The organism is Arenibacter sp. P308M17 (assembly GCF_003426735.1).
Lineage (GTDB): Bacteria > Bacteroidota > Bacteroidia > Flavobacteriales > Flavobacteriaceae > Arenibacter.
The window spans coordinates 288,358-403,700 of sequence record NZ_QVON01000005.1; the positions used below are offsets into that span (position 1 = coordinate 288,358).

Genomic DNA, 115,343 nt, shown 5'->3' on the forward strand with positions numbered 1-115,343 from the left:
GATAGGCCAGTGTTTTGCTGAGCATTTGGTTCAATATATCCGAAGTTGCCGGATAATGCGGTGAAAGATAATCGATGACCTTGCTCTTGATGGCTGTTCCCGGAACCCCAAAACGGGATAAAACAAGTTCAAAAGCACGTAGTTGGTCCACTTGCTGCTGGGCAGTGAGCTTGGAATAATCTACTCCTAGCAGGGCGTTGAGCATCTGGTCTTGTTGTGATTTGTTGCCATGTCTGGCAAGGGCAATAATTCCCTGGGCCAAGGTAATGGGGTCTTTTTCTGAAAGCACCTTGCCCTGCCATTCCTGGAGGGGTTGGTGTTCCACGGCAATACGTGCAGCATATTGGATAAACCGGTCCGCGTTGTTCAGGTATGTCCAGGCAAAATTGACGGCACCGTCCTTTGGACCTGTATGGTATTCTTCCAATTGCCTTCTTATCTTATTTCCTTCAGTGAGTTCGGATGCCTTGTTGGCAGCTGTAACGTCCTCGTTTCCGTTATAATGCACCCTGTAAAGGTCAGAATCCAATCTACGCCCTCCGGTCATGAAATACATGGCACCGTCCGGACCTATCACTCCATCCGTCAAAGGAAGGGGTATTCCTGATAAAAATTCCTCCCTTTCCCCTTCATACGAAGATCCGTTTGCCTTTAGGTGAATGGCGTAGATGATACCGAAACTCCAGTCGAACGCATAAACGCTCTTTTGATATTTTTTCGGAAATTTTGCTCCTCTTCCGTAAACTACATTGGTCGGGGATCCCTGTCCTATATTTACGATGGGCGGAAGGTTGTCCGGATAGGCCGGGGACCATTTTCCGTTCCCGGTTCTCCACCCAAATTCGCTACCGCTGGTAACATGGCAGATGCGGGTAGGACGGTACCAGGGCATGCCCAAATCCCATTCCATATCGGAATCGTAAACGAACATATCCCCTTCATCGTTAAAGTCAAGGTCGAAAGGGTTCCTGAAACCGGCACTGATCAGCTCCCAATGTTTTCCTTCCGGATCTATTTTTGCTATCCAGCCTCCTGGGGCGCCACGGTCATTGGCATGGCCACGGGGATCCTTTACTTGGGGAAATAGGTTGTCGTCCTGCCACACATTGGGCAAGCGATAGGTATCCATTTCAGGAAGATCCGTATGGTTCCCTGCAATAACGTAAAGCGATTTGCCGTCCGGACTTAGGACAATGCTGTGCGGGCCGTGCTCTCCCGAACCGTTCAAGGCCTTTATCTGGGTAATCTTGTCATATTGGTCGTCGTTGTCCGTATCCTGTAAACGATAGAGCCCGCTCCCCTTCTCAAATTCATCATCTCCATGGTGGTTGACCATTACATACAGACTATTGAAAGCGTAGAGCAAACCTTGTGCATAGCCCATTTGGATTATCGAATCGGCCACGGGCTCCTCCGTTTGTATCCGCAGTTTTTCAATTTTGGGGGTCAATACCTCGGAGCCGATGGCAGGGATCTCCATGCGATACAAAGTACCGTATTGATCGGCAGTGATCAATCGGTCCTTATTGTCGAAGGCCATGGCCACCCATGAGCCCTGCTCATTGTCGGCGGGACTATATAAGTGTTCTGCCACAAAGCCCGGCTGTAATTTGAGCTTTGCCAACTTTGGATCGAGCTCTTGGGTACTTGAAGTTTCCATTTTCTTGGCATTCTCACAAGAAGCGGTCAGAAGCATTGAAAAAATAATTGCGGTAAATAGTCTGGTCATTATCTGATTTTTTTTAATTAGGCGCACTAATATAATCAGAAATCGGGATTTAACTAGGATTATAAGGTAGGAAGTGTATTAGGTTTGGAAATATATGCGAAGATGTCTTCTGTTTGTTCTGCACTATGTTGGATTCTAGATGTTAGAATTGAGATATTAGATGTTAGATTCTTGTAGAATTGAGACGCAGAGGAAACCTTGAACTTCAGTCCAGGCTCCAAATATCTAGTTTCTAATGTCTCACTACTCATATCTGCTTACCGTTATTTCGACTCCGCTATCCGCGTTCGGGATAGCGGTATGGGAACCCTATTGCTTATGAATGACTTCCGAGGCTCCCGATAACTTTCTTTTATTAATGATCGGACTTCCCTTGTACATTAACTTACTGGCGCCCGAGGCCTCGACATCGATGGTTTCGGTAACCGATAATGAGGCGTCACTTGCCCCGGATAATCGGATGTCCAATGCCTTGACCAATAAATCGTAGTTCTTGAGCGTGCTGGCCCCTGATAGGGAAGCGTCCAGTTTATCAACTTGCCCAAAAAGGTCTATATGGGCAGCCCCAGCTGCTGCCAACTCCAAATGTTCCAATTCCAACTCCCCGGCAAATTCGGAAGCCCCGGTAAGCTCAATCGAGACATCGGACGCCACCAATTTGGAATCCAGGATAATTTTGGAAGCCCCGGATAGATCAAAATCGGTAATTCTTTTGGTAATGATGTACGCATTTAAGGTGGGGTTTCCCCTTATGCCTGTATGGTCTTTTACTTTGATGCGTAAAGTGCCGTCCACCAATTCAACAATGATCCTTTCCTGCAGATTTTCATTTGCTTCAATTTCAATTTTTTCTTCCGTATCCGAAAATTGGACATAAGTATTAAAGGCATCCGAGACTTCTAAAGCAGAATATCCGCTAAATTGGATTTCCCTAGTGGTAATTTCTCCACTTGCCCTAATAATTTCATGATCACAGGATGAAATAAGGGCACCTAATAAAATAACACCTATGTAAGAGGATTTTGTTTTCATTGACTAAAGATTTTATGATTGATGTTTAAAAGACAATCCAGCGGATAAAAGGTTGCATGTTTTTGGAACTATATTTATTACCTTATGATAGGTTTGTTTTGTCACTGAATTCTAGTCTCGACTCCGCCTTTAGAACGGACAACATTGAACATTCAACTTTATAACCGCAAACTGCTTACTGCCAATTCATCAACCAGTCCTTGTCAAGGAATTTTATTTTGTTCCAAGGCTGATGTAATTTCATTGCAGAGTTTAGTTGGAGGTCAGTATTTTTGTTCATAGAAAAGACTACCATTTGGTATTGTTGGGCCTTAACAAAATGTTGATTATTTTGGTGACGGGAGTTTGGGAACCCGGCAACTAAATAATTCAGAACAGCAATTAAAAAAAAATAATATGGAAATCCGAAAAGTATTATTAGTGACGTTCATTTGTATGTTGATCCATTGTAATGGGCTTGCACAGAGCAGAATAACAGAATTGAACGCATACTGGGATGTAGTGAAGGAAAAGGTGGAATCCGGGGATGTTGCGGGCTATGGGGAAACGTTTCATGAAGATGGGATTTTGGTTTCGGATACGGGCAAAGTCTGTTACTCTTTGGACAAGGCATTAAAAAAATGGACGGATGGGCTGGAAAATACTAAAAAAGGCATAACTAAAGTAACCTTGGATTTTAGATTTTCAGAACGGACCGGAGATGGGACCACTGCTTTTGAAAGAGGTATATTTAGATATGATTTGTTGGATGAAAATGGTGAACGTACGGAAAGGTTTGTTCATTTCGATGCCCTCTTGATAAGCAAGAACGGAAAATGGCAATTAATGCTAGAGCATCAAAAATTACATGCCACCAAGGATGAATGGATGCGTATGGGGAAAATGTGATATTGAAACGATTTTTATTTTTGCCCATGACATTCATGGTCTGCCCTTTTGTTTATATGGATTTGGCGCAATCATAAAGGATTTGGAAATTGTTGGGAGTATTGCTTAAATAGTGGCCATAAAGAACTTCTGTTAGGCTATCGTACTAAACGTTAAGTCATTTTCTTTTTAATATGTATATTATAAGTTTGTTGAATTATTGAAAATGGCCATGAGTTTTGCTATTAAGGCATTAATTCATAATTAACTCATGGATATCATATATTCCTTATTTAAAATCGATATATTCTTTTAAAACTTTTTCGTGGAAAACTATTTATGAAAGGTATTTTAATATCTTTGATTTTAGATAATTTTCGATGGAATGAAAAAAGAATATGCAAAAATGGATGCGGCCTCTTTGCATCTTGCCAATAAAAAAATTGTTTTAAAACTTATAAAGCATAACGATCAAATTAGTCGCTCTGCCCTGGCCAAGGTGTCCGGACTAACCCCTCCATCCATCACCCGCATAGTGGATGAACTGATACATGTGGACGGTTTGGTCGAAAGTCTAGGGGTAGGTAATTCCAGCGGGGGAAGGCCTCCTTTGATCGTAAAATTCAAGAACAGTAATAATTATATCATCGGTATAGATTTGGGTGCTACCTATATCAGAGGATGCTTGGTAGATCTAAATGCCAATTTCGTATCCGAAATACAGGTTCCTACGGAATTGGAAAAAGGCTTTTCCAGTATTGTAGAAAAGATGGTAAGGATAATTCATAAGCTGCAGAAGAGGAAAGAAGCCGGGACCAAAATATGGGGAGTCGGTATCGGGGTCGCCGGTTTGGTAAATAGTGAAACGGGCATTATTGAATCTTCTCCGGATTTCGGTTGGACCAATATTGATTTAAGAAAGGAGTTGGACAAGCATTTGGATCTTCCATTTTTTTATGATAACTCCACTCGATTAATGGCATTGGGGGAATTAAAGATGGGAGTAAAGGAAAGTCAGAAAAATTTTGCAGTGATCAATATTGGATATGGAATTGCCTCCGGACTTGTGGTTGAAGGCAATCTGTTGAAAGGTTTTTCAGGTTTCGCCGGCGAATTTGGACATATCCCTGTAGATACCGATAGTGACGTTCAATGTAAATGTGGGATGTACGGTTGCCTTGAAGCCCTGGCTTCGGGACATAGGATTGCCTCTTTGGGCAAACTGGTACTGAAGGATAATAGGTCGGAAATGTTGAAGGAACTATGTATGGGAAATGAAGAACTGATTACGGCAGAATTGGTTGCCAGGGCAGCCAAAAAAGGGGATAGGGAGTCAATGAAGATATATGATGATGTAGCGGAATATTTATGTAAAGGCATAGGGACAATCTCAAATTTATTAAATCCGGAAACAGTGTACATAGGAGGGGGTATTTCCCTGAACGGAGATTTGCTCTTTGATTTGATCGATCGGAAGAGGGATAAGTATTTATTGGCCGGAAACGCAAGGGTAAATATTCGGCCTTCCACCTTTGGGGACCAAGCAACCTCTATTGGTGCGGTCTCCGTGGTATTGAATAAAATCTTAAACTTGGAGTTGTCTGGAAGTTTGGTGGGAAATTGATATAGAACTTATTTATAACAACAACTTCTTCTTTATTCTGCCAAAGGCACATAAACAATTAAATTGCACATGTGGAAATTAATTTAAATATCTATGGTTATAGTATCATGTTAACCATATTTAAGTCGCCCCCAGTCTTGTTATTTTCACCTGACCAGCATTAATAATGCGGTTCGATAGCTAAAGCTAAGCAACATTTTATTGTTTGGCCGGACATTCTGGTTGCCCAGACTTATTGGAAAATACTATATAGGATTACAATGAGGGCTAAAAGAGCGCCGGCATAAAAGCGAACGTCCTGTACCCCTTTAAATTTCTTATCGGTAAGAAATTGCCATGGGTTGTCCCATGTATATTGTAATTGCTTTATGGTGGGTTCGGGGGTAAGGTAACTAACTATAAAATATACTACGGAACATATGCAAAACAGCCACCATGCCTGCATCATGAAGGGTATTCCCCAGGTATCAGTTATAATACTTGGCTTGCCATAGAGAGTTGGGATAAAATCTGCCGCAAAGGCGCTGATTCCAATTATAAAGCCAAAGATCAAAGTTATTAAGGAGGCTTCCTTTGTACCCCGTTTACTAAATACTCCAAATAGAAATACTGTGGCAATTGGGGGGGCCAATGCAGCGGCAATCTTATTGATGGCTTCAAAAATGCTATTGAATCTTCCGCCCTGGGTGGACCAAGCTATGGCTAAAATCATTACAATTACAGCGACATATTTTCCTATCCGTACTTGTTTTTTATCGGAAAGGGAAGGCTTTATTCTTTTCGCAATGTCAATGGCCACTAGGGTGGAACAACTATTTAGGGCCGCGGCAATGGTACTCATTAGTGCAGAAAGAAGAGCTGCTGCAAAAATGCCTTTAATCCCGATTGGAAGTAATTCACTGATCAATACGGGCAGGGTTTCGTTACTGTTGGTTATTTTGTCCTTAAACAATACATAACCCAACACTCCCGGAAGTACCATGATAAAAACAGGTAGTATTTTTAGAAAGCCTGCAAAAATAGGGCCCTTTTGTGCGTCGTCTTCACTTTTGGCAGCCAGTACCCGTTGTACAATAGTCTGGTCTGAACACCAGTACCAAAGCCCTAAAATAGGATAGCCCAAGAATATAGCATACCATGATAATCCTGAATTTCCTGCATTATCACCGCTTCTTAGCATGCTGAGCTGGTCTGGCCTTACACTGTTCTTAAAATCTGTTAAGTTGTTTACGCCAACTTCGGGCAGCGCTTTAATAGCAAAAATGGTCAATATTACAGCGCCAATGATCAGGACAACCGTTTGAACAGTTTCCGTTATTACCACCGCCCTTAATCCTCCCAAGATGGTGTAAGTGGCGGTGATTACGGAAATGATTACAATGGAAACAAATACATCGATCCCAAAAAAGGACTTGAATACAATTGCCCCGGCATAGAGGCTCATGCCAATATGTACAAATAATGCCCCCAAGATTGCCATAAAGGCAAGGAAGGATCTGGATGGGGAACTATATCTCTTTTCCAGAAACTCGGGAAGAGTGGAAATTTTGCTCTTAAAATAAAAGGGAGCAAAAATAAGGCCTAAAAGAATAAGGACTATAGAGGCCATCCATTCAAAATTGCCCCATACCAGACCATCTTCAAATCCGGAAGCGGCCAGCCCAACTAAATGGATGGTAGAAATATTGCTCGCGAAGAGTGCGGCACCAATAATTACCCAGTTTAAACTACGTCCGGCCAGGAAGTAGTTGTCCGAGGTCATTTTTTTGCTCCTTGATGAAAAAATGCCCAGTGCAAGGATTCCAACAAGATATGAAACAATAATTATTAAATCAATATAGTTCATGGTCAGTCATTATATTCTCCAAAATCAAAATCCTTGTTCATAAGTGGTTCAAGTAACTTTTGAACATTTTTGATCATGTCTGGATCTATCGGTTCTTGATACCAATCTACGTTTTTATTTAAAATACTTTGTTGGGTACAGCTAAATAAAGTGGTTGGAATTTCCGGGTTGCTTACGGCAAACTGAATTGCCAATTTTTCAAGGGGTACATTGTTTTCCTTGCAATAATTAATGGTTTTGTGCACCACGCACAAATCCTGATGGGTAATGGGATACCAATCAGGGGGTCCCTGATGTGTCAATAATCCACTGGCAAAAGGAGAAGCGCTTACCAGGCCTATATGCTTGGCATTGATTTTTGGTAATAATTCCAATAGTTGGTTATTGATAAGGGTGTAGTGATTGTGAACGAGGACCGTATCCAAATTATAATTGGGAATTACTTTTTTAAGTACTTCCATGGAATAGCAGGAGATACCGATCGCTCTAATTTTACCTGCCTTTTTCATATCCCTCAGTGCTTCCAGCCCTTCATTTAGGGCAATATTTAGTTCAATTCCCTTGTTGTATTCAATATCGTGCAAAAATAAGATATCCAAATAATCCGTTTGAAGTCTGTTTAAACTGGCCTCTACCGATTTTGTAATGGCGCCATATCTAAAATTTAATTCAGGGGGTAAGGAGGAGGTTTTCCCTGCCTTGGTGGAAAGTATTATTTCCGAACGTTTCAAACCTTTTAGTCCGTTGCCAAGAATGGTTTCCGAAGTAACCGGGCCATAAACGGAGTTATTCCTGCCATAGGCAGGTGAAGTGTCGAAATAATTTATTCCCCTATCAAAGGCGGCATGCACGGTCTTAATGGCTTCATCCTTTTCAACATTATTGAACATACCGCCAATTGCCGAGGCACCAAAACTCAGTTCACTAATCTTTATATTGGTTTTACCCAAGGTATTGTATTTCATGCTGATCTTAATTTTCTACAATGATTTTAATATCGTTTAAAGAATTGGAGGCAGTGGTCATCGCTTCCGGAATTTTGTCGAAAGGAAATCGGTTGGTAATTATTTTGGTCAGGTCAATTTTTTGTTTCTCCAAAAGCGCTATGGCCAATGCATATTCATTATTAAACCGGAAGGAAGATTGAAAGGTCAGTTCATGTTTCATAAATGTTACAAAAGGAAATGGGGCATTGTCTTGAAGCATGCCCAACTGTAGAATTTTGCTGCCCTTTTTCATAAATTTGACCATAGTGTTTAAAATAGTTCCAGCACCGGACGCTTCCAATAAAATGTCGTATCCGTTGGGGGCCAAGGCCGTTATTTCTTTTTCAAAACCCGACTCTTGCGGATTCAGGGCAGCGGTGGCCCCATTTTCCTTGGCTTTTTTCAAGGCGGGAGTTCTAATGTCCGTTATTACTATTGGTTCTGATGTATATAGGCCCGCGGCCATAAGACATAGCTGGCCAATGGTGCCGGCCCCGGTGACCAGTACCGATTTTCCTTTGAGGTCACCAGCTACGGAAAGCGCATGAAGGACTACCGAGAGCGGCTCCAACAAGGCGGCCATTTCAAAACTTATAAAATCCTTTAAGGGAATGCAGTTTTCTGCAGGGATCTTAATATATTCTGAAAACCCGCCGTTTAAATGAGGAAATATACTGGCAGAACCGATATACATCATCTTGGGACAGAGATTTTGTTTTCCCTCCATACAATACCAGCAAGTTTTACATGGACGTGATGGATTAATACCGACCCTGGTTCCCTTTTTTAGTGTTGGGTTTAAGGGGGATTCCTTTTCTATTATTCCAGCCAGCTCATGGCCTAGTGCAAAGGGTTCTTGGGGAATGAAATCGCCAATTTTACCATCATTATAATAATGGATGTCCGAACCACAAATACCGACCGATTTTATTCTTACAATAACTTCATCATCGGAAGTATCATTGGGATAAGGTATATCGCAATACCTCAGGTCTTTTTTGCCGTACAATAAATAGGATTTCATATTTCTTTGAGCGTATATCTTTTACCTTTAATAGTCGTGAATTCAATGATATTATGGGGGCGTTTCTTAAAACTGATCAATTTTCCGTCCATGTATATCTTGACCCTGTTGCTGGTTTTTAATCTAAAAGGTACCCCGGCCTTGGACAGTACTTCCAAAGTCGTTATTTTTTTATTTTCCCAAGTGAAATCAAGTTCAAAGCCTCCCCTGGCGCATACGCCCTTGAATTGCCCCTCCGGCCATTCGGAAGGAAGTGCGGGGAGCAGGTCTATAAACCCTTCATGGGATTGAAGGAGCATTTCGGTAATTCCTGCCGTTACGCCCAGGGATCCATCAACTTGTAACGGTTTTCCGCATTTGGCAAAAAGGGAGGAGAAACATTGTTCCTTTAGATAGCCCTTAAAAATGGAATGGGCCCTGTTTCCATCATGTAAACGTGCCCAAAGGGACATTTTCCATCCTCTGGAAAAACCCATTCCGCCATCGCCCCGCTGTTCCAATACTTTTTTAACCGGTTCTACAAGTTCAGGAGTCCGGTCAGCTGAGATTACATTCCCGGGATAAAGGCCGTAAAGATGTGAAAAGTGTCGATGATTTTTCTCCAATTGTTCGTAGTCCTCTGTCCACTCTTGAAGCATGCCGTCCTTTCCAATTTGAGATGGAGGAAAACGTTTTCGCGCATCCATTACCTTTTTTGCAAATTCACTATCTACCCCTAAAATGGCCGATGCCGAGCCGTAATAGCTGAAAAGATCCTTTAATATTTGCATGTCCATAGTGGCACCAGCTACAATGGTGGTAAAATAGTACATACCGGTTACCTCGTCATAGAAATACTCATAACCCTTGCCCTTAGGAGGATTTTCCGGCGAATTTGAAGGATTGGTCACCAACCAATCCTTTCCGGGGTATTCAACTAGAAAATCCATGAAAAACTCAACGGATCCTTTTATTATGGGGTAGATTTCCTTAAGGTAGGCTTTGTCTTGGGTAAATAAATAATGTTCCCATAAATGAGTGGTCAGCCATGCCCCTCCCACAGTATAGGTTCCCCATGTAGGGCCGTCCATGGGAGCGGCCACCCGCCAAAGGTCCGTGTTCTGGTGAAAGACCCAGCCTTTTGCGCCATAATGTTCCTTGGCAACCTCCGTGCCCTGGTCCGTTAATTCCTTTACCATGGTGATCAAGGGTTCAGATAGCTCGGAGAGGTTGGCGGTCTCCACTGGCCAATAATTCATTTCCGTGTTGATGTTCGTTGTGTACTTGGAATCCCAGGAAGGATTCATATCGTTGTTCCAAATACCTTGAAGGTTTGCGGGCTGGGTACCGGGCCTAGAAGATGAAATTAAAAGATATCTTCCAAAATTATAACATAATGTAGCCAATTGGGGATCCGGTTCGTCCTGGATTTTGGACAAACGCTGATCCGTTGCCAAATACGAATTGGCTGTAGTTGGTAGTGTAAGTGCAACTCTGTCAAAATAGGTTTTGTAATCTGCCAAGGCCATTTCCTTAATGTTGGCAAATGTTTTTTGTTCCATGTTCAACAAGGCTTTTTCCACACGGGCATGCTGATCTGCATCTACGGTTTTATAATCAACGAAATTCGTTGCAGCAACAAAATATAGGGTAACGGTATCTGCATTCTTTATGCTCATCATAGTGTCTTCAATGCTCATAGATCCCCCCTCCGGCACCGCCTTGATTCGTGCTTCATATTTTAACTTACCTTCTATACCCATATAGTCCGCAGATTTCCCTGTCAATTTTAACTGGTTGTCTCCAATGCCGTCCATACGAAAATAGTCGGTGGCATAGTTGGAGTGAGAACCGTTTCTAACGCCCCTAAGTTGGGCGTTAAAGGAGATGCTGCCAGGTCTGTCGGCGGTAATGCGTAAGGCTATTGTCTGGTCAACGGCAGAGGCAAAGGTTTCCCGGGTGAAGCTTACCCCCTTGGATTTGTAGGTAACCGTGACTACTCCTGTTTTTAGGTCCAGGGATCTTTTATAATCCTGCACACTGTCCGTATCGAAGAAAAGATGTAGGTTGGCCATGGATTGATATTTCTGCTGTTCTACGGGATAGCCCATCAGTGCACGTCCAAATAGCTTGTGCGCCTTAAGGGGCTCACCATTGAAAATGAGTTTCTGTATTTCCGGGAGTTTTTTATAGCCTCCTTTTACTACTGTAGAGTAGGGGCCACCTGTCCAATAGGTTTCCTCGTTGAACTGGATTTTTTCCTCGTCATGGGCGCCATATACCATGGCTCCCAACCGACCATTCCCAACGGGAAGGGCCTCTTCCCAAACGCTGGCGGGCGTATCGAACCAAAGAACGGTACCGGGATCAAAAGTAGTTTGTTTCGTATTGGTATTGCTTCCTACTTTTTCAGGCACCTGTGCATTCAATAAGATTCCGGTAATAAAAATAGCGCAGGCTAGTACACTTTTTAAATTCATAGTAGTGATATTTTATATTTTAAAACTAGTGTTGGGTTTCCCTTTGGATATATTCTGTTATTAATTGTTGGTATTTCCATTATTGTTTAAGATAGTGTCCAGTCAAGCCTAAACCTACGGGTAATTTAAAGTGTCTCTTGAGCCGCTCCTGCGTTGCAAAAATCCTTACGTAGCTACGGCTATGCTCGTTTTTTGCGCCTTGGCCCAACTCAAGATACATCATTCCTTACCCGTCATTTAAACGTTGACTAGACACTGGTTTAAAGGTATCATTAACCATCTTAACAGGTTTTTTCAATACATGGGCATTCCATGTTTTGGTAGAAAATATTCATTTAATTCATTAAAATACAAATCTTTATATCCGGTATATTCAAAATTTTGTCGGCCAAGTGGTTCTTGGATGCTATTTTTGGCCGGTAACAATTGGTACATATCCAACTTCATAAGGTTTGGGGGGCTTTATAATCAGTGCCCGGTCTATGGATATCAATTCGCCATTTTTTAGTGGTTCCATATATTCATTATCAATTAACCAATGTGAATGGATCTGTTCAACAAGGGATTGTAGTTTTTGCTTTTCTTCAGGGGTCCATTCATATTGCTGCAGCGAGGGTTGATCTATAAAGCGATACCAACAATAGGTAACCGTTGACCCATCCGCCAGGGTAGTCGATTCTTCTTTGGATGCAGGACCCGGAGTGCTCCAAGCTCCAGTGTTCGGAGAGGTATAGGGCTCACCTTTCTCGGCCAAGCGAAATTCTTGGGACACCAATTCCGTGGGAACCAGTGATTCCGGGATAGCCTTTCTGCCCTTTTCGTCTGTTTTAATGAAATATTGGGGGAATTTTCCGGCAACACCAACAGTGGTATTTTTGTTCCAACTGATTCCAAATTGATTATCCGAAAATATTTCCGCCCTAAGTAGATCATCTATACCACCTAATAGTTCGTCATCTTGTTTAAATTGAGTTTTTCTAGTACCTAAAATAGGTTGGAATACGCCTGTCTTTCCAAAGGTACCGTTGTGTTTTATCTTTTTGTCCTTCCAATTTTTGAAGGGTTGGTACAAGGTCTCTTTTGAATACAGCTGTACATCCTGTACCAATATGGTCCTTCCTTCTTCGTCCAACGGGAAGTTTAGGGCGGGAATCTTGGTATATAGCGTGTCCTTTGAAGTTTTTAGTTCAAACTTGGGCACCGTGTTGATTTCCATGGCACCTGAACCTGCAACCCCCGGCCTGGTGTCGAGCGTGTGTCCTGTAACAATGGGGTAGTCTTTTGCAATTTTGGTCCATGTTTCTGCCACATAGTAGGCCACAGGACCTTTAAAATTGGTCGCATTAAGAAAAAGGGTCCAACTTTGATCACCTCTGGGCCCTGAGCCGGATCTGGCCTCCATAAAGGGCAGGACCATCCAGGCATATCCAAGAAATTGGCCATCGGGTTGGCCTTGAAAGGTAATTCCGTCAGGTGGAATAATAAGTCGATTGCTCAGTTGGGCAATTCCCATTTTATTATCTGCCAAAGGCGTGCTACTATGGAAAAATGGCCATCCTGGAGAGGCTACTTCGTAATCATAACATCCGGGAACGCCATTGATACTAAATTTAGGAGAGGAATATCGGAACCTGTTTCCCCTCCAATACCCGATACCTCCTTCTACCGTTTGGAAAACGCTGGACCAAGTGGGGCTTCGCTCTTCCCAATCTCTAGCCAAAGACCCTTCCGGGCAGAGCGGAAATGAGACATCGCCATTTTCGGGGATGATCCAGGTACTGGGCAATCCAATTTGGAAATTGGCCAAGGGTTTGTCTATCAAAGGCCATACGGCGGAATAAAAGCTTACTCCAGCACCATATTCCTTTGGAACCTTTGGTAAAAAATAACTGATATAGCCTTGTAATCCTTTTGACCCCTCGGTTACTTGGCTAGGGGTTGGGTCATTGATCTGCGTTTTGGGGCCTTTGCCAACGGAACAAGTGGATAGGGCCAAACAGCATAGTATAGCGGTAATTGTAAACTTGATCATGGGTTTATTTTAAATAGTGCTTATATGTCCAGTAAAAAATAGCGGCAGAGAATTTGCCGCTATTTCCAACTAACTCTAACTAACAAATAACCAACTTGATTATATCAAATAATTAATTAACGTTGGGACGTTTGTCCCACCACAGCTGAGTGCCCCAAAAAATATCCTTTTCAACAATATCCCCTGGGAAATTGGTATTCAATGATTTTTCCGAATCGGGATATGCCATTCTGAACGGGGGCCTATTGTGTGTGCTGGAATAATTTTGTGAGACATCCAGCATAAGGGGTATATCCGTTCTTCTGGCTTCTGCCCAACCTTCAACACTCTGCTTAAACAAGGAGATCCATTTCTGTAGGTATATTTTTTCGAGATTGGACGTAGTTCCACTGTTCCATGCCACTTCGGGCTCGGTAAGATAGGTTTCAATGGCCGTATCGTCTACACCATTTTCTTTCATGGACATGGTTATTCCCATTTCATAGGCTTCTTTTGCGTTGCCACTGGGAGCGAGATTGCGCTGATAGGCCTCTGCCTTGATAAAAAATACCTCTGCTACGTTCATGAAGGGGGAAAATCCATCCGGGTCGTTGCCGAACCTATCTCCAATATGGGATACATTGTTGCCATTGTTCAAGGTATCGCTTAACTGGTTGGGGCCAAATTTATAGCCCCTATAGTTTCCATACTTGTTTTTGTCAACATAAACCGCCAGTCTTGGGTCGTTATTTTCCACGAGTAATGAAACCAGGGTATTGTTGGTACGATACTGATCTGTTTTGTTGCCGTTATCCGCACCCATTCTGGCATACCAAGGTTCTAGGTCCGGGGCAGCACCTGGCCACCAGAAATAGGCATTGTCGTCATTGGAAGCCATTAACGGATATTTGCCAGGATTGCCAAGTATCTCGGAAATAACTGTTTTTGAACCAGCTTCATCGGCAGAGGACATCCTAATGGCAACACGTAACCTTGTGGAATTACAGAATTTCCGCCACTTTTGTACATCCCCATTGAGAAGAAAATCTCCAGCTCCTATGGCGCCCCCGTCCTCACTGAACATGTCTGCCGCAGTTTTTAATTCCGATAGGATTTGGGTATACACCTCTTGTTCGGTATCGTAATTGGGGTATAGAATGTTATTTTCAAGATTGAACGCTTCCGAGTAGGGAATTTTACCCCACATATCCGTGGCTTTGTGTGCCATATAGCTTTTTAAGGTCAATCCCGCTGCATATAGGTTGTCGTTGCCTTCTCCCTCTGCCAATTTCATGGTTTCAACAGCATAGGTCATCGAGGAAAACATGGCATCCCATTGACTATTGTTAATATCCACGCGAAATTCATAATCACCTGCTCCAATGGCAGCCGTAAAACCAGAGAAGGAGCCTGCGTAATAGACATCAAGACGTTCACCGTAAAGAATATTCGAAGAGGTCAATAGGGCCCTTCCCAGTACATTGGTAGCGGGAACAATCGTTGCATTGTTGGGGCTGGTATTGAGCATTTCAAAGTCATCGGTACAAGCGCCCAACAGGAAAATTGTAATCACTGACAAATAAAATAGATTTTTAGTTTTGATTTTCATGATACTTTTTTTTATGATTAAAAACTAGCCGTTAAGCGGAATCCATAATTTCTGGTCGTGGGTATCTGGAAATTTTCATAACCAATTCCCGCATCCCCACCGCCAAATCCTACTTCAGGGTCTATCCCATACTCCTTGGTATCCTCGCTTCTATATAGTATGGCAAGATTTCTTCCCACCACGGAAACGTTTAATTTGGAAAGTGCTTTAATTTTGGAAACATTAAAATTATAACCAAGAGAGAGTTCCCTAAGTTTAACGTATGAAGCATCAAGGATGGAATATTCGTGATTGTTCCACATCCAGGAACCACCAAAATAATCTTGGGCAGAAACCCTTACGTTATTGGGTGTTCCATCTTCAAAAACCCCATCAACGATCAAACCGGTTTCCCGAACATTATTTTTTACGGTATTTTCGTATGCTCCGGTAGGATACGAGTGCCATGCAGTGGTGCTGAACATGTCCCCACCCATCTTGGCATCGACCAAAAAGCTCAAATTGATCCCTTTATACGAAAAGGTATTGGAGATGCCACCGGTCCAATCCGGAGATACGTTTCCAAGTTTCTTGGCAACATTGGTAGTCAATGGTATGCCATTGGCACCTACCACAATATTATCGTTATTATCCCTTACAAATGGGAGGCCCCAGAGCACGCCCCATTCCTCGCCCGGAATTCCCAAGGTAGTAGCACCACCGAAGCCGCTGGAAATCTGATAGGATTCCAAATCTCCATATAAGGTATTTACCATACTTTTATTGGTTGCCCAATTGACTACCATATCCCAATTTAGGCCAGAGGGGTTGGTCAAAATTTTACCGGAAATCATAAGTTCCAAGCCTTCATTTGCAATTTCCCCGGCATTTAATCTAATGCCCCCGTAGCCGGTTGATTTAGAAGTGGCAACAGACAGTATTTGGTTTACGGTGGTTTGTTTGTAATAGGTGAAGTCTATTCCTATTCTATTGTTCCAAAATCTCATATCCGCTCCAAATTCTTGGGAAGTGGTTTCTTCCGGTTTTAAAGCGGTTGGAGGCAAAGTATTGGCAGGAGTAAAAATGGATACTCCGTTGAAGGTCGCTGCCGAATAGGTTTTGTTAAGTTGATACGGGTCCGTATCGCCACCTACCCTGGCCCAACTGGCCCTTAATTTGGCGTAGGAGAGTATATTGGATTTTAAGGCCAATGCATCGGTAACGCTAAACCCGAGACTTACCGATGGATAGAAATAGGACCAGTTTTCCTTAGGGAGTGCTGAACTCCAATCATTACGACCGGTAACCCCAAGGTAAAGTATTTTTTTAAATGATCCGTTGGCCGCGAAAAAGAGACTATTGGTCTCATAGTCGCTGGAATACATGCCAGTGCCCGGGGCTCCCTTAACATTGGAAATGGTATAAAGATCAGGTACTGTAAGATTTGGAGCGCTTAAAGAAATACTATTGTATTTGTTGCTTCTTTTGTTGCCTCCTATCAGTCCGTCTATTCGGAAATCGCCAAAACTTTTATCAAAATTTAGTGAGAGATCCGCATTTACTTCTTTTCTGTATAAGTGAGTTTCGTCAAACTGACCATTTAATCCCCTATTCTGGTTTTGTACAGTACCGGATTGGGTAATATTTTTTCTAATTTCATTGTAAAAATCAAGGCCGACTTGGCCATTTACCGATAGCCAATCTGTTATTTGATAAGAAAGCCTTACATTCCCAAAGACCCTTTCACGATTAAAGGCATGGGTATTTCTTAAACTATAGAAAGGATTGTCCCCATTAAAGATATAATCCGAATTTCCTTTTTCATAAAAAAGATCTTTGGCATATTGGGTTGGGAAATCCCTTTGGAGCCATGCAAAAATATCTGCCCAGGAATAGCCGTTCGCCGGAAGGTTATCACTCTCTTTTTTGATATAAGTGAAGTTTACCGAAGCGGTCAATTTTTCAGAGGGCGTCAGATTGATATTGGTCGATAATGTATTTTGCTTTTGCCCTGTGAAGTTAACGATACCATCGGTTTCATCGTTGGTAAACCCGATTCTCCCTGATGATTTTTCGCCATTGGCCGTAATGGAAACACTATTTTGAATGGTCATTCCTGTATTGAACCATTCCTTTATATTGTTTGGTCGTGATACCCATGGACTATTCGGTCCGGTAGACCACTGGTCCAATAACAATCCGGCATCCAACCTCGGTCCCCAGTTTATGGGGTAGGAATCATTTACTCCTCCTCCATTGCCATCTACATAATTGTAGGCAAATTGTTTGGCATACTCATTATAGGTTAAGGAAGTATTATTATCTTGATTGTACTTGTTGAAAATGTATTCACTGCCGTCAAAACCTCCCCCATATTCATTCTGAAGTTTTGGAAAATAGGCAGGTTTGTCAAAAATGACGGAAGAAGAAATACTGACGCCTAAATTCTTCCCGGTCTTACTGCCTTTTTTTGTAGTAATAATAATAACCCCATTTGCGGCCCTACTTCCGTATAGTGCCGAGGCATTGGCCCCTTTAAGTACCGATACGGATTCTATATTGTTTGGATCTATATCGGCGGCCGTGTTGCCCCAATCAACACCACCACCACCACTTATATTCGGGGATGAGTTGTCTATTGGTGTACCGTCTACTACAAACAGTGGTTGATTGTCACCAAAGGAGGCGTTGCCACGGATAACAATTCTGGAAGAAGATCCTACAGTGCTTCCCCCACTTGTTACTTGGACCCCGGCAATTTTACCTGATAGGGAATTAACAATGTTGGGTTCAGGGGTAACCGTTAATTGCTCCCCGTTAATTTCCTGGACGGCATAACCTAGCGTCTGTTTTTCCCGACTTATCCCCAAAGCAGTAACAACAACTTCGTCCAGAGCCTGTGTGTCCGGTTCCATGGTTACATCTATGGTGGTTTTGCCCCCCACGTTAATCTCCTGAAGTTTGTAGCCTATATAGCTAAAGCTTAGAATGGTATTGTTGTTAATGGAAATGCTGTAATTTCCATCAAAATCCGTCACCGTTCCTATGGACGTACCTTTGCCTAATACCGATACACCTGGTAAAACAGCACCGGTTTCGTCATATACGGTACCTGTAATAGTTAGGTTTTGGGCTTTGGCCAATTTTGGTAGCAATAACATGGTCCCCAAGAAGAGGAGCAGTGATATCGAAGTTAGTTTAAAACAATTTTTCATGAGTTATTAATATTAGTTTAATAATGATATAAAAATATGTTAAAAATAACTTTTTGAGTGATGCTAAATTAGTGGAAGTTAATACTATTTTGATAAATTGTGTTAAATATTGGCCCATGAAACGGTAGATAACTAACTATTTTTCATTTAGTATCTATATTTTAATACTACTTTCAGAAGTTGATACACATTATAAGCGAATGGCATATTATGTTTTAAAAAGATGAAATTGTTAGTTTTGCTTTTTAATTGAATTAGATTAATATAAACGCAATATTTTAACTTTTTAATGTTATGATTCTTAGTTTGTGATAAAGTTTCAATCTGCATGGTCCAATAATATCGTATTGTTGAGTACCAGGTCCATGGCAGAATTGGAATATCGGCCATAGTTGGGGGATCCAATAATTCCAAACAGGCAGATAAAATGCGAAATTTGGCTGTCTTGTTTCAGGGTCGCAGATAATGGTACAATTAAGGATATCGGTAAAGTAATCCTATAGGTCACGGTATTTTATATATGATACCAAATTCCCAAAGCATTTTTTGGGAAGCATTCCAAAAAGGGTTGGTCTATATACTTTAGGAATCCATTTTTAATGGGATTTAGGGAAAGAAAACGGGTAACCCTAGAAACAACAGTTGGCAAAAGGCAGTAGATAGTGTTCATTAAACAGTTTTCAGTAGACAATTTTTTGCCAACTGCATATTGCTTACAGCTTATAGCTTATTGTTTACTTCTTACCGCCAACTAATCATCCAGTCCTTGCCTAGGAATTCCATTCCGTTTCAAAACCTCTGACAGCTAGGGCAGGAGCTTATATAATTTCAATGTTCATTAGTTTAGTTTCCTAAGATTATGAATTGTATTTTGGACTTCCCCTTCAAATACATTGCCTTTTACATCTATGACCTTATACGTTATCTTCATGATATCAACTGGCACTATATCCGGTAGTATTAGTTTTACGCTCTTTCCATCATGCCCTATTTTAACTTCTGAAACAGGCAGTGTTTTTGTATTGTATCGCTTGGAGCCGTATTCATGGCTCCTGAGCAGTTCCCATGTCTGCACTTCAAAACTATTGTTGTTTTCGGTCTCGGAAGCGTCCAGTTCCGAGGCGAACGATAATACGATCCCATCCTCTTCAGCGCCTAGGGCAACAGGAGTGGAAAGTGGTTTTCCCGTATAGCGAAGCCTATAAAATTCCCCTCCCCTCATATTTTGTGAGGTGCCCCAGGCAGACATTCCACATGCATATAGATCTCCATCTTCAGGATTGAACCTTCCTCTCATGACCCCGGTCATAAACTTTACACCGGGAAGGTCCACTATCCCTGCCTGTCTTTGGTTCTTAACTTTTTCGTGCAAGACAAGTTGGATCTTACCGTATCCATATGAAAAGCTGAGCAAGCTTTTATCCAAGGGCCCCCATTTTTTGCTGCTTACCCACAAAAGTTCTGAAGGAGACCTGTCGAACTCCATATCTATCCAGACCATAGGTTGTTCCATCCCCAATCTTGTGGTGTCCTTGGGAGGATTATAACCCCATATATTGCCATAGAACCTTCCTTTGCCCTCAACCCAGTTAATACGGTTCATAGGATTCCAGAAGCCTTGTTGATCGGTCACTATAAAACTCCCGTCCGGATTGATGCATAATCCATTCGCTGCCCTAAAGCCAGTGGCAATGATGTCTGTCCTGGAGCCATCATTGCTAACTTTAAGTAGGGTGCCATGTTGAGGTACCAATGCTTCCCGAGCATGTCGACCACTTTTTGCATAATAGAAATTACCTTCCTGGTCCGTCTGTAGGCCCATTGCAAACTCATGAAAATGATCGGTCACCTGATGGTCGTTATTAAAATTCTCATAAAAATCAATTTCACCGTCACCGTTTAGATCGTTCAGTTTTACTATTTGGTCCCTACAGATGACATAAATGTTATTATTTACAACTTTGATGCCCAATGGCTGGAAAAGGCCAGAACCAATCCTTTTCCAGCGCAAATTGTCCTTATTGTCCGTAAGGCCGGTTACGGTCCAAATATCACCGTCCGTGGTGCATAGCACTCCTATATTGGTATCTTCAAGAAAATCGATTCCACTTAATTTCAGTCTGCTGTTCCAAGGATTTTCAAAAGGAGGGGTAAGTTGGTCCATAGCTATAGGGCCATCCTCCTTTCCCTTGACGATGGTGGAAATAATTTCCTGTTTGTATTGAGGTTCCCCGCCATTAATATATTGGTAGAGGGATTCTGGGCCCGGCAGGTCCTTGACCAGATTGGTGAACCCCTTGCTTCCGGAGTGGGCGATATACAATTTTATTTTGGCCGATTTTTCCTTGGGAATATCCATTACAACAAATCCTCCAGAATTTTTCAAAGAAGCTCCATGTCCTTGGATTTCAACTTTTACGCTATCCGGGACAACTCTCATTTGAAGCGGTACTTCCGATGGCCTAATATTCATTGTTCTGGTGAAAATTATTTGTCCGTCCATTTTTACCATTCCAAGTTGCTCCAAAATATTGGTATTCCCTACGCTATAGGATATAGTAATTTTATTTCCATATTTATAAACCCCTTTAAAGTGCGACCATTCTTTTGGTAATGGGCCAAATCGTCTACCATCGCGGGCCTTAAACCGAATATCCGTATATGAACCTGTTTCCGGATCGGCCCATGCAGGTTCTACCGGTGTCTCGAAATGTAATTTACCTATTGTTCGCGGATATGTCTCATGCTTGTCGTTCAATAGAATGCCTTCCCAATCTATAAATCCTTCCCCGGTCCATCCCCCGGCCACCCGCATCAGATCATGGTCGAAGATCATCCATGCATTTCCTTTGGAAATTCCGCCCGAGCCTTTGTCCAGTCTTACCGCTATTCCTTTATATGCAAAATTATTTTTTAAGTAATTTTCGTCAGGATAGGGAGGTGGTCCGGGCGAATGAAATCGTTTAATACCGGTTTCCGAATCCGCTAATTCATAGGTATTGATTAAAAAATTGCCGTAATCCATATCGGACCAGGGCTGGTATGGTTTGGAATCTGGACCTTTTGAGGACCCTTTGGGCAAGCTCCTTAGATATTCCGAATCAACATGAAAATAAGCGGTCTTGTTTTGTTCCTTGATAAAATTTTCCCTTATATATGTTATTACATTATACTTTTCCTGTGGTGTCAATGTCATTTGTGGAGGCATTAGACCGGCACCTTTGGTTATGGTCCTGTACATGGAATAGGGGTCGTTTCCATATTTAAAGGGTTCTGACCAAAATTTGAGCGAATTTGGAATAGATCCTTCAATACCTGGAACACCGTGGCAATTTATACAATTGGAATTGTAAATTAGACTACCATGTTTTAATGCATCCTTGTCCATGGTTTGGATCATTCCTTGGTGATCAATATCTTTTTCGAAGTCCTTTAAATCCGAATCCTGTAGGACATAGACAACACTTAATGGTTTATTGGTCTTGGGTAGGTTCAAGGACCTGGACGCTATTAGGGTAATTTTTTCGGAATTCCCCCAACTTTGCCCTCTAAAACCATCCGCTTTAAATTCGCCTTTTATTTTAAAAAGTTTCCCGTTAACGGTCAAGTTAAGGGACATAGTATTTTCTTTAATTTGGAGATCTTGAATAGGGCATTTTGCCAATTTATCAGAAATCATAGTTCCTGTATAGGTTTCCCCCTTTAGTTCAAGTTTAAGGGTTCCGGACTGCATCTTGGATTCTGAACTGAAAATTTCATAGTTCCAGAGACCTTGATATTCTTTTTTAGGGGAACAGTGATTGCATAAACCTAAAAATATCAAGAGACAGATATGTATTAAAAATTTGCGTTTCATACTATAATGACTAAGAAAGGATTTTATTACCTAAGGAGATAGGCATTGAAATCCGGTTTTTTTGCCAACTGTAAATTATTTATTGGGATAAAGGACTTTTAAAATTAACGACAAAATTCCTCTTACGGCACATATCTTAAATTAGCAGGATTTATAGGATACCGATCTGTTATTGTGGAGTGCGGCCTCAATTTTTTTAGCGGTCCTTGTTATGGCCAATCCACCTAGACCGGTACATCTTAAGGTGTGGGGAATGGCGTCTCCAACTCTTTTCATGGTTTCTATTACTTCATCAAGAGGAATTACCTGGTCGTAATCGGATAGGGCCATGTTTGCACAAGAGATGGCCGTTGAGGCTGCCATCACATTTCTGTTTAGGCAGGGGGCTTCAACCCGGTCGGCAACGGTATCGCATATTAAACCCAAAGAACTTTGCAAGGCCATGGAGGCTGCTGCAAGGGATTGGGACAGGCTCCCGTCCTTTAATACAACTACTCCAGCTGCGGCCATACCTGATGCTGATCCACATTCTCCCATGCAACCGCCAACCTCTGCCGAAAAGGTGGCATGGGCCGTTATGAATACCCCTATTAATCCTGCGGCCAAAATGGCTTGTACCATCTGTTCTCTAGAAAACCCCAAAGTAACGGCGGTACCTATAATGGTTCCGGGCAGGGCACCGCATGAGCCTGCAGTTGGGGCCGCCACTATTACGCCCATGGAACTTTTTACTTCCATCATGGATGAGGTGAACATAATGGCATTGTTCAGAACATCTCCCGGGATTAGTTTTTTTTCTTCCTTATTTTTTTTAAAGTTGAGGGATTGGCTTCCCAAAATACGATCTTTGTAATGGGTGCCTTTAAGGCCAAGGTTGATGGAGTTTTCCATTATATCCACTATACTTCCCATTTTGTCCAGTACCTCTTCTTTGGGGATGTTCCCCCTTTGGCTTTCATATTCCAAAGCCAACTCCCAGAGATTTAGGTTTTTGTCCTTATTGTATTCCATCAATTGGGCCACTGTAATAAAGGGAACGGAAAGGTTTTTTCTTGATTTTATGGGGAGTACGGGATCTATGGTTCTTATTGTTAACGGCATTTCCAATGCTTTTATCTGCTCTAGAAGTTGCCGTTGTTCCTTTTCGTTGGAACGGACCAGGATAAAATAGCTGGAACCGGAATGAATCGATACTTCCCCATAGCCCATTTTCGTAATGGACTCCAAGAAATCTAGAGCGGAATCACCAATAATTAGTGTTAGATTAAAATCGCCCATAAAAGATACCGGGCTTTGATCAATTTCAATGATCTCTATCATTCCTCCACCAGTTGAAAGACCAATTACTTGATGGGTTTCCAATTTGTTTTTTAAAGTGATTTTATAGGTGTTTGGGTGCTTGGCATCTATGGGATGGATATCTATTTTTATTTTAATTCCTGCCTTCTTAATGTACATTTCATAATCCTTTAATCGCTCATCGTCGGCATTCCAGCCCAATAGTCCACCAAAAAGTCCCATATCCGACCCTTGTCCGGAATGGGTAGTGGCCAAAGATCCATTGGGGTCAAACTCTATATAGACATCCTCAATATTGTTGTTCATTAGATCCCGACAAATTCGCCCTATCCTTAGTGCAGCTGCGCAATGCGAACTGGAAGGCCCCCTCATTACCGGGCCTATTACGTCATTAAAAATACTGGGATATGTTTTCATGGATTCCATAGTATTAGGTCTTTTAAGAATTGTAATCTTAAACTTTTTTATATTCTCATATTATAAATATGGAATTTATAATATGTTAAACAAGGTCATAGTTATTTATCTATTGTTCAAATCTATCTATATATTGGTATATTTTCGTGTCATATTATAGCTGAAGTTAAGACTTTTTTAGTAAATTAACTTTTTAATTTAATATTAAAAAGTAATTTTATGACAAATGTAATTGCTTTTAAGGTACCCATGCAGAAAAACATGTCGATTCGCGTAGAAGAATGCGATGAGGATCATGTTTACGATTTGGTCCATTTTCACGAGGAATGTCAACTCACCTATATAATGGAGGGTAGTGGCTATCTTTTTACCGGTTCCAATACCTATTGTTTTAAACCCGGAGAGGTGTATTTATTTGGAAGCAATTTGCCCCATGGATTTAAATCTGGGGATAAAGTGAAAGGAAAGGACATAGGATCTCCTGCCAGAAGGATCAGTATATTTTTTAAAAGGAATGTTTTCGAATCGCTGTTTGAACAAAACCCCGAAACAAGCTCCATTAAGAATTTATTGGATAGCGCGTCCTTGGGTTTTAAGTTGAATGCAGGGAAATCCCAGGAAATTCTCTCCAAAATACGACGATTGGAAGAGATGGAGGATTTTGATAAGTTCCTTGAACTGTTGTATATATTGGATTTCATTTCCAAGGGCGATCAAGGAGATTACCTTTCGGCCCGTGAGGATTTGGGAGGCGATTTGGTTGATGGTGATATTCAAATGATCAATGAGGTATTTGCCTATACCGAATCCAATTTTAACGAAAGAATTTCTTTGGCCGAGGTAGCGGGCCATTTTAAAATGACCCCGCCTACATTTAGTAGATTTTTTAAGGCCAGAACGCAAAAGACCTACATACAGTTTCTTATAGAGTTACGGATAACCAAGGCTTGCGAATTTATTAGGGCCGGAACCCATAATACAACGGAAAGCTGTTTTAATTCCGGATTTACCAATATTTCAAGTTTTCATCGGCATTTTAAAACGATCAAAGGGATGACGCCTACCCAATATAAATTGCGTGTTTCGTCCAATTTTAATTAGAAAAATAATATTACCAAGAATTCTTATAATCCATAGATGTATGAGCGCACAGCCTTACCATATTTTGTTGCCGGAAAGCGGAATGCCCGTCGTGGAAAAGTGGAATGTGAACAAATTTTACCAACAGATCCATTTTCACAGGGAATTTCAAATTACCATGATTCAAGAAGGAAGCGGGTTCCTTTTTGTCTCGGACAAGGTGGTTCCCTATGAAAAGGGCGATGTGTATTTTCTGGGTAGGAATTTACCACATGCCCTAAAGACCACTAAAGTTCCTACAGGGTGCCCCGATAGTGGTTCCAAGGCCATTTCATTGTTTTTTGACCAAGATAAGATCAAGGAGTCCCTAAGAAACGTACCTGAAGCCTATAGAATTAATAAATTATTAGAATCATCAAACTATGGGCTAAAGGTTAACAGGGATAGTGCCGGATATTTATCGGATTATATAGAGGAGCTTACCAATTGTACGGGTGTAAATAAATTTTTATTGTTTCTAAAGCTGCTCAATATTGCCTCTAGGGACAATAATGTTATGATATTATCACCCAAGGCCGCACCTAATAAGATTGGTGATGGGAACGATCCCAAAATCGTTAAAATCTGTACTTTCGTCAAGGAAAACTATAGGGATTTAATCAGTCTTTCGGAGATAGCGGATCTGGCCCATATGTCTCCAACAGGTTTTTGTAGATTTTTTAAAACCAAGACCAAGAAAACATTTTCCCAATATTTGGCAGAGGTCAGAATTGGTTGCGCTTGTGAATTGCTACATGATGACGATTACAGTATTTCGGACTGTGGGTATAGTAGCGGATACAACAATTTATCCAACTTTCATAAGCATTTTAAAAAATACACGGGGATGTCCCCCATGGAATATCGGTCAAATTTAAATAATGACCTGGGGAACTGCTAAAATTTGTGGCGATCGGGTTGGTGGTCCCCAAGGAAGTTCGGCAGTTCGGCAATTTCACTAAAATCAATTTTAAAAAGTATCACCATTTGCTAATTTGGGCAATATACAGGACCAAAGTACTTTGTAATATTGTTGTTCCGGCAAAGGTGTGATTTTATTGGAAGTAACACTATAGGTCGGGCCATTGTGGAACAGTATTTACACTATAAAGAACTATGAAAAGAGGTATTTTGGGAAGCGCATTGTGCATTTTTTTATTTTTGGGTAACGGTCTGGCACAAAATGGGCCGACCTTGCGCTTAGAAGATATTTATAAGAATAATATATACCGTCAAGAGGGGTTTGGTCCGGTTCGTTGGATGAAGGACAACAAAGGATATTCTACCCTAGAGGCCAATAATGAAATTGGTGGCAGGGAAATCGTTAGGTATGAAGCAAAAAGTGGAGCAAGGTCGGTTTTGGTTTCCGCTGCACAATTAATACCCCAGGGCAAAAAAGAGCCAATTGCCATTTCGGATTACCAATGGTCTATGGATAACAATAAACTACTACTTTTTACCAATACCCGTAAAGTTTGGAGGTATCACACGCGGGGCGATTATTGGGTTTTGGATCTTAAGACCAATAAACTGGCTAGGCTGGGACAATCCTTGACTTCGGCATCCCTTATGTTTGCCAAATTTTCACCAGACGCCACCAAAGTAGCCTATGTAAGTGAATTAAATATATTTTCGGAAAATCTGGAAGATCATAGAATAGACCAGCTCACCAAAGATGGGGGCGGCAATACTGTAAATGGTACTTTCGATTGGGTCTATGAAGAGGAATTGGATTGCAGGGATGGCTTTCGGTGGAGTCCCGATGGCAAGAATATAGTCTATTGGCAATCGGATACCAAGGATGTGGGTACCTTTTATATGATCAACAATGTAGATTCAATATATTCCAAGCCAATCCCAATGCCCTATCCAAAGGTAGGGACAGCACTTTCAGCGGTAAAAGTGGGGGTGGTATCTGTGGAAAATGGTACTTTAAAATGGTTCAAAGTGCCGGGTGATCCCCAAAATAACTATTTGGCACGTATGGATTTTATTCCCAACTCCAATGAGGTAATGATCCAGCAGTTAAATAGAAGACAAAACACCAATAAAGTTTATATTGGGGATATTCAAACTATGGGCCTTGTTAATATCCTTACGGAAAAGGATGATGCTTTTTTGGATATACATGACGATGTAAGATGGTTGGAAAATGAAAAATATTTTACTTGGTCCAGTGAGCGGGATGGATGGTTGCATCTCTATAAGGTATCCAGGGATGGCAGTGTTGTACAGCCTATAACAAAAGGGGATTTCGACGTAGTTGAGATCAACTGTATAGACCCGAAGGGAGGCTATGTGTATTATATTGCTTCCCCGGATAATTTCACCCAAAGATATTTGTACAGGAGCCGTATTGATGGAAATGGGGAGGCCGAAAAAATAAGTCCGAGCGCAAACTCCGGTCAGAATTCCTATCAAATATCCAATGATGCCAAATGGGGAATCCGAATATTCCAAAATACGGTTACCCCTCCCATATTTTCACTGATAAGTCTTCCAGATCATAAGGAAAGAAGAATTTTGGAGGATAACAGGGGACTAAAAAACAAGTTTGATGCTTTGGAATTGAATCATAAGGAGTTCGTAAAAGTGGATATTGGTGAAGCGGTTTTGGATGCCTGGATGATTAGGCCCAAGGATTTTGATGCTACAAAAAAATATCCTTTATTGTTTTATGTTTATGGAGAACCGGCAGGTGCTACCGTTCAGGACAATTGGGGGGGAGGCAGTCTTTGGGATCAATATATGGCCCAGCTGGGCTATGTTGTAATGAGTGTGGACAACAGGGGAACCAAAACACCTAGAGGTCATGAATGGCGCAAATCAATTTATGGACAAATTGGCATTCTGGCTTCAGAAGATCAGAGCAGGGCCGCTCAAAAAATATTGGAAACCTATGATTTCCTAGATCCCTCCAGAGTAGGGATTTGGGGGTGGAGCGGTGGTGGCCAAATGACACTGAACTGTATGTTTAGGTATCCCAAGATCTATACTTCCGGATTGGCCGTTTCCTTTGTGTCCGACCAAAGGCTATACGATGCTACCTATCAGGAAAGGTATATGGGGCTTTTGGAGGATAATGCCAAGGGGTATCACGATGGATCTCCCATCAATTTCGCGCAGCATTTGGAAGGAAATTTAATGATTATGCACGGTACTGCCGACGATAATGTACATTATCAGAGCTTTGAGATGTTGGTAAATAGATTGATAGGGCATAATAAAATGTTTAGCATGATGTCCTACCCAATGAGGGCCCATTCGATTTATGAACGTGAAAATACCTCCTATCACCTAAGGGAGACAATGGAAGTTTTTTGGAAAAAGAACTTGGCTGCAGGAGGTAAATGACCCAAAACAATACCGATAAAAATGGGATAATATAGCTAATACCACGTGGAATTTAAGTTTCCATGCAAATCAACAAATCTATGTTTGAAAGGGAGGAATATTTAATAAGAAGAAAAAGGTTAAGGGAATTGCTGAGCAATGGATTGATTCTTTTCCTGGGAAATGAAGAAAGTGGAATTAACTTTGAACACAACACCTATCCCTATAGACAGGATAGTACCTTTATATATTTTTTTGGACTGCAGATACCAGGATTGCAGGCAGTAATGGATTTGGAAGAAGACAAGGAGATTGTTTTTGGGGATAATCCATCCATTGATGATATTGTATTTACCGGGCCATTGGAATCTTTGGAAGAGCAGGCCTATAAAATTGGGGTAACTATTGTAAATCCGACCAATAGTCTTGAAAATTATATAGGCAATGCCATAGCCAAGGGAAGGCAGATCCATTATTTGCCGCCCTATCGCCCGGAGCATATATTGAAATTATCCGAATTATTGGATTTATCTACCCCCGAGGTCCCCAAAAAGGTCTCCACCAATTTGATAAAAGCGGTGGTACAACTACGGTCTATAAAATCCAGTGCCGAGATAGTGGAGATAGAAAGAGCCGTAAATACAACTGTAGAAATGCAGTTTAGGGCCATGGAAATGGCCCAGGTGGGAATGACCGAAGCAGATTTGTTCGGCGCGGTTCAAAATATAGCCATGGCCAACGGGAACAACACCTCTTTTCCTTCCATAGTAACCATCAACGGACAAATACTTCATAATCACTTTAGGGGAAACCTATTAAAAGCGGGTGATTTAGTACTGTGCGATTGTGGTGCTGAGAATTATTCGGGATATGCCGGCGACCTTACACGTACTTTTCCGGTAAACAACACCTTTAGCCTTAAACAGAGGGAGATCTATGATATAGTGTATAGATCCTATCAAAGAGCGGTAGGGATGCTTAAGCCCCAAGAGCTTTTTAGAGAGGTGCACTATGCGGCCTGTAAGGAAATTATTCTAGGGCTAACCGAGGTGGGATTAATGAAGGGTGATCCGGACAAAGCAGTGGAGGCGGGTGCCCATACCCTGTTCTTTCAATGTGGATTGGGGCATATGATGGGACTGGATGTCCATGATATGGAGAATTTGGGAGAGCAGTATGTTGGATATACCGATGAGATAAGACAAAGCAAAGAGTTTGGATTTAAATCCCTTCGCATGGGAAGGGCCTTGGAGGAAGGAATGGTGTTGACCATAGAACCTGGAATTTACTTCATCCCAGAGCTTATAGCCCTAAGAAAGAGTGAAAATAAGTATGTTGAATATGTAAATTATGATAAACTGGGGGAGTACAATGACTTTGGCGGCATTCGTTTAGAGGACGATTTTCTGATAACACAAAATGGTAGTCGCTTATTAGGCGCCAAACTGCCCACTTCTTCCTTAGAAATTGAAAACTTTAGAACTTCAAAAACTCCCCTTTAAGGATTTGTTAATAAGCAAGCCTTTCACTTTTATAGAAGATAGATCTCCAATATAAATAAGGTTTCTTTTTAAAAATTCCAGTAATTGGTAACACCTCTTTTTGAAACTTTGAAACTTTATTCAGTCAAGGTCAAAGGTCAAACTTTCAACTTTCAACTTTCAATCTTTGAACTTTACGCTTTGAGCTTTGAACTTTAAAGCTGTAAACTGCCAATGCAAATTCATTAATGATTAAAATCCGATCCAACCCACTTTAAATAAAAAAATAACCCTAGGTTCGGGATTATTGCAAATGCTCCCAATGGCCTTCCTAAACCTAAAAGATTTATTAACTTAGGGGATTCATAAAACAAAATGGATAATAATAGTAAAAATGAAAATAAACGACTCTTTTGATCCCGGCCATTATCAGGCCAACCATAAACGTTATGATACCATGCAATACCGTCGCTGTGGAAACAGTGGTATACTTTTGCCCCTAATATCATTGGGACTTTGGCACAATTTTGGCCATACCGATAACTTGGAGATGGGCCGCAATCTTTTGCGTTGTGCCTTCGATAATGGAATAACCCATTTTGATCTTGCCAATAACTACGGTCCCCCGTATGGAGCTGCTGAAGAAAATTTTGGTCGCATCTTTAAAAAGGATTTTCAGCCCTATCGCGATGAACTTATTATTTCTAGCAAAGCGGGTTGGGATATGTGGCCCGGACCTTATGGAAATTTTGGATCCAGAAAGTATTTGATCGCTTCTGCCCATCAAAGTCTAAAGCGAATGGGGCTGGAATACGTCGATATTTTTTACCATCACAGGCCCGATCCGGATACTCCGCTGGAGGAGACTATGGGGGCCTTGCATCATTTGGTGCAAAGTGGCAAGGCACTTTACGCCGGAATTTCCCAGTATCCTGCGGAATTAACGGCTAAGGCCGCCAATATCATGAAGGATTTGGGGACGCCTTTATTGATCCATCAGCCGAGGTACAATATGTTCGATCGCTGGGTGGAAGACGGACTGCTGGATGTATTGAAAGAAGAGGGGATAGGCTCCATTGCTTTCTCCCCATTGGCTCAGGGGGTATTGACCAAGAAATATTTGAAGGGGATTCCGGAGGATAGTAGGGCAGGCAAAGATGGCCGATATTTGAAGGAGGAACAGATAACCCCCGAAATTTTGGATAAGGTAGGGCAGCTCAATAGACTGGCAGGGAATCGCGGACAAAGTCTGGCCCAAATGGCCATTGCATGGTTGCTGAAGGACCAACGGATTTCCACTGTTCTTGTTGGCGTGAGCCGTACGGAACAATTGCTGGATAATTTGGAGGCCCTCAAGAACATTCATTTTAGTGGGGCGGAACTACTGGAAATTGAAAGTATTTTAAAATAATGGGTCGTTAAGCCCCAATAAATGTTCCTGTATAGATGATTAAGATATGCACCGTCAAAAGGTTTAAATAAACCGTAGCGGTGCATTTTATATTAGCGGAACATGGATATATTCAAATTAAATTTAATTATGCCGAAAGCAAAAAAGCAACATATCGTCAAGATTTTGGAGGCCCATTATATTACCCATGATGTGAAACGTTTTGTGGTGGAAAGACCTGTAGGTTACGATTTTATTCCTGGACAGGCTACGGAGGTTTCCATTAATCTTCCCGAATGGAAGGACAAATCAAGGCCATTTACATTTACTTCCATAAGGGAACATGGTTTTTTGGAATTCATGATCAAGATCTATAATGATCATGAAGGGGTGACCAATATGTTGGGTCGCACCCATGCCGGGGCGGAACTGATTCTCCACGATGTTTTCGGGGCCATTCAATTTAAGGGGCCAGGAATCTTTATAGCAGGTGGGGCCGGAATTACCCCATTTATTTCCATTTTTAGACATCTTTATACCCATAAGAACCTACATGGCAATAAATTGATCTATTCCAACAAAACCTCTGAAGACGTTATTATGGAGGAGGAATTGCAAACCATGCTCAATGGTAATTTTATAAAAGTATTTACCCGCCAGAATGTAGTAGGATTTAGGGGGAATAGGATAGATCGTAAATTTCTTATCGAAAATATAGCCGATTTTGGTCAGAACTTCTATTTGTGCGGACCCAAAAGGTTTGTAAGCAATATAACCGATCTCTTATTAAGTCTTGGTGCCTCGGCCGAAACGGTCATAATTGAAAGTTAGACCAAAAATAATTTTGGGAAATAGGTACGAACAGGTCACAGGAGAATGGATGAAGCTGCCCTCCTTTGGAGGTATCGGTGGCGGACATGTAACATGATGGGCCACAGCGGATATCATACTTTCCTAATAGCGTTGGGGTTTTGATCCAAAGAGTTTTATTTAGGTAGGTTGAAAAATAATTTAAACGTTTAAAAAGCTATATTTAATTACTCTTTTTATATTGCATATAACTTAAACCTAGATTATCTTATGGATACCAGAAGGGATTTTTTAAAGAAGGCAGGTATGTTGGCCGGCGGAATGGGGCTAACTGCGAGTCTTCCACCCTCCATTCAACGCGCTTTGGAGATCGACCCAGAAAATGGGACTTCTTTTTATGACGCCGAACATGTAGTTTTTCTAATGCAGGAAAACCGCTCCTTTGATCACTGTTTTGGGACATTGCAGGGTGTTAGAGGGTATAATGATCCCAGGGCCATTGCATTGCCCAATAAGATTCCCGTGTGGCTTCAGAGTAATAAGGAAGGGGAAACCTATGTGCCTTTCCGTTTAAATATCAAGGATACGCAGGCCACCTGGATGGGCGGCTTGCCACATTCATGGGAAAACCAGGTAGATGCCCGCAACAACGGCAAATATGATCAGTGGCTCGTGGCCAAGAAGGCCGATGAGGAATATGGCAATATGCCGCTTACCATGGGCCATTATACCCGTGAAGACCTACCGTTCTATTATGCCCTGGCCGATGCCTTTACCGTTTTTGATCAGCATTTTTGCTCTGCCCTTACAGGAACTACGACCAACAGAAATTATTTTTGGACGGGGAAATCCTTCGACACCCAGGGCAATAGACCATGTGTTAGAAATTCGGAGGTGAGCTATAATAGCGAGGCCAATTGGAAAACTTTTCCGGAAAGATTGGAGGAAAATGGTATTTCGTGGCGCGTCTACCAGAACGAGATCAGTTTGCCCACCGGTGTGGAAGATGAATCCTTGCTGGCCAATTTTACGGATAATAACCTAGAGTGGTTCTCTCAGTACCATGTTCGATATAGTTCCGGTTTTCAAAAATATATACATGGGAGACTGGAGGTATTGCCTTCGGAAATTGAGGCTTTGGAAAAGGAATTGGACAAACAGCCGGAAGAAGGGGAAGTGGAACTTAAAAAGGAACTGGAAAAGAAAAGACAGCAACTGGAACAAATTAAAGAGGTTCTTAATACTTGGAATCCCGATAATTTTGAAAAGCTTTCGGAATTCCAAAAAAAGCTTCATAATAAAGCTTTTACCACCAATATGGGAGACCCTGATTATCACAGGGTAGAGGAGTTTAGTTATGACGACAACGGAGTTCAACGTACCATAAAAGTGCCCAAAGGCGATATACTCCACCAATTTAGGCAAGATGTGGACCAGGGCAAATTGCCTACCGTTTCCTGGTTGGCAGCGCCGCAGAAATTTTCAGATCACCCGAGTGCCCCATGGTACGGGGCATGGTATGTCTCTGAAGTATTGGACATCCTCACCAAGAATCCAGAGGTATGGAAAAAAACCATATTTGTGCTTACCTATGACGAGAACGATGGCTATTTTGATCATATTCCCCCTTTTGTAGCCCCAAACCCTAAGGATACCAAGAACTTTACCAAAGGGTTGGACACCTCTGAGGAGTATGCCAGCTTGGAACAGGAGATGGCAAAAAAAGGTATGGATCCAGAGGACCCTAGGGAAAGCCCAATGGGATTGGGGTATAGGGTGCCAATGGTGGTAGCCTCACCTTGGAGTAAAGGCGGATGGGTCAATTCCGAGGTGTGCGATATCACCTCTACAATAATGTTCATGGAAGAGTTGATCAAGAAAAAAACGGACAAGGTAGTTAAGGAAACCAATATAAGTAGTTGGCGCAGGGCCATCAGTGGCAATTTAACCTCTGCTTTTAGGCCGTATAATGGGGAACAATACAATATGCCCCAAACCATAGAGCGCAATCATTTTATGCAGGAGGTCTACAATGCCAGTTTCAAGGAATTGCCCAAAGATTTTAAACCCCTAAGCACTAATGATATAGCCAATGCCGAGAAAAATCTCTATAAAACCTCCTTTATGCCTCATCAGGAACCCGGTATTAGGGATTCCTGTGCTTTGCCCTACGAGTTATACGTAGACGGACAAGTGGTTGTGGACAAGAACTTGTTTCGTATTCAGTTTACCGCTGCCGATACTTTTTTTGGTGAATCGGCCAAGGGAGCACCATTTAATGTTTATGCCCCTGGAAACTATAAGCAGGAAATGCCAGATGGAAGTGTAGATTACTTAGCTGTCCAAACATGGCCTTTTGCTGTGGGGAGGGGGCACAGTCTGGATTATGAATGGCCTTTGGATGATTTTGAGGATGAAGGATATCATTTACGGGTATATGGGCCTAACGGTTTTTATAGGGAATTTATGGGCAAGGCCACCGATCCCGAACTACAAATAAAATGCGGTTATCAAAAAAAGAGGGGATTTATAAAAAAATTATCGGGCAATATTGAGATCCAAATTGCCAATACCTCCAAGAAAAGTGATATGGATATTACGGTGGTAGACCATGCCTATGGTAATCCTGAACAAAAAATTCGGATCAAAAAAGGCGCGGTAGAGCGTATTGTGGTCAGTAGTGCCAAAAGTTACGGGTGGTACGATTTTTCTTTGCAGCTCCCCACTAATTCTAGTTTTGTAAGGCGATATGCAGGGAGGGTCGAGACCGGGGAAGCGTCCAAGAGCGATCCTTTTATGGGTAGGGTGGTTTCGTAGTACATCAATGATCTGCAATTAAGGTTTTAGAAAGAAAAAACCCACCCTGAACTTCAAGGTGGGTTTTTTTAATGAATTACACTAAGTACACTAAGTACACTAAGTACACAAAGCTTAGTTGGCAAGGTCGAACCTATCAAGATTCATCACCTTGGTCCAGACGTTTACGAAATCCTTTATAAACTTCTCCCCCGAATCTTCACAGGCATACACTTCTGCAATGGCCCTTAGCTCGGAATTGGATCCAAAAATAAGATCTGCTCGGGTAGCTGTCCATTTTAATTCTCCGGTCTTTCGGTTACGTCCTTCAAAAACGTCCTGGGCATCCGAAACGGCCTTCCAAGTGGTTCCCATATCGAGCAAATTTAGAAAGAAGTCGTTCGTCAAGGCTCCTGGACGTTTAGTGAAAACACCGTGTTGGGATCCGTCAAAGTTGGTGTCGAGAACACGCATTCCACCAAGGAGAACTGTCATTTCGGGGGCGGTCAAGGTCAATAATTGCGCCTTGTCCACAAGCATTTCCTCTGCGGTAACTTTGTAAGTATCTTTAAGGTAATTTCTAAAACCATCTGCCCTTGGCTCAAGCGGCTCAAAAGATTCCACGTCGGTTTGCTCCTGGCTTGCATCGGTACGTCCGGGATAAAAAGGAAGCGTTACGCCCTTCCCGGCATTTTTTGCCGAACTCTCAATAGCGGAGTTTCCTGCCAAAACAATGAGGTCTGCCAAAGAGACTTTTTTATTGCCGGATTGGGCGACATCGAATTCAGATTTAATGACCTTCAGCTTATCCAAAACTTGGACCAATTGCCCGGGGTTGTTTACCTTCCAGTCTTTTTGCGGCGCCAATCTTATACGTGCGCCATTGGCACCTCCTCGCTTGTCGGAGCCCCTAAAGGTGGAGGCGGAAGCCCATGCGGTGGAGACCAACTGTGATATGGAAAGACCGCTTGCCAAAATTTTGGCCTTTAAATCTGCAATATCCTGGTCATTGACCAATTCATGATCTACGGAAGGTACCGGATCTTGCCAAATTAATTGTTGCTTTGGAACTTCTGGACCTAGGTAACGTGACACCGGTCCCATATCCCGATGTACCAATTTAAACCAAGCACGTGAATAAGCATCGGCAAACTCTTCAGGATTCTCCAAAAAGTGCCTTGATATTTTCTCATAGGCAGGATCCATTCGCAATGAAAGGTCGGTGGTCAGCATAAATGGGGCATGCCTTATGTCCGGATTGTGGGCATCTGGTACCGTTCCCGCTCCGGCATTATTTTTAGGCTTCCATTGGTGCGCTCCGGCCGGACTTTTGGTCAGTTCCCATTCGTAACCAAATAGATTTTCGAAAAAAGTGTGACTCCATTTGGTGGGGGTATTGGTCCAGGCACCTTCAATGCCACTGGTAATGGTGTCCGCACCTGCCCCGCTTCCATAGTTGTTCTTCCACCCAAGGCCTTGCGCTTCGATGCCTGCGGCTGCAGGCTCTGCTTCCACATATTTATTAGGGTCTGCAGCGCCATGGGTCTTGCCAAATGTATGCCCCCCGGCAATAAGGGCCACCGTTTCGTAATCGTTCATTGCCATACGGCCAAAAGTATCACGTATATAATGGGCGGACTCCACTGGATCCGGGTTCGCATTATGGCCTTCCGGGTTTACATAGATCAATCCCATATGGGCGGCACCTAACGGAGTTTCCAATTCCCCGTTTTCGGAATAACGTTCCTTGTTGCCCATCCATTCTTTTTCGGAACCCCAATAAACGTCTTGTTCGGATTCCCATATATCCTCCCGTCCTCCGGCGAAACCGAACATTTTTAATCCCATGGATTCGTGGGCACAGTTACCGGCCAATATCAATAGATCTGCCCAAGACAGTTTCTTTCCATATTTCTTTTTTATAGGCCATAACAACAAACGGGCCTTGTCCAGATTGGCATTGTCCGGCCAACTATTTAAGGGGGCAAAACGTTGTGATCCCGAACCGGCACCTCCGCGACCGTCCTGTATACGATAAGTTCCGGCACTATGCCAAGCCATCCGGATAAAGAAGGGGCCATAATGTCCATAATCTGCCGGCCACCAATCCTGACTTGTGGTCATTAGTTCATAAAGGTCTTTTTTTACGGCCGACAGATCCAGTTTTTTAAATTCTTCGGCATAATTAAAATCCGGGTCCATGGGGTCTACCAAGGATGAATTTTGTCGCAGTATATTTAATTTTAATTGATTTGGCCACCATTCCCGGTTACTGGTACCTCCCCCGGCTACTTGGTGCAATTCGCCATTTAAGAAGGGGCATTTTGCGCTAGGGTCGTTTACATCCCATGCTTTTCCGTTTGAAGATGGGTTTGAATGTGCTTTATTCTCCATTTTATATAGTTTAAATATTTTTTCGATTAGTTTATCCTTAAATTTACAATAATTTTTTCCGATGGATTTGAAATGGTTATCAATAAAACTTATGGGTGTTAGTGAAAACTTATTGTCAGATTACAACGACCCTAATTCCGGGTATAGGTAAAAGTACTTGCACATGAAGTACATAACCGTAGGCTTTAAAGGAATAACCGTCTGGTACTGCCCATATGCATTCAAAGAGCTTTGCCCAACACCCCGTGTGGTTGCAATAAAATTAAAGGACTCGACACCTGTATTGGATTCTGAATAGATCTAGGTCATTTACAAAGAATTGGGTTGGATTCCCCAAAGAATTTAAAAAAATATGCGGATTTTTTTGTTATATTTTCTAATAGTGTTTGTTTATGGGAGCGCTCTATATGGGCAGCAAACATACATACAGGGTGTTAAGGACAGGTATCCGGTAGATTTAAACCGTATTTGGTTGTCCCATGAACATATTTTGGTCGATTTTATAGGGGCCAATAGTATTCAACCCAATATTTGGGACCACGATGCGGTAATTACGGAAGTGATACCTTATCTGGAAGAACTAAGGGCCTATAAGGTAGATTATTTTGTGGATGCTACTCCGGCTTATTTGGGACGGGATGTTTTGCTACTTGAAAAAATAGCCAAGAGAACAGGGCTCATGATAGTGACGAATACCGGACTCTACGGAGCGCGGAATAATAAATTCCTTCCGAAGTATGTTCAAAATACATCCGCGGAAGATCTGGCGCAAAAGTGGATTTCCGAATTTGAAGATGGCATAGACGGTACCGATATTAAGCCAGGTTTTATAAAGATCGGGATAGATACGGCCGATCCGTTGGACTCCTTACAACAAAAGCTGGTAAAGGCGGCTGCCCTTACCAATTTAAAAACCGGCTTAACCATAGCTTCCCATACAGGAAAGGCTGTGGGACTTTGGCCCCAGCTGAGGATTCTGAAGGAAGCAGGCGTATCCCCAACCTCCTTTATATGGGTGCATGCCCAGGCCGAAGAGGATAATAATGCCTACCTAAAGGCAGCTGCCATGGGGTGTTGGATAAGTTTGGACGGATTAGGTTGGGATTTGGAAAAGCACCTTATGAAATTAGTTTTTGCCAAAGAAAGTGGTATTTTGGATCATATTCTCATTTCCCATGATGCCGGTTGGTACGATCCCCAAAAGAAACTGCAGACTATTACCCCCTATACCGATATTTTTACGAAACTCCTTCCGCAACTTAAGGCCAAAGGCTTTACGGACGGGGAGATAACATTATTGTTATCCGTTAATCCGGCAAAGGCTTTTGGTCTGGAAATAAAGGATTAGACAATATACAATCTCCAATTTTCCCATATTTCACCTCTCCGATTTAGTGTCCTGTAAACCCCTACTTTATAATCTGATAGTCCACTGTAACTGCAAGTTTATTGAAAACTTGGATGGGTATATTTTAAGAGTTTCGATCTGTGGAAAAATATGCCATGGACAAGTTTGAAGTTTTCTTATCTTAGAACTATCATTATCATGAATGTCGTAGTTTCAATGCAGACACCTAAAAAATATTCAATGCGTTTAAAATTTTTAATTGTCCCAATAATGGGTATTTTGTTCAGTTTCCAAATGGGTAATTCCCAAGAAGAAATTCTTTATAAGGAGGTGGATACTACCCGGTTGTTTTTGGAAGTCCATTATCCATCTTATATGGAGTCTTCAAAAAAATATCCGGCCATGGTCTTCTTTTTTGGTGGCGGTTGGGTTGGAGGCAAAAGGTCCCAATTCTTAAATCAGGCCAAATATTTTGCCAAAAGGGGAGTGGTTTGTTTTTTGGCCGACTACCGTACCTCAAAAATAAATGGAACAACTCCGTTCGAAGCGGTCAAGGATGCTAAATCGGCCATCCGATTTATTAGAAAGAATGCGGACAAATTTAATATAGACGGTACCAGGTTAATCGCTTCGGGAGGATCTGCAGGTGGACATCTAGCTGCCGCAACTGCTTTAATTGAAGGGTACAATGACCCGGCCGATGATCTGGCCATAGATTGTATCCCTAATGCCTTGGTGCTCTTTAACCCGGTATTGGATAATGGTCCCGGTGGTTATGGCTATGAAAGGATAGGGGCGGCTTACAAAGATTTTTCACCTCTACATAATATTAAGAAATCGGCTCCCCCAACTATCGTTTTCCTAGGTACCACAGACCATTTGATTCCAGTGGTGACGGTCCAGTATTTTAAAATGGTCATGGAAAAAGTGGAAAGCAGGTGCGACCTTAAATTGTATGAAGGGGAGGGGCATGGTTTTTTTAATTATGCCCATCATAAAGCCTACAAGAGTACTGTAGGGGAAGCAGATCAGTTTCTGGTGTCACTGGGATATTTAAGTAGGGAGCCAATAGTAAACATTGATTGATAAAGTTTTGGGGACAGGAGAGCTGTCCGTAAATATTGTTTTAAACAATAAGATTAAATGACATTTTATGAATTGGATTTATCTAATTATAGCAGGACTGTTTGAAGTAGCCTTTGCGGCCTGTCTTGGTAAGGCAAAAGAGGCTACAGGAGCGGAGGCAACATATTGGTATATTGGTTTTTTACTGTGTTTGGCCATAAGTATGTTGCTGTTGGTGAGGGCAACAAGGGAGTTGCCTATTGGTACTGCTTATGCCGTATGGACGGGAATAGGAGCGGTTGGTACTGTATTGGTGGGTATTCTGGTGTTTAAGGAACCTGCCACCTTTTGGAGGATGTTCTTTATTACCACCCTAATAGGCTCCATTATCGGACTCAAGTTTGTGTCCAATTAATTTCTGGTGTATTCCTTAAAATAAAACTACTTACTGTATGGACCAACGACGTTATTTGCTTCTAAAATGCACCCAGGGAGTCGGCTTATAATAATTAAATGGGTACATACCTTGATCTGGCTATTTTTTGTAGTTATAATTTTCTATATTCTGTATTCAGGAATTTTTAATAAGGTCAATAGGTGTACTTGGATCGGCATTGGGCTGATCGTTGGGGAAGGTATTGTTCTTTTGGTATTTAAAATGTTCTGCCCCCTGACCATTATGGCAAGGAAATATTCGGATTCGGAAAAGGATAATTTTGACATTTTTCTTCCCAATTGGTTGGCGAAATATAATAAGTTGATTTTTACCACCCTCTATATTATTGGGTTGATCATAGTATTGATAAGAACTTTATTTTAAGACCATTTCCTTTTGGAATGTGTATAATGGTCTTAAAATACGACATCAAAAGATAAAAAATACCTTTTCATAAAAGTACCGCATACGGTTATGATTGATAAAAACTAAGAGTGATTGCCAAAAACGTACAAATCGAACACAAATGATGAATAACAAATTTTCTTCAATGCTTTACTTCTTTTTGATTTTGTCACTGTTTTATGGCAATGCCCAGAATACTTTTAAAATTCCCCAGGATGTTGAGCGGATACTTTTTTTAGGGAATAGTATTACTTACTCGGGGCAGTACGTGTCTTATGTTGATGCCTACCTAACTTTGCAATATCCGGATCGGGATTTTGAAATTATTAATGTTGGATTGCCCAGTGAAACGGTATCGGGACTCTCGGAACCGGATCATGCAGGAGGTAAATTTCCGCGTCCGGATCTTCATGAGCGTTTGGAACGTATTATGTCACAGGTCCGACCGGATCTGGTATTGGCCTGCTATGGCATGAACGATGGCATTTATTTACCGTTTGATGAAGGGCGTTTTCAAAAATATAAGAAGGGAATCCATTGGTTGAACAACCAAATCTTGGAGTCCGGAGCATCCATAATACATATAACCCCTCCCATTTTTGATAGTCGTAAGGGGGAAGCTTATGCCAACGTATTGGATATTTACTCAGATTGGCTTATTAGTAACAGGTATACCAACAATTGGAAGGTAATAGACCTGCATTGGCCCATGAAAAAATACCTTGAGGACAGGCGTTTGGAGGATGATGGTTTCGTTTTGGCCAAGGACGGCGTGCATCCTAATGATATGGGACATTGGATTATGGCACAGCAGCTGCTCCTATATCTTGGTGAAACGGAAGTATCCAAGATCAATAGTGTTGGGGAAATGGTTTCCCGATTTAGCCATGGAGAAGCAATATGGAAGCTTGTAGAGGAGCGGCAAAAAATGATGAAAGATGCATGGCTCACATCAATCGGTCACGAAAGGCCAGGTATGAATGAAGGATTTTCTATGAGCGAAGCAATGCGCAAGAAAGATATTATGGATAGGGAAATACGAAGTTTGCTCACTAATTGAGATAGGGACCTGTCTGCCTTAGGGAAGTGGATTGGGACAGTATTAGGGGCATAGCGAAAACGTTTACAATAAAAAAGCCAATAGAATTAGATCTATTGGCCTGTTAAAATTTGCCTGGTTAATTAGGTAATATTTTAGTACATGACAAAAAATAATTTTTCGTCATCGCGAGGTACGAAGCGATCTGTTGCCCATTGGGTAGATTGCTTCACTTTGTTCGCAATGACGCATTTTTTATGCTCTAATCGTTTTTTGTCATGTACAGTTAGGTATTATTTAAAGTCGGATACTTTTAATTGTTTTTCCTCCCAGTATTCGTCCTTTCTAAATTCGTAGGTGGTAGGACTGTAGGTACCGACCAATTCTACGTTGGTCTTGGCGGGTACCGGTAGATCCAGCGTCCAATATACGGCATTGACCACTAATCTTCGTGTTCCTTCAATAGTGAAATCTATGGCTGAAAATGCCGTGGATGTAAAGGCCTTTCCCTGTTTTCCTCCCGGAATTTGATAGGTTCTTGTCCATGCAACAGGCATAAGGGGTGCACTTACATCTTTTCCGGCGTCGTTGGTTTTGGCAACTTCATCATCGGTGGGACGCATACCATAAAAGAGATCATTTTCGTCATATTCGCCTTTTCTGTTCATTACCTTCCCGTAAATTATTGGCTGGGAATCCCCGGACATGGGCAGGCGAACCTCATAGACATCGGCAGAGGCCCAAACATCCCCGTCCGCAATACTATTTGTAATTCCCGTAGTTTTTCCCGCATCGGTCACAAAACCTTTGGTACTTTGATGTCTGTGGTGCCCGTGATGGCTCACCCAATTTTCACCTAGAACAAGTTTTCCAAACCCGCCTTCCCATTCCTTCATTTCCCCATTATAGGAGTTTCCGTAATGTTTGTAACTGGATACGTCCCCATCGTTAAAGTTGAACGCATGGGTAGCCGTTCTAAGCCCAATTACTGGCTTACCTTGCAAAAGGTAATCATCTATATGTTTCATTTGGTCGTCCGGCAAAGCCCTGAACCTAGTGGCAATAATCATAAGGTCGGCGTTGTCCAGGGCTTCCAGGCCCGGGATGTTTTTGCCATAATTGGCGTCTATCACACCCGGGTGGGCCGGGTTTTGGGCAAACAGTACCGTACACTTAAAACCATGGTGCTCGGAGAGGATTTTTGCCAACTGGGGCATGGACTCTTCGGAGCGGTATTCTTCGTCCCCTGAAATCAGCACTATATGTTTTGCGTTCTTTTCACCACCTTCAAAAGTAAGCCATTGCTCTGGCGTTTCGGTGGTTACCACGGTTGCCGTTTCAGTAGTTTTGGCCTCTTTTTGCTCTTTACAGGCGAACATAAAAAGGCAAATAAGGATGGGTAATAGATTTTTCATAAATAGTTATATTTAATTCATATACGGACGTAAGGAACCGGTCAATTGTTCAGCCCCATACCTTCCTTGATCAATTTCAAGCCTTTGGTATAGATTTCTTCGGAAGGCGAATAATCCCTCCATACATTAATGGCATTGGCAAACTCAGGGATAATGGTGCTAAATGCCTCAATGGTCAACCACCCGTCATACTTCACTTCCCTCAAGGCCATAAATACTTCGTCCCAATGAACCTGTCCGCTGCCGGGCGTGCCCCTGTCGTTCTCACTAATATGTACATGCTTTAAATGCGGGGCTATGGCTCTAATGGCCTGGGCCTGATTTTTTTCCTCGATATTGGCATGGTGCGTATCGAACATGGCACCCAAGTTGGGATGGTTTACTTCCGTTACCATTTGGCCAAGGTCGGCCATAGTGTTGTACAAATAACATTCAAACCTGTTAACCGCTTCGGGAGTAAGTATAATATTGGCTTTCTGCGCATATTCGGCGGCTTTATACAGCATCTCATTGCTCCACTGTTTTTCCTGTAAGGTGGGAGGTTGACGTGTAAAAAAGGCAAAGGTGGAATGAAATGGCCCGCATATTACCTCTACATTGGCGGCCTCGGCCATATCTATGGTCCATTTTAACCGTTCCAGGCCCGCTTCCCTTATCTTCTTATCGGGACTGGCTATATTCTGCTCTGGCGACAAGGCACCTACAGCAGTGACCCCCATGTTGATACTGGAAAAATACCTGCCCAAGTTTGTATAATGCTTTAGATCCCCGTCGCCCAAAAATAGCTCAACACCATCATATCCCGTTGCTTTTAATTTGTCCACTATGGGATAATGTTCCTCCGTAACATGGTTGGTCCAAAGCAACATATTCATTCCAATTTTCATGTGTTTATATTTATTGTTTTTCAATGGTCACATAATATCCAGGTAATCATTTTCGTCCCGATACTTATCGGGAGTTTTGAAAATTTTGCTAATGGATATTTCATACTTGTGTGATCAATTAATTATAAAAAATATATTTCCTGTCCAATTACCTTTGGGCATGGCTTTTGGAAGGCGGGATCCTTGGCCATACCCCTGTAATTGGTTATTGCTTTTTAATTTTAAGTTCGTTATACCGATGGTTAGGCCGCGGCTCCCTGTCCTTGTTTTTTTGAGGCCCGTACCCAAAACCAAAGTATGGTAAAGAGGACGATCAATATAGCAGGGAAGGCCACCATGGTACCCAATGTAGCCTGCCCGGATACTAGTTCCAATTCATCTCCGGTAAATCCTGCGGCAGCGGCCTCAGCCTTGTCTGCATCTATCCATCCTCCAATAAAAGGTTGAAATATGGAAGAGGAAAACATTCCCACAGCACCAATAATCGACAGACCCAGGGCACCACTTTTTGGGATTTTATCGGCAATAAAGCCAATCATGTTTGGCCAGAAATAGGCGATACCCAGAGCAAAGAAGATAGCTGCTACATAGGCCATGGTTCCTGTTTGGGTACTAAAAAGGTAGATTCCCAAGGTGGCCAAAACGGCAGATCCCAAAAGTACTCCTGTCTGGTCGAATTTATGGACAATTTCTCCTCCAAAATATCGGGCTACTGCCATTAGGCCCGTGGTCAAGGCCAATATAATCATAGGTTTGGCGCCACTCTTTGCCAAGATAATGCCTACCCATTGTTGTGGGCCAAATTCAGAAATGGCTGTCAAGGACATACAGATTATCATAAATATAAACAGCGGGGACAACATGGCCTTGAAATTTCCACTAAGTGTAGCGGCAGCCTCCACTTTGGCACTTGGCCAAGTTTGTCCAAAAAACAAATAGGCATAGATCAATGTAGGGATCAAAATGAACCAGATCTGGGTTTCCCAGCTCAATCCGGAGCTGGTCATAAATTCGGAAAGAAGACTTCCGATCATGATACCTCCAGGAAACCACATATGGAAACGGTTCATCATTTTACTCATCCTTGTACCGGAATAGGCGTCCGCAATCATGGGGTTACAGGCAGCTTCGGTACATCCGTTGCCCAGTCCTATCAATAAGGTGGAGATGAGCAAGCCCGCATAACTGCCGGAATAGATGGTCAGAATAATTCCTAGGGCATGTGCAAAAAAGGCAAATTGCATAATGGCCTTTCCTCCAACCTTATGGTAGATTAAACCTCCAATAACCATAGATATCGGAAAACCAAAAAACCACATTGAATTGATAAAGCCAAGTTGTTCTGCGCTTAAACTTAGTTCCTCTCCCAACTGTGGAAGAATCCCGGCCCTGATACTAAAAGAAAAGGCGGTGGTAATTAATGCGAAACAGCTACCGTAAAACAGTCTGTTGGCATTGTTTTTTTGTTGATCATTTGAATGTTCCATTGGATGTAATAGATTTTTGATTAGGTGGTGTATAATTTAATTTTTGATTTCAGCGTATAAGTTTAATCTCTTTTTTACAATAATCATAATTTATTTTTAATTGTTTTGTCAAATAAAAAATTAATGACTACCTATTTTGCGCTTTTATTACCTGAGCTCTAATCATTTGTTCATGATAAAATCATGGCCCTTTCCTGTTAAAAAATTAAAAGCTGATAAATTTAAACTTTAAAGATTTTTGAAAGTTCCTGTTTCCTGCTAAATGATGGTACTTTTTTGTCTTAACAATAAATAGGTGCCTTGGCCATAAATTCGATTGGCGTTATAGCAATTCATAGGTATAATATATAAGGAAGTACTTTGGAAATTATTGTATAAGGCAATTCCGGATGAGTCGGGAAGGGTAAAATAGGCTTATAAATGGTCCTATGCTTGCTGTAAATTGTATTTCAGTAATGGGGATTGACTTTATACGGATTTTAAATTGGGATAGATACGGTTAGATTGTAGTCCATATTATTGACGCCTAGGAAATACTGGTTTTTATGTTCAGGAACAATTTTCGGTACTCATGGGGGCTCATATGTACGATTGCCTTGAACTGCCTGTTGAAATTGGATAGGGCATTAAAACCACACTCATAACTTATTTGCGAAATATTTAAATTATCTTCCAACAACAATTTTCTGGAATGCCCTATTCGGATTTCATTTACAAAGCGGGTAAATGTTTTATTGGCCCTGGGTTTAAAATAGCGGCAGAAAGAAGTGGTGGTCATATTGAGCATTTCCGATATTTCTTCCAATGATATTTTGGTCTTGAAATTGGACATTACGTAGTCATAGACAATCCGCATTTTGTCGGCATCATCGCCTTTGAACACATTGGTGTACCCCGGACTGGACAATAGATGGTGTTCTTCACTGTTGGCCAGGATATCTATTATTTCAAATAGTTTTATAATTCTCCGAAAACCTTGTTCGTTATTAATTTTGAGTAAAAGTTTATTTATTTTATTTCGGGTTTCCCCATAAAATTCCATCCCTCTCATCGAATTTTCCACAAACTTGTTGATATTATAAAATTCTTCCTTGCCCAACAGGGATTCACTAAAAAGGTCGTGGTCAAAATAAATTACCAAGCCTCTGGTAGAAAGTTTGCTGTTCTTTTCAAAATAGGCGTCATCGCTACGCCATAAATGGGGGAGGTTGGGACCGGTAACAACCAGGTCGCCCTTTTCAAAAGATTGAACATGGTCCCCAACAAATCTGGTTCCTTTGCCCTCTGCTATCAATGATATTTGGTAATCGGGATGAAAATGCCAGTTTGGATTGAAGTAGGGGCCTACCATATCCTTATAAATAAAAGTTTCTTTAGTGGTCAGTGTTTTTTCAATGTTGGGGGTACTCATAAATTTCCTGATTGAATTTTATTTTGGCTAATTTAAGACAAAAAAGTGTCATCTTTTAGTAAGATAGAGGGAATATCCAAGCAGATAGTATTTTAGATTTGTAAGGATAAGTTTTTATTGTCAAATTTTATCAGGATGAATTTTAGGAATAGTGTATAAAATTCGATAATAAATTTGGATATTGATAAACAATATCGCTTAGTGTCCTGTCAACATTTCAATGACCCATAGGTTTAGGATTGACCGGACACTAGAGCGGTCGTAATGGGAAAAGTGGATACATCAGGTATGAAAGATTTGTATTATTATGTTGGAATTGTTAATTTACAGGTATTCTTTTTTTAGGAATTCCATAAGGAATGGCATAGGGCCATTGGTTGTGGTTTTCATGCTTGTTTCCTGTGGTAATTACGATAGCAAAGTCAATCCGGTCTTAGCCCAGGGAAATTCGGAGCGTTCGGTGGCAAAAGCGGGCATATTGGAATTGGATAACGCTCGTCCCATTATGGACGGGGAAGCTTTTAAAAATGAAAGGAGTCCAGATGAATACCGTGTAACATACAATGATCTGGAAGGCCCTGGAAAAGGCAGGCATATTGTTTTTATCGCTACGGATCACGAATATAGGGGAGAAGAAACCTTGCCCGCCCTGGCAAGGATCTTGGCCAAAAGATATGGTTTCAGCTGTACGGTGATATGGGCCTTGGACCAGAATGGCCATATCTTTCCCGGGGGATCGGATCTAAAGGGGCTGGAAGTCCTTGAGGAGGCGGACCTTATGGTAATGTTCATGAGGTTTGCCAATTTTGAAGACGGACAAATGCAATATATAGATGATTATTTACAAAGGGGTGGGGCCGTAATAGGTTTGCGGACTACTACCCATGCTTTTAAAAATGCCGATAACCCTAATTGGAAACATTATGACTACAGGTATGATGGGGATAAAGAGGCTTGGCAGGGCGGATTTGGAGAGTTGGTGTTAGGGGAGACCTGGGTAGGCCACTATGGCAAGAACCATCAGCAGGCTTCCAAATTTATTTTGGAAGAGAACAATAGGGAACATCCCATAATGCGAGGGGTACACAATGCATGGGCCCAATGCGGAGGATATAATGCCTACCCCCAGGGCAAGGACTTGAAGATATTGGCCCGCGGAAGGGTATTGAACGGAATGACCCCTGATGCGGAGCCGGATCCGGACAAGGAAGAGCTTCCAGTTGCCTGGGTCAGAACCTACCAATTGGAATCAGGTAAGCCCGGAAGGGCGTTTACAACGACCCATGGCGCTTCCGAAGATATATTGAGCGAGGGATTCAGAAGAATGCTTATTAACGCCTGTTTCTGGGGATTGGGGATGGAAGAAGATATAAAAGGGGATAATCCGATAGATTTTGTAGGGGCCTACGAACCTACTACCTTTAATTTTGAAGGATATCAAAAAAATGTAAAGCCTTCCGACCTGAAGGGGTGGGAATCGGTAATAATGCCGAGAAAATAATATAATGAATAAAAACTGAGGTTATGCCAGAAAACAATTATCCAAAACTCCACAACGCTTCGTGGCCCGGTGTGGTAGGAAAAGGACCTGATTCAGAGCCACCAATTTCAATAGATACCATGATAGAGCTCACTGCCAATGCAGAGGTGGACGGAGTTAAATTTGACGGATTCGACCTTTTTGCTGCGGATCCCCATTTGGATATCGATTCCAATGATGATGGGATAAAAAAAATGGCCGATAAGGCGAGATCCAAAAATCTTGAAATAGGAAGTTTGGTAGCCCCGGTATGGGCAGGAACGGGAGGAGGTTCCGCAATGGGATCCAGGGAAGAACGCAATCAATTCGTTACCCAGGTTCGCAAGGCCTGTATTATTGGAAAAAAACTACGGGATCTCGGGATACGTCCCAACGGGGTAATAAGAATAGACTCGTCCGTTGATCCCCATAGTTGGGCCGCCGACCCCGTGGCCAACACCAAATTAATTGCCCAAACCTTCCGTGAGGCCTGCGATGTGGCCGCCGATTACGGGGAGTCCTTAGCTGCCGAAGGTGAAATTTGCTGGGGGGGAATGCACGGTTGGAAGACCATGGTGAACACCCTTGAGGCCGTAGATAGGCCCAACATTGGGTTTCAGGCCGATATGGCACATACCTTATTGTACCTTTTGGGGTATAATAAGGAGGACGAAAGAATCTTGCCCAAAGACTTCGATTGGAAAGATCGGGCTACATTGACCGAAGGCCTTAAGACCGTTACGGCCGCACTTCGCCCATGGACCATTGATTTTCACGTGGCCCAAAATGATGGTACGGTGTTCGGGTCCGGTTCCCATGATAAAACGGGAAGACATTGCCAGGCATCGGATCCCAATGGAAAATTGGACATCGCCGTGGATGCCGGCCATTGGTTACGCGATGAAAACGGCAACCTCACCAAAAAAATCAGACATATCTGTTGGGATGGGTGTATGTTCCCCAATGATGTTATGATGCGGCCCAAAACTTGGAACGATATTTTGGGAGCTATGATAAAGGTGCGTCAACAGCACGGGTGGTATGAGGCGCCTTAAGACAAAAGGTCTTTTAAACATTTGTTAAGCTGAAATTTTAATTCAAAATAAAAAATAGAGTACACATGTCAAGTAAGAAAGAATTACGAATAGGATTGGTAGGTTACGGATTTATGGGAAGAACCCATTCCAACGGTTATCGGAGAGTGGGTAATTTTTTTCCCGAACTGGAATACCGACCCGTATTAAAAGCAATTTGCGGGCGCAACCTGGAACGTACCCAGGCCTTTGCGGATCAATGGGGCTATGAATCCGTAGAAACCGATTGGAGAAAGCTTATTGCCCGTGATGATATTGATGCCATTGATATATGTACCCCTAACAATATGCACGCCGAAATTGCCATTGCGGCCGCAGAGGCGGGAAAAATGGTTTTATGTGAAAAACCTTTGGCGCGCACCGTGGCAGAAGCCCAGCCAATGGTAGATGCCATTGAAAAGGCAGGAGTGCCCAACACCGTTTATTTCAATTATAGGAGGCTGCCATCGGTAACTTTGGCGAAACAACTTATAGATGCGGGCAAACTGGGTAAAATATTTCATTATAGGGCCAACTTCTTACAGGATTGGACCATTAGTCCGGAACTCCCACAGGGCGGGGAGGGCTTATGGCGATTGGATAACGACGCGGCCGGGTCCGGTGTTACGGGCGACTTGCTCGCACATTGTATAGATACTGCCATGTGGTTAAACGGGGGGATAAAGGATGTTTCCGCCATGACCGAAACCTTTATTAAAGAAAGGGTACATACCGGTACGGGAGAAAAGCAGAAGGTAACCATAGATGATGCCTGTATGTTCCACTGTCATTTTGATAATGGATCCTTGGGTCTTTTTGAATCCACAAGGTACGCCAGAGGACACAAGGCGTTATATACTTTTGAAATAAACGGGGAGCATGCCTCCATAAAATGGAACTTGCACGACTTGAGCCGTTTGGAGTATTTTGATCATAGGGATGAATCCCAGGAGAGGGGTTGGCGTTCCATCCATGTTACCGATGGGGACCATCCTTATATGGATAAATGGTGGGTACCCGGACTATCCATTGGGTATGAGCATAGTTTTGTACACCAGATAGCAGACTTTTTAAAAGCCTTACAGGAAGGAAAACCGTGTTCACCTACATTTAGGGAAGCCCAAGAAACGCAGAAAGTCTGTGAAGCCGTATTGGAATCGGCAAGAACCAAAAGTTGGAAGGACACTGGTGTAAAATGGTAACCTCAAACTTTACCGGATACGGGAAGTTCACTTTTTGGATTTGAACTATCAATTTTTAAATTTTATTGTGAACCGGAAATTAAAATTAACTTTAGTACATGACAAAAAAAGCTTGAACAAGGTTTCTCGGAAAATCCGTTTTACCCCGACCCTAAAAGGTGCTTGATTTTCCTCGATTTCTCCCTTTAGGGATGGGGTATAAAATTGAGTAAAATTTTACTGAATTGAATTTTGTCACTTACTAAGAAAATGAATAAATTTTTACTATGAGTAATTCTATAAAAGGGTTTTGTCTTCAATCCAACGAAAAAATATATCCGAACAGCGGTCAATCGGTCCTTAGTAATTCTGCAGTTGTAGATATGGAAATGCCTCCCTTAAAGGAAGGGGAAATATTAGCGAAAACCCTGTACACGGGAATTTGCGGTTCGGACAATAGCGCTACTATTGGAAAGGCCAATTTTGATTGGGTGCAACGTCCAAGGGTTATTGGGCACGAGTTTAGCGCCGAGGTGTTGGAGTTGGGGCCCGGGGACCACGGTGACCTTAAGGTGGGGGATATTTTTACGCCCTTGGCCATGTTGGGGTGCAGGGAAGAGGATTGTCCGGCCTGCAGTGTGTCCAAATGGAATTTATGCCCAAAAAAGGAAATAATCGGTTTTCATAGAAACGGGGGGTTCGGACAACAAGTAGTATTGGAGTCGGATCGTGTGGTGCCATTAATGAAAGGCCTAAGCCCCGCCCAAGGTGCCTTGGTAGAGCCTCTGTCCATAATTACCAACGCCCTTTACAATAAGTGCGATATTAAGCCGGGACAGGATGTAGTAGTGACCGGCTGCGGAATCATAGGCATGATGTCCGCAGAAGTGGCACGTGCAGCAGGGGCAAGGGTGGCCGTAACTGGTATTGCGCACGATAGGGATATCCGATTAAAGAGGGCCAAGGAAAGAGGTTTTATCACCATAGAAGTGTCGCCCGAAAATACATTGACCTCCCAATTGCAAAATGGTATTACCGATGAGCACGGTATTCCCTTTGGTACCAATGGAAAAGTGGATCTTGTTATAGAATGTTCCGGTGTTCCACCGGTACTATCAGAGGCCGTAGGAGTTGTAAGGCCGGAAGGGGATATTTGCGTTATTGCCACCTATGGCACGGATGTACAGATCAATGCCACGCACCTTACCCGTACCTCCTTGAACATGAGGGGGTCCATGGGGTCTTGCAGGGCAGACTATATGGCCGCACAAAAATTGATGGTTACCGGTATTTTTCCTTCTGAGCATTATACGGATTACTATGATTTTAAGGACATCAACCAAGCTTTTGAGGATTCGATAAAGGCTAACAATATGAAGGCCGTTGTAAAAATGAACTAACCATTTATTTGTTCTTGCACGGGCCTACAACCTAATTTTAAAAAACAGCATTAAGGATTATGCATAAAATATTTATCACCGGAGGTACCGGCTGTATAGGATCGGTCACTATTTATAAGCTTCTACAATCCAAGGAGGTGGGGAAAATTGTTATTGCGACCCGCTCCAACAATGTGGACCCATTAAAATTATGGCTCCCTGATGACTTGGATTCCCGTTTGGAGTTCGTTACCCTGGATGTTTCCAATTATAAAGAGATGGAAAACGTATTGTTGACGGTAGATCCTACGCACATTATTCATTTGGGGGCATACCAAAGTCCGGATTGTTCCCGTGACCATATAGGTGGAATGGAAATAAATACCGGAGGCACCATGGCTCTTTTTGATGCTGCCGAAAAATTGACCAATCTCAAACGATTTGTTTTTGCCAGCTCGGCCGCGGTCTACGGTATGAGGTCCATGTACCCCCAGGATATAATAAATGAGGACGTTCCATTGGCCCCGCCCAACCACTACGGTATTTGGAAATTGTCCGGGGAACATTTGGCACGTTTGTTTCATGATAATACTAAAATACCCACCGTATGTCTTAGGTTGAACACCACCTACGGAAAGGGAAGGGACAAAGGGAAGACCTCCGCCCCTACCAATGCTCTAAAGGCTATAGTACTGGGGGCAGTGGAAGGAAAGGTAATTCCTTTCGAAATGCCTTACCAGGGAAGGGAAAATTACCATTTTGTAGAGGATGTGGGAGCTCAATTCGCGGCTTGTGCCCTACAGCCCTACGAAGGTTTTGGAGCCTTCAATATACAGGGAGAGACTATTCCGATAACCTCATTTCTCAATATTATAAAAGAACAGGCCACCCTTTTGGGTATGGGAGATTATGCGTCACTTTCGGTTACCGAGGGGGCTCCGCCCAACCTTTTCGTTTGCGATTTGGACCATAGTAAAATAGCGGGCACATTCAAAAATTTGCCATTGACGGAAATAGCGGAGGGAATACGAAAATCATTGCTAGAGTTTAAGTCAATGGCCGAAAAGGGCAACTTAAAATATTCTACGGCTACCTCATGAAAGATATAGGAATAGGATTTATTGGAGCGGGAGATATTGCAGATCTGCATGCGGAGGCCATAAATGGTTTGCCAGGAGCCCAATTGGTGGGCCTTTGGAACAGAACCTTTGAGAAGGGGGCAAAAAAAGCTAAGATTTTCGGGTGTAAAACATATAAAACGGAGGATGAATTGTTCCTGGACCCCCAAATAGATGCTGTTTTCATATTGACCAATATGGAAACACATTGTGATTATACCATTAGGGCGGCAAAGGCAGGAAAGCATATATTGGTGGAAAAACCGGCAGCCTCCACTATTGCAGAATTGGAGCTTATGCAGGAAGCCGTTAAAATGGCAGGGGTCAAATGTATGCCGGTCCATAATTATATTTACGAAACGGGGATCAAAAGGGCAAAATCCATGATCGAGAGCGGTAAATTGGGCGATATTTCCCAATTCTATATGATGTACAATATACATCATGCCGAGGATGTCAGGGCCCGTTACCCTGGTGTTATTCGGCAGATATTGACCCATCACAGTTATACCATGCTGTATTTGGCGGGACAACCAAAAACAGTTTCATGTATAAAGCATACTTTGGATACGACCATTGCTCCGCAAGAAAATGTGGCCATGGCCAATATTAAAATGCAAAATGGCACCCTGAGCCATTTATCGGCCAGTTTTGCCAATGATGATCACGCAGGAGATCCCTGGACCTGTATCATTAAGGTTATCGGTACCAAAGGAAGTACGCGTTACAGTTATAGGGATTGGGTAATCAATGAACCTAACGGACCCCATTCGCAGACGTATCAGTGTTACCCGGAATCCATAAAGAATACGGCCACACATTTTATCAACAATGTAGTCCGGAATAATGAGTTACCGCTTTCAAGCCTTGAAGATGCCATTACATGTCAGCGGATTATAGAGGCCTGTGAAAAATCCGAGAAAGAAGGAATACACGTGAATATCAATTAATTATATACCAAATAAAGATGAAAATCAATAAAAACGTTGCTGCAGGACATTGGTTCCTAATGCTTTTCCTGCTCCTTGGACTATATAGCTGTAGTGAAGAGGAAGACAACACTTTGAAAATTTCCCCTAACTCCCATATTGTTTTGGTGGGGAATAATTTGGGGTCCCGTATGATGAACTTTGGGCATTTTGAAACGGAAATGCAACTACGGTTTCCCGAAGATTCCCTGTTTATCCGCAATATGTGCGATGGCGGTAATACACCTGGTTTTAGACCGCATTCATCGCGTAACTCCCCATGGGCTTTTCCAGGGGCCGAAAAATTTGAACATGAGTCGGGACAGGCCATCCATTTTGAGGATGATGACAACGGGGGTCGGTCCGGCCCTATAGGTCATTTTCCCTCTCCTGATGAATGGATAACCAGCCTAAAGGCCGATATCATCATCGGTTTTTTTGGGTATCCAGAATCTTTTGAAGGACCGGAAGGGGTGGATAATTATAAGGAGGAATTACGTGCTTTTATAAAGCATACCCTAAGTCAAAAATATAACGGTAGCACTCCTCCACAATTGGCGCTGGTGTCGCCCATTGCCTTTGAGGATCTCTCCGATAAGATGGATTTGCCCGATGGCAAAAAGGAGAATGGCAACCTTGAGCTTTATACGGCTGCCATGAAGGATGTGGCCACTGAAGAGGGCGTTCTCCTAGTAGATGCCTATGGGGCAACCAAGGAATGGTACCAAACGGAAAGTACGGATTTGACCCAGGACGGATTTCAATTGACCGATATCGGTTACCGGAAGTTTGCCAAACTGTTGGCCGATAAAGTTTTCGGAAACATGGAAAGTAAGGCAGAAGAGCACCGCGAATTGGTCAATGAAGCAGTGAACGAGAAAAACTGGTTCTGGCATAACGATTTTAAGATCCCTAACGGTGTTCACGCCTATGGTAGGCGTTATGATCCGTTCGGTCCCGATAATTACCCTTACGAAATTGAGAAAATACGTCAGATGACCGCTATAAGGGATACGGCCATTTGGCAGGCCCTGGAGGGTACTAAAATGGATTTGGCCAAAAGTGATGCCAAAACCAGAACCTTGCCCGAGGTACAGACCAATTACAAGGCCAGCGACAAAAATGGAACCCCGGAATATTTATACGGCCAGGATGCACTGGACAAAATTAAACCGGCACCTGGTTATAAGGTTGAGCTTTTTGCTTCGGAAGTGGAGTTTCCGGATCTGGCCAATCCAGTGCAGGTTTCCTTTGATAATAAGGGAAGGCTTTGGGTGGCGGTCATGCCAAGTTATCCGCATTATAAGCCCGGTGATAGTAAGCCCAACGATAAATTATTGATTTTAGAGGATACGGATGGCGATAACAAGGCAGACAAGCAGACCATTTTTGCGGACGGACTTCATTTGACCATCGGTTTTGAATTTGCGCCCGAAGGCGTTTATCTATCACAAGGTACCAACTTGGTACTTTTAAAGGATACGGATGGGGATGATAAGGCCGATGAAAAGGAAATTGTTCTAAGTGGTTTTGATGATCATGATACACACCATGCCATTAGTGCCTTTACGGCCGATCCTTCCGGTGCCATCTATATGGGAGAAGGGGTATTTCTACATACCAATGTGGAAACCGCCTACGGAACCGTTAGGGGCACCAATGGTGGCTTCTATAGGTATAGCCCACAACGGCATTATTTGGAACGTACGGCACAACTGCCCATTCCAAATCCATGGGGCATTGCCTTCGATGATTGGGGACAACCATTTTTTGAGCATACTTCTGGACCGGCTGCTACCTGGATGATGCCGGGGACCATTGTGCCCAGGTACGGTGTAAGTTCGCCCTTACCGGAAAACCTTATAGAAAAAGACCATTTGGTGAGACCCACCTCTGGATTGGAATTTGTGTCGAGTAGGCATTTTCCCGATGCGGCGCAGGGCAATATGTTGATCGCCAATACCATCGGATTTTTGGGGATCAAGGAACATTCCATGGTAGATGATACTAAAACGGCCGGTTATGTTAGTAAACATCAGGAGGATCTTATTTCTGCAAGCGATAAGAATTTTAGACCTGTGGATATGGAATTTGCCCCGGATGGTTCCCTGTACTTCATAGATTGGCACAATGTACTTATTGGGCATATGCAGCACAATGCACGCGATCCGCTCCGTGATCATGTTCATGGGAGGGTTTATCGTATTACCTATCCCTCCAGACCCTTGGTAGAACCTGCCAAGGTGGCTGATGCCAGTGTTGACGAGCTGTTGGAAAATCTTAAACTTCCCGAATACCGTACCCGCTATAGGACTAAAAGGGAATTGCGGGCCAGGGATGCCTCCGAAGTTCTATCCAAATTAAAAGCTTGGGTAGCAAATTTGGATACAAATAATCCTAGGTACGAACACCATGTTCTGGAAGCCCTTTGGGTTACTTGGGGCTTGGATAAGGTAGACGGTGAATTGCTAAAACAAGTGCTGAACGCCAAAGATTTTAGGGCCCGTGCTGCCGCAGTAGGAGTGTTGCGCTATGCCGGACACCAGATTCCCGATCAGGCCGAACTTCTTATGCAGGCGGCCAAGGACGATAATCCAAGGGTAAGGTTGGAAGCCTTGGTTGCCGCCTCCTGGCTGGGCAGGGATACCGGAATCCCTATAATCACCGAAGCGGGTAAAAAAGGTTTGGACAAATGGATGGAGAAACCATATGAATCGGCACTCGCACACCTAAACGGGCATAAGGCCGGAGAAGAGCCCAAGGAGGTTATAAAGACCGATCTAAAGGGAAAGGATTTGGAACTCTTGGTTGCAGGAAGGGAAATATACATGAGGGACGGCTATTGTGCCACTTGCCACCAAGCCGACGGTCAAGGCCTTGAAGCTTCCGGATTTCCTCCCCTTGCCGGGTCCGAATGGGTAACCGGTAATGAGGATCGACTTATAAAACTGACCTCCAAAGGCCTTATGGGACCCATTGTTGTAAATGGCAAGAGCTATCCCGGTCAAGTGCCCATGACCCCTTTTGAAAATTTACTTACTGCAGATGAGACTGCTGCCGTATTGACCTATATTAGAAATACCTTCGGTAACAAGGCCTCCCCAATTTCACCGGAGAAAGTGAAAGAGGTACGTGGGCAGATCAAGGATAAGAAAGGTTTTTATTCGCCGGAAGAATTGTTAAAAGAACATCCGCACGGCAAGTAGTAGGTAAGAATTTAATAATTGATTAAAAGGCCGGTTAAAGGATATCCCTTATACCGGCCTTTTTTGCTGTTAAAAAGGTTTTGGGAATCTTGAACTAATTTTTGGAGATTATCTCTATTATAGGCAATGAATAAGTAGGAGGAGGCACTTGATATCACAAATTGTGATCACAAGTTATTATCTTTAGAATATTAATGGAAAACATGAGCAATAAATTGACCATCCCGGAAGAAGTAGTTATCGGCAAGATTTATTACATCAAGGACCTGAAAGTAATGTTGGACAGTGACCTGGCTGAACTCTACGAAGTAGAAACAAGAGTATTGAACCAACAGGTAAAAAGAAATCGGGATAGGTTCCCCGAGGATTTTATGTTCCAGTTGTCCGAAATTGAATGGGAGGTCTTAAAGTCCCGAAACAGATCACCAAGTTGGGGTGGAAGAAGAAAACCGCCATACGTTTTTACAGAACATGGTGTTCTAATGCTATCGAGCGTATTGAATAGTAAAAAGGCCATTGCCGTCAATATCCAGATCATGCGGATATTTACTAAGCTGAGGGAAATGTTGACCGACAACCTACACATGAAACTGGAGATTGAGGAAATAAAAAAGAAGATTTCCAATCAAAGTAAGAACATAGAATTGGTATTTAGCTATTTGGATGAACTCGTCGATAAAAAAGATAACCCTGAACCTAGAAAACAGATAGGCTACAAGAAAAAATAATCCATTTAAATCAGCAGCCAAAGGCAAGCAGGTCTTCGGGATCAATCCCAAAAGTTTTGTAAGTATTGGAAAAAGATAGAACAAACTATCTCCAAGTTCGTGTTCTGTTCATTTTTTGTATCGTCCAATTGTAGAACATTTGCTGCGCTGAATCTTAATTTGGCGACAAATCATCGATTTAATTTCCATAACCAATTATTGAAGTCCCGGAAATAATTTAGGCCATCTAGGTCTTTTCTGCTAAGTTTTTGTTAAAAATAACTCTTTTTTAGGTTTATACATTAATAAGCCATATTATTCCCGATTAATGTGTTAAGTTTTAATATGTTTATACGACCAATAAAACTTAATGCGCTTTAAATTAATAGTTGAACAGTAAAAACTAGTTATTAAATATGGGAAGGCCGGCGACAAAACCAACGGAACTTAAGGATGGATATTATATTGAAGTCCGAAATAGAAACCAGAAAACAGGAGGTATAAAAATCAGAAGGGATACGGAGGAGCAAATGCTTCTGGCCCTGGAAGAATATAAGAAAAGCAAGGACGTAACGGTACTGGGCGAATTGAAAAATGGTAAAATGCTGGATTTGGCAGGATAACCCTTTTAAATTCAGTATGATAACGGAAACCCTGCTTTCTTTTGGGCAGGGTTGTTTTTTCATTAAAAAAGCAATTGAATACTATTGCTTCAACCCTAATGCAATTATCCGGATTGGTTTAGGGCGTAAATTTATTATTACCGATTCTATTAGGCTATTCATGAAGCTTACCGTTCAGTTTTCTTAAAATTTTAGGTATTGTTGTTATTCGGGTTAAATTAACCCTTAATTCATTAAAATGAAGACCAAGATACCTGAAAAGTAACCTATCAAGGCCAGCCAGGCCAAACGGCGGAGGTACCATAAAAAATCAATTTTCAAAATTCCCATAGCGGCCACTCCGGCGGCGGAACCTATAATAAGTACGCTTCCTCCCGTACCGGCGCAATAGGCCAAAAATGTCCAGAATTCATGGTCTTGGGGAAAGGTTTCCATGGAATACATACCCATGGCCCCGGCCACCAATGGTACGTTGTCTATTAAGGAGGACAAAAGCCCCAATAAAGTACTTGTTATGTGAAAATCTTTAAAAGTAGTTTCCAAGGCACTTCCAACAAACGTTAGGGAACCATTGGTTTCAATGGCGGCGACCGCCAATAGGATTCCCAAAAAGAAAAGAATACTAGGGGTGTCAATTCTTTGAACCGTTGCCGCAACCGATAAATGCTGCTTAAGTTCAATAGGCTTATTCTTATGCAGTATTTCCGTAATCAACCACAAAACACATAGGCTGAGCAGCATACCCATAAAAGGAGGTAAATGTGTAACCACCTTAAATACAGGTACCATTAGAAGTAGGCCTACTCCCAAAAGCAAAATAAAATTACTTTCCTTAGGTTTTATTTGTTGGATCCTAGGGGCAATAGGCACCTCTGCTTCAATGGTTTTGCCCTTAAATTGATAGGACGCTATTAGTAAAGGAACCAATAGACAGACCAAACTAGGTAGAAATACCTCGGTAATTATGGTGCCTGTGGAAACCTGACCTCCGTTCCAAAGCATAATTGTGGTAACATCTCCAATGGGCGACCAGGCCCCACCTGCATTGGCTGCAATGATGATGAATCCTGCGAAATACCAGAGGTCCGACTTGCTGGTCAAAAATTTCCTTAAAATAGCTACCATTACTATGGTAGTGGTGAGGTTGTCCAATACCGCGGATAGGAAAAAGGTGAGAATACAGAGTACCCAAAGCAGTACTAGCATGCTTCTGGTCTTTATGACCCTGAGGATAATTTCAAATCCGTTGTGGATGTCTATCAATTCAACAATGGTCATTGCTCCAAGCAGGAAGAAGAGAATTTCCGCTATTTCTTCAAAATGCTCCTTAAGTTGGGTTAGGGTTTCTGAAAAATCCACCCCCGTATGGGCAACAATAACCCATAATATTACCCCTATAAACAAGGCAGTCGCTGCCTTGTCGATCTTAACAACGTGCTCCAGGGCTATGATCATATAGCCGGCAATGAAGAGAAGGGCCGTAATTAGCATGATATTTTTTTTGGATATGAATTCTTTGTTCCCATAACTTTTATAGTTTTATCCAATTGTGGAAGGATTTTAAATACTGTGAATTATTATGATTTACCTGAAAATTTTAATGAGGTTAATTGACTTTTGGGAGAAATATGATTTAGGAATGGCTAGGTTGTCCATTCTTTTTTTTTAAGGCCAAATGGGCACTTACTCTATGAAACCTTAGGAAGATGCTATGTACATAGGAATAAACAGAATTACATCAAAGCAGTATAATAAACAATTGGATAATGGTATCTACCCACACTATAGTTTATCATATTACCAATTCTAAGGTATAAATAATAATCGTTAATAGATTGTTAAAAATATTTCTTAGCAAATATCTTAAAGAGGAGGTTATAAATTGTTTTGGCTGTTTATATTGGTGGGATTTACAGATTTGAAATCCCATAAAAAAATAGAAGGAAGTACCCTAAATAACTTGGGTTCGACTTAAAATGAAGTTCAAATAGTAGATTATCAATTATTCAAATTAATGTTTCTGTCCCTCCGGAATTGAGAGTTTTTTTTTGACGTTTATATCTCTAAATAGAGGTCTCTACTCCGCCCGACCGGACAAAATTATCATATACAGCTCATTGATAATTAAATACCGGTCGAACTCACCTTAAATAGTTTTTAAAGGTATACTATGTCTGCCCATGCCGTTCGGACAGGCCTCCCTTATTGCCGGACAGGGCCTAGGGGATAGACGGTTTCAGGAAATTTTTAAAGGTTAAAATCCTGTAATTTCATTGTTCCCGATGCTGATTGGGATTAGTTTCCAAAAACATCGGTAGGCCACAGTGAAATCTTTTTTTTACCTATTGCCTAAATATAATCCGTTCCGTTCCATAACCTCTGTCTTTGCCGGCAGGTAAGTAATTCTATTGGATATTAGTTTATTTGTCTAGAAAAGGTACTTTATAATTTTTACCAATTTCATGGGCAGGTTGTAGGGCGGATAACGGAGTGGGGCATCCACCCAATTGGCTTTTTTGATAATGGCCTTTTGGTGTGAAAAAAGGTCAAAGGATCTTTTGCCATGGTAAGCACCTATACCGCTGGCACCAACCCCTCCAAAAGGGAGATTTTTATTGGTGATCTGTATTATAGTGTCATTGATGGCCCCCCCACCAAAACTATACCTATTGATTATTTTTTTCTGGAAAGATTTGCGGTTGGAGAAGATATAGGTAGCCAAAGGTTTGCCATAATTGGTGATATGTCTATCTATATCGGCCTCATTGGCGTAGGCAATGATTGGAAGTATGGGCCCGAAAATTTCGCCTTGCATCAATTTACTGTCCAATTTAGGTTCATTTACTATGGTCGGGGACAGATAATTATCTTCATCATTGCTATCGCCACCAAAAAGAATTTCCTGGCCCGTTAACATTTCCTTTAAACCTTTATAATGGCTTTTGCTTACCGTGCGTGAAAAATCCGGCGAATTTTCTATATGTTCTCCGTAGCACTTGCCAATGTTCTGTATAAGTGCTGCTACAAGTTGGTCCTTAACGTCTTCATGAACAAGGATATAATCCGTAGCAATGCAGGTTTGGCCTGCATTTAGGAATTTCCCCCATGCGATCCGTTTTGCCGCCAAATTAATAGATGCCGTTTTATCCACTATGGTGGGGTTTTTTCCTCCCAGTTCCAAGGTTACTGGGGTGAGGTGTTTGGCCGCGGCTTCATAAACTATTTGCCCAACGCGGGTACTTCCTGTAAAAAAAATATAATCCCACTTTTCCTTCAAAAGTTTTTGGGATACCTCCACACCGCCTTCCACAACGCTAACATGTTCCGGTTTAAAGACTGCAACGATAATCTCGGAGATGATCGTTGCCGTATGCGGTGTAACTTCCGAGGGCTTTACCACAACCGTGTTCCCTGCCGCCACAGCGGCGATCATAGGGGCAAATGCCAATTGAAATGGATAGTTCCATGGAGCAATGATCAATACAGCACCATAAGGCTCCTTGTATATCCAATCCGAAGAGGGCCAATTCATTAAAGAGGCGGATTTTCTTTCGGGGACGGCCCAATGGTTTATGTTTTTCAACAACTGTTTTAGTTCCGCCAAAACAAACTGTGTTTCCGCTGCCAGGGTCTCGAACTTGGGCTTTTTAAAATCGTTGTAAATGGCTTGCGCAATATCGTCCTCACGCGCAATGATTTCTTTTTGCAACCGCTTTAAGGCTGCTTTTCGAAAGGATACGTCCTTAGTTACTTGAGTTGCAAAAAAATCACGTTGTATTTTCAATGCCTTCATGGTCTTAAGTTAATGAACTTGTATTGAGTTACCAATATTCGCTGCAAATATGTCCTTTAGGTCCATATTTTATTTTTCCTTCCCTTCCGGCCAAGCAGATTTTCTCCCCTTGGCCGCCCCCGGAGATAGCGTTATAGGTGGTCACGCTTTTGTCCAGTATCTTGGTTCTAGTGTCCTGTCAATACTACTGTGTCGTTTAAGTCACCGTTATTTTTTATCTGGGCAAGGCAAAAAAATGTTGCATAGCCGTAGCTACGGAACTGTTTTTTAACGAAGGCCAGGTGAAAAAGAACAAGACTTGGGATGGCTAAAGTAGGGTTGATAGCGCACTGGTAGCACAGCGGTCCTGCTTTCTATATCCTATACCCCTTGTTTCGGACTAGTGTTAAGTTAACCGTGAAATGACTTCTCGACTCCGCTCGAAGTGACGATCGATTGTCTGGTCGAGCGGAGTCGAGACCTAAATTAAATGACAAAACATCCTTAACATAACACTAGTTCATTTTTCATCAGTTAACGGAATCCATTTTTAGTATTTACAAAGATTCCAAGGTCAAATGAAAGAATAGGGTAGGGGTATCATAGAAATCCGGTTCCGTATGGATGCCCAGGGCCACGTTCATCGTTGTCTCGGTAATCTCTTTTAGAATTACGATATTACTGGTTTCTTTGTACCCTAGGTATTCCCCCAGGATAAGACGTTGCTTTCCCGTGAAATTGATACTTACAGGCCCAACTTGAGGATATAGTGTGTTAATGGTAAAATCATCTTCGTTAAGCTCCCAAGTAGCGTCTGCCACTGGGGTATAGGTAGCATGGGCCAAAGGTACGTTGGCAAGATCTGCTGAAACAGCGGTAATATTGGCTGCGTAAAAAGCACTGGCATGTATAATGCCCATAAGGCTTTGGCCATCAACATTATCTACTTTGTAGGTCCCGTCATGGACAAAGGTAAAGGTATCGTCATAGGAAGCTCCCAATCCTACTGCACCCAATAAATTATCAAAGGATGCAATCATAAGCCCCAGCTTATTTTCGATCAATCCGGCACCTTCCATACCCGCGGTATATGCTCTTTTTAACCTCCATGTTTTACCTTGGGGCCTTGCCGGTCCCCCTGTTAGGAGAATGTCCAGGGTAGGAAGAATAGTTACTGTTTTGGTTTCCGAGAAGGTACCGTTTGCACCGCTAACCGTCATGACCACATTGTAGGTTCCGGGACTATCAAAGGCGTACACCGGATCTTCCTCCGTGCTGCTGGAACCGTCGCCAAAATCCCAAGTAATGGAAGTAGCATTTTCAACCGTTCCGTTAAAGGTTACCACAGAACCCTCTACTAAAAATTGAAAATCCGAAAGCGGAATTTGTGGTTCATCATCATCGCTACAGTTAACCAATAGTATGGCAAGTAGAAGAAGATGGAGTTGCTTAATATTTTTCATACGATTAAAATTTCTTAATGCCCGTTTCATCTGATTATATTTATCGTTTAGTTTTTATCCCACCATACCTTAGTGTCTATCTTATTTGCTCCCTGTCTCGAAATAGCTTCTTGTACGTTGGTGCTGTTTGCACCTAGTTCAAAGGAAGAGTACATAAACCTAGTGGGCATAATGCCATTGGTGGCCCCCGTGGATAAATCGTCACTGGTCCTTACCGGTATAACAGGATAACCGGTACGCCGTATATGGGACCAGCCCTCAAAGAAATTGGGGATCAGTGCCAACCACATCTGAACGCCGATCTGCTCCTCATCATTTATTCCTGATAGATTGGCTATGGTAGAACCCATGAAGTTGGTAATTTCCGTAGCATCAACTTCCCATTGGTTAAAGGACACCTCGATACCTTTTCTATATAATATGTTGGCCTGAACGGGATCTTCATCATAGGCCAGGGCCGCCTCGGCCCTTAAAAGCCAAGTTTCGGCGGCGTTCATGATATAAAGTTTGCTTTCCGGGGAAGAGAGGGCAAGGCCCATATCGGATAAGTTGGCAAAATTGGAATTTCCAAATGCCTGATCGGTCAGGCCGTTGACAATGCCGGAAAACTGTCCGTTACTGTCCTGACCTACAAACACTGTTAATCTAGGATCATTGGTAACCTGCATTTGATTTATCAAAAATGCCGACATTTTAATGGATGGGAAGCCTGTACGTCTGTTAAACCAAGCATTGCCGGTGCCTTCCGTTTCAATCATATAGGCATCATGTTCAGGGGTTTCCATTAAGGGCTCGGACAAACATTGGGAAACGGTAGATCGGGACAGGCCTGCATCTACATAGCGCAAACGCATGGCCAGACGTAGCCGAACGCTATTTGCGAACCGTACCCATTTTTCCAAATCATTGTTGTAGATGGGATCCGAATCGGGATACGCCATGGCAGGATCTGCGGTCTTCAAAGTACCGATACTGTTGGTCAATCTCATGATCAGGTCTTTGTAAATACTTTCTTGGGGATCATATTTAGGAAGCAATATATCCTGCGATTTGCCTTTCCCGCCCTCGGTGTAAGGTACATCCCCATAACCATCGGTAATCTTTGCATAGCCCAATACGGCAATAATATTGGCAAGGGCATATCTCACATTGTTTTGGGTACCGGGTTTGGAGGTGAGTTCCAAAACCTCTTCAATATGGCGTATTGTTCCACTATACCCCTCATTCATAATGCTGTTGTAATCTTGGTCATGGCCATCCCCATATTGATCCGGGGCCCTCCAAGTACTTCCTGCCACATAATAATGGGCATACATACCGGCAAAATGGGAAGACCCATTGTCCGTAGTTCCTTGATATAAACTCCTGACCGCCTTGGTAAATAAAGCAGCATCATCTATTTCGGTTACGGCATTCGGATTATCATAAAGGTCTTCCAAATGCCCCTCGCAGGAAAGGAACAGCACTCCCAATACAGCTACAGCTGCTGTTTTACTTATCACCTTATATATGGTTTGCATATTCTTCTGTTTAAAAGTTGATTTTTAGGTTCAGTCCATAGCTCCTGGTAGAGGGCAGCGATGAATGTTCAAAAGCAGTACTGGCCGGGCCGCTACTATAGGTCGCCTCGGGATCGATATCGCCGGCAGCATTGTATAGAAAGAGCAAGTTTCGGCCAACGGCGGACAGACTTGCCGATTGAATAAACGTTTCCCGTAAGATGTTCTTGGGAAAATCGAAAGTCAGTGCCACCTCCCTAAGCTTAACGTTGGTAGCATCCAAAATGATGTCGGTGGCAATTTGGTTGGAAAATATATCCGTAAACTGTTTAAGTAGGGCGCTGGTGGCATTGTCATTTTCAAAACCAGTAAACTCATTGATGCCTTCTTCTATAATTCCATTTTCCCTCCCCACTAGACTTCGTTCATCCGTTCCAAAAAATAGGCGGTACCCTCTCCCGTACGAATAATATTCCCCACCTGCCTGAACGCTGATAAGGGAACTCAAGCTAAAGTTCTTGTAACGGATCTTGTTCGTAAAACCGCCGTACCAATCCGGGTTTATATTTCCCAGGGCAATGCGGTCCCCTCTTTTGGCGAGACCATCATTTCCAATTATTTTCCTTCCGAAATTATCCCTTAGAAAATCATTGCCATAAATGGTCCCGAATTCCTGACCCGGTCTTGCCTCCACGGAAGCGGTCCAGAGAGACCCCAGGGAAATGCTTTCCAATCCTTCATTTAACGTAATTACCTTGGAGTTACTTTTGGTAAAGTTAAACCCTATGTCCCATGAAAAATTTTCGGACTCAAAAGGAATTACATTCAACTGGGCCTCAATGCCCTTGTTTTCAATTTCTCCGGCATTGATCACTTTTGAGGAATAGGCCGTGGTCCCTGAGATTGGAACGGCCATAATTTGGTCTGTAGTGTTCGTCTTGTAATAAGTGACATCCAAAGTGATTCTGTTCTTTAGAAAACCAATATCAGCCCCAATTTCCCAAGATTCGGATGTTTCCGGCCTTAGATCAAAAGAGGGAAGACTTCCTGAAATCGAGGCAACGGTATAGGGCAATGTTACCGTTTGATCAACGTTGTAAACTGCCTGTGTCCGATAGGGGCTGGTGTCGTTCCCTACTTTGGCAAAGGACCCCCTTAGTTTGCCCAGACTTAATATGTTGGGATTGATGCCCAATAATTTGGTGAACAATAGACCCATATTCTCCGAATGGTACCAATAGGAATTATTGGCCTGGGGCAATGCGGAAGAATTATCGTTTCTCAGGGTGGCATCGAAATATAAAAAGCCTCCGTAGCCAAATTGTCCAAGCGCATAGTAGGAATAAATGGCTTTTTTTGAAATTCCCTCAGAGGAGAAGGAGTTTTTGTAATTGCTGATTCTATAAAAATTGGGAACCTTGGCATCGTTGCCCGAAATATTTTTATAGCTGCTGTATTCATTGCGGTAATTGGCCCCCAAACTTAGGGTGATATTGATATCGGAAATATTGGTGGAATATGTTCCTAAAATATCAGAGTTCCAGATATTACTTTTATCGTTATCATGATTGTATGCGCCCAATCCGTTTTGCACGGCCTGTGCCCCTGTTGCCCCATAACTAATGAAATCAGTAATGATATAGTCCATACCCGATTTTGCCGTGATATTGAACTTGTCATCAATCTCCCAATTTGCGGAGATAAAGCCTTGAAAATGGTCTTTTTCATCTACATTGCCCGCATTGTCCAACGCCCAATAGGGGTTGTTAAATGTATTGTCCAAATTCCATTTTATTTCTTCCCCAAATGCATTTACTGTATTGTTCCGGACATCTTCCAGACGGATGTCCCTTGGCATCAGGGAAAGTTGTAATGCCGTATTTCCGCTCCCTTCGGCCAATTGCGGTCTATTTTTTACCTTGGAAGTGATATAGGCCATTTTCCCATCAACAATAAAATTATCTGTCAGTTTGGAGGAACCTCTTAGGCTAAATGTCTGTTTTGCCAATGTATTGTTGCCCACGATACCCTGTCCGTCCTCATCCGTTATGGCCAATCTAAACGAACCCTTATCATTTTTCCCTTCAAAGGCCAGGGAGTTGGAGATGGTAAAACCGGTTTGGTAAAATTCTTTATAGGGGTTTCCAGTAGGGTTGGGCGAGTAGCTCTCCTGCTTTCCCAGCCAGTTGGTATACTGTTGTCCCTCCATTCTTGGGCCCCAGCTCCATGAAAAGGGATAATCCAGAACGGGCCTTCCATCGGCATTTATAGGTGCAAAATCCCCAAATGCACCTGCCCCGTATTCGTTTTGGAAATCAGGGGTTAGGGCAACATCTATAAACGAGAAGGACGAATTGAAGGAAATGCCTACGCCGTCCTTTTTTGTTCCTGACTTGGTGGTGATCAAAATTACCCCGTTCATGCCCAGTGAGCCATAGGCCGCTGCCGCTCCTGCTCCTTTGAGCACACTGATGGATTCTACATCATCTGGATTGATATCCGATAGGTCGTCACCCCGGTCGATTCCCCCGCTTCCGCCGGCACCACCGGAACTATTGCTAATGGGAATACCATCTACCACCACTAAAGGTCTATTGTTCCCGTTAATTGTGGTAATACCCCTTAGGAGTACCCGACTGGAGCCATCAACCCCAGTATTTGATTGTGTAATCTGCAATCCCGAAACTTTCCCCGAAAGCGAATTCATAACATTGTTTTCCCTTGCTACGTTAACTTCTCCAGCGGATACCTGGGAGATGGAATAGCCAAGGGATTCCTTGTTCCGCTGTATGTTAAGGGCAGTAACTACCACCTCGTCCATCTCTTCGGCATTAATTTCCAAGAAGACATTAATGGTGTTCCTATCTTCAAGGGCCACTTCCTTGGACGTATATCCAATAAAAGAGAATTGAAGTATGTCGTCCCCACTGAGGTTGGCAAGGGTATAATTCCCATCGAAATCCGTGGTCGTTCCAGTATTTGTACCCTTTACCAATACGCTTACTCCAAGTAGCGGGGTGTTGGTGTCTTTTTCCAGTACCTGACCGGAAATGGTTTTTTGGGACCGTACGGTAATAGTAGTACCGAATATGGCCAATATTAGAATTAGTTTGTTCATATATAAGTGGTTTGGTAGTTTATTTAAGTGGTTCCCGGAAAATTGTAAAATTCCTTTACCCTATGGGACGGGTTTAATGCTTTAATTCCAAAATATATTCGGCTACCGCCATCTTGGCTTCCTCCGATAAATAATCTTGGGGCGGCATTTCCGGATAGTCTTCCCTCAGGTTTTTTGGAGCTGTGATATAGTCTACGATCCCCTGGGGGTTGTCCTTATGTATTGCCTGAAGGATTTCGGTCGGCGGACCTATCAATCTGGTACCGAATGCGTGACAGCCTGCGCAGACCCCGTAATAGGTGAGCTCACCCAATTCTTCCGGGGAAACCGATCTAGGTGGCACCGGAGACGGGGTCATCATGGTTGGGATATCCTTGGTATCGGTTATTTCTGCAATGCCGTAATTATCCAGACCAAAGGTCCGATATCTGTTCTTATCCCTTATCGTGCTTCCGGATCCCCCTCCATAGGCAAAAATATCGGGTCCCTTTGTGTCCATTTGGGTAAGCATTATAGCCTTTATTTCACCGGTAGGGGCGTTGCCATTGTTGAACATAATATTATCAAGGATTACCACCCTATCCGGATTTCCTTCGGAATTTGGGTCATTGGCCTTGGGGTCTCCCGTAGCAAGATCCACAATGGTAATTCCAGTGTTGTTGTTTCCGGTAATGATATTATTTTCTACGATTACGTCATCGGCCGCCATGATCAAAATTCCGGTACCGGGGGGGATTCCTGAAACGGTAGACCCCGGTGCGCCAAAGTTTTCATGGTTGTTGTTTACCACAAAGTTGTTGCGCATAATAACATCAAAAGTAGTTTTTATGGGAAGCCCCGGGGTTACAAAGGCCAACAGTCCGCCTGTATTGTTGTGGGCATAATTATTTTCTACCAAACAGTGCCTGGAGTTTTCAATTTCAATACCCGCAACATTATCGAACACTTCGTTGTGCAGTACGTCTACATTATCGCACATACCAACATAAATGGCCGCATCCGCTATTTTGCTCAGGACGTTATGTTCAATAAGTCCGTTTTTGCCATATTGTGGAAAAATGCCATAAACGCCGGTGTCAATAATCCAGTTATTGCGGATTATGAAGTTGTTGCCGGCCTGGCCCATTACGCCATTGCCTTTGTAGTTGATTATTTTAAAATTCTCGATAAGAATTCCATTGCCCGAATAAAGGAAGGCATCGTTTATTTGCTTTTTGCCGTCCAAAGTGGGCCATTCCCCATTGATCACCACTCCTTGTAGGCTTATATTATTCTTATCAATGTAAACGTTCTCCGAATACGTTCCGGGATATACGCGGATCAGGTCGCCGGGGTTGGCCTTATTTACGGCATCCTGAATGGATGAGCCTTTGTTGACCTCTATGATACTTCCAGTAAACTCCTGCCTGTTGGTTACTTGTGTGGTATCATTGGTATGCCCAATATTTCTATATTTTATGGTGGAAGGTATGGGAACGGTCTCCACATTTTTTTGTCCAAAGAACCATTTTCCAATGAACACCCCTATTCCTAAAAGTACCATAGCGGTGATGATTTTTATAAAAGGCGATTTTTTCTTCATTTTTAAGTTGCTTTTAATTAGGTTGATGATTTTAGACCCGATGGCAGGACCTCGGGGATTTTAGGTGTAAAGGATTCATCGGTCAGCGTTTTAAGAAAGTCTACCAAGCGGTCCAATTCGTAATCGGTTAAATTGGGCTCCCATATGTGCCAGTGTATCAATAATTTTTCCCCCTCAGGTACGGCATGGCCCCGACCGTCCGTATAAAATTGTACCGTTTCCCGAAGTGTTTTGAATCTCCCAGAGTGCATATAGGGAGCCGTCCGGGCAATATTTCGAAGGCTGGGAACCTTAAAGGCCCCACGGAGGCTTTTGTCTTTAAATGGAATTTCGGCACCCGGGTCCAAGGGCAGATTATCGGGCTCGGGAGTACCTATAACTGCAAATTGTTGATTGGTGAACAGGGGAGGGGTATGGCATTCAGCACAGCGGGCTACGAAGGATCTAAATACATTTAGACCTTCAATTTCGTTCTTGTTCAATGCTTCATCGTAGCCATGGGCATATTGGTCGTACCTGCTATTTAAAGAGATCAGGGAGGATTGGAAAGCGGTAATGGCCTTGGTAATTTCATGGAGGGCAATGGGTTGGTCCCTATGCCTATTGGGATATGCCTCTGCAAACAATGTTCTATAATTTTCAATTTCATTTAGGGTACTGAGCAAGTTTTCCAGTGTATTTCCCATCTCTTCCTTAGAAAACAACGGTTCCAACATCTGCTCCTCCAAAGTTGAGGCACGACCGTCCCAAAACAGTTTTTTTAAATAGCCTACATTATAAAGGGAAGGTGCCGCCCTTTTTAATCGTTGTCCGTCCTTGCCACGGCTAGTGGCCAATCCATCGCTAAATCCTTTGTTGGGATCATGGCAGCTTGCACAGGAAATGGTTTGGTCGGCAGAAAGTAAGGGATCAAAAAACAAATACCTTCCCAAATCAATTTCTTTTGGGGAAAAGCCATCGCGAATTTCCGGCAGGGCCGATTTTAGGCCACCAACACCGGCCTTGTTGGTTATTGCATATTGGTTATAGAGATTTTTGGCAATGCACTCATTATTCCCGTTAAGTTTAAATCCTGGAGGGCAATTGCTTTGTAAAATTGGAACGGGGTGGTAGGCAGTGGTACTTTGGCCGGATAAAATTATCAGTACCAAGATTCCTAAAATGGATCCCGAAACGATTACCTTTAATATGACCCTACTTTTTTTCACCCGGTTTTAATTCACCTTTTGTTTTTCAATCATTAATTGATCTGGTTATTCCCAATTGCTTAAGGGGCATGTTACCTTGGGACTTTTGGACCCTATTTGAACAAAATAACCTGACATTTTGTAATTGTCCCTGGACTATATCCTATGTACTGCGCTGCTAATACACAGTTTATAGGCACAAATTAAGGAGGGTACTACAACTAGTGTTATGTTAATGCTATTATGTCGGTTAAGTCGCCGTTATTTTCTATCTGGACGAGGCAAAAAATAGTTGCATAGCATAGCTACGGAACTCTTTTTTAACGATGGTCAGGTGAAAAAGAACAAGACTTGGGGTGACTAAAATAAGGTTAACAGGACACTAGCTGTTATGTCTATGAAATTTTGTGATGAAATAGCCCTATTTGGGATTAATGGGGTATTTTTTTAAGTTGGAGGACCTTTTCAAACCTGGTCCTGTAACCCAAAGAAACGGGTATTTTTTCTTCCGGTATATGTTGGATACTTAGGATGTAGCCTTTTTTGGTTTTCTTTACGGCGTTGATATGGGCAGTATTGACCATATAGGATCTATGGATCCGGACTATCTTTGGGTCTTGGATAATACCGTCCAATTCCTTGAAACTCATTCTAATGAGTTCCTTGTTGCTTTTTTCTCCTTTGAGGTAAAAGATTTCCAAATAGTTCCCTGCAGATTTGATATACAACAGCTGGTTATATTTAATGGCCAATACCACCTTATTGTTCTCTCCGTTCAAAATCAATAGTTCACTGATTCCTTCCGAACCTGAGCCTTCTATATTAAATTGAATTTCCTTTTTGAAAGAGGATATTTTTTGTTTGATCTGGGCATACCAGAGAAACAATGTATAAGGCACCACCACTACAAGCCCTATTTGCCGGAACGTTATAAAAAATTCAGAAACCTGCTCCTGAAATGTTTTAAATGAAGGACTATAGGCCAGCTCAAAGATAAATGCCATCAATCCCATTTCCATAAGGCCCCACGGTATTAGACTATAGATCTTGAATCTTTTGGGCCCTAAAGTGGTACGGACTACGAACTGACTGAAAATTAGTACGCTCAAGCCGATCAGGATGAACTCCCAGTAAAAATTTTTGCCCCATGTATTTATGTTATAGGGGTCGTATATATTTATAAAAATAAAGGAATACAGACAGATAAAGCCGATAAGGAAAAGTTTGCTCCCAGTGGAATCCAGATAGGGAACATCCTGTTTTAATATTGTTTTTATACGCTTCCTCATAGGATGTACCGGTTACAAAAACAAGGCATGCTAATTTTTTTAGGTTTAGGGGTCGGATTATATTGTTGCTTCGAATCTAGTGAAAATACTTTTTATAGGGATGCCCCTATGGAATTATCTTTTCGGTAATAGCTCTTGGGTTTTCTTATTTACGGCCGGCCCAGTTGGCCATACCGGTGCATTCCGATTGCTATGGGGAAATGCCATTTATTATAGTTGGCAGTGGCCGTTAGCAGTTGCAGTGGGCAATGACAGTCTTCAGTAGGCAGTAGCAGTTGGCAGGGGAAAGTTCAAAGTTATAAAGTTGAAAGTTTGAATGTTGAAAGTTTTGAATGTTGAAAGGTTTCAAGCATCTAATATCTCAATTCTAGTATCTAGTATTTATTGCCTATTGCCCATTAACTTAGTCTATGTTATGCCGTTTATTATCGGAATGAAGTCTTAATGCACTTGTTTTCATGTCCGCATATCTAGGATCCGGAATATAATCCATCTTTTGCATTTTAAAGACCTCTATACTCAAGAAGCCAAATTCACTGACCACCTTTCCATAAAAGCGATAAATACCCCTTCCCCTGAAAAAATATTTTGCAGCTATAGGAGGAAAGAGTACGGTATCAAAAACTTCCCCGTGCCGATCTACCAAAGTGGCAAAATTCATGCGGGTTCCTTGATGGGTCCTTGTGTTTTTTACGGTCACCAGATACCCGTAAATATCAATATTCTTGCCCAGATGGCCTTCCAGATCCCTTTTGCCATTTGCGTTGCTGGGAGGCTCCGCCAAAATATCGAACGGACTGCAAAGGGAAAACCCCATAAGTTCCAATTGGGTAAAGGCCATTTCCAGATCGGTGGCGTACAATCTTGGAATTTCAAAATGTTTATGGGTAGCATTGAACAATTTGGGGTGGTCCAATTTTGTGTTTTTGGACAGTGAAAGATGGGCTTGCCATAAGAGTTGGTGTTTATTTGTCCCGGTAAACCCAAAGGCGTCTATTCGGATCAGGATGCTCAATTGTTCTATGGATATAAAGATCCTATCCAGAAAATTGGTCAATGATAAAAACGGACCATTGGCAGTTCTTTCAGTTATAATATGGTGTATTACTTTGTCTTCCAAATCCCTAAGGAACATAAACCCCAGGTACAATTCCTTACCTTTAATACAATTGGCCATAAAACTTTTATTGATGCACGGAGAGTGAATTTTTGCCCCTAGCATACGTGCTTCGTGTATATAGAATTCGGGACTGTAGAAGCCTCCTCCATTGTTGAGTACGGCTACCATATACTCCAAAGGATAATATGCTTTTAGGAATAGGGTCTGATAACTTTCAACCGCATAGGATGCCGAATGGCCCTTGGCGAAGGCATAGCCGGCAAAACTCGCTACCTGGTCCCAAATTTCAAAAATAAGGGTATCGTCATAACCTTTTTTTCTACAATTGTCCACAAACCTTTCCTTTACCTTTTGGAACTCTTCCCTAGACCGAAACTTGCCGCTCATACCCCGTCTTAGAACATCGGCCTCGCCAAGGGTAAGACCGGCAAAATAGTGGGCTACCTTTATTACATCCTCCTGATATACCATTACACCGTAGGTTTCGGGCATTATGGACAACATAATCGGATGTGCCCTTTCCTTGGCGCGTTGTGGATCCCTATGCCGCAATACATACTCGCGCATCATACCGCTTTTGGCCACTCCAGGGCGTATAATGGAACTGGCGGCCACCAATCCCAGATAATTATCGACTTCCAGTTTCTTGAGCAACATTCGCATGGCAGGAGATTCAACATAAAAGCAGCCCATGCATTGGGCACTCTTGACCAGGTTGTTGATAAGGGGGTCATTTTTAAACCGGGCAATATCATGGATGTCTATGCTGTTTATTTCCTCAGGCCAATTATAGCTTATGATTTCCAAGGTCTCTTCAATTTTGGCCAGACCCCTTTGGGATAGGATATCAAATTTAAAAAGGCCAACATCTTCCGCAATCACCATATCGAAATGCGTGGTAGGATACCCCTTGGGGGGGAGGTGGGTAGCGGAAAAATACTGTATGGGCTTTTCGGTGATAAGGATGCCACCGGCATGGATACTTAAGTAATTGGGCATTCCTTTAAGCAATTGCCCGTACTTTAGGACCAATGAGGCTATTTTGTCCAAATCCGTAGCCTTATAATTGCTGTCGCATAGAACATCTATTTCCTCTTTGGGCAGTCCGAATACTTTGCCCAGTTCACGTATAGCCCCTTTTTCCTGGAAAGTAACATAGGTACCCAAGAGCGTAACGTTGGGGAAACGCTCAAAAATGTACTGGGTCATGGCCTCGCGGTCTTTCCATGAAAAATCCAGGTCGAAATCGGGAGGGTTTACCCGGTACAGGTTAATAAAACGTTCAAAGTAGAGGTCCAGTTCTATAGGGTCTACATCGGTGATGCGTAGCAAATAGGCTACTATGCTATTTGCCCCGCTGCCCCGGCCTACATAAAAGAAGCCCTGTTTTCTGGCATGGGAAACAATATCCCAATTAATGAGAAAGTAGGGTACGAACCCCATTTTCTTTATCAAGTCCAATTCCATTTGGAGTCGGTCCAGAATTACCGTATCTATTTTACGGTGTCCGTACCTTTCAGGCAAGCTTTTTTGGCACAGTGCTTCTAAAAGGTTCTCGTCCTTTTCTTTGTCTCCAAGGTAGGATAACAGGTTTTGGGGCTTTCTTTTTTCTGAAAAATCGAAATAAATTTGGCAGGACTGCATTAATCGCTCCGTGTTCTTCAAAATATATTCATATTCTGAAAAAGCCGATAATAGGTTTGTCTTTGGAAACATTTTTTCTTCAGGATCGGCTTCCTCGCTCGGGGACAATTTACTTAGGAGTACGTTGTTGTCAATGGCGCGTAGCAGTCGGTGGGCGTTGAAATCACTTTTATTCCGAAAGGTAACGGCTTGGAGGACCACCAATTTATCCCTATAATCCATTATTTTGGTAAAGGGCAACCTTCTAAGATCTTTAATGGATATGCCTATAAACTCATGCTCCAAATACGAGTCACGTTTATCGAGCAATACTTTTTCAAAGGGATATATTACATAGGCATGGTTAAAAACCGGAGCCACGGATTCTATTTTTTTATGATGGTGCAGGTGATCGGACAGGAAATTGTTCAGTTCCTGATACCCTTGGTTGTTTTTGGCCAGACCAATAAAACACGGATCTACCCCGTTTCTGAAATCGATTCCCAAAATGGGCTTGATGCCTTTTTCCTGTGCCTTTCTTACAAAATTCAATCCTGCCGAAGTGTTGTTGATATCGGTCAGGGCCAATTGATCTATATGGTTCCTTTCGGCCAATTCCAGCAATTCTACCTCGGATATGGTTCCGAAACGAAGGCTGTAATATGAATGGCAGTTTAAGTACATTTCTTGACTCGGGTAGGTACGGCTTTGGCCAAAGGTACAAGGTTTTGGTTTCCGTTCCAGCCTGAACCTATAGGTAATTTTATGGGTCCATTGAACCGCGATTCCGGATTGTAAAAATTCTTAGGCAGCTAGGGCTATGCAACATTTTTTGCCTTGGCCGGATAAAAAATAACCGCGACTTAAACGACACAGTAGCATTGACACGACACTAATTTCGCTTGCTACGGTTTTCCCACTTAAGGTCTTTAAGTATGGAGCTCTTTATCCCTATAAAGAAATACCAACGTTTGTATGTGCCAAAGGGGGTCCAGTTAAAGTTCATCCTAAAACTTTTAAGGTCCCTCTCAAACCGCAGTTGGGTAAGCGTAAATCCCTTGTTTTTGAAATCGTAACCGGAGGAACCTCCAATTTTCCATCTCGGGGAAAGTTGAATATTTCCTGAAAACATCAGGGAGTGGCTCCCAATGGTGTTCTGTCTATTGGAATTGCTGTAGTTTACGGCATAGGCCAACCTCAGGTCCCATGGCAATTTTGTACCATACACCGGGTTTTCCACATCTTCGGAACCTTGGTCCCTTTCATCTTCCGGTCTATTTTCGTTAAAGTCGTCGCCCTTTCCAAAAAGGTCGTCATCCCTACCCCCGCTTGCCGCCACATAGTCGTATTCATCTTTGTCGTCCTCTTTTATGTCCTCTTTCTTTTTTCCAAAAGTCTCACTGCTTAGGGAATAGCTAAGGTTGGCCCGCGCGGAGGTAAGCCTCAAAAGGCTCCCGCCATTGTCCACATTGAAGGTGTTTATACGGGTACCATTATTGTCTATGGCATAGGGATCCAAACTGGCACCAAAATTAATGGCCATTTTATTGTTGAGAATGTTGGTTCCGCCACTAATGTTCAAGGGACTTAGCTTTAATGAATCCGCTTCAAAATTATATCCGGTAGAGAGGTTAAGATTGCTCAGTAGCGATATTTTTTTCGGTTTGGTGGCCGTAGAGTCCTTGTCGCTCACCTTTGCCTCAAATTGGTTACCCAGGGAAAAGCTCATAGAACTTGATTTATTCAGGCCAGGGGCACCGTTAAGGGTGCCTTCGAACCTGCTATATAGTTCCAATTCATCATTGGCCCCAATATAACTGTCATAGTATTGATCAAAAGACGGGGTATAACCATAGCTTATAGATGGTCTCATAACATGTCTTATGGCCTGTATTTTTTTATCCTCCCCAAAATTTACCAGACCGTATAGGGTGGTACCGATACTGGCACTGAAGTTATATGTGCCAAAACGGTCAAACCCATTAATGGTATCCGTAACCACCTCTCTTTTGGTAGTGGGGTCATAGCCCCTCTCATACGTTTCTATGGCCCATACATCCTCGTAGGAACCGCCAACACTTACACTAAAATGTTTGGCCACTTTGAAATTGGTACTCAAGGGAATGGAGCTTCTGGCGCCAAAACGGGAATTATCGAACATTCTACTCGTTAAAAAATCTTCTTCGGTAGTAGAAATACTATTTCTTGCGTTCAGGTTATATTGAAAGTTAATATTCTGAATGATTCCTTTTTTTATGCCTTCGCGTGGAGCGAAAGGAAATATACGCTCCATACTGGCCTGCAGGGTGGGCAGGGTTACATCTACTGCCCCCGTATTGGTATTTTGGTTGTGCGTGGCCGTTAAACTAAGGTTTACGGATGGATATTCCGGGAACGTCTTGGAGTAGGATATGGAGGATGATAAATTGTTGACCTGGGTATTGGGCAGGTTCTGCTGTAAAAGGGAATTTCTGTAATAGGAACTGCTCCCTAGGTTTACCGAGGCCTGAAACCTGGAATTGGGATTGCTTTTGGCATCCTGGGCATGGGAAATCTGAATATTATATATGGTAGACCTGCTGTAATCGCTAAATCCTTTTTGACTGGTAACCAGGTTTTCGTATCTAAAATTTACATTCCCTCTATATTTATATCTTTTGCTGTATACGGATTGGGTCCTTAGGCCATAGCTCCCATTGGAATATAGGTCCCCCGTCAGGGTAAGGTCTACATAATCGTTTATGGGGACATAGTATCCTCCGTTCTGCAAAAAATAGCCCCGGGTGGGGTCGCTGCCAAAAGTAGGCATCATCAGTCCCGCTGTTCTGCCTACGGTTAAAGGAAAATAGGCAAAGGGAAGAGCCACAGGGGTAGGTACATCGGCTATATAAAGGTTACTGAATCCAGCGATTACCTTTTTTTGGGGCACAAATTTCGCTTTTTTTACACGTATATAGTAATCTGGGTTTACGGTATCCTTGGAGGTGGTTAGCTTGCCCTCACTAAGGAAATAAACGGAATCGTTTTCTTTTTTGGTAATCTCTGCATATACCTTCATGGCATCACTTCCCAACTGGCCCAAACCGGCCTGTTGTTCCGTTCTGGAATTCCATATAATGGCCTTTTGGCTGTCAAAATTAAACCGTATGGAGTCTGGGACCACTTCATTCGTGCCCTGTTTAAAAAATGGCAATTGGGTATAATTCCCAAGGGAATCTTTTATACGGCCTGCATAGACTTCATTCTTTACGTAGTCCATTATAATAATGCCGGCCTTTAATTCGGTATCCTGATAATAGAGTTCCGCCTCGTTATAAAGATATATTTTTTGTTCCTTTCTGCTCATTCTCACGTAATCCTTGGCCTTGTATTTTATTTTGTCCAGGAGAAGTGGTTTTTTGCCGTTTAAAGAGTCTACTTTTGTAGAGTCGGTTATGAGGCTATCCTGCAATTTGGGGTCGGGCAAAAGAGGGGCTTTTATGGTATCCCTAAAAGCAACAATGGGCAGGGGCTTTATTTGGTCTTCTTGGGCAGATGCAGTAAATGCACCATATAATAGGAGCAATAGGAAAAGTACATGATGTTTATTTGATTGCAAAGCTATATATCCTATTTTTGTAACGGTTTAGCTACATTTTGGGCTCAAACTTACATATATTTTTTGTTCCGCTTGTAGGGTATTGCAATAAATTTAACCTAATTAAAAGATCAAATTATCTCTAGTTATATGAATATGAAACGGTTTTATATTATTCCATTTATTATTTTAACATATTTGCTGTCTTCCTTTGGTTTAAATAAGGGGAACTATGGCAATGACGAAAAATTTGTCGTTGTTTTGGATGCGGGGCATGGAGGGCATGATCCCGGTAATTTGGGGAACGGATATTTGGAAAAAAACATAGCTTTAAGGATTGTTCTGAAGGTAGGCGAAATTTTGGAAAGGAACCCCAATATCAAGGTCATATATACGCGTAAGGACGATACCTTTGTGGACCTTTACCGCAGGGGTGAAATAGCCAACAAGGCCAATGCCGATTTATTTGTTTCCGTACACTGCGACTCACATAGTTCCGATGCCCATGGTGCAGGTACTTTTGTATTGGGACTGCATGCCAATAAACAAAACTTTGAAATAGCAAAGAAGGAGAACTCGGTAATATATCTGGAGGATAATTATGAAAGTAGGTACGCCGCCTACGATATTAACTCGCCGGAATCCATAATTGGCCTGACCATTATGCAGGAAGAGTTTCTGGACCAAAGTATCAATCTTGCAAAATTGATGCAGGAAAATTTCTCAAATAAGTTGAAGAGGACCGATAGAAAAGTGAAGCAGGCCGGTTTTATTGTGCTTCACCAGACCTTTATGCCCAGTGTTCTGGTAGAGACCGGGTTTTTAACGAACAAGGAGGAAGGTGCTTATTTAAATTCTGCCAAAGGACATAACGAAATGGGCAAGGCCATTGCCGATGCCATTTTGGCCTATAAGGGCGAGATGATATCGGGAGCGGACCCCATAGTGGCCAACAATACCCCTGTAGCCAATGAAGCAAAGAGGGAGGGGAATAAGAAATCGGAACAACTGGTGCTGGAGCAAAAACCGGTCAAGAACATACCCAAAACAGTACTGGTCGTAAAGAATGAATCGGACAATAGTACCAAGGAGATGGTAGAGGAACCTGTTAAGAAAGAAGCGCCCAAGTCCGTTGAAAAGGAGCCAAAGAATGCTGCAAACATCATATTTAAGGTGCAAATTTTTGCCAGCTCAAAAAATATTCCATTACATTCGGAGAATTTTAAAGGGTTGAACACCTTGTCCAAAGAGCCTTACAATAATTTATACCGTTATATGTACGGCAATACGGATTCCCATTTCCAGGCCACACTTTTAAAGAGCAATGCAGATGCCAAAGGATATGATACTTCGTATATTGTGGCCTATAAGGATGGGGTGCGCATTTCCGAAACCGAGGCGCTTAAATACGTTTCGGAATAATAACCGCTCTTCTAAAAATTATTTCTAATTTTGTTTGGAACAGAAAAAAGAGCTTTGTAAATGGGCATGGCCTAAAATTGATGGCAGACCTGAATGAAGATATACGGGTTATTCCCCATGGTTATCGGGAAGGGATGTGTAAATTTTTTAGGTGGGAACGGAGCGAAGGGAAGTGGTTACACTCGTTCCCAACCTGCCCGACTAGTCGCTCAGGCAGGTTTTTTAATTACTCACTAAGTGAGATTTAAAATGCTCCGACGCTTGCCCGCCCGTATCGTTCGGACGGGCCCGCCCGTATCCGTTCAGGCGGGCGTCGAAATGTTTTTCAGGTTTTCCGCCTGATGCCTCGTGGGCCTGCCTTTGTCGGTAGACAGGCTTGCCCTGGGGTTGTTCACTATAAAACCAATTAATTATTAAAATTTAAACGTGTGAAAATATCTAGGGAAATAAAAACAGGTATTATAGTCTTGGGGGGTATCCTTTTATTCATACTTGGTTTTAGTTATTTAAAATCTACACCTCTTTTTGATAATAGCAAGACGTTCTATGCCGTATACCAGCATGTGGGTGGATTACAATCCGGCACACAGGTTACCATTAACGGCTTTTCGGTAGGGAAGGTGAACGATATTAAATTCAACGACGCCTCAGGGAACCTTTTGGTGACCTTTACGGTAGACAACGAATTCTCCTTTTCCAAAAACAGCAGTGCCGAATTGTACGATACCGGAATAATAGGCGGAAAGGGAATACAGATAAAGCCTGTTTTTGATGATGCCGTCATGGCAAAATCTGGAGACACCTTGCCTTCCAGCATCAGGCCTGGACTTACGGAATTGGTACAGCAACGCTTGACCCCCCTTCAGATGAAAGTGGAAGGGGCCGTATCCAATGCCGATTCCCTGTTGATGAACGTTAACGATATTTTGGATCAAAAGACGAGAAGGGACCTAAGGGAAAGTATTGCAGGATTGAACCAATTGGTGAAAAGTTTTCAGGGAAGCGCCAATTCCCTAAACCAAATCCTAACGGAAAACAAGGGCGACCTGGACAGGTCCATTAGTAATTTAGGTACCATTACCGATAATTTCAACAAACTTTCGGACACCTTGGCCAATGCCGGTCTGGGCCAGACCATAAAAGGCTTGCAGGCCACTATGGGGAAAATTGATGCCATGATGGCCAAAATAGAAGGGAGTGAGGGCTCCTTGGGGAAATTGGTGAACGACAAAGCACTTTATAACAATCTGGCCGATGCCTCCAGGGAACTGGATTTACTTTTGCAGGATTTTCGCCTAAATCCAAAACGTTATGTAAACGTTTCCGTATTTGGCAAAAAGCAAAAAGATTACACCGTTCCTGAAGAAGATCCGGCCGAAAAATAGAGAATCACCATATGGATTATATTCCTAATATTGTTTTTGCAATTATACTTATTGCCGGAATTGGTTTTTTTGTAGAAAATATTAAAAAGCTTTCCCGAAATATAAAATTGGGCAAATCGGTAGATACCAGTGACAATAAACCCCAACGGTGGAAAAATATGTCCAGGATAGCACTGGGGCAGACCAAAATGGTGGTACGCCCAATTGCGGGCATTCTTCATATTATAGTTTATCTTGGTTTTATCATTATCAATATCGAAGTCCTTGAGATTATAATGGACGGACTTTTTGGTACTCATAGGATATTTGCTTTTTTGGGCGGATTTTATAGTTTCCTAATCGGATCCTTTGAAATACTGGCCTTGTTGGTCATTATTGCGGTAGTTGTTTTCTGGATCCGTAGAAACCTGATCAAGTTGGGGAGATTCCTTAACCCGGAGATGGACGGGTGGCCAAAAAAGGATGGAAATTTAATTCTTTATATAGAATTGGTCCTCATGGTACTTTTTCTGACCATGAATGCCGCCGATTATCAATTACAGCAAATGGACGTGGCCCATTATACCAAGGCCGGGGCCTTTCCCGTCAGTATGTTCATCGCCCCTTTATTTGAAGAAATGTCCATAGCCTCCATAATTCTATTGGAAAGATCGGCATGGTGGTTACATATTGTCGGCATTCTCATATTCTTGAATTATCTATATTATTCCAAGCATTTACATATTTTATTGGCATTTCCGAATACCTATTTTGGAAAGTTAAGGCCTAAGGGACAGTTTGATAATCTGGAGGCGGTGACCAAGGAAGTACGGTTGATGATGGACCCAAGTGCCGATCCATTTGCGGCACCCGATGGGGATGCACCCCTGCCGGAAAAATTTGGAGCTTCGGATGTTATGGACCTTAAATGGGTGCAATTATTGAACGCCTATACCTGTACGGAATGTGGGCGCTGTACCAGTGAATGTCCGGCCAACCAAACGGGCAAAAAGTTGTCCCCCCGTAAAATTATGATGGATACCAGGGATAGGTTGGAAGAAGTTGGCAAGAATATTGATACCAATAAAGGAGCCTTCGTTGATGATGGCAAACAATTGTTGGGAGACTATATAACCCATGAGGAACTTTGGGCATGTACCTCCTGTAATGCCTGTGTGGAGGCTTGCCCAGTGAGTATTGATCCCTTGTCCATTATAATGGATATGCGCCAGTATTTGGTTATGGAACAGTCTGCCGCACCATCGGACCTGAATAATATGATGGGAAATATAGAGAATAATGGTGCCCCTTGGCCTTTTAACCAAATGGATAGGCTTAACTGGTCCAAGGAATCATAATGAAATTACCGCTATTATGGAAAATGAATTGAAAGTACCCACAATGGCAGCACTTTTTGCCGCAGGCCAACAACCGGAAGTATTATTTTGGGTGGGCTGCGCTGGAAGTTTTGATGATCGGGCAAAAAAAATAACCAAGGCCTTTGTCAAGATCCTGAACAAGGCCAATGTTAGTTTTGCCGTGTTGGGAACCGAAGAGAGCTGTACGGGAGATCCTGCCAAGAGGGCCGGTAACGAATTTTTGTTCCAGATGCAGGCAGTGACCAATATTGAGGTACTGAACGCTTATGGGGTGAAGAAAGTGGTCACGGCCTGTCCCCATTGTTTTAATACCCTGAAAAATGAATATCCAGGCCTTGGGGGGAATTACGAGGTGGTACATCATACCCAATTCCTGAAACAGCTGTTGGAAGAAGGCCGAATCACAATGGAAGGCGGGCAGTACAAAGGCAAGAGAATTACTTTTCACGACCCCTGTTATTTGGGACGGGCCAACAATGTCTACGAAGCCCCGCGCGATCTGATCCGCAAGTTGGATGCCGAACTGGTGGAAATGAAAAATTGTAAAAAGCGTGGACTCTGTTGCGGTGCGGGAGGGGCCCAAATGTTTAAAGAGCCTGAAAAAGGCAACAAGGATGTAAATATTGAGCGTACCGAACAGGCGCTGGATATTAAACCGGATATAATAGCAGCCGGTTGTCCATTTTGCAATACCATGCTGACCGATGGAGTAAAAAATAAGGAAAAAGAGTCCTCCGTAGTGGTAATGGACATTGCAGAGCTGATAGCCAGAGCGGAAGATTTGTAAATTTGCAGTAATAATGACCATGATACTCACTTCGAGCGCCCGCCCTTACCGAACGGTCCGTTCGGGCGGGGAGTCTAGAAGTCGTCTTACGTTCAGCTTAACATTAGGTAAAAATGAATTGAACGATATACCATAGGGGGAATCGTTTGGATGAACATTAAAAAATTTAATAAATGCGCGTAGAATTTAACACATTGCCGGATGAATCCAGAGTTTGGGTCTTTCAAGCCAGTAGAAGTTTTTCCGAAGAAGAATTGCAGCAACTAAGACAGGATATGGATGCCTTTGTAGCCGATTGGACCGCCCACGGAAGCGATTTAAGGGCAGGCTATGAAATTAGGTATAACAGATTTATTATCCTTGCCCTGGATCAAACCCTCAACGCCGCTTCCGGATGTTCCATAGATGCCTCGGTTCGCTTTATTCAGCAACTGGAGCAGCAGTACAAGGTGGAGCTTTTGGACAAAATGAATGTTTCCTATAAACAGGGCGATTTTGTGGCATACAAATCCTTGGTCGACTTCAAAAAAATGGCCAAGCAAAAAGCGGTTTCCAAAAATACCATCGTCTTCAATAATCTGGTAACCAATAAGTACGAATACCAGAATCATTGGGAGGTGCCCGCAGAAGAAAGCTGGCACGGCCGTTTTATGTAAGCCCCGCCGATCCGATAATACTGCTCCGCCCTTGGTTGGGGCTGTATTTCGGATAAGTATAATATTTCAAATAATTCTTAGTTACCATCAAAGATGGATTTTTTTATGCGTATAAATTCCATAGCATTATTACTTTTCATAACAATTAACGCTGTCCAAGGTCAGGTAGACCCTTTGGTCACCAAGGATACTTTGGCGCAGCGGAACTGGGTAGAGGCCACTTACAATGGGATGTCCCTGGACGAAAGATTGGGACAGTTGTTTATGGTCATGGTTACTTCGGATCAGGATAGGGCCGGTACCGAAAAAACAAAAAAATTGATCAGGGAACATCATATTGGTGGGCTCATTTTTTCTACTGGCGGTCCTGTCCGTCAGGCCAAACTGACCAACGATTATCAAAAGAGTTCTAAAGTGCCGCTGATGATAGGTATGGATGCCGAATGGGGTCTGGCCATGAGATTGGATTCTACCTATGCCTTTCCCTGGAATATGACCCTAGGGGCCATTAAGGATAATGCTATAGTGGAGGAAGTAGGAAACCGTATAGGCAGGCACGCAAAAAGATTGGGGGTCCACATTAATTTTGCCCCCGATATCGATATCAATATCAATCCCCTAAATCCAATAATTGGGAATCGTTCATTTGGGGAGGATCGCGAAAATGTGGCCGAAAAGGGAATTGCCTATATGAAGGGTATGGAAAGCGCAGGTGTCCTTTCCAGTGGAAAGCACTTTCCGGGACATGGTGATACCGCTGTGGATTCCCATAAAGCTTTGCCCGTAATCGATTTTACCAAGGAGCGATTGGACAGTATAGAGCTGTACCCTTATAAAAAGTTGATCAAGGAAGGCCTAAGCAGTGTTATGGTGGCCCATTTAAGTGTGCCAAGTTTGGAGATCAAGGAGGGGTATCCCTCTTCCTTATCCGAACAGATCATTGGGGAGGTGTTGCAGGAACAGCTTAATTTTAAGGGATTGGTGTTCACCGATGCGTTGAATATGAAAGGAGTATCCAATTTTGCCAAGGAAGGGGAAGTGGAACTTTCCGCCTTTTTGGCGGGCAACGATATTCTTTTAATGCCTTTGGACGTAGCCAAGGCCAAGGCCAAACTTTTGGAAGCCTATAACAAAGGTAGGATTACGGAAAACAGACTGGCTACCTCCGTGAAGAAGATATTGATGGCAAAGTATAAGGTGGGACTTAATAACTATACGCCTATAGAAACCAAAAATCTTTATGAAGACCTCAACTCCCTGGAGGATGATCTGCTGTACGAGGAGGCCATTGAAAATGCCATTACCGTGATTAAAAATGATTTTTCGTTGTTGGCTATCAAAAAGTTGGAAAACAAGAAAATTGCTTATGTAAAGTTCGGGGATGCCGAAAGCGATCCCTTTCTAAAGGAATTGAACAAATACGCCAATGTAACGCAGGTCAACGGTAAGGACATAGCTACCCTTAAGCAGAAATTAAGCGAGTATAATTTGGTGATCATCGGCCTGCACAAGAGCAATGAAAGCCCATGGAAGGCCTATAAGTTTACCAAAAATGAACTTGTTTGGTTAGAGGAAATAGCGAGGGCACGTACCTCCAATCTTATACTGGCCGTATTTGCAAAACCCTATGCCCTCTTGGATGTGCTGTCTTTTGATAGTGTGGACGCGGTAATAGTGGGTTACCAAAATAGTGAATTGGCCCAGGAGAAAACGGCTCAGGTAATTTTTGGGGCACTTCCGGCAAAAGGGGTTTTGCCCGTTACCTCCCATGCCGACTTCCCCGTTAATACAACTATTCCTTTGGAGTCCTTGATGCGTTTGGGATATAGTTTTCCCGAACGGGTAGGAATAAGTTCCGATAAATTGGCAAGAGTGGATGAAATGGTCAAGAACGGCATTGATTCCTTGATGTTTCCGGGGGCACAAATAGTGGTAGCAAGGAAGGGAAAAATAATTTACAACAAAGGATTTGGAAAACCAACCTATGATTCGGACCAAAAAATAACCCCGGACCATATTTATGATCTGGCATCCATAACCAAGATTTTGGCCACCTTGCCCATGGTAATGAAGATGGAGGAGGAGGGAAAAATTGCTTTGAACAATACCTTTGAGGAACTTATCCCGGCCTATTCCGATTCCGATCTAAAAAATGTTACCGTCCTAAAGGCGCTATCGCACTATGGTAGGTTGCCCGCTTGGATAGCCTTTTATATAGATACTTTGGACGATAAAAGAAAACCGTCTACAGAATTTTACAGACATCATTCAACCAGTGGTTATTCCGTTAAGGTAGCGGATCAATTGTTCATAAAGGATGTCTACACGGATTCTATCTACAACCGGATTGGGAGACAGCAGCTTAAATCCAACAGGTACCGCTACAGTGATGTGGCCTATTATGTTATGAAAAAGTATATTGAGGATACTTATAAAATGCGATTGGACAGTTTGGCCGAGGCGTTTTTGTACAGGCCTATAGGTGCCACACATACCGGGTTTAATCCACTTAACAGCTTCTTAAAAGAGAATATTGTTCCTTCGGAGGAAGATAATTATTATAGGTACCAGACGGTGCAGGGTTATGTGCACGATATGGGAGCTGCTATGCAGGGCGGAGTAGGAGGGCATGCCGGCCTCTTTAGCAATGCCAATGATGTTGCCAAGATGATGCAAATGTACCTTCAAAATGGGTATTATGGGGGACAACAATTTTTGGAGTCCAGAACGGTAAAGAAGTTCAATACCTGCTATTTCTGTGATCAAAACGTAAGACGGGGGATTGGTTTTGATAAACCGGAACCCAATGGTGGGGGACCGGCCTGTAGTTTGGTTTCCAGGAAAAGTTTTGGACATAGTGGTTTTACAGGGACCTATACCTGGGCCGATCCGGAAAAGGATTTGGTATACGTTTTTTTGTCCAACCGGACCTACCCCACGGCTTCCAATACACTATTGGTTAAATCTGGGTTAAGAACACGGATTCAGAAGGTCATTTATGAGGCGATTATTAATTAAACCTTTAGAAATTGTTTAAGTTTTGTTTTTGGAATATTTTAGAGTATATTTTTTCGTCAGGCGAAGGTATTTTAAGAGGCATAGCCATAGCTGCGGATCGAAAAATAGCAGAAGCATGGCGGAAAAAGATGCATAAAAGAACCAAAGGATAAAATTTAAACAGTTTCTTACTTTGTAAAAATATAGACCAGGGTTTTAGCTGGAAATTGTCGTTTTATTTTAAGTATCCTGAAATTTTATCCCTTTAGGCCCGACCAAGCTTCTTTTTGGACATGAGTTGTGGGATCTGTTCGGCATGCTAGGGTTGACAGGACACTAAGTCGTACATCCCCTAAATTGGATTTATAATCAAATAATTACTAAAATTTAAGCGTGTGAAAATAGCAATAGTATGTTATCCCACTTTTGGAGGTAGCGGGGTGGTGGCAACAGAATTGGGAATAGCCTTGGCAAATAGAGGCCACGAAGTCCATTTTATAACTTATCGCCAACCGGTGCGCTTGGAGTTGCTGAGCAACAAGATATACTTTCATGAAGTGCACGTACCGGAGTATCCCTTGTTCCATTACCAACCGTATGAATTGGCCCTTTCTAGTAAATTGGTAGATACCATCAAATTGTTCGGTATAGAGTTGTTGCACGTGCATTACGCCATTCCCCATGCCTATGCCGGGTATATGGCCAAGAAGATGTTGGAGGAAGAAGGGATTTATATCCCAATGGTCACTACTTTACACGGTACGGATATTACTTTGGTGGGCAAGCACCCTTTTTATAGACCGGCAGTCAACTTTAGTATCAACCAGTCCGATGTGGTTACCTCGGTATCCCATAACCTCAAAGCGAGTACCTTGGAGCTGTTCGATATTAAAAATGAAATAGAGGTGGTTCCCAATTTTATAGATAAAAGAAAATACAGTGTGAACTTCACGGATTGCCAGCGTTCCTTAATGGCCTCTGAAAATGAAAAAATTATAACCCACATCAGTAATTTTAGGAAGGTAAAGCGTATCCCCGATGTAATACAGATTTTTAATAGAATCCAGGCACAAATACCGGCCAAGCTGATCATGGTAGGGGAGGGACCTGAAAAAGAAGGTGCGGAACGTTTGTGCGAGGAGCTTGGCATTGCCCATAAGGTTATCTTTTTGGGCAATAGCAACGAAATTGATAGGATATTATGTTTTTCGGACCTTTTTCTTTTGCCCTCACAAACAGAAAGTTTTGGCTTGGCCGCATTGGAGGCAATGATCAATAGGGTAGCCATTATTTCCAGCAATACGGGAGGAATACCGGAAGTTAACCGCCAGGGGGTTACCGGTTATTTAAGCGATGTGGGCAATGTAGAGGAGATGGCCGAAAATGCGCTCAGGATATTGGGCAACGAACAAACTTTGGAAAGGTTTAAAAACAATGCGGCAAAAGCGGCAATGGATTTTGATATCATGAAGGTGTTGCCCCTATATGAGGCCATCTATGAAAAGGCCCTTTTGGCGAAAACTAAAAGTTTACAGCGGAATTGATGCGATCATTGTTACTATTCCTATGCCTTTTGGGGATTTCCTGTTCCGGGCAGAAAAGCGTGCACAAGGATATAACGGGCAGTTCCCCGCAAAATTCAAAGGAACTTCAACTGGTATTGGCGGATAGCTATAGCGGGGTGGAGCATTCGGAATTTCGGGTCATAAGGGATTCCAAGACGTTAAAGCACTTTTTTTTGCAAATAAACAGGACCAGAAAGCCGGGTCTCCCCATTCCGGAAGTGGATTTTGGCAAGGAGTTGCTCCTGATATATTGTTCGGGAATTACCCTGGGCGTCGGAGAAGTGGGGTTGTGCATTATTGAAGATTCCCGGGATGATATTGTGGTAGGATTAAAGGAGGGGCCACTTTCCGAACAGCAGGACCAAAATGTAACTACCACGCCCTTTTGTATTTATAGGATGCCCCTAACCCCTAAAAAAATTAGTTTCCAAAAAAAGAAATAGCATCCGTTGATCTTTACGTACCATTAAGGTTGTAATCCAGTATATTATTTGGCCCAGGCACATAGATCTTCTATTTATGTCCTAAAAGGTCGATTAAGTATTGTGTTTCTAAAAATATTATGCTATGGGCTATAAGCAATGAACAATGGGCAAGAGGTATTGAAATAAGAAGTTTGATTGCGGCCCATTGCATAGTTCAAATTCCAATCCGTGCTTCCGTCATTGCGAACGGGACTGTCACGGACAGGCCAAGTGAAGCAATCCCATTCTTGTAGGCCCGGAACAAACAGATTGCCACGTCGCCAACGCTCCTCGCAATGACGTTATCATTATTCGTTCCGTTACGTCATTGCGAACGGGACTGTCGCGGACAGGCCAAGTGAAGCAATCCCATTCTTGTAGGCCCATAACAAACAGATGGGCCGTCGCTATCGTTCCCTGTCTTGTTATGCCAGGTCCTTTATCTCGGTTAAAATACCGTTTTCTTGGGTGAAAAATTATTGGGATTTAAAAAATCCAAAAACCTGTTTTGTAGGAAACCGCTTAACGATTTTTAAGGCCTTTTGTAGAATTTAAATGGTGTCCGTTTAACATTGCCATAGCTTTGGACAAAGATTTTAATAATCCCAAAATTTTATAAAGATGAAAACCTACGTGTTTGCAATTACCTTTTTATGTGCTATTTCCTATAATTTTAGTACTGCCCAAGAATTACAATTAACAGCTAAGGACAGTGTTGTTACCAGTTCCTGGGTATTGGGAGTTGGCTACAATATTGTAGATGATTCCGCAACGCCCTTTGGCGATGATTTTCTAAGCATTAAGGAAACTTGGCACGCCCTTCCCTATCCTTCCTCCATAAGTATAGGTAGATTCTTTAAAAATGGAATTGGAATAAGGGCCATAGGCTCTTACAATAAGTACGATATAGGTAAGAAGGTCGACGGAGAGATCAATACGGTGGAGAGGGATTACTATGCCATAGATGGTATGGTAAGTTATGACCTCAATAAACTAATTGGGGAAACCGGCTGGTTCGATCCATTTTTACATGTAGGTGCCGGCTATAGTGATATAGGCGCTGTGGGCAGGGCCACTGCCAATGCAGGTTTTGGATTTAACACCTGGTTTAATGACCGTTGGGGGCTAAATTTTAATACCATGGGCAAATGGGGTATTGAGGAAGGGTCCACCAAACAGTTACAGCATTCCGCCGGGGTAGTATACCGGTTTGGGATAGAGAAGGAATTGTCCAAAAAGGGATTGGAGAAGTTGGCATTGATCGAAGAAAACCAAAGGGTGTCCGATTCTATCGCCGCCGCAAAAAAAGCAGAGGAAGAGGCTAGGCTAATGGCCGAGCGTTTGGCCAAAGAGAAGGAAAAAGCACGTTTGGCTGCGGAAGAGCAGGCTAGGAAGGATGCGGAGAACAGAAGAAGGACGGAGTTGGAAAACAAAATTAAGGATTTGGGCAATGTATACTTTAGTCTCAACTCTTCGTACCTGAGCAAGCCCTACAAGGAATTGTTGGATAATTTGGCCGTGTTAATGGAAGAAAATCCGGCCTTGACATTAAAAGTAGGTTCCCATGCCGATTCCAGAGGGGCTGAAAAATATAACCAATGGTTGTCCGAGAAGCGGGTAAAACAGACCTTGGATTATTTGATCGGTACCAAGGGAATAAGTTCCACTAGATTGACCGGGGAAGGTTTTGGGGAAACCCAATTGACGAACGAATGTGACAATACTACCTACTGTCCGGAACCCAAACACAAACTGAACAGAAGATCGGAGTTTGAGGTGGTGGAGTTTTAATCACCAAGAATATGTATAACTCAAATGTCCATTGCATTGGCAATGGGCATTTTTTGTTTACTATTACTGTCCTTTAAAACAATTGTATTTGTTTTAAAGTGTAATACATTACTGGTTTTTTTGATTTGCTAAAGAGTGATCTTAATTTGCTTATCAGAACCTTTTATGATATAGCTGTTTGTACCTGAAAGTTGAAAAACTCCAACATGGGCTATATTTTCAGGATTGCCGTACATGAAGTCGTAAACGTATTTCCTTAGAGGCCTGAAAGCCTCATTTTCAAGATTAATTTCTAACAAGTCCTCTGGCTCTGGAATTTCATTGGAGTGCAACTGTTCAACTTTCACCTCTCCCCTCAATGTATCTTCTACTTTTTTACTAGGACTAAGAGCGGATTTGGCTTTTTGAAAATACAAAGGAATTTGTTTGGACTTTAAATACTCTTTTAGTAGTATTTTCCGGATTTCAAAGAAGGCGTGAATATTGGATATTAAAGATTTTTTGTAGTAAATGTGGTGTTCAAAATTGTAGATGTTATTGCTCCATCTTCGTTTATAATCCATGCCACCTACCCCCATTTCGAAAATATCGTAATTATTTAAATAGCACCATTCCAATTGTTTATATATTTCTATATGGCCCAATCCAAATTTTGAATAGTCCAGGTCAAAGGAGGAAATAGAGCTGAATAAAATTTTGTCCATATGATAGTTTAATGATATTTCAATGGGTCTATCACCATCATATATAACAAATAGGGACGCTTTTTTCTGGTTGATCAAAGGAAAGGTGTCCGTACAAATATCCATCCATTTAGGTAGATTGTTATTGGGTTCATTTATAGCTCTAAATCTGTTTACGAGCATCATTCTTAATGATTCCATCAGGGCTTCGTAATCCTTGAGGGTAATCTCACCATGATACATTTTATAGCTAATGTTAAAACAAGTTTCTAAACGCCTAATACTCCTGTTCAAATTGGTTCTAAAATTGGAGTTAAATTTATTTTTCAAGTACGCGTCGGCATTGGAGTCAGAATTTAGAAAAATGGCATAACCCCAATTATGTTGGGGTATTTTTTTTGTATGGTACAAATGCGCATCACAAAGCTTACAATTCATGTAACCAGGTACCAAGTTGATAGAATACAATGTGCTACCCCCTGAGGAACTCTTGTTCGGCTCATTCACTATACGCTTATCCCCATAACCTATACTTGAATAGATATCCGGTATGGTTTGATTATCGAAAATGGTTGAGAAAAGCTCTAGCCTTACTTTTGACATGATTCTGAAAAAAATGGATATTGAACGGTTAATAGCAGCATTTAATGGTATTTGAAGATTTCCTTAATTCTGTTTTAATTGGGTTGATTTGATAAAATTTAGAACACCTAAACTTGAAAAATAATACCATATTGGGATAGAACTAAATCAATATGGTCTTCATAGAACGATTTGGAAATGGTAATATTATCCACATACCGTTGCATATGGATTTAATACAAACATGTTGGGTTGGTAAGGTTAGACATTTGGCCTATGGGTTCACTATCAAAAACGGAAATATTTTATATTATTTATTACAGCAAAAACAATTTTTTGACTTATAAAAACCACGCCTGTGCAAAAAATTGAGGACCCTTAATGAAAATATTTCTAGCTGGGAATAACCAAAATTACTGATACTGATAGAGGTATCAAAGGATTGCACATAATGCCACCACATGGAAGGTACATAAAGGGCATCGCCTGGCTCTAGAATGACGCTCCTAAACTCGGCTTCCATGAACTTGGGGAATTTTTCATAGGAAAAATTATTTATGTCCACTTGGCTCGCAACCGCGCCATTAATGTACTTATCACTGGGGTATAAATGTTGATTGTATTTGGTGGAGGAAAGGATAAACATTTTCTTTCCTTTAATTTGGGCATATAGGTTCTTTCCGGTGTCATTATGAAAACCTGAAATGGTCCCTTTCGGACCGATCCAAGCCGTTACATCGTTAACGGCAGTACACTTTTCAAAAATTGAAAAATCGGTATCACCATTTAGATGTGGAAAGTAGTTAAAGATATCCAAAGTGGTCAGATAATCCTTTACTGCTTGTTGGTTTACTTCAGCATCCTTCAATTTTAATATGTAATCCTTAAAGGTCGATTTTTTATATCGGTTATCTTCTTGAATAAAATTCCCCGATAAAAGGGTAATATCCTTATCGTCCCCAAGGTCTAAAAAATAATCTAAATTCCATTTTTTTGTCGCTCCCCAGTTTTTAGCGAAACCCTTGATTACCACTGGTTTTCTTTTATTTATATAGGTATTCTTTAAAGTATTGTAATCTATTGATTCCAGGGTTTCAATAGGTATACTTCGATTTAAAATATCGTTTACAATATTCATTTTCTAATTATTAGGATTTCGAACGTCATAAATTTAGGAATTCCCATGGAATATAAATTATATAATCGATGAAGTAATATTTGTTTAGTTGTCAATTAATTAGCGTCTAGTTTCCAGTATCCCATGTTATAAAATGTCCGAGTTTTGTTTTAGGCCCAGACCGAGGTTTCCGAAGGTCCATTATTTTTTTGCGGCGAATTAATGGCCAAGGGGTTGGGCCGCCGACAGAATTAATTTGAGCTTCGTTGCGGGACCATAAAGAATATATTCCCTATAGGGCTGAATTTCGTATACTATAAGGTCGTTTATCGGTAATTGTTGGGTGAATAAATAATCATATAAATGCCTTAAAAGAAAAGCGTATTTTTCATTTTTGAAATCGATTTGATGTAGGGTATAATTTCTCAGATCAACACTTTCCAAAGGTATTGTATGTGCTTGGGTATTTCTTAATTCCGGTGATGTTTCCTTTTTGGTTATAGGCTTTATACCTTTTATGAATCGAAGTAATCGATGATATATCAAATGAATATTTTTGGACTTCAAATAAAGCTTCATTTTATTACTAACTACTATAGTTTGCGCCAAAATTAACTCAGGTATGGATGTAGGCCGGTAAATTAAATAACGTTCAAAATAATAGTCGTTCGTGCACCATTGTCTTTTGTAATCCAGATCCCCCATGCTCATATCAAAGTGTTTGTAATTGTTCTGGAAACACCATTCAATTTGTTTGTACAACATAATATGGCCCAATCCAAATTTTGAATAATCAATATCAAATCCAGGTATGGCATAAAAGAAAATCTTATCATAATGATAGTTCAATGATATATTTATGGGTTTTCCATCATTATATATAACGAATAGTGACGCCTTTTTTTGTCTGATCAACGGAAGGAATAGTTGGTGAAATCTTTCCCATTCATCAATCCTGGCATTTTCTTCCTGGAGTTCATCAAACCTTCTTAAGATAAAGTGATATAGACAGTTTACTAATGAATCATATTCCCCTTGACCAATTTCACCGTAAAAAACATTATATGTTATGTTAAAACTTAGCTCCAAGCGCCGAATGTTGCTTTTAACCGCCGTTCTTAGTCTAGGCTTTAAGTTCGCTTTCAAATAATCGGAAATATCCACATAAGCGCTTAAATCGGCCATAAATCCCTTTGTTAAAGGGAATATTCTGGATCGGTAGCCTGGTTTAAGTTTTAGGTCAAGATAATCGGGGACATGGTTTATGTAAAACAAACCGTTCACATCTAACATAGTAGTATCAGGACTTTCTTGGGGCCTTTGCATTTCACTATTGTCACTGGAATAGAAAACATTATCTACCACTGTCGGAAACGTGCCTTTCTCAAAAAGGTCAAAATAAAAGTCCATGGGATATTTTGGCATAATGGATTATTTTGAATATGGTTATTCCAAATAAATTTTTATACAGGCTTTATCCCCTTTTACGAAATAAGTTTTTTCATGTTCCAAACTAAAGATTTCCACCTGGGTTTCATGTGCCAAATGGGAATATTGAAAGTCATAAACATGTTTTCTTAGAAACGAATTGGCTTCGCTGTGAATATCAATAACCTCCATATTATTATCGGATGGGATTGATTCCACTATTTCAACCTTATAATCGTTCCCTTTAATATTTATATCTCTATTATGTGTGCGTCTACTTTTAATTTTCTTGTAGACCTGGTCAATGTTTTTTGATTTGAGGTATAATTTGAGTAGGTGTATCCACTTTAGTCCAATACTCCATAATTTACCATAGAGAGATTTTTTTTTATAAACGATATGATGCTCAAAATTATAGATCTGATTGCTCCAGCGGCGCTTATAGTCCAAATCTCCCCTGCCCATTTCAAAAATTTTGTGGTTGTTTGCCATACACCACTCCAATTGCTTGACAATTTCGACATGTCCAAGTCCAAATTTGGAATAGTCAATGTCGTATGATGAAATAGAACTAAAAAGGATGCCTTTATAATGATAATTGATGGAAATCTCTATAGGTTTTGAACCGGAATAGATGACAAATAAGGATGCTCTTTTTTTTAGAATTAGATCATAAAGTATGCTCCTGGTGTGTTCCCATTTTGGGTCACTATCATTGTTAATTTGTAGTTGGCCAAACCTTTTCTGCATCATATCATACAAAGAATCCATAATAAGATTATAGTTGCTCTTATGGATCTGGCCGTAATACATTTTGTATTCTATGTTGAAGCAGGATTCAAGTCGACTTACATACCTCAGAATTGTTTTGGCGTTGGATTTGAATTGATTTTTTATATAGGTAGTAACATCGGAGACATTATCCAGTTTAATGGAATAGCCATTAACGTGGATCAATTTCTCGCAATTAAAAAGAGATTCGTTGATCAAAGGAAACACCCAATAGTCCGGTACAAATTTCAGGTAATACACTGGGGAAAAGTTTTTTTGGATAGCATGTGAATCCGGGGATATGTTTTTTTTATCGAAATCCAAGTCCGCATAAATTTCAGGAAGGCCATGTTCCTTTTCGAACAATTCCACAAATAAGTCGATTTTTTGTATCCTCATAAATCCCTTTTTCTATTAATTCGCCCGGTCTGTAAAAGCTACCTCGATATTTTTTAATTTTCCCTTAAAAATAAAAGCATTTTTTACTTTTTTTTCTTCAAATACTTTTACGGTATTTATGGATTCGTGGCTTGTATATAAAAAGTCATAAAGCGCTTTCTTGATATAATTATAATTGGAATTGTCCAAGTCAATTTCACTCAATTCCTCTTGTGGTGGTATTTCACTATCTGGAATTGGTCTTATACTACTTGTTCCGTCTACATCTATTTCGGGTAAATTGGGTTTATATAATTTTCTTTTAAACCGGTGGTATAACACATCAAATTTCCATCGTTTTAACAATTGGAATAAAAGATAGAAATATTTGGAGGATACCACTTTGAAATTGGCAAAGATTACTGTTGTTAATGAAGAGGAATCGTATATAAAATGATTTTGATAACCGTAGATTTTGTTGATCCATTTTTGTTTATAATAGTAATACCCTTTGAGTAGATCTATGGTTTCAAATTTGTTGTCAATACACCATTCTATCAATTTTATCATATCTATAGAGCCCATGCTAAAAGTAGCGTAGTCGATATCATAACTACTGAGGCTGGAATATACGATCTTGTCATAGATTAAATTTACGCAGATATCTATAGGTTTGGGGCCGTCGTAAATTACAAATACGGAGGCCTTTTTATCATTGATCAATGGGAATATTAAATTTTGATATTTTTCCCAATTCTGAAGCTCATAATTGTCTTCCTTTTTTTGGGTAAAGCGTTTTTCGAGCATTCGCCTCAATTCACTAAAAAGAAAATTAAATTCGTCCTTGGTAATTTCGCCATAGTACATTTTATATGTAATGTTAAAGCAATTTTCCAGTCTGTTTTGATATCGCCTTAGCTTAGATCTGCTCGCTTTTCCAAAATTTTCGGATAGGTAATCATTAATATGGCCATAAGGTTGGATATTAATGGCATATCCCTCATATGTGCCGACCTTTTTTATCTTTAGGCCGTCTTTTTCATTAGGAATTTCAACTTTTAAGTAATCGGGAACATCCTTTATGATGACTGTTTTTTTAATGAAATAGTTTTCAGGGGCAATACACTTGTCGTAAATAATTTTATTGGAAAATGAATTGTATATTTTGGTATAAAATGGTTCCAAGTTCCGTAGGGCCAAAAAAAGTTCAAAAAAATGAAGCTGTTCAACTTTTGTTCCAGGTTTCGAAGGATTCATACTTTTGGCTTGTTTAGTTTACCGTAATTTTTTGACTATTTTTAATCCCCTTAATGAGAAATGAATTTGGTGGATCAAGCAGGCTTAGTACCACTATATTGTTAATTGATTCTTGGTTTTGATATAAAAAGTTGTATATGTGCATTCTTATATGGGCTATACTACTATCGGAGATGTCCATTATAATTCCATTGCATGTTTTGGATGGCTCCGGATCATTGTCTATACGGATTTCGACTTTGGAAATCGTATTCTTTGTATCCATTTTTGGCCGCCTCAAATAGGATCGTATATTTCCCAAAACAATATGAAAATTCCATTTCTTTAATAGGTCTATTAAAAGATACATGGTTTTAATTTTGAAAATAATCAATCTGGCCCTTAGGGCTGTTAGCAGTAGGGAAGAATTAAAGATAAGATGTTTTTCAAAATAATATTGGGTATCCGTCCATTGGGATTTGTACTCATATTCTCCCTTTAATAGGTCAAAAGTGGTAAAATTGTTTTCAAAGCACCATTGTAGTTGAACGATGATATCCGTAAAACCAAGATAAAATTTTCCATAATCAATATCATATCCGCGGATATATCCAAAAATAGTCTTTCCATGAATAGGATTAAAGCTAATACTGATCGGCTTATCGCCATCGTAGATAACGAATAAACAAGCTTCTTTGCTTAGAATTAATGGATAGGCTATGTCCCGGTAAACCTTCCATCGGACCAAGTCATCATTTATGAGCTGTTTTTGATCAAACCTCCTATTTATGAATTCAAGAAACTTATCGAACAAAGACTCATATTCCTCTTTATCTATATCGCCATAATAGGTTTTGTAGGAAATATTGAAACATTTTTCTAGGCGTTTCTGATTGGTTCTAAATTTGGACCTTCTGCTACTGCTAAAAGTTTTTGATAAATAATCTGTTTCGTCTTTGTAGTTGTTTAAGTTAATTAGACTTCCTTTAAATGTTTTCAATTTTCTTATTTTCCAACCGGAATCCTCATTAATTTGGGCGTCCAGATACTCTGGTACGTCCTTGACTATTGTAATGTTCTTCGGGTTGGACCGGGTAGTGGAAACATTTCTGAACTCTACTTGTCCTGAAAATACATTGGTAATGCTGGAATAAAAGGAATTTAAGGGCCTGTTCTCCAAAAAGATAGTCAAGAAATTTAATTTGTTCAACTTAAAAGAAATCATAACCTCATCCTAGATATAATTTATTATAATAATTCGGAAAAGCGTACATAGGTAGGTTGGGTCAAGATTCCTTCCAATTAAAATTGTTCAATCTTTTAACCCGTCTTTTAAATAAAAATTTATCCATTTGGAACTTTTTTCCAATAATATCCTTGTCACGCAGATATTGCCTTAAACGTATTTTTTGGGATATTATGTAATATTTCATTCGTGATAATGAAGAACTCGGATTAAAAAACAGGTGATGTTCAAAATTATATACCTGATTGCACCATTTCAGCTTGTAATCTGTTTGTCCCATGGCAAGGTCAAATACGGAAAAATTATTTTCCTTGCACCATTCAATATGTTTAACCATACTAATGTCTCCCATATTGTAATTGGAGTAGTCTATATTATAGGTTTGTATATAGCTAAAAACAATATCCTTCATAAGGAAGTTCAAAGTCATGGTAATTGGTTTTTCCCCATCATAAATAACAAATAGGGAAGCTTTTTTTTCCAGTATCATTGGGTAGGCCAAATCGTAATAAAACTTCCAATTCAGCAAGTTGCTGTTGTACATTTTTTTTTCCAAAAACCTTCTTTTAAGCATGGTGAAAAATTCTGAAAAAAGATAGTCGTAATGTTCTTTTGTGATATCGCCGTAATGAAAGATATATGAAATTTTATGTCCTGTTTCCAGTTTTCGTTGTTTGGCATATAAATTCTTAATGTTCCTTTTGCTCAGTTGCCCTGAAAGATAAGTTTTGCAGTCTATGCCCGCTTTTAAATGCACCAAGTATCCTTTATATTGTCTAACCCTTTTACAGTGAACACCAACTTTTCCCTGTTTAAGGGCCACGTTTAAATAATCAGGTATATTGGGAACTATAACTACCCCATTATTTTCTTTTATTGGCAGCGGTTCTATGGGCAATGTTATACGATTATTATCGAGCGTATTAACAATGGTTTCCTGATAGTAGGCAGGAATATGGTTTTTAACAAAAATGGAGTATAGGAACCCTAATTTTGAAATCACTTCCTTGTTTCCTTTAGGCTTTGTATGGGTTACAGTGTCCATTTTAATTGTTTTTTACCATTTTCTTTATAACCATATCATACATTATTGGCACAATAGGGCAAGCATAATGTGGTTGTCCAATACGCATTAGTGTACCATGGGGATGATCATCTTCTTTGTTTTGGAACAATAAGCTTATTACCACTTCAAAGTACCTTAGGGGGTATTTTGTAATTTAACGTTGCAGTTGTACTTTTGTTGTTTTACTTCCGGTCTGAAATATATAGGTGTCCTCTAAATTGGTAACCTTATATGTCCTTAGGTCATTAATAGATTCGTTATTGAGATATACGTATTCGAAAAGGGCCATTTTTAGCGAGTGGTTGTTTTCTATTGGCAAAAAGACTTCCTTTAATTGGTAGTCGGTTGAAAGTTCGATCTGGTCTTCGAATGAAAATCCCGTATCCATATTTTGCTTCGTGTAACTTTTGTTTACCAAGAATTTAAATCTATGGATCCTGTCGTTCAGTTTTTTATCCCGCAAAAATTGTTTTGCAATAAAGTAATTCTTAATGGCAAAGGCAATGGTTTTGGGAAGTATGGCATTTTTATTATAGATAAGGTGGTACTCAAACCTATACTCCATATTGCTCCACCTTTTTTTATAATCAAAGTATCCTTTTGAAAAATCCAGTTTGTCAAATTGGTTTTCCAAACACCATTCAATCAGTTTCATGATGTTTACGGAACCTAAATTAAATTTTGAGTAGTCTATATCAAAAACCGTAATGGCATCAATGAGCGCATTGTTAGTAACATAATTTAGGGTTACACCAATAATTTGATTTTCACTATAGGTTACGAACAGGGCGGCATCCTTCTCCAAGATCATGGGGTAGGTCACTTCTTTATAAAAGTTCCATTCCGCAGGGTCTAAATTATTATTCGTAATTCCCTTTTGTTGGAATCGTTTTTTTAGTAAGGTTTCAAATTCGTCAAAAATGATCTCATATTCTTCCTGGTTGATTTCCCCATAGAACATCCTGTAATTTATATTAAAACAGGACTCTATTTTTTTTTTATATTTATTAAGCTTATACCTGCTACTTCTTTTAAAGGTTTGGACCATATAACTGTCCAGATCTTTATACGGTTTTAGGTCTATTAAAAAACCGGGATATTGCGGGATTCTTTCAATCGCAATCTTTTCGTTAATGGTATTGTTTTCAGGGTTGTTCCAATGTTCGGGAACATCATAGATGAGGAGTACTTTATTTTCGGCCTCCTTTGTTATGTTTTCATTGAATAATGAATAGCTTATGCCTTTTGTTAGATTTCTGCCAATATTGATATATAAAGGAAAAAAGGGATACTTAAAGAAAGATGCTCCCTTTAAAAAGGGAAAAGAAATAGCAGGGCCGTTTGAATTAAAATGTGTAAGCCATGTCCTGATATACGCTTTCGAGGAAAACGGATTTCTTTTCATATGGTATTATTTAGCCCGTTACAACGGTAGCATGGAAAGAAATGGCTGCAACCTTTTACGAAATTACCACAGTTTGGCTTCATTTTTTCTACGATTAAAGCCTCATACTTTTCAATATCGCTTACGCATTTCCAAATGGTAAAATTCTTAAAGTCTTGAGAAAAACTGGATTTAAAATGAAATAGGGAATCTTCCTTACTGCCCACGCCCCCACCAAGATTCAGAAATTTACAATTCTCCCGACCGGCAATTATTCTCATTTCATCTATCAATAATTTGATCGGGAACAGATTCAAATGTTCCAAGTCGGATCCGGATAGGTGGTATTGCACAATCTTGTTGGTCTCAATAAACATGGCACCGGCAATAATACCGTTGGTTTCCTTTTCAATGGCCAAAAATATTCTTGCGTTAAAATCCTTTGAGTCCAGAAGTTGGAAAAAATAATTGTGATCAAAAAAATATTCCTTTTTTGCATTTACCCGTTTCATATTGGCATAATAAAGTTCAATGTATGCCAATACGTCCTCTTTGCTTTCTGCCATCCTTACATAGCATTTCCTGCGCGCCTTGTTGATATGGGTCTTTAGTCTTTTGTAATATGCTTGTTTTTGTTCTTCCAAATTTCGGGTTACATCTATATTCACAATGTGGCTCATGGTAGATATTTCACCAAAATTTCTTAAACAAATTTCTTGGTTGGGTATAAAGGGATTTAGCCTGGAAAAGACCGAAATAATATGATTATCCAATAAATATTCCTTAAATTCCTTTAAGAAATGGGCATTGACAAAAGTATTGTCAATGTTCTTGGTAAGGGGCCCGGCATATCCATAAACCGAGGTAAAATCATGGAATTGGGTCCCCGTTATCTCCCGTAATAATAAAGGAATGGCAATTATCGTATCTTTTTCGGAATACTTGACCAATACTGCTTGTTCATCTTCCTTTTTGGATATTTGGTGATAATCATAGGTGTGGTAGAAATCGTAGATATCCACCATTTTAAGTGTGGCGTCCCATTGGTTTTTATTTCTAATGATTTCGATCACTTAGTAGGGGTTTTTTAATACGAATTTGAACAAGGTTGCAATAGGGGTTGTTATTTGTTAAAAACCGAAGTGAAATCCAATTTGGTCAAACCAAATTCCTTTCGGAGCCCGTTGGTTACAAACTTTAGCCTGTACTTCATTAATTTTCGGATAATATTTTCAAAAAAGTCCTTGGTAAGGAAACTATAGGAGTTCATTTTTTTTACGGCCTCCGGGGTGCTGCAATAATTTTCAGTGTTCCCTATACTATAAATGGCTCCCGGGAATGGTAAAGGCAGCATTTTTTCGCCAGAACCCAGCGTGGTAAAATCATGATTGAAGAGCGGATATGGCTTTTGCTGTAACAATTGGTCAACGAATTCCGAGCGTATAACGATACAGGTCCCGCACAATACGTTAAATGTGTTTTTGTTTAGGAAAATCAAATTACTGCCCTCGTTATAGATGTATCCTTTTTTAAAGAACCAACCGGGAACATTACTGTTATCCTCCTCTGCAAACTTGGCAATACGGTTACTAATACAGTCATCGGCATCCACTACCATATAATGTGATGCCCTATATTTTTTGGAATACGCTATCCCGAACATTATTTTCTTCGCTTTGTCCGCCTCCTTGGCGGCATTTCTGTAGTTCAGCGGATCATCGGACTGAAGTTTTTGTATGTTTTCGGGAGTAGGGGGGTCAAAATCCACTTGAATAAATTCTAGTGAGGGATGCTGATAATTAAGTTTGGGGATTTCATGGCATACTGCCACTACCTTGAAATTGTCACTGGTCTGTTGGCAAATAGATTTCATGGTCCTTTCCACCAAAACGGAAAAAACTTCCCAGTTGGAGGAAATCTGTGAACTCTTGATCGGTACAATAAAAATAATCATTTACGTATTTTTTAGATTCTTAATTAGGGGCTCTATACGCCGGGAAAAATTCGGTTTCGCCTATATTGGCATCTTTTTTTAGTTGGCCGTATATATTATCGTCCACTACAACTTTCCAAACGCTAAACTGTTTTATGTCATTGGAAAAGGAGGACTTAAAATTGAACAATGCATCTTCCTTGCTGTGATAACCTCCACCAAGATTGAAATAGGTATACTTTTCTTCGGAACCAAGAAGGCGCATTTCATCCAATAATAACCTAGCGGGCGCAATGTTCAAAAACTCGGTTTTGGTACCGGAAAGGTGATATTGAATTATATCGTTGGTCTTTACGAACATAGACCCTGCAATAGCCTTATTGCTCTCATTGTGCATGGCCAAAAGAATATCTGTCTTAAAACCTTTGCATTTTAAAAAGTTAAAAAAATAATTTTCGTCAAAGAAGTAGGACGTATTGGCGTCCAATTTCCTCATAGTCTCCAAATAGATGTCGATAAAGCTCTTAATGTCTTCCCTACTTTCGGCTTTCCTTATCGTACATAACCTCCTGGCCTTATTTATTCTACTACGGGTATCCCTTCTATAGGCAGATCGTTGCTGTTCCAGGCTCTGGGTAAGGTCTATGTTTACTATATTCCCTATCGGCTTTACCTCTCCAATACCGGATAGAATTTCCGCCTGCTGGGGAATATAGGGATTGAGTCGTGAAAAAACGGCAATAATCCTATTGCTTCTAAAATACTCGTTAAGACAATTTTGATATTCCTTAAAGTCTTGGGTTTCCTTAGTATTGTTGCTTAAAGGGCCAACATAACCATAGACAGAGGTGGCGTCAAAATAATCCGTATCAAATATTTGGCGAACCAACAGTGGAAGGGCTATGGTAAGATTATCCTTATTATAGACCAGGAGCACTGGTTTCTCCCCATCGTTTTTGGATAGATAATGATAGTCATAAGTGTGGTAAAAGTCGAAAACACCTAGCTGCTCCAGTACTTTTTCCCAATCGTTCTTTTCTGTTATTATATTTAGCATGTATCCAAATATGTTAAATCAGTTTATTATATATGGTCAAGGTTTTTTTTGTCATGGCCTCTATTGTAAAATTCTCCAAAGCCTTTAACTTTCCATTGCTTGCAATAGAATCCCTTAGTTCCCTATTTTCTATAACGGTCTGTAGGATGTCTCCCAACGCTTTGGCATTGCCGTTGGAAAAGATATAACCATCCTTTCCGTGTTCAATCTGGTCCAGCGCCCCATTGGTGTCGGTTCTAATAGTGCAACAATTGCTCATCATGGCTTCTATGGCTACCAGCCCGAATGCTTCCGATTTGGAGGGAAGCACAAAAATATGGAACAGTTCATAGAATGGTTTGGGGTCTTGAAAGGGCACTATACTAATTGAATTTCGCAAAATGGACCTGTCCATAATTTCTTTTAACCATACTTCATCGGATGGTAACCAATAATCTCCCAAGAATACCATATGCACGTTATTGGCCGTGGTTTCCGGAAGGTGTTTTTCCACTGCCTTTATCAATACATCCAGTCCTTTATCTTTGGTTATCCTGCCTACGTATCCTATAACTAGTTTATGCTCCGGAATATTGTATTTGCTTTTCAAAAGTGATAAGTCCTTTTCGGGGGTTATATCGGCAAATCTCCTTGATACCCCATGACATATTACTGAAACGGTATCGGGTTTGGCTCCCAAGGTCTTTATCGCATAATCTTTGGACTCCCTACTTATGGCGATCAATTCTGTTGGATTCTTATATTTGAGGTTTTTTACCAATTGCACATTATGAACCGTGGTGATAAACGGTTTTTTTAACAGCCAGGGTAGAAAGGTCATATAGGGGGACTGGGAATGGATTACATCAGGTTTAAGTTGGCGCATCCATTTTAAAATCTGATAAATGGCCCCTATGGAGATTACGATCTTATTTAAAATGTTGCCCTTGGGAGTTTTAAAAGTTTTGATTTCCGTCCCAATATTTTTAAAATCATTTTCAATTTTAACCAAGTAATCATTATCACTGTCCGTTATTCCACCTGTGATCAGCAATAATTCATGGCCCTGGTTGACCAAACCCTGAGCCAAGTCGAGCGTATTTAGGGTTACACCGCTCTTTTCAATTCTACTGAGTAAGAAAAGGATTTTCAAATTTTTTGGGATTACTATTGATGGTTAATTTTGAAGTGTTTTTTTTCTATCAGTGCAATGGTGTCCAGGACTATTTTTTTACCTTTTTTTCCAAATTTTGGATAAATGGATTCAAAAGTGTCGCTTTCTTTAATTTTAATCGGCTCTTGGCACAATATCGTTCCTCTGTCCACTTCCTCATCAATGATATGGGTGGTAAGCCCTGAAATACGCACCCCATAATCCAATGCCTCCTGTATTGCCGTATGGGTCCCTAAAAAGCTTGGAAATAGGGATGGATGAATATTAATAATCCGATGTTCAAAGGCATTTAAAAGTTCCTGTTTAATGACATATTTAAAACTCAATAACAATACATAATCTATTTTGTAATAATTTAGTTCATCCAATATCCTCCTTTGGTAGGCCTCCCTGTTTTCATAGTCCCCTCTTAATATTCGGACTGTGTCAATCCCCGCCAGTTTTGCAGCATCCGCTGCCCCACATGGTTCCGCTTCGTATATAAGGAGTTTAATGTTGGAACGCTTTAAAGCACCTTGGGAATACGCCATAATTACATCTTTGGCGTTTCTGCCCCATCTGGAGACCATTATGGCCCAGTTAAGTGTTTCTGCGGTATTCATCTAAGGTCGGCATTACGGTAAAGGAGTCAACTGCTACATCTTTGGAGGTGATAACATTTTTTATAGTCTTAATAAAAATTTTTAGATCAAGCAAAAAAGACATGTTTTCCACGTATTCCACATCCATGTTCAGGCGCTCGTCCCAAGCTAGGCTATTTCTCCCCGAAACTTGTGAAAGCCCTGTGATGCCGGGTAATACGGAATGTCTCTTTTTTTCCTTTTCATTGTAAACGGACAGGTACTGTATTAAGAGGGGGCGTGGTCCGATCAGACTCATGTCCCCTTTGAGGATATTGATCAGTTGTGGAATTTCGTCCATGGAAGTTTTTCTAACGATTTTGCCCACGGTGGTCAATCTATCGCCATCGGGGAGAAGATTGCCTTCGGCATCTTTTTTGTCGTTCATCGTCTTAAACTTGATGATACTAAAAATACGTTCATTTTTTCCTGGCCGTTTTTGAAGAAAAAACACCTGGCCATCGTTAAAAATGTATAACAGAACAGTTAGTAATACAAAAATTGGACTCAATAGGCTCAACATAATTATGGCTACCAAAAAGTCAAGTATCCGTTTTAAGAAGTGTTTATACATTTATAATTATCTTTCAGATATACAAAGTACGTATTTATTTTTTGTCCTTTAATTGTTTCATGGACGAACCAATCAATTAAATGGATTAATGGCCTTTTTGCCCACTTAGTGACATTTAATCCCGATAATGCCCGTTCGTTTTTATGTTTTCTTTAGTGCGGTAACCTGGGTAAATATCCTTTCATAGGCCATGGAAGCCAAAAGGTTGTTTTTAAAGTATTGATACCCATTTTCGCCCATTTCCTTTTTTTTGTCCGGGTTGTTGTACAATTGCATTAGTTTCTCCTTCAGTATTTCCGTTTTTCCAGCTTCGGCCCAAAGACCCGCCCCTATGCTTTCCAGGTGGGTGCCGAAGTCGGTGTTCAAATCTACTGATGCCAATATGGGTACCTTTGCATTAAAATAGACCAAGGATTTGGAGGGTATATTGGGTATGGTGAAATGCTCGCTTAACGAAATTAGACCTACATCTGCAATTTGTAAAACTTTAAAGAATTCTTCCCTACTTAAAAAGTCCTTTACCCTTACATTACTTAAATTTTCTTGTAAAATCATCTTGTCCAAATGCTCTTTTTCGTTCCCGCCGCCGATTATCAAAAAAAAGAGGTCCTTATTGGTAATACAGGATTTGGCTAGTGCCACTATATTTTCCATTTTTTGGGGTTTACCAATATTGCCCCCAAAAACAACGATAAATTTGTCCAAAAGGCCATATTGCTCCTTTATCCTAATAATTTCCTGTTCCTCTAAATTAGGTTGAAGCCATGCCCAATTGGGCAATAGATGTAATTTGCTGGCATCCTGTTCGGGATTGTGTTTTTTTACATAATCTATATTGCCCGGGGACATACATCCTATATAGTCCGATGCATAATACATTTCCTTTTCCTTTTTTCTAAAATAGGCATAGGCCAGTCCTTTGGGGTTCATCATGCCCAGGTCCAGCGCATTTTGCGGAAATATATCCCTAAGGATCAAATACATTTTGGAACCGTATTTCCGTTTCAACCAACTGGCTACATTTACCAGGGTAATGGGAGGCGTAGGCATCATTACCAGGTCAAAATTTAAATCTATGTTAGCTTTTTTTAAAGCGCGTTTATATTGATAGGGGAGTAGGAGGGTAGCCAAGCCTTTTTGAATTTTGCCGACACCGAACAATTCCAGTGTGGGTACCCGCAGGGTGGGAATACCGTCCTCTATCTGCATTCCAAATACCGTTTCATCATAGGTGGGGGCAACCACCATAATATCATGGCCATTGTTTCTGAATTCTACCACCAGTTCGGTAAACATATTGTGGTATTCGTTCATATTGGGAACTGCCAGCCCTAAAAATATAACTCTCATAATTTTATGATTTGGACCAAACAACCCTGTTAATATAATCTACATAGGAAATTATTATGCGCACCACTTTTTCGCTCACATTCGGCATGGAGTAATCGGCAACCGGTCTAAAATTTCTATTTGGGTTTCGTTCCTGGACTTCCAAGGCTGCCAAGGCTTGCATAATACGTTCCGGATTAAGGCCTACCATCATTACGGAGGCCTCTTCCATGGCTTCTGGCCTTTCATGGGCCTCCCTTATATTAAGGGCCCTGAAATTTAAAATGGACGATTCCTCAGATATGGTGCCACTATCGGATAGGACTGCAAAGGAATGGTATTGAAGGGCATTGTAATCCGAAAACCCCAAAGGTTTAAGGAATTGAATATTGGGATGTGTTTCTATCTTTTTCTCATTCAGCATGTTTCTAGTTCTTGGATGTGTAGAAACAATTATGGGGTAATCGTATTTTTCGGCAATGAGGTTCAAAGAAGTTATTAGTCCCTCAAAGTTTTTAGGGTTGCTAATATTTTCTTCCCTATGGGAGGATACCACAAAGAATTTCTGTTTTTCAAGTTGCAGTTTCTCCAAAACATCGGAAGCTTCAATTTTTGCTTTAAAATTCCCCAATACCTCGAACATGGGACTGCCAGTCTTAATTACCCGATCTGGCGATAAACCTTCTTTTAATAAATACTCCCTGGCAATATCACTGTAGGTTAAATTTATATCCGAAATATGGTCTACAATTTTTCGGTTGGTTTCCTCCGGTACACGTTGATCAAAACAACGGTTGCCTGCCTCCATATGAAAAACAGGGATTTTTCTTTTTTTTGCAGGAATGGCACATAAACAGGAATTGGTATCGCCCAAAACCAAAAAGGCATCAGGGGCCAGTTGCTCCAGGATAGGGTCTATGGCAATAAGGATCTTGCCCACGGTTTCCGTGGCATTTTTACCGGCAGCATTCAGAAAATGATCGGGTTTTCTTATGCCCAGATCCTCAAAAAAGATCTCGTTAAGTTCATAATCATAATTTTGGCCGGTGTGCACCAAGGTATGGTCAATGGCTTCATTGGCATCAAGGGCATTTAAAACACAGGCCAATCTAATTATTTCAGGGCGTGTCCCCACAACGGTTAATACTTTAAGCTTTTTCAATGGTTATTTTTTTAAATATTGATTATTCGTTTTATTCCTCGTTCTTTTCCGTTTTCCCCAACCCTAAAGGGTGCGGAAAAGAACATTCCATAATATTGTTTGCTGTTTCAAAATTATTTGCAAAACGATTCCCTCCCTTTAGGGCCGGGGCAAGGAATCGTTTTTGATATTTTGTTTTATCTTTTTAATAACATTCTCTATATCATTCATGATTTCTTCATTAGTAAAGCGTAAAATTTTCAATCCTTGAAAAGTTAATATTTTACTGCGATCCAGATCATATTGTTTTTGATGGTCTGATTCATGGTATTTACCATCGATTTCAATAATTAGTTTTGCTTGATGACAGTAGAAATCAACAATAAACTTATGAATAGGATGTTGTCTCCTAAACTTATATCCTTCCTCTTTATTGTCTTTTAGTCTGTTCCAAAGTATAATTTCGGTTTCCGTCATTTGTTCCCTTAGGTGCTGAGCCTTTGCAAATGTATCTGGTTTAGCACCTTTCCACATACTCTCATCATAATATGGATTATCTTTTTTCATGACAAAACGTTTTATTCCTCGTTCTTTTCCCCAAACCTAAAGGGTGCGGAAAAGAACGTTCCATAATATTGATTGCTGTTTCAAAATTATTTGCAAAACGATTCCCTCCCCTGCCCGACTACTTCGTTCCCGTCCGTACCGGAACGGGCGGACAGGCGGGCTTTAGGGCCGGGGCAAGGAATCGTTTTTGATATTTTGGCAAATTTACCATACACTAATTAAACATCTTCAAAGTAAGTATCGGCATCTTCCGGATTATAGGGCTCATTGATCCAAAACAAAGTAATAAGCTCCGTATCCCCTATATTCTTTATATTGTGGGTATGCCATATGGGCATGTCCACGTAAGCTGGTTCTTCTCCGTCCAAATAATAATTCAATACTTCATCTGTTCCGATCTTTCTTAGTTGAATAAGGGCTTTCCCACTAATCACGGCAAATCGTTCGGCCTTTCTGGTGTGAAAATGATTGCCCCTTGTAATTCCCGGAACGGTCGTGGAATATGAAAATTGGCCACTTGTTTGGGTTCTTGCAATCTCTACAAAGCTGCCCCTATTGTCCGTATTTTTTTTATATTTAACAGGGTAATGCGCTGTTGGAACATAACACCTGAACGTATTGAAAAGTGCTTTTTCAAAGTCCCGGTCCAGATTGGGGAAAATGCCGTTTTCCATATAATCGGATTTGAACTGTTGCAACAAGCTTAAAATTTTGGATACTTTAATGTTTTTGGTGGGTGCAATTTTTAATTCCTGGATATTTCCATCTGCGCCACCTGGGTTTTCCGAATCTTTAATGGACCGGATAAATATCTCCACCAATTCGTTGATGTAGATAAGGCCTACTTCGCTGTCGTTTATTATGGTGGGGATTTCATTATGGGCAATCTTATGGCAAAAAGTAGCCACCACCGAGTTGTAATTGGGTTTTCCGAAAGGGCCAAAAACATTGGGAATGGTCAGGGAAGTAAACCTGGCACCCTCTTGCCGTGCCCATTGAACAAGTTTTTCCTTGCCTTCCTTTTTGGAACGTCCATAGAGATTGTCCTTTTCTTCTTGGGAGGAGGAGGAGAATACAATATGGGGCTGCACCTGCTTTGTTCTACAGGCTTCAATAAGGTGGTTCACCAATTCTATATTGGTAGTATAGATAACTTGTGCATCTTCATGCCTGTTCATTGCCGCTAAATGTACAATTACATCGCATTCCCCTACAAAATTGGCCAATAATTCCTTATTTCCGAAGAAAGAACGTTCAAAAGGAACCAAGGTTATGCTGTTGTCCAGGGACAAGGTATTATATAAATGGTTGCCTACAAATCCGGCCTGTCCGGTTATTCCTATTTTCTTCACACGTTTAAATTTCTTAATGTTCGTTATATTGGGGTTAATTGTATTTTATGTTAAAAAGTTAAAAAATTGTCAAGTTATATTGTTCTGGGTCCCTTTCATAATTTGAACAACCTTCAACTTTCAACCTTGAACCTTGAACTTACAACTTTCAACCCTGTTACCACTCGGCATTCCATCTTTCCAACGGAAATCTAACATCGTCGTTCTTGGATTCTTCCAATGTAAAATTGGAAAAAACCATTAATTTGGAGCCATCTTCGAGGGATTTAAATGCCGTGGCATTTCCTTCCGGGACTTCCAATATTAGAGGGGAATTTTCATTTAAAACGAATCTTTGTGGTATTCTATTGTTCATCGGAATATCATTGTCCGCAAAATGGATGGTATTTATAACGAAGGCACCGGTATAACAATAAAACCATTTTTTTTCTTTGTAGTGTCCCTGCCAGCCCCTAACAATTTCTGTCGAGGCCGGAGAAATCTCGTAGAGACGAACAATTTGGGCCATATCAAAGGTGTTGAAAAACTTCATCTTTCCACGGGTATCGGAAAAAGTAGCTCCTTCAATTTTGATGGGTTGGACCATTAAAGACTTTCTTTAATAAAATCTAAATTCAACAAGGTATTTTTAAGGGCTTCGTTGGTCAATTGTTCCGTGTTATGGGAGTGATAGTCTTCAATAGCACTGATATCGGTTTCCCCTTCGGAAAAGTATCGGCTATAGTTAAGGTCCCTATTATCTGCTGGAATTCTATAAAACTCGCCCATATCCTCGGCTTTTTGCATTTCTTCCCGGGTACATAGGGTCTCATAGAGCTTCTCGCCATGCCGGGTACCTATCACTTTTACCTCGCTATCGGAATTAAAAATTTGCTTAATGGCCTGGGCCAGATCGCCAATGGTACTTGCCGGGGCCTTATTAACAAAGAGATCCCCTTGGTTTCCGTTCAAAAAGGCGAATATCACCAAATCTACGGCATCTTCCAGGGACATTAAAAAACGGGTCATTTTGGGGTCCGTAACCGTTAGCGGTGCCTTTTCCTTAATCTGTTTTACGAACAATGGAATTACAGATCCACGGGAAGCCATGACATTTCCATATCTGGTAAGGCAGACAATGGTATCGTCATTGGGGATATTCCTAGAGGCGGCAACGGCCACTTTTTCCATGAGGGCCTTACTGATGCCCATGGCATTAATGGGGTAGGCCGCTTTGTCCGTACTCAGGCAGATAATGCGCTTTACCTTGTTGGCCACGGCGGCATCTATGGTGTTCTGGGTACCAAAAACATTGGTCTTGGTGGCTTCCAAAGGAAAAAATTCACAGGAAGGCACCTGTTTTAAGGCTGCGGCATGGAAAACGTAGTCTACGCCCTGCATGGCCTTGGCTATACTGTTATAGTCCCTAACATCGCCGATATAGAATTTTACCTTCTCGTTTTTAAGTTGGTTCCGCATATCGTCCTGTTTCTTTTCGTCCCGACTGAAAATGCGGATTTCCTTGATATTGGTTTCTAGAAAGCGGTTTAACACTGCGTTTCCAAAAGAACCGGTCCCCCCGGTAATGAGTAATGTTTTATCCTTAAACATAAATTTTATTTATCTGTTAAAAAATTGGTAACCTTCTGTTCAAACAAGGAATAATCAGTTTTTACATCGTTTAAAAAATTATAACAATTGTTTAAAAAATTTTCTTTGCAAAAACTATCTTTATAAGTCATTAACTTATCAGGAAGTTCTTCGTACTTATCAACGATGATTCCGAAATTATATTTTTCAATGATCCTACTTTGTTCAGTATTTTTATTTACAATACAAGGAATGTTATACATTGCGGACAAGTATAATCTATTACTAAGTAATGTAGCGCCTTTGTTAAATTCAGTTCGACTAATCAATATGTTAATAAAATCAGAGTCCTTTAAAAGGAAGGGTTCTTCATATTTTTTATAAGGTCCTTTGTAATTTATGTTGGCAATATGTTCGGAATTTGTTTTATTCTTTAAATCGTTTAATGCTGGACCAAAACCTATAAATTCTATTTCAAACCTGCTGTCATTTTTCAATTGATCAATAAATAAGGCGTCAGAATTGAAGTCTTTTATCTGGCCTATGGTACTAATTTTTATTGTTTTACTATCAAAATTAATGTCGCGAAACGGGAAATTACTTAATGCATTTCTGACAAGAGAAATATCAATGTTGTGCCCTAAAAGATAATCTCCCTTTGGAGGTAGCCAATTTTTAAATCCATTGGAAGAAATACATACAAAATTGGAATTAAGAACAACCTTAATAAATCTACTTTTGAAATATTTCATTGGTTGTGAAAAATCCCTTACATCCAACAGGTATCTTTTTGAATAATGTTTAATCAGGAAATCCCCCATCAAAATCCCTACTTGTCCAGAAAAAACAATTACTTTGGAATAATTCTTATTTTTTAAATTCTTTATAAGAAATTTTCTGAATCTAATGAAATCCAGAGCCTTGGAAATAGTTGATTTTGAATTTTCTGAACATTTAAAAGCAATACAACCTTCTTCCTCAATATTGGCTCTATCCCAAATTAATAGGTCATATTCTATTTTTTCTTGTTTAAGAATGTCCGTGTAATATTTTAGGTAAGGGGACGTAAAAAGGTTATTGGGAAAAAGTAGGGCAACCCGCATTGTGGTAAAATTTGTTATATTTTAGAATATTAATGGATACGAAGATATATATTATAATATTCTTTTGTGTATAATTCCCCTTAAGGGCAATTTTACAAGGTGTAAGGTAAAATAAAAAATGATACTATTAATTTTCGTATATCCTTTCCCGGACCCAATCTATATTGTTTTTTATTACCTTGGCAGGGACACCGGCGACTAAGGAGTTAGAGGGGATGTCCTTGGTAACAATTGATTTGGTTCCGATAATACTATTGTTTCCTATTTTTACTGCTTTTAGAATAATGGAATGTGCCCCTATCCAAACATGATTGCCAACTTCAATGTTTTGGGCGTAATTTATTCGCCTATTGTTTAAGGTATCCATAATACTATGTGAATCCCCAGTCCTGAACTCTATGTTGCTGGAGAACATACAATCTTCACCTATGGTAATTTTTTTGTTTGGTTCGGTTATGGCCAAATGCGCGGATTCAATGGTAGTATTTGCACCAATTTCTATGATACAATGGTGGTCTTCAAACCAAACTGAGCCACCGCTAAATTGAACGTTTTTACCTATACGCAGTTGGTGATGGTCTCCTCTTATAAAAACAGTCATATTGCTCATTATTGTCCCATGCTCAATAATTATTTGATTGTGGTTTCCAATAATATCATATTTTACATTGATAGAGACACCACGATTTTTTATTTTGTTGCCTTTACCAATCACTGATTTTTTAAATTTTAACCCAATTCTTTGAATCCTCAAGGCAATATTTAATAAAAACATATTGCTTTTAACTAAATCTTTAATTCTATTTTTCATAGGATTAGGTGTTTTCTTTTAGAAATTGCAAAATTCTATGGGCTTGAATTTGATTGTTTTTATTGGTTAAAACGAACTTTTTTGCCTCTTGACCAAATTGGTGCAATTCTTCTTTGGATTTGCTTAATATATTTTTTAAGCTGTTCTTCATTCCTTCCACACTTTCCCCTTCAAATAAAAAAACGTAAGGATGATATTCTTTGGGCATTCCAGGTAACTGGGTAGTGATCATGGGGGTCCCCGAAACCATATATTCCATATTTTTGGAGGGAAAGGAAAATTTAGTGAATTCCTCATTTGTGGGACGTGGGTTTATCAATAAGGTAGCGGCCAGTTGATCTTGGACCACTATTTTATTGGGAACCATTCCCTTAAAATGGATTCTGGGATCTTTTTGTAAATAGGTATCCATTTCCTCGACCAATTCTCCGGAACCATATAGATGAAGTTCCGTATTTTGGTCATCCAATAACATAAACGCTTCTATTAAATTCTTTACCCCATATTTGGCATAAAGACCACCGGCATATATCAAGGTTTTTTTAATGTTTTTTCTTTCAAGAATGTTTGTAGACTTTTCCATCTCCAGGTCTACAAGTCCTTCCATGATTAGATATGGTTTGCCTTTGGGATTTACTACTGGGTTCATTTGTTCTGTGAGCAATATGTATCGGTCAAACCCGGTCATCATTTTGGAAACGATCTTATGGTATAAAGAGGTGGTTGTATTATCTTTATCTCTACTCCCGGTCACCATAAGCCCTGGAAGGTCTGTTACAATGGCAACACAGGTAGTATTGGTTAGTCTTGTAGCCCAAAAAGAAGCCAGTGCGACGGTAAGGTTCAATACATCACAAATAACTACTTTATTTTTTTTGTGAATTAAAAGTGTCCTAAGAAATACCTTTAGAAAGGTATAACAGAATATACCGGCATTTTTTATATATGGTAGGTTGATAAAAGGAATATAGCTGAATTTTAATCCTTTAATGGTCTCAGAGGCTAGGTTCCATATTTTTCTTTTATGATTGCTGGGAACCACAGG

General features: G+C 41.2%; 82 protein-coding genes (2 of these 82 only partly in view). 33 read left to right on the forward strand and 49 right to left on the reverse strand.

The window, feature by feature from the left end; translation table 11 throughout:
* A protein-coding gene (locus tag D0S24_RS13925) for a c-type cytochrome (protein WP_117020480.1) crosses the window boundary here: on the reverse strand, positions 1-1,729 show its 5' portion. Its footprint begins 953 nt before the window's first position; 1,729 of the gene's 2,682 nt are visible here — the first part of the coding sequence; the start codon lies at positions 1,727-1,729; its stop codon lies off the left edge, out of view.
* Between the two features lie 309 nt (positions 1,730-2,038).
* Complete coding sequence (locus D0S24_RS13930) at positions 2,039-2,761, reverse strand: head GIN domain-containing protein (RefSeq protein WP_117020481.1); 723 nt, start codon at positions 2,759-2,761, stop codon at positions 2,039-2,041.
* A 396-nt stretch (positions 2,762-3,157) separates the two neighbouring features.
* Between D0S24_RS13930 and D0S24_RS13935 the strand changes: the two genes are divergently transcribed.
* A complete protein-coding gene (locus tag D0S24_RS13935; protein ID WP_147321462.1) occupies positions 3,158-3,649 on the forward strand; it encodes a DUF4440 domain-containing protein in 492 nt (163 codons plus the stop codon).
* 364 nt (positions 3,650-4,013) lie between these two features.
* The gene (locus tag D0S24_RS13940) at positions 4,014-5,252 is read left to right on the forward strand and encodes an ROK family transcriptional regulator (protein ID WP_117020483.1); all 1,239 of its coding nucleotides are present in this window, start codon (positions 4,014-4,016) and stop codon (positions 5,250-5,252) included.
* Positions 5,253-5,484: 232 nt separating this feature from the next.
* Here the strand turns inward: D0S24_RS13940 and D0S24_RS13945 are convergent, their stop codons facing one another.
* The 9 genes from D0S24_RS13945 to D0S24_RS13995 all read right to left on the reverse strand — a co-directional run bounded on the left by D0S24_RS13945 (position 5,485) and on the right by D0S24_RS13995 (position 23,953).
* The gene (locus tag D0S24_RS13945; RefSeq protein ID WP_117020484.1) at positions 5,485-7,098 is read right to left on the reverse strand and encodes a sodium:solute symporter; all 1,614 of its coding nucleotides are present in this window, start codon (positions 7,096-7,098) and stop codon (positions 5,485-5,487) included.
* A 2-nt stretch (positions 7,099-7,100) separates the two neighbouring features.
* Complete coding sequence (locus D0S24_RS13950; RefSeq protein WP_117020485.1) at positions 7,101-8,063, reverse strand: aldo/keto reductase; 963 nt, start codon at positions 8,061-8,063, stop codon at positions 7,101-7,103.
* A gap of 7 nt (positions 8,064-8,070) precedes the next feature.
* Positions 8,071-9,108 (reverse strand): alcohol dehydrogenase catalytic domain-containing protein, encoded by a 1,038-nt coding sequence (locus D0S24_RS13955; protein ID WP_117020486.1) that lies wholly within the window; start codon positions 9,106-9,108, stop codon positions 8,071-8,073.
* Positions 9,105-11,567: a glycosyl hydrolase family 95 catalytic domain-containing protein gene (locus tag D0S24_RS13960; protein WP_117020487.1), complete on the reverse strand. Its 2,463-nt coding sequence runs from the start codon at positions 11,565-11,567 to the stop codon at positions 9,105-9,107. Before D0S24_RS13960 ends, D0S24_RS13955 begins: the two co-directional genes overlap by 4 nt.
* 406 nt (positions 11,568-11,973) lie before the next feature.
* Positions 11,974-13,599: a hypothetical protein gene (locus D0S24_RS13965; protein WP_117020488.1), complete on the reverse strand. Its 1,626-nt coding sequence runs from the start codon at positions 13,597-13,599 to the stop codon at positions 11,974-11,976.
* A 112-nt stretch (positions 13,600-13,711) separates the two neighbouring features.
* Positions 13,712-15,187, reverse strand: coding sequence for a SusD/RagB family nutrient-binding outer membrane lipoprotein (locus tag D0S24_RS13970; protein ID WP_117020489.1), 1,476 nt, complete (start codon positions 15,185-15,187; stop codon positions 13,712-13,714).
* A gap of 17 nt (positions 15,188-15,204) precedes the next feature.
* Positions 15,205-18,381 carry a SusC/RagA family TonB-linked outer membrane protein gene (locus D0S24_RS13975; RefSeq protein ID WP_117020490.1) on the reverse strand — a complete coding sequence of 1,059 codons (3,177 nt, stop codon included), beginning with the start codon at positions 18,379-18,381 and terminating at the stop codon, positions 15,205-15,207.
* A gap of 838 nt (positions 18,382-19,219) precedes the next feature.
* Positions 19,220-22,237: a cytochrome c gene (locus D0S24_RS13990; RefSeq protein WP_117020493.1), complete on the reverse strand. Its 3,018-nt coding sequence runs from the start codon at positions 22,235-22,237 to the stop codon at positions 19,220-19,222.
* A gap of 141 nt (positions 22,238-22,378) precedes the next feature.
* Positions 22,379-23,953, reverse strand: coding sequence for an L-serine ammonia-lyase, iron-sulfur-dependent, subunit alpha (locus D0S24_RS13995; protein WP_117020581.1), 1,575 nt, complete (start codon positions 23,951-23,953; stop codon positions 22,379-22,381).
* Positions 23,954-24,172: 219 nt separating this feature from the next.
* On the opposite strand from D0S24_RS13995, the gene D0S24_RS14000 reads away from it, so the two are divergent.
* The 7 genes from D0S24_RS14000 to D0S24_RS14030 all read left to right on the forward strand — a co-directional run bounded on the left by D0S24_RS14000 (position 24,173) and on the right by D0S24_RS14030 (position 34,903).
* On the forward strand, positions 24,173-25,054 hold the full coding sequence (locus tag D0S24_RS14000; protein ID WP_117020494.1) for an AraC family transcriptional regulator: 882 nt from the start codon (positions 24,173-24,175) through the stop codon (positions 25,052-25,054).
* 40 nt (positions 25,055-25,094) lie between these two features.
* Positions 25,095-25,973 carry an AraC family transcriptional regulator gene (locus D0S24_RS14005; protein WP_117020495.1) on the forward strand — a complete coding sequence of 293 codons (879 nt, stop codon included), beginning with the start codon at positions 25,095-25,097 and terminating at the stop codon, positions 25,971-25,973.
* A 215-nt stretch (positions 25,974-26,188) separates the two neighbouring features.
* Complete coding sequence (locus tag D0S24_RS14010; protein ID WP_117020496.1) at positions 26,189-28,426, forward strand: S9 family peptidase; 2,238 nt, start codon at positions 26,189-26,191, stop codon at positions 28,424-28,426.
* An 80-nt stretch (positions 28,427-28,506) separates the two neighbouring features.
* Positions 28,507-29,907, forward strand: a complete 1,401-nt coding sequence (locus D0S24_RS14015; protein WP_117020497.1) for an aminopeptidase P family protein — start codon at positions 28,507-28,509, stop codon at positions 29,905-29,907.
* A gap of 373 nt (positions 29,908-30,280) precedes the next feature.
* Entirely contained in the window at positions 30,281-31,297 is a 1,017-nt protein-coding gene (gene mgrA / locus D0S24_RS14020) for an L-glyceraldehyde 3-phosphate reductase (protein WP_117020498.1), read from the forward strand.
* Between the two features lie 129 nt (positions 31,298-31,426).
* Positions 31,427-32,107, forward strand: coding sequence for an FAD-binding oxidoreductase (locus D0S24_RS14025; protein ID WP_117020582.1), 681 nt, complete (start codon positions 31,427-31,429; stop codon positions 32,105-32,107).
* Positions 32,108-32,356: 249 nt separating this feature from the next.
* Entirely contained in the window at positions 32,357-34,903 is a 2,547-nt protein-coding gene (locus D0S24_RS14030; protein ID WP_117020499.1) for a phosphocholine-specific phospholipase C, read from the forward strand.
* Positions 34,904-35,017: 114 nt separating this feature from the next.
* Here the strand turns inward: D0S24_RS14030 and katG are convergent, their stop codons facing one another.
* Positions 35,018-37,276 carry a catalase/peroxidase HPI gene (gene katG / locus D0S24_RS14035; RefSeq protein WP_117020500.1) on the reverse strand — a complete coding sequence of 753 codons (2,259 nt, stop codon included), beginning with the start codon at positions 37,274-37,276 and terminating at the stop codon, positions 35,018-35,020.
* A gap of 163 nt (positions 37,277-37,439) precedes the next feature.
* On the opposite strand from katG, the gene D0S24_RS21360 reads away from it, so the two are divergent.
* The 6 genes from D0S24_RS21360 (at position 37,440) to D0S24_RS14060 (ending at position 41,590) form a co-directional block, all read left to right on the forward strand.
* Positions 37,440-37,574: a hypothetical protein gene (locus D0S24_RS21360; RefSeq protein ID WP_258922836.1), complete on the forward strand. Its 135-nt coding sequence runs from the start codon at positions 37,440-37,442 to the stop codon at positions 37,572-37,574.
* A 54-nt stretch (positions 37,575-37,628) separates the two neighbouring features.
* Positions 37,629-38,624, forward strand: coding sequence for a phosphotriesterase (locus tag D0S24_RS14040; protein ID WP_117020501.1), 996 nt, complete (start codon positions 37,629-37,631; stop codon positions 38,622-38,624).
* 240 nt (positions 38,625-38,864) lie between these two features.
* Positions 38,865-39,710, forward strand: coding sequence for an alpha/beta hydrolase (locus tag D0S24_RS14045; protein WP_181938102.1), 846 nt, complete (start codon positions 38,865-38,867; stop codon positions 39,708-39,710).
* A 67-nt stretch (positions 39,711-39,777) separates the two neighbouring features.
* Positions 39,778-40,104: a multidrug efflux SMR transporter gene (locus D0S24_RS14050; protein ID WP_117020503.1), complete on the forward strand. Its 327-nt coding sequence runs from the start codon at positions 39,778-39,780 to the stop codon at positions 40,102-40,104.
* A gap of 111 nt (positions 40,105-40,215) precedes the next feature.
* Positions 40,216-40,509, forward strand: coding sequence for a hypothetical protein (locus D0S24_RS14055; protein WP_251795792.1), 294 nt, complete (start codon positions 40,216-40,218; stop codon positions 40,507-40,509).
* A gap of 142 nt (positions 40,510-40,651) precedes the next feature.
* Complete coding sequence (locus D0S24_RS14060) at positions 40,652-41,590, forward strand: SGNH/GDSL hydrolase family protein (RefSeq protein WP_220377767.1); 939 nt, start codon at positions 40,652-40,654, stop codon at positions 41,588-41,590.
* Positions 41,591-41,862: 272 nt separating this feature from the next.
* Here D0S24_RS14060 and D0S24_RS14065 read toward each other — a convergent pair whose 3' ends face one another.
* The 4 genes from D0S24_RS14065 to D0S24_RS14080 form a co-directional block, all read right to left on the reverse strand.
* On the reverse strand, positions 41,863-42,984 hold the full coding sequence (locus D0S24_RS14065; RefSeq protein WP_117020505.1) for a hypothetical protein: 1,122 nt from the start codon (positions 42,982-42,984) through the stop codon (positions 41,863-41,865).
* Between the two features lie 41 nt (positions 42,985-43,025).
* Positions 43,026-43,871 (reverse strand): sugar phosphate isomerase/epimerase, encoded by an 846-nt coding sequence (locus D0S24_RS14070; RefSeq protein ID WP_117020506.1) that lies wholly within the window; start codon positions 43,869-43,871, stop codon positions 43,026-43,028.
* 242 nt (positions 43,872-44,113) lie between these two features.
* Positions 44,114-45,358, reverse strand: a complete 1,245-nt coding sequence (locus D0S24_RS14075) for a sugar MFS transporter (RefSeq protein ID WP_117020507.1) — start codon at positions 45,356-45,358, stop codon at positions 44,114-44,116.
* Between the two features lie 526 nt (positions 45,359-45,884).
* Complete coding sequence (locus D0S24_RS14080) at positions 45,885-46,769, reverse strand: AraC family transcriptional regulator (protein ID WP_117020508.1); 885 nt, start codon at positions 46,767-46,769, stop codon at positions 45,885-45,887.
* Positions 46,770-47,076: 307 nt separating this feature from the next.
* Between D0S24_RS14080 and D0S24_RS14085 the strand changes: the two genes are divergently transcribed.
* The 9 genes from D0S24_RS14085 to D0S24_RS14125 all read left to right on the forward strand — a co-directional run bounded on the left by D0S24_RS14085 (position 47,077) and on the right by D0S24_RS14125 (position 58,543).
* A complete protein-coding gene (locus D0S24_RS14085; RefSeq protein ID WP_220377768.1) occupies positions 47,077-48,270 on the forward strand; it encodes a ThuA domain-containing protein in 1,194 nt (397 codons plus the stop codon).
* Positions 48,271-48,293: 23 nt separating this feature from the next.
* On the forward strand, positions 48,294-49,343 hold the full coding sequence (locus D0S24_RS14090) for a sugar phosphate isomerase/epimerase (protein WP_117020509.1): 1,050 nt from the start codon (positions 48,294-48,296) through the stop codon (positions 49,341-49,343).
* A gap of 65 nt (positions 49,344-49,408) precedes the next feature.
* Positions 49,409-50,563, forward strand: coding sequence for a Gfo/Idh/MocA family protein (locus tag D0S24_RS14095; RefSeq protein ID WP_117020510.1), 1,155 nt, complete (start codon positions 49,409-49,411; stop codon positions 50,561-50,563).
* A 266-nt stretch (positions 50,564-50,829) separates the two neighbouring features.
* The gene (locus tag D0S24_RS14100; RefSeq protein ID WP_117020511.1) at positions 50,830-51,942 is read left to right on the forward strand and encodes a zinc-binding dehydrogenase; all 1,113 of its coding nucleotides are present in this window, start codon (positions 50,830-50,832) and stop codon (positions 51,940-51,942) included.
* 59 nt (positions 51,943-52,001) lie between these two features.
* Positions 52,002-53,021: an NAD(P)-dependent oxidoreductase gene (locus D0S24_RS14105; protein ID WP_117020512.1), complete on the forward strand. Its 1,020-nt coding sequence runs from the start codon at positions 52,002-52,004 to the stop codon at positions 53,019-53,021.
* A complete protein-coding gene (locus D0S24_RS14110; RefSeq protein WP_117020513.1) occupies positions 53,018-53,989 on the forward strand; it encodes a Gfo/Idh/MocA family protein in 972 nt (323 codons plus the stop codon). Before D0S24_RS14105 ends, D0S24_RS14110 begins: the two co-directional genes overlap by 4 nt.
* A 17-nt stretch (positions 53,990-54,006) precedes the next feature.
* The gene (locus tag D0S24_RS14115; RefSeq protein WP_117020514.1) at positions 54,007-57,213 is read left to right on the forward strand and encodes a PVC-type heme-binding CxxCH protein; all 3,207 of its coding nucleotides are present in this window, start codon (positions 54,007-54,009) and stop codon (positions 57,211-57,213) included.
* A 203-nt stretch (positions 57,214-57,416) separates the two neighbouring features.
* Positions 57,417-57,941 (forward strand): ORF6N domain-containing protein, encoded by a 525-nt coding sequence (locus D0S24_RS14120; RefSeq protein ID WP_117020585.1) that lies wholly within the window; start codon positions 57,417-57,419, stop codon positions 57,939-57,941.
* 395 nt (positions 57,942-58,336) lie between these two features.
* Positions 58,337-58,543: a hypothetical protein gene (locus D0S24_RS14125; RefSeq protein ID WP_031443295.1), complete on the forward strand. Its 207-nt coding sequence runs from the start codon at positions 58,337-58,339 to the stop codon at positions 58,541-58,543.
* A gap of 225 nt (positions 58,544-58,768) precedes the next feature.
* Here D0S24_RS14125 and nhaD read toward each other — a convergent pair whose 3' ends face one another.
* The 10 genes from nhaD to D0S24_RS14175 form a co-directional block, all read right to left on the reverse strand.
* On the reverse strand, positions 58,769-60,034 hold the full coding sequence (nhaD, locus tag D0S24_RS14130) for a sodium:proton antiporter NhaD (RefSeq protein WP_117020515.1): 1,266 nt from the start codon (positions 60,032-60,034) through the stop codon (positions 58,769-58,771).
* A gap of 937 nt (positions 60,035-60,971) precedes the next feature.
* Positions 60,972-62,336, reverse strand: coding sequence for an aldehyde dehydrogenase (locus tag D0S24_RS14135; protein ID WP_117020516.1), 1,365 nt, complete (start codon positions 62,334-62,336; stop codon positions 60,972-60,974).
* A 536-nt stretch (positions 62,337-62,872) separates the two neighbouring features.
* Positions 62,873-63,778: a PKD domain-containing protein gene (locus tag D0S24_RS14140; protein ID WP_181938103.1), complete on the reverse strand. Its 906-nt coding sequence runs from the start codon at positions 63,776-63,778 to the stop codon at positions 62,873-62,875.
* A gap of 47 nt (positions 63,779-63,825) precedes the next feature.
* Complete coding sequence (locus D0S24_RS14145) at positions 63,826-65,298, reverse strand: SusD/RagB family nutrient-binding outer membrane lipoprotein (RefSeq protein ID WP_117020518.1); 1,473 nt, start codon at positions 65,296-65,298, stop codon at positions 63,826-63,828.
* Between the two features lie 10 nt (positions 65,299-65,308).
* The gene (locus tag D0S24_RS14150) at positions 65,309-68,395 is read right to left on the reverse strand and encodes a SusC/RagA family TonB-linked outer membrane protein (RefSeq protein ID WP_117020519.1); all 3,087 of its coding nucleotides are present in this window, start codon (positions 68,393-68,395) and stop codon (positions 65,309-65,311) included.
* Positions 68,396-68,468: 73 nt separating this feature from the next.
* Positions 68,469-69,977 (reverse strand): parallel beta-helix domain-containing protein, encoded by a 1,509-nt coding sequence (locus D0S24_RS14155; protein ID WP_117020520.1) that lies wholly within the window; start codon positions 69,975-69,977, stop codon positions 68,469-68,471.
* A 17-nt stretch (positions 69,978-69,994) separates the two neighbouring features.
* On the reverse strand, positions 69,995-71,185 hold the full coding sequence (locus D0S24_RS14160; RefSeq protein ID WP_117020521.1) for a cytochrome-c peroxidase: 1,191 nt from the start codon (positions 71,183-71,185) through the stop codon (positions 69,995-69,997).
* 410 nt (positions 71,186-71,595) lie between these two features.
* Entirely contained in the window at positions 71,596-72,453 is an 858-nt protein-coding gene (locus D0S24_RS14165) for a LytTR family DNA-binding domain-containing protein (RefSeq protein WP_117020522.1), read from the reverse strand.
* A gap of 403 nt (positions 72,454-72,856) precedes the next feature.
* Positions 72,857-75,880, reverse strand: a complete 3,024-nt coding sequence (locus D0S24_RS14170) for a DNA polymerase III subunit alpha (protein WP_117020523.1) — start codon at positions 75,878-75,880, stop codon at positions 72,857-72,859.
* 208 nt (positions 75,881-76,088) lie between these two features.
* Positions 76,089-78,794, reverse strand: a complete 2,706-nt coding sequence (locus D0S24_RS14175; protein ID WP_117020524.1) for a putative LPS assembly protein LptD — start codon at positions 78,792-78,794, stop codon at positions 76,089-76,091.
* A 129-nt stretch (positions 78,795-78,923) separates the two neighbouring features.
* Between D0S24_RS14175 and D0S24_RS14180 the strand changes: the two genes are divergently transcribed.
* The 9 genes from D0S24_RS14180 to D0S24_RS14220 all read left to right on the forward strand — a co-directional run bounded on the left by D0S24_RS14180 (position 78,924) and on the right by D0S24_RS14220 (position 91,198).
* A complete protein-coding gene (locus D0S24_RS14180) occupies positions 78,924-80,195 on the forward strand; it encodes an N-acetylmuramoyl-L-alanine amidase (RefSeq protein WP_408912547.1) in 1,272 nt (423 codons plus the stop codon).
* A gap of 428 nt (positions 80,196-80,623) precedes the next feature.
* Positions 80,624-81,580, forward strand: a complete 957-nt coding sequence (locus D0S24_RS14185; RefSeq protein WP_117020525.1) for an MlaD family protein — start codon at positions 80,624-80,626, stop codon at positions 81,578-81,580.
* Positions 81,581-81,591: 11 nt separating this feature from the next.
* Positions 81,592-82,917, forward strand: a complete 1,326-nt coding sequence (locus tag D0S24_RS14190) for a (Fe-S)-binding protein (protein ID WP_117020526.1) — start codon at positions 81,592-81,594, stop codon at positions 82,915-82,917.
* 16 nt (positions 82,918-82,933) lie between these two features.
* Complete coding sequence (locus D0S24_RS14195; protein ID WP_117020527.1) at positions 82,934-83,725, forward strand: (Fe-S)-binding protein; 792 nt, start codon at positions 82,934-82,936, stop codon at positions 83,723-83,725.
* A gap of 173 nt (positions 83,726-83,898) precedes the next feature.
* Positions 83,899-84,381 (forward strand): ABC transporter ATPase, encoded by a 483-nt coding sequence (locus D0S24_RS14200; RefSeq protein ID WP_117020528.1) that lies wholly within the window; start codon positions 83,899-83,901, stop codon positions 84,379-84,381.
* A 105-nt stretch (positions 84,382-84,486) separates the two neighbouring features.
* Positions 84,487-87,399: a glycoside hydrolase family 3 N-terminal domain-containing protein gene (locus tag D0S24_RS14205; RefSeq protein ID WP_117020587.1), complete on the forward strand. Its 2,913-nt coding sequence runs from the start codon at positions 84,487-84,489 to the stop codon at positions 87,397-87,399.
* 374 nt (positions 87,400-87,773) lie between these two features.
* The gene (gene bshA, locus D0S24_RS14210) at positions 87,774-88,922 is read left to right on the forward strand and encodes an N-acetyl-alpha-D-glucosaminyl L-malate synthase BshA (protein WP_117020529.1); all 1,149 of its coding nucleotides are present in this window, start codon (positions 87,774-87,776) and stop codon (positions 88,920-88,922) included.
* The gene (locus tag D0S24_RS14215) at positions 88,922-89,386 is read left to right on the forward strand and encodes a hypothetical protein (protein WP_117020530.1); all 465 of its coding nucleotides are present in this window, start codon (positions 88,922-88,924) and stop codon (positions 89,384-89,386) included. Before bshA ends, D0S24_RS14215 begins: the two co-directional genes overlap by 1 nt.
* A 642-nt stretch (positions 89,387-90,028) precedes the next feature.
* Positions 90,029-91,198 (forward strand): OmpA family protein, encoded by a 1,170-nt coding sequence (locus D0S24_RS14220; protein WP_117020531.1) that lies wholly within the window; start codon positions 90,029-90,031, stop codon positions 91,196-91,198.
* A 128-nt stretch (positions 91,199-91,326) separates the two neighbouring features.
* Here D0S24_RS14220 and D0S24_RS14225 read toward each other — a convergent pair whose 3' ends face one another.
* From D0S24_RS14225 to D0S24_RS14335, 23 genes are all read right to left on the reverse strand, one after another.
* Positions 91,327-92,484: a GNAT family N-acetyltransferase gene (locus D0S24_RS14225; protein WP_117020532.1), complete on the reverse strand. Its 1,158-nt coding sequence runs from the start codon at positions 92,482-92,484 to the stop codon at positions 91,327-91,329.
* A 289-nt stretch (positions 92,485-92,773) separates the two neighbouring features.
* Complete coding sequence (locus D0S24_RS14230) at positions 92,774-93,601, reverse strand: cupin-like domain-containing protein (RefSeq protein ID WP_117020533.1); 828 nt, start codon at positions 93,599-93,601, stop codon at positions 92,774-92,776.
* Positions 93,602-93,799: 198 nt separating this feature from the next.
* Complete coding sequence (locus D0S24_RS14235) at positions 93,800-95,005, reverse strand: GNAT family N-acetyltransferase (RefSeq protein ID WP_117020534.1); 1,206 nt, start codon at positions 95,003-95,005, stop codon at positions 93,800-93,802.
* A gap of 21 nt (positions 95,006-95,026) precedes the next feature.
* A complete protein-coding gene (locus D0S24_RS14240) occupies positions 95,027-96,178 on the reverse strand; it encodes a GNAT family N-acetyltransferase (protein WP_117020535.1) in 1,152 nt (383 codons plus the stop codon).
* Between the two features lie 15 nt (positions 96,179-96,193).
* The gene (locus D0S24_RS14245) at positions 96,194-97,414 is read right to left on the reverse strand and encodes a GNAT family N-acetyltransferase (protein WP_117020536.1); all 1,221 of its coding nucleotides are present in this window, start codon (positions 97,412-97,414) and stop codon (positions 96,194-96,196) included.
* A 13-nt stretch (positions 97,415-97,427) separates the two neighbouring features.
* Positions 97,428-98,585: a GNAT family N-acetyltransferase gene (locus D0S24_RS14250; protein WP_181938104.1), complete on the reverse strand. Its 1,158-nt coding sequence runs from the start codon at positions 98,583-98,585 to the stop codon at positions 97,428-97,430.
* A gap of 94 nt (positions 98,586-98,679) precedes the next feature.
* Entirely contained in the window at positions 98,680-99,684 is a 1,005-nt protein-coding gene (locus D0S24_RS14255) for a GNAT family N-acetyltransferase (protein ID WP_117020538.1), read from the reverse strand.
* Between the two features lie 175 nt (positions 99,685-99,859).
* Positions 99,860-101,110 (reverse strand): GNAT family N-acetyltransferase, encoded by a 1,251-nt coding sequence (locus D0S24_RS14260; protein WP_117020539.1) that lies wholly within the window; start codon positions 101,108-101,110, stop codon positions 99,860-99,862.
* Positions 101,107-102,162, reverse strand: coding sequence for a peptidoglycan bridge formation glycyltransferase FemA/FemB family protein (locus D0S24_RS14265; protein ID WP_117020540.1), 1,056 nt, complete (start codon positions 102,160-102,162; stop codon positions 101,107-101,109). The genes D0S24_RS14260 and D0S24_RS14265 overlap by 4 nt, the downstream gene beginning before the upstream one ends.
* Before the next feature lie 50 nt (positions 102,163-102,212).
* Positions 102,213-103,043: a glycosyltransferase family 2 protein gene (locus D0S24_RS14270; protein WP_117020541.1), complete on the reverse strand. Its 831-nt coding sequence runs from the start codon at positions 103,041-103,043 to the stop codon at positions 102,213-102,215.
* A gap of 19 nt (positions 103,044-103,062) precedes the next feature.
* Positions 103,063-104,079, reverse strand: coding sequence for a GNAT family N-acetyltransferase (locus D0S24_RS14275; RefSeq protein WP_117020542.1), 1,017 nt, complete (start codon positions 104,077-104,079; stop codon positions 103,063-103,065).
* A 13-nt stretch (positions 104,080-104,092) separates the two neighbouring features.
* Positions 104,093-105,211, reverse strand: coding sequence for a glycosyltransferase family 4 protein (locus D0S24_RS14280; RefSeq protein ID WP_117020543.1), 1,119 nt, complete (start codon positions 105,209-105,211; stop codon positions 104,093-104,095).
* Positions 105,212-105,225: 14 nt separating this feature from the next.
* A complete protein-coding gene (locus D0S24_RS14285) occupies positions 105,226-105,834 on the reverse strand; it encodes a formyltransferase family protein (protein ID WP_117020544.1) in 609 nt (202 codons plus the stop codon).
* Entirely contained in the window at positions 105,812-106,426 is a 615-nt protein-coding gene (locus D0S24_RS14290) for a sugar transferase (protein ID WP_117020545.1), read from the reverse strand. Before D0S24_RS14290 ends, D0S24_RS14285 begins: the two co-directional genes overlap by 23 nt.
* Before the next feature lie 141 nt (positions 106,427-106,567).
* Positions 106,568-107,776, reverse strand: coding sequence for a glycosyltransferase family 4 protein (locus D0S24_RS14295; RefSeq protein WP_117020546.1), 1,209 nt, complete (start codon positions 107,774-107,776; stop codon positions 106,568-106,570).
* A gap of 4 nt (positions 107,777-107,780) precedes the next feature.
* A complete protein-coding gene (gene wecB / locus D0S24_RS14300) occupies positions 107,781-108,917 on the reverse strand; it encodes a non-hydrolyzing UDP-N-acetylglucosamine 2-epimerase (RefSeq protein WP_117020547.1) in 1,137 nt (378 codons plus the stop codon).
* 138 nt (positions 108,918-109,055) lie between these two features.
* A complete protein-coding gene (locus D0S24_RS14305; RefSeq protein ID WP_251795793.1) occupies positions 109,056-109,463 on the reverse strand; it encodes an endonuclease domain-containing protein in 408 nt (135 codons plus the stop codon).
* Between the two features lie 218 nt (positions 109,464-109,681).
* The gene (locus tag D0S24_RS14310) at positions 109,682-110,815 is read right to left on the reverse strand and encodes an NAD-dependent epimerase/dehydratase family protein (RefSeq protein ID WP_117020548.1); all 1,134 of its coding nucleotides are present in this window, start codon (positions 110,813-110,815) and stop codon (positions 109,682-109,684) included.
* A gap of 157 nt (positions 110,816-110,972) precedes the next feature.
* Complete coding sequence (locus D0S24_RS14315; RefSeq protein ID WP_117020549.1) at positions 110,973-111,401, reverse strand: WxcM-like domain-containing protein; 429 nt, start codon at positions 111,399-111,401, stop codon at positions 110,973-110,975.
* Entirely contained in the window at positions 111,401-112,405 is a 1,005-nt protein-coding gene (locus tag D0S24_RS14320; protein ID WP_117020550.1) for a polysaccharide biosynthesis protein, read from the reverse strand. Before D0S24_RS14320 ends, D0S24_RS14315 begins: the two co-directional genes overlap by 1 nt.
* Before the next feature lie 5 nt (positions 112,406-112,410).
* Positions 112,411-113,487 carry a hypothetical protein gene (locus tag D0S24_RS14325; RefSeq protein WP_117020551.1) on the reverse strand — a complete coding sequence of 359 codons (1,077 nt, stop codon included), beginning with the start codon at positions 113,485-113,487 and terminating at the stop codon, positions 112,411-112,413.
* Positions 113,488-113,614: 127 nt separating this feature from the next.
* Positions 113,615-114,298 carry an acyltransferase gene (locus D0S24_RS14330; RefSeq protein WP_117020552.1) on the reverse strand — a complete coding sequence of 228 codons (684 nt, stop codon included), beginning with the start codon at positions 114,296-114,298 and terminating at the stop codon, positions 113,615-113,617.
* Between the two features lie 4 nt (positions 114,299-114,302).
* On the reverse strand, positions 114,303-115,343 hold the 3' portion of the coding sequence (locus tag D0S24_RS14335; RefSeq protein WP_117020553.1) for a glycosyltransferase. 171 nt of this gene lie beyond the right edge of the window; only the last 1,041 of its 1,212 coding nucleotides appear in the window; the start codon falls outside the window, past its right edge; its stop codon occupies positions 114,303-114,305.

Coding starts and splice junctions, on each gene's coding strand:
- D0S24_RS13930 (WP_117020481.1), bottom strand. CDS start 2,761: ATGAAAACAAAATCCTCTTACATAGGTGTTATTTTATTAGGTGCCCTT.
- D0S24_RS13935 (WP_147321462.1), top strand. CDS start 3,158: ATGGAAATCCGAAAAGTATTATTAGTGACGTTCATTTGTATGTTGATC.
- D0S24_RS13940 (WP_117020483.1), top strand. CDS start 4,014: ATGAAAAAAGAATATGCAAAAATGGATGCGGCCTCTTTGCATCTTGCC.
- D0S24_RS13945 (WP_117020484.1), bottom strand. CDS start 7,098: ATGAACTATATTGATTTAATAATTATTGTTTCATATCTTGTTGGAATC.
- D0S24_RS13950 (WP_117020485.1), bottom strand. CDS start 8,063: ATGAAATACAATACCTTGGGTAAAACCAATATAAAGATTAGTGAACTG.
- D0S24_RS13955 (WP_117020486.1), bottom strand. CDS start 9,108: ATGAAATCCTATTTATTGTACGGCAAAAAAGACCTGAGGTATTGCGAT.
- D0S24_RS13960 (WP_117020487.1), bottom strand. CDS start 11,567: ATGAATTTAAAAAGTGTACTAGCCTGCGCTATTTTTATTACCGGAATC.
- D0S24_RS13965 (WP_117020488.1), bottom strand. CDS start 13,599: ATGATCAAGTTTACAATTACCGCTATACTATGCTGTTTGGCCCTATCC.
- D0S24_RS13970 (WP_117020489.1), bottom strand. CDS start 15,187: ATGAAAATCAAAACTAAAAATCTATTTTATTTGTCAGTGATTACAATT.
- D0S24_RS13975 (WP_117020490.1), bottom strand. CDS start 18,381: ATGAAAAATTGTTTTAAACTAACTTCGATATCACTGCTCCTCTTCTTG.
- D0S24_RS13990 (WP_117020493.1), bottom strand. CDS start 22,237: ATGAAACGCAAATTTTTAATACATATCTGTCTCTTGATATTTTTAGGT.
- D0S24_RS13995 (WP_117020581.1), bottom strand. CDS start 23,953: ATGAAAACATATCCCAGTATTTTTAATGACGTAATAGGCCCGGTAATG.
- D0S24_RS14000 (WP_117020494.1), top strand. CDS start 24,173: ATGACAAATGTAATTGCTTTTAAGGTACCCATGCAGAAAAACATGTCG.
- D0S24_RS14005 (WP_117020495.1), top strand. CDS start 25,095: ATGAGCGCACAGCCTTACCATATTTTGTTGCCGGAAAGCGGAATGCCC.
- D0S24_RS14010 (WP_117020496.1), top strand. CDS start 26,189: ATGAAAAGAGGTATTTTGGGAAGCGCATTGTGCATTTTTTTATTTTTG.
- D0S24_RS14015 (WP_117020497.1), top strand. CDS start 28,507: ATGTTTGAAAGGGAGGAATATTTAATAAGAAGAAAAAGGTTAAGGGAA.
- mgrA (WP_117020498.1), top strand. CDS start 30,281: ATGAAAATAAACGACTCTTTTGATCCCGGCCATTATCAGGCCAACCAT.
- D0S24_RS14025 (WP_117020582.1), top strand. CDS start 31,427: ATGCCGAAAGCAAAAAAGCAACATATCGTCAAGATTTTGGAGGCCCAT.
- D0S24_RS14030 (WP_117020499.1), top strand. CDS start 32,357: ATGGATACCAGAAGGGATTTTTTAAAGAAGGCAGGTATGTTGGCCGGC.
- katG (WP_117020500.1), bottom strand. CDS start 37,276: ATGGAGAATAAAGCACATTCAAACCCATCTTCAAACGGAAAAGCATGG.
- D0S24_RS21360 (WP_258922836.1), top strand. CDS start 37,440: ATGAAGTACATAACCGTAGGCTTTAAAGGAATAACCGTCTGGTACTGC.
- D0S24_RS14040 (WP_117020501.1), top strand. CDS start 37,629: ATGCGGATTTTTTTGTTATATTTTCTAATAGTGTTTGTTTATGGGAGC.
- D0S24_RS14045 (WP_181938102.1), top strand. CDS start 38,865: ATGCGTTTAAAATTTTTAATTGTCCCAATAATGGGTATTTTGTTCAGT.
- D0S24_RS14050 (WP_117020503.1), top strand. CDS start 39,778: ATGAATTGGATTTATCTAATTATAGCAGGACTGTTTGAAGTAGCCTTT.
- D0S24_RS14060 (WP_220377767.1), top strand. CDS start 40,652: ATGATGAATAACAAATTTTCTTCAATGCTTTACTTCTTTTTGATTTTG.
- D0S24_RS14065 (WP_117020505.1), bottom strand. CDS start 42,984: ATGAAAAATCTATTACCCATCCTTATTTGCCTTTTTATGTTCGCCTGT.
- D0S24_RS14070 (WP_117020506.1), bottom strand. CDS start 43,871: ATGAAAATTGGAATGAATATGTTGCTTTGGACCAACCATGTTACGGAG.
- D0S24_RS14075 (WP_117020507.1), bottom strand. CDS start 45,358: ATGGAACATTCAAATGATCAACAAAAAAACAATGCCAACAGACTGTTT.
- D0S24_RS14080 (WP_117020508.1), bottom strand. CDS start 46,769: ATGAGTACCCCCAACATTGAAAAAACACTGACCACTAAAGAAACTTTT.
- D0S24_RS14085 (WP_220377768.1), top strand. CDS start 47,077: ATGTTGGAATTGTTAATTTACAGGTATTCTTTTTTTAGGAATTCCATA.
- D0S24_RS14090 (WP_117020509.1), top strand. CDS start 48,294: ATGCCAGAAAACAATTATCCAAAACTCCACAACGCTTCGTGGCCCGGT.
- D0S24_RS14095 (WP_117020510.1), top strand. CDS start 49,409: ATGTCAAGTAAGAAAGAATTACGAATAGGATTGGTAGGTTACGGATTT.
- D0S24_RS14100 (WP_117020511.1), top strand. CDS start 50,830: ATGAGTAATTCTATAAAAGGGTTTTGTCTTCAATCCAACGAAAAAATA.
- D0S24_RS14105 (WP_117020512.1), top strand. CDS start 52,002: ATGCATAAAATATTTATCACCGGAGGTACCGGCTGTATAGGATCGGTC.
- D0S24_RS14110 (WP_117020513.1), top strand. CDS start 53,018: ATGAAAGATATAGGAATAGGATTTATTGGAGCGGGAGATATTGCAGAT.
- D0S24_RS14115 (WP_117020514.1), top strand. CDS start 54,007: ATGAAAATCAATAAAAACGTTGCTGCAGGACATTGGTTCCTAATGCTT.
- D0S24_RS14120 (WP_117020585.1), top strand. CDS start 57,417: ATGAGCAATAAATTGACCATCCCGGAAGAAGTAGTTATCGGCAAGATT.
- D0S24_RS14125 (WP_031443295.1), top strand. CDS start 58,337: ATGGGAAGGCCGGCGACAAAACCAACGGAACTTAAGGATGGATATTAT.
- nhaD (WP_117020515.1), bottom strand. CDS start 60,034: ATGCTAATTACGGCCCTTCTCTTCATTGCCGGCTATATGATCATAGCC.
- D0S24_RS14135 (WP_117020516.1), bottom strand. CDS start 62,336: ATGAAGGCATTGAAAATACAACGTGATTTTTTTGCAACTCAAGTAACT.
- D0S24_RS14140 (WP_181938103.1), bottom strand. CDS start 63,778: ATGAAAAATATTAAGCAACTCCATCTTCTTCTACTTGCCATACTATTG.
- D0S24_RS14145 (WP_117020518.1), bottom strand. CDS start 65,298: ATGCAAACCATATATAAGGTGATAAGTAAAACAGCAGCTGTAGCTGTA.
- D0S24_RS14150 (WP_117020519.1), bottom strand. CDS start 68,395: ATGAACAAACTAATTCTAATATTGGCCATATTCGGTACTACTATTACC.
- D0S24_RS14155 (WP_117020520.1), bottom strand. CDS start 69,977: ATGAAGAAAAAATCGCCTTTTATAAAAATCATCACCGCTATGGTACTT.
- D0S24_RS14165 (WP_117020522.1), bottom strand. CDS start 72,453: ATGAGGAAGCGTATAAAAACAATATTAAAACAGGATGTTCCCTATCTG.
- D0S24_RS14170 (WP_117020523.1), bottom strand. CDS start 75,880: ATGTACTTAAACTGCCATTCATATTACAGCCTTCGTTTCGGAACCATA.
- D0S24_RS14180 (WP_408912547.1), top strand. CDS start 78,924: ATGAATATGAAACGGTTTTATATTATTCCATTTATTATTTTAACATAT.
- D0S24_RS14190 (WP_117020526.1), top strand. CDS start 81,592: ATGGATTATATTCCTAATATTGTTTTTGCAATTATACTTATTGCCGGA.
- D0S24_RS14195 (WP_117020527.1), top strand. CDS start 82,934: ATGGAAAATGAATTGAAAGTACCCACAATGGCAGCACTTTTTGCCGCA.
- D0S24_RS14200 (WP_117020528.1), top strand. CDS start 83,899: ATGCGCGTAGAATTTAACACATTGCCGGATGAATCCAGAGTTTGGGTC.
- D0S24_RS14205 (WP_117020587.1), top strand. CDS start 84,487: ATGCGTATAAATTCCATAGCATTATTACTTTTCATAACAATTAACGCT.
- D0S24_RS14215 (WP_117020530.1), top strand. CDS start 88,922: ATGCGATCATTGTTACTATTCCTATGCCTTTTGGGGATTTCCTGTTCC.
- D0S24_RS14220 (WP_117020531.1), top strand. CDS start 90,029: ATGAAAACCTACGTGTTTGCAATTACCTTTTTATGTGCTATTTCCTAT.
- D0S24_RS14225 (WP_117020532.1), bottom strand. CDS start 92,484: ATGTCAAAAGTAAGGCTAGAGCTTTTCTCAACCATTTTCGATAATCAA.
- D0S24_RS14230 (WP_117020533.1), bottom strand. CDS start 93,601: ATGAATATTGTAAACGATATTTTAAATCGAAGTATACCTATTGAAACC.
- D0S24_RS14235 (WP_117020534.1), bottom strand. CDS start 95,005: ATGCCAAAATATCCCATGGACTTTTATTTTGACCTTTTTGAGAAAGGC.
- D0S24_RS14240 (WP_117020535.1), bottom strand. CDS start 96,178: ATGAGGATACAAAAAATCGACTTATTTGTGGAATTGTTCGAAAAGGAA.
- D0S24_RS14245 (WP_117020536.1), bottom strand. CDS start 97,414: ATGAATCCTTCGAAACCTGGAACAAAAGTTGAACAGCTTCATTTTTTT.
- D0S24_RS14255 (WP_117020538.1), bottom strand. CDS start 99,684: ATGGACACTGTAACCCATACAAAGCCTAAAGGAAACAAGGAAGTGATT.
- D0S24_RS14260 (WP_117020539.1), bottom strand. CDS start 101,110: ATGAAAAGAAATCCGTTTTCCTCGAAAGCGTATATCAGGACATGGCTT.
- D0S24_RS14270 (WP_117020541.1), bottom strand. CDS start 103,043: ATGATTATTTTTATTGTACCGATCAAGAGTTCACAGATTTCCTCCAAC.
- D0S24_RS14275 (WP_117020542.1), bottom strand. CDS start 104,079: ATGCTAAATATAATAACAGAAAAGAACGATTGGGAAAAAGTACTGGAG.
- D0S24_RS14285 (WP_117020544.1), bottom strand. CDS start 105,834: ATGAATACCGCAGAAACACTTAACTGGGCCATAATGGTCTCCAGATGG.
- D0S24_RS14290 (WP_117020545.1), bottom strand. CDS start 106,426: ATGTATAAACACTTCTTAAAACGGATACTTGACTTTTTGGTAGCCATA.
- D0S24_RS14295 (WP_117020546.1), bottom strand. CDS start 107,776: ATGAGAGTTATATTTTTAGGGCTGGCAGTTCCCAATATGAACGAATAC.
- D0S24_RS14305 (WP_251795793.1), bottom strand. CDS start 109,463: ATGAAAAAAGATAATCCATATTATGATGAGAGTATGTGGAAAGGTGCT.
- D0S24_RS14315 (WP_117020549.1), bottom strand. CDS start 111,401: ATGGTCCAACCCATCAAAATTGAAGGAGCTACTTTTTCCGATACCCGT.
- D0S24_RS14320 (WP_117020550.1), bottom strand. CDS start 112,405: ATGTTTAAGGATAAAACATTACTCATTACCGGGGGGACCGGTTCTTTT.
- D0S24_RS14325 (WP_117020551.1), bottom strand. CDS start 113,487: ATGCGGGTTGCCCTACTTTTTCCCAATAACCTTTTTACGTCCCCTTAC.
- D0S24_RS14330 (WP_117020552.1), bottom strand. CDS start 114,298: ATGAAAAATAGAATTAAAGATTTAGTTAAAAGCAATATGTTTTTATTA.